The following is an 88512-nucleotide window of genomic DNA, read 5'->3' on the forward strand; positions in this document are numbered from 1 at the left end:
GGCGGTGCGGATGCGAATCGGCTTGCCGGACTGGTCGAGCAGGTCGGGCACGATCGGCGATCCGCCCGGATCGTTCTCGATCAGGAGCACCGGAACCCGCTCCCGGGTTCCGGCCCTTCCACATGACCGCGGCAGTGTCAGGACTCCTCGCCGTCGACCTGCGTCATGTCGTTGACGAGTTGAATCGTCCCGTGCTCGTCGCTGGTGATCCGCTCCTTGCGCACGTCCTCACAGCGCATATGACCCTTGCCGTCGTCGGTGCACTTGCCGGAACTCTCGACAGCGGCTGCCTGAACGGCGCCGAGGCCGATCAGGACGGAGCTCCCCAGAACTCCTGCCATCATCGTGATCTTGATCGACTTGAACATCTACCCTTTTCCTCAACGCTCGGCCCCGCCGCGACCGCGTGGCGGGGCCGTTACGGGATGCCGGGACGGCCAACGAGGCGGGGCAGGCCCGGAGCCCGGATCGCATGCGACCGGACACCAGGGCCTGCCCCATCACCCGAGGGGGGTCACTTGCCGCCGAGGGCGAGGTTGCTGGAGCACTCGATGGCGTTCGTCTCCTCGTTCTCGGCGTTGCCGACGCCCAGGATGCCGACCGCGAGGTTGACGTCGTCGACGGCGACCAGCGACTGAACGGACTGGTCGTGCACACAGGTCGTCGCCTGGTCGTTGTTGATCTCCACCTCCGGCTTGTCACCGGCGTGGCCGACGCCGGCGCCGAGGAAGCTGACGCTGCCGAGCATCGCCATGACAACGGCAGCCTTCTGGTACTTGCGCATTACTGCTCCATTCTGGAATTGACGCGACCCCGGTCGGGCCGGTCGGTAACAGTCGCCAAATATAGGGCGACCTTTGCGACAATTGATAGCGAAACGCCGAACGGTATTCACATGACAGAAAAACAAACGTCACACTGCTGTCGCCATTTCACATAATCTGCCCGGCAATTCGACGATCGAGCGATGCGCGCATGCGCATCGCCGCGCAGTCAGACTTCCTCGCCCTGAGAGAGGGTGCTGCTGCAGGTGACTTCACCCTCGCCGGAACAGGTCTGCGACGTCTTGTTGTCGACGCGGACCTTGCCGTCCTGCTCGGTGACGCGGTACTCGCTGACATGGACGCAGCGAAGCTGGCCCTTGTCGTCCTTGGTGCAGTTGCCGGAGCTCCCGACGCCGGCGGCCTGGGCGGCACCGGCAACGATCAGAGCGAGACTCCCCAGGAGGCCCGCCACCGCGATCTTCTTCGAGTGGAACATCAACCTTTTCCCTTGACGATCGTGAAATGGTCGAGGGGGCCGGGCGGGCCCGGACCCGCGCCACGAAGGCGCGGAATCCGGAGCCCGCCAGGCTCACCTGACAGCGACTGCTCAGCCGACGTTCGAGGAGCAGGCGATGGCGTTGGTCTCGCTGTTGGACGCGTTGCCCAGGCCGAGGAGCGCGCCAACACCGGCGTTGACGTCGTCGATGGCCACCAGCGACTGAACGGACTGGTCCAGCACACAGGTCGTCGTCTGCTCGTTGTTGAGCTCGAAGCTCGGGTGGTCACCGGCGTAGCTGACGCCGGCACCGAGGAAGCTGACGCTGCCGAGCATGGCCGCGACGACGGCGGCCTTCTGGAACTTACGCATTACCTCTCCGTTCTCGAGTGGACACAGCCCGCTATGGGCCGGTCACTGACAGTTGTTAAGGTAAGTGACCTTTGCGGCTTTGGGTAGCTGAAACGCCCATATGCGTAAGTTTCTTGGGAAGATGCAGGTCAGAGCCCTGTGCGACCACCTCAAACGGTCGACAGAGACGGCGGGTCGAGGTCACCACTCGCCCCAAAGTTGGATGAAGTAGTGATCTTGGGGACATTAGCCGTGACCCGGCACACTGCCCCCGCGTTGATCGGGGAGTGCGGCCGCTCGTCATGCTGCCGCGCTTACCAGACCAGTAAGGAGAACGTGATGTCTCGCATCGCGAAGGCGGCCACCGTGGCTCTCGGCACGGGTGCCGTGGTGCTCAGCGGCGCCGGAATGGCCACGGCCGACTCCGGCGCCAAAGGTGCGGCGGTCCGCTCACCGGGCTTCGTGTCCGGCAACGTGATCCAGATTCCGATCCACGCGCCCATCAATGTGTGCGGGAACACCGTGGACGTAATCGGCTTCCTCAACACCTCCGCCGGCAATGTCTGCGTGAACCACTGACGTATCACCCGGACTTACGGCTGCGCACGTCCGTCGTAGCGCCCGCCTTTGGAGCCCCGGCTGCCTCGCGCGCCGGGGCTCTTGCCGTACTCGGGCGACACCGTCCGGAAACAGCCGTAGCGGCAGCAGCACGCAATCAGGCCCCCGGCGGAAACCGGGGGCCTGATGCGCTGGGCGTTGTTTCAGGCGTGCAGCCCCACATCGCCGCGCACCGGCTTGGCCTCATTCACGACGGCGGCCGCTTCCTTCGCGGTGCCGAGCACCGAGTCCTCGTCGGACGCGACGAGCGAGTCCGACTCGTGCAGCGGCATGAGCTCGAAGGGGACCGCGGTGCGCAGGCCGGTGTCGAGGCCGGTGGACGCCAGGTCCGTGGAGTCCGCTGCGTACGCGGGGGAGGCGACACCGGCGGCGAACAGGGACCCGGCAAGGACGGCGGCAGCCTTCAGGGACTTCATCGTGTTCCTTTCTTCGGCAACGCGGGGCGCCGGAGGGGAATTCTGTCGCCGTGCTCAACGATCCCCGGCCCGGCCGGAAACCGGGAAGCCGAAGATTGCCAAGTCCTCATATGAAATCTATGGACGACTGATGGGGTGAATGCCGCTTCGTACGGGGTTTACGAAGTCGGCAGAAGAAGTGAGTTGAGCGCGGGGAGCGTGGCCGGCGTGGTGGACTCCGACGGCGTCGCAGCGGCGGGTGCGGGCAGGGTGGTCACCTCGGGGTCGGCGTCGGTCAGCGCCTCGACGAGGGCGTCGATCCGAGCCGCCAGGTCATCGGCCGGCGTCTTCGCCGCGTCGGTGGATGCGTCGGTGGATGTGTCCGTGGACTCGTCCGAGGTTTCAGCGGTGGACTCGTCGGTGGTTTCGGTCGTGGACTCGTCGGCCGTCTCGGTTGTCGGCTCGGTGGCGGTCGTCGTGTCGTCCTTCGGCAGGAGCGACTCCAGGAGGTCGTCGAGGGCCTCCCGCACGGCGTCGACCGCGTCGCTCGAGGGGTCGGCGGTGGTCTCGGTCGCCTGCGGCAGGAGCACACCCGTCGCCGCGGACGAGGACGAGGACGACAACGATGACGACGACGACGATGACGACGACAAGAGCAAAGACGAGGACGTCGTCGTCGTGACCGTGGTCGACGGGTCGTCGTCCGCCGCCCTGGCCACGGCGGCCCGCGCGGCGTCGCCCAACTTCATGGCCCGGTCCCGGGGCAGTTGACCGCCGGGCGCTTCGAGCACGGCGTTCACCAGGTCGACGACCGGGGCGAGTTCGCTGCCGTGCGCGTCGACGTGCCTGATGTGTGTGAGCAGCACGGCGGACGACACCGCGCGGTCGCTTTGGGGGGCCGGGTCGGCTGCCATGGCGGCAGGGCCGGTGGTTCCGGCCAGAAGGGCGGCGCACAGTGCGCCGAGTGCGATACGCCGTGCCGGCAGAGCGCGCATGGAGGTTCCTTTCACGAGGGTTGCGGATCTTGAACTCACCGTGGGAGCGCCCACCACTCCTCGCAACCGGGAGTACGCCGTCCGGTGCCGCCCCTCACTCTCTTGCGCGTTCTGCCTGATCAGGCGGTGTCCCGGGCCGCGCGCCATGCGCACCCGGCTTCACGATTCCAACACACTTGGCACGCTTAGCGGAATATCGATGCATTTGTCCGTTTGATGACTAGAGTGCGAATCTCCGAAGCACCCTCATGGGCGGACGCATCGCACTCGTCCCCGTTGCCTGCCGCCGCCACCTGTTCCGAAAGGCTCCGACGGTCATGCGTCCAACCCTGGGTCAGCTGCTTCGCCGTACGACAGTGGGCGCCCTCGCGCTCTGCGCGCTGTGGGCACCCTGTGGCCCCGCCGCCGCCGCTCCCGCCGCGCCCGCGCCGGAGGCCGAGGGCCTCGCCTTCGGCGAGCGCTACCGGGCGCTGCAGCACGGCGGCATCGTGCGCGCGGCCAACTCCTCGGCCACCTGCCGCACCTCGGCGTCCTCCTGCCGCACGGTGCGCGCCGGTGACGCCGAGGGTGTGAACGGCGACTTCGACATGAGCTACATCGATGTCGACGACGACCCGAACACGTACAACTCCTCCCGCGCGGAGATCAGCCTGCCCGCCGGCTCCCGCGTCACCTACGCCCGTCTGTACTGGGGCGGCAATCTCCTCGTGGGCGAGCAGAAGTCCCCCGCCGACAACGAGCGGGTGCTGATCGCCGAACCCGGCGGCGCGTACAAGGAACTGCTCGCGGACACCGTCGTGGGGCACCGCGTGGCGGACGGCGCGGACGCCTTCCAGGCCTCCGCGGATGTGACGCGGCTGGTGCGGGACAGCGCGCCGGGCCTGTACACGGTGGCGCAGATCAATGTGGCCTCCGGCAAGTCGGCGGCCGGCGCCTGGGGCGGCTGGACGCTGGTGGTGGCGTACGAGAACCCGGAGGAGCCGCTGCGGCACCTCTCCATCTGGGACGGCTTCACGGCGCTGTCCGGTGGGGGCGCGGAAATGGCGCTGCGCGACATGCCGTTCGCCGCGGGCGCCGAAGGGCAGGTGGGGCTGGTCGCGTACAACGGCGACCCCGGCACCACCGGCGACTCCCTCACTGTGAGCACGGACGGCGTCTTGGCCACCGCGCTGGGCGACCGGGCCAATCCGCACGACGACGTCCTGAACTCCACCGTCTCCGGCCCCGGTGGCGCCCCGGAACGCGTACCGGCGTACGCCAACACCCTCGGCTACGACTCCGATGTGTTCCGCCTCGGCGAGCACCTGACGCAGTCCGGTGACCAGGCCACCGTCCGCCTCACGTCCGAGCGGGACGCCGCGTGGGCGGGTGTGCTGTTCGCCGCCGTCGACCGGTGAGCGCGTTGCCGTCCGTTCCCGACCCCTGCCCGAGCGAGGAAGCCGTGCCCACGGAACTGTCACCGGCCGGACGCCGGCCGCGGGTCCTGCATCTCACCCAGCCCGTGGACGGCGGGGTCGCGCGCGTCGTGACGGACCTGGTGGGGGCCCAGCTGGCGGACGGGCTCCATGTCACCGCGATCTGCCCCGACAGCCCGCTCGCCGGTCAACTTCGCTCGCTCGGCGCGCACGTACGGCACTGGCGGGCGACCCGCTCGCCGGGTGCGTCACTGGTCCGGGAGGTACGGCAGCTGGCCCGGCTGCTCGACGAGGTGCGCCCCGATCTGGTGCACGCGCACAGCGCGAAGGCCGGGCTCGCCGGGCGGCTGGCGGTACGCGGACGGATCCCCACCGTGTTCCAGCCGCACGCCTGGTCGTTCGAGGCGGTGGGCGGCTCCACCGCGGCCCTCGCGCTGCGCTGGGAACGGTGGGCGGCACGCTGGGCCGCCCGGGTGGTGTGCGTGAGCGAGGCCGAGCGCGCCACCGGTGTGCACGCGGGGATCACCGGCCGGTGGGCCGTCGTACCCAACGGCATCGACCCCGAGCGTTTCCGCCCGGCCCCCGCGGACACCGTACGGGCCGGGCTCGCGCCGCTGGCCGGGCTGCCCGCGCAGGCGCCGCTCGCCGTGTGCGTGGGCCGGCTGTGCCGGCAGAAGGGGCAGGACGTCCTGCTGCGGGCCTGGAACGCCGTACTGCGTCAGGTCCCGGACGCCCGCCTCGTCCTGGTCGGCGACGGGCCGGACCGTGACCGGCTGCGCGCGGCCGCCCCCGCCTCGGTCCTGTTCGCGGGGGCCGTCAAGGACGCCTCGCCCTGGTACCAGGCCGCCGATCTCGTCGTCCTGCCGTCCCGCTGGGAGGGCATGGCGCTGGCCCCGCTCGAGGCGATGGCGTGCGGGCGGCCCGTGGTCGTCACGGACGTCGACGGCGCCCGCGAGAGCCTGCCGCGTTCCTTCGCCGCCCCCTGCGTGGTGCCGCCGGAGGACCCGGAGGCGCTGGCGGGCGCCGTCGCGGCGCTGCTGCTCGACCCGCCGCTGCGTACGTCCCTCGGCGACCGGGGCCGCCGCCACGTGCTGTCCCTCCATGACGTGCGGCGCACCGCGAGGGCGGTCACCGGCGTCTACCGCGATCTGCTCGGCACCTGGCCGGCCGCGACAGCGCCACGGGCTCACGCGCCCCGGGCGGCCGAGGACGCCGAGGCCCAGAGGACGTCACAGCCCGTCGAGCCCTCCGAGCACAGGGAGTCCATCCACTCGTGACCGCCGAACACACCGTGCCCTCCCCCGGCGTACCGCCACAGGACCACGGATTCTCGCCCGTTTCCGTCATGCCGCCGCGCGGCCCCGACGACGGCCCCCGGCTGCCCCCCTCGCGGCCCCCGGCCCGGCCGGACTCCCCGGTGCCACTGCTCGTCGCGGACACCGCGGCCGTCCTGCTCGCGGTGCCGGTGCTCGCCGGCGCGCGGCCGCATCCCCTGCTCGTGGCCCTGCTGATCGGCGCGTCGCTGCTGCCGCGTCCGCGCGGTGAACCGGCGTGGACGCCGGGGCTGCTGGACGAACTGCCCGCCGTGTGCGGTCGTGCCGCGGTGGCCTGGCTGGCGACCGCGGCGCTGTGGGCGGCGTACCGGCCGGAGCAGGCGCTGTCCGCCGGCACCCTGCTGGCGGGGCTCGCCGTGCAGGTGACTGCGGGCTGTGTGCTCCGCGCGGTGGTGCACGGGCGGCGGCTTGCCGCGCTGCGGCGGCACCCGCACGCCGCGCTCGTCATCGGGCCGGCGGCGACCGCGCAGCGCGTGGCCGCCGCCGTGCTGCGCCACCCGGGGTGCGGGGTGCGGCCGGTGGGGATCGTCGCCGGGCAGGCGGACGGCGGTGAGGGCGTGCCCGTGCTGCGCACGGACGAGGAGGTCGAACGGGCGGTCATCCAGAACGGGGTGCGGGCGGTACTCGCCGTCCATCCGTCGGTACGTGCCGAACAGGAGCCGCTGCTGCGGTCGCTGGCCGCGTCCGGGTGCGTGGTCTGGGAGGTCGACGCCGACGCCGCGCCCTGCCCGACGCCGGAACGGCTGGCCGGGTTCGCCTGCCGGCGGCTGGACTTCGGCCCGGCGCGCGGCGGCGTCAGCAAGCGGATGCTCGACATCCTGGTGTCGGGGGCGCTGCTGCTGCTGGTCAGCCCGCTGCTGCTGGTGTTCGCGGTGACGCTGCGGATGAGTGACGGGCCGGGTGTGGTGTTCCGGCAGGAACGCATCGGCCGGAACGGCAAGCCGTTCACGCTGCTGAAGTTCCGCACCCACCGCCCGGCCGACGAGCACGAGTCGGCGACCCGCTGGAGCGTGGCCGGCGAGCACGAGATGAGCGGGTTCTGCCGCATGCTGCGGCGCACCTCGCTCGACGAGCTGCTCCAGCTGTGGAACGTGCTCCGCGGCGACATGAGCCTGGTCGGTCCGCGACCCGAACGGCCGTACTTCGTGACGCAGTTCAGCCAGACGCACCCGGGCTACGCGGAGCGGCACCGGATGCGTACCGGCATCACCGGGCTGGCGCAGATCCACGGGCTGCGCGGTGACACCTCGATCGAGGACCGCTGCCGGTTCGACAACGCCTACATCGACGACTGGTCGCTGTGGGGGGACGTCTGCATCCTGCTGCGCACCGCGGTCACCCTGGTCCGTCCGACGGGGAGCTGACGATTCGTGAGTCACGTCCTCGTCCCCCTGCCGCGCCGGGCCGCCGCGCTGGTGCCGGTCCTGCCGCTGGTGGCGGTGGTCGCGCTGCTGGCCCTGCCGCCGACGGGGGACGGCGCGGTGCCCGCCGACGTGGTGTCCGCGCTGGTGGTGGGGTACTGCGTGATCCGGCTGCTGCGGGAACGGCGGCGGCCCCTGTCGCCCCGCGCGGCGGTGGTGCTGGGGCTGCCGGTCGTGGGGCTCGCGCTCGCCGCCATGGGGGCGGACTCGACGGCGGCGGGGGTCGGCGGCATGTGCCGCTATCTGCAGGTCTTCGTGCTGGTCCCGGCGGCGGTGCTGGTGCTGCTCCGGGGCCGGGCCGACTTCCGGGTGCTGGCCTGGTCGTTCGTGGGGCTGGCGCTGTGGCAGGGGGCCGTGGGGGTGCACCAGTACGTCACCGGGACCGGCGCCTCCTACCAGGGGGAGACCCTCCGGGCGGTCGGCACCTTCGGGGCGACGGACGTGATGGGCATGGCGACGGCGGTGTCGCTGGGCGTGGTGTGCGCGGTCGGTCTGGCACTGGGCCGGGCGCCGCTCCGGCAGCGGGCGGCCGCCGCCGGGTGCGCGCTGGTTCTGGTGCTGCCGCTGGCGCTGTCCTTCAGCCGGGGCGCCTGGATCGCGACCGTCCTCACCTGCTCCGTACAGCTGGCGCTGGCGGGGCTGCGGCGCGCGCTGAAGGCGGGGGCGGCCCTGGTCGCCGCGGGGGTGATTCTGATGGGCGGATTCGGGGTGGGTACGGCGATGCTGCAGGAGCGGATCGACAGCATCACGGAGGTCACCGACACCCCGGACAGCTCCGTGATCGACCGGTACACCCTGTGGGCGGCGGCCACCGGCATGTGGCGCGAGCACCCGCTGACCGGCGTGGGGCTGAAGGGCTTTCCCGCGTACCGCGACGGACACGCGACGCTGGCGCTGTCGTCCGGCAGCGAGATCGACGGGGCGGGCGAGACGTACCACAAGCAGGCGCTGCTCTCCCCGCACAACATGTATCTGCTGGTGCTGAGCGAGCAGGGCCTGGTCGGGCTGCTCACGCTCGCCGGGAGCTGGCTGGCGCTGCTGGTGTGCGCGGTGCGCGGGCTGCTGCGGGTGCGCCGGCGCGGGCCCGGCCTGGACTGCGGGCTCATCGCGTGCGGCCTGCTGCTCTGGCAGCTCACCGACTACCTGTACGGCGACATCGGCGGACCCTCGACCGTGCTGACCGGCGTGGCCCTGGGGCTGACGGCGTGGTGGGCCCTCCCGCGCGACGAACGGCCGGCCGCCGGCTGCCGGGACGAGGTTCCCGGGCGGCTCGAGGAGGCCGTGGCGCGATGACGGTGGTGCCTTCGCAGACGCCCGGTTCCGGTTCCGACGCGCCTGAACCCGGCGGCACGGGGTCCGGCGTGCTCAAGGCGGACGGCCCGGCGCCGGATGCGGGCGCGTCCGGGGGCGTCCCGTCCGCGCCGGGCAGCCCGGAACTCCGCGGCCCGGCGCCGAACCGGCGCACGGCCGGCCTCGCCCCGGCCGGACCGCGGACCGGCCGGCCGCACAGTGACGGCGGCGGCCCCGCCGGCCATACGACCGCACCGGACCGGCCGGGCGCGGCCACCCCGACCGCACCGGACCGGCCGGGCGCAGCCACCACGACCGCACCCCCCGCCGACGGCACCAGCCCCGACGCCGGCCCGCCCACCGAACCCACGCACCGCGCCCCGGCCGGACCGCGGAACGGCCGGCCGCACAGTGACGGCGGCGGCCCCGCCGGCCATACGACCGCACCGGACCGGCCGGGCGCAGCCACCCCGACCGCACCGGACCGGCCGGGCGCGGCCACCCCGACCGCACCCCCCGCCGACGGCACCGGCACCGACGCCGACACGCCCACCGAACCCACGCACCGCGCCTCCCGGGGGTTTCTGGCGCGGGCTGCCATGGTCACGGCGGTGTTGTCGATCGCCGGGTCCGTGCTCGGGCTGGTGCGGGACCAGTCGTTGGCGCGGTTGTTCGGGGCCGGGAGCGACACGGACGCGTTCCTGGTCGCGTGGACGGTGCCGGAGATCGCCGCGACGCTGCTGATCGAGGACGGGCTGGCGATCGCGCTGATCCCGGCGTTCAGCGTGGCGCTGGCGCGCCGGGCGCGGGGCGTTCCCGGTGATCCGGTGCGGGAGCTGGTGCGGGCCACGCTGCCGCGGTTGTGCCTGGCCTTCGCCGCGGTGGCCGCGCTGACGGCCGCCGGGGCTCCGTACCTGGTCCGGGTGCTGGCGCCCGGTCTGTCGGATCCGCGCCTGGCCGTCGACTGCACCCGGCTCACCGCGCTCAGCCTGCTGGCCTTCGGGCTCGCCGGGTACTGCAGCGCCGCCCTGCGGGCGCACCGGCGCTTCTTCGCTCCGGCGGCGATCTACGTCGCCTACAACACCGGCATCATCGCGACGATGTTCCTCCTCCGTGCGGAGTGGGGCGTGCGTGCCGCCGCGGCCGGGGTCGCGGTGGGCGGCTGTCTGATGGTCGCGGTGCAGCTGCCGTCGCTGTGGCGGCAGCTGGCCTCCCGCGCGCCGCGGCCCGCGACCGTCACCGGGCCGGCCGACGAGGAGCGGCCGGTGCGGCTCGCGCTGATCGCCGCCGTCCTGCTGTTCGCGCTCTGCCGCCAGTCGCAGGTGCTCGTCGAACGGTTCCTGGCGTCCTCGCTGCCCGCCGGTGCCATCTCGCACCTGAACTACGCGCAGAAGGTCGCCCAGATCCCCATGACGCTGTCGCTGATGGTGTGCACGGTCACCTTCCCGGTGGTGGCGCGTGCCCTCGCCGACGGTGACACCGAACGGGCCCGCGCCCGCGTGCAGCGGGATCTGGTGCTGGCTTCCTGCGTGGTGCTGCTGGGCATGTGCGCGGTGATCGCCTGCGCCCCGCAGATGATCCAACTGCTGTTCGAAAGAGGCGCGTTCACCGCCGCCGACACCGCCGCGACGGCGGACGTCATGCGCGTGTACGCGCTCGGTCTGCTCGGCCAGACCCTCGTGGGCGCCCTTGTCCGCTGCTACTTCTCGGCGGGCCGCCCCAGTTGGTACCCCGTCGGCGTGATGACCGCGGGCATCGCCGCGACGTCGCTGATCGGTGCCGTGACGGTGGGCCACTGGGGGGTGGCGGGGATCGCCGCCGCCAACGCCTTCGGCATCACCGTCACCGCCGTCCTGCTGTTGACGGGCCTGCGCACCGCCCGCCGCGGTGCCGCCACCGGCGTCACGGTCGGCGTCCGCACGGTCCTGGCGGAGCTGGTCCGGCCGGTGCTCGCCTCGGCCCTCGCCGTCGCCGCGGGCGCGTACGCGGCGAGCCGGTTCGCGTCGCCGGCGGCGGCGCTCGCGGCCGGCTGCCTCACCGTGACCGCCGTCTTCATCCCGCTCGCCCTGTCCGTCCTGGGCGCCCGGGGCTCCGCATCCGCCGTGCGCTCCGTACGCACCGTCACACGAAAGCTCACACATGGCCGCTTCCGTTGATTCCCTCGACACCCCCAGAGCCCCGTCGTCCCGGCCGGGGCCCGTCCCCTGGGTGGCGATGTACCACTCGGTGGGCGACTGCTCGGACGACCCCTACCGCATCACCGTCACGCCCGAGCGGCTCGAACGGCAGCTGACGTGGCTGCGCCGGCGCGGGCTGCGGGGCGTGTCGGTCTCGGACCTGCTCGCCGCGCGGGCCCGGGGCGAGGGGCGGGACCTGGTCGGTCTCACCTTCGACGACGGGTACACCGACTTCCTCACCGCCGCCCTGCCGCTGCTGCGCCGCTTCCGCTGCGGCGCCACGCTCTTCGTCCTGCCGGGGCGGCTCGGCGGCGACAACGCCTGGGATCCGCTGGGCCCGCGCAAGCCTCTGCTGACCGCGGACGGCATCCGGCGCGCCGCCGCCGAGGGCGTGGAGATCGGCTCGCACGGGCTGACCCATGTCGACCTCACCCTCGCGGACGACGCCACCCTCAAGACCGAGGTCGCCGAGAGCCGCGCCCTGCTCGCCGAGCTGACCGGGGCACCGGTGGACGGGTTCTGCTATCCGTACGGCACGGTCGACGCGCGCGTCGTCGAGGCCGTACGGACGGCCGGTTACCGCTACGCCTGCGCCATCGACCCCGGACCGCTGACCGGCCCGCACGCCCTGCCGCGCGCGCACGTGGGGCAGAACGACACGGCGCTGCGCCTGTATCTGAAGCTCCGGCTGCACCGGCTGCGCCGGCGCCCGGTGGAGGGCGTGTGATGAGGGCCCTGCACATCATCACCGGGCTAGGGATCGGCGGGGCCGAGCTGCAGTTGCGGCTGCTGCTGCGTCATCTGCCCGTCGAGTGCGACGTGGTGACGCTCACCAACCCGGGTCCGGTCGCCGAGGGGCTCGGTGCCGACGGGGTCCGCGTCGTGCATCTGGGCATGAACGGCAACCGCGATCTGGCCGTCCTGCCCCGGCTGGTACGGCTGATCCGCTCCGGCGGCTACGACCTGGTGCACACCCACCTGTACCGGGCCTGTGTGTACGGCCGGCCGGCCGCCCGGGTCGCCGGGGTCCGCGCGGTCGTCGCCACCGAACACTCGCTGGGCGACTCGCAGATGGAGGGCCGCCGGCTGACTCCGGGGGTGCGCGCGCTGTATCTGGCGAGTGAGAGGCTCGGCTCGGCGACGGTCGCCGTCTCCCCGACGGTGGCCGACCGGCTGAAGCGCTGGGGCGTGCCCGCCCCCCGCATCGAGGTGGTTCCCAACGGCATCGACGTGGACCGTTTCCGCTTCGACCCGGAGCGGCGCGAACGCACCCGGCGGCGTCTGGGGCTGCCGGAGGGCGCGTTCGTCGTGGGCGGCATCGGCCGGCTCACCCCCGGCAAGCGGTTCGACGTGCTGGTGCGGGCGCTGGCCCGGCTCCCGGAGGACCACTGGCTGCTGCTGGTGGGCGGCGGCCCCGAGGAGCACGTGCTGCGCCGCACCGCCCACGAGGCCGGGGTGGCCGGGCGGGTCCTGTTCACCGGGGAGCGCCCCGGTCTCCCCGACGGCTCGCCCGGTCCCGATCTGCCCTCGCTCACCTCGGCGATGGACCTGTTCGCCTCGCCCTCCGCGGAGGAGGCCTTCGGGCTGGCGGCCGTGGAGGCACTGGCGTCCGGCCTGCCCGTGCTCTACGCCTCCTGCCCGGCGATCGAGGACCTGCCGCCGACGGCCTGTGCCGCGGCCCGGCGGGTGCGCGGCGGACCGGACGCGTACGCCCGCGCGATCGCCGAGGCCGGCGCGGCGGGCCCCGGCCCGCGCACGCCCGGGGAGGCCGCGCGCCACTACAGCATCACCCGCAGCACCGCCCGCCTCATGGACGTGTACGCCGCAGCAGTCGCCGGCACGTCACCGTCCCCCGCACCCCGGCCGTCCTTGCCGTCCCCGCATGTCCACAAGGGAGCAAGCCCGTCATGACCGACACTCCGAACCGTCGGCGCCTTCCGTCCCTGGCCCGCGTCAAGCAACTGCCGGCCTGGTCCGCGCTGGTGGCGGGCACGCTCGTCGGCGGGCTGTTCGGCGGCGCGTACGGACTGCTCACGCCCCCGTCGTACACGGCCACCAGCTACGTCGTCGCCGTACCGACCGGGCAGGCGACCCCGGACGCCGCGCGGGGCTTCGCGCAGGCCTACGGACGGGTGGCCACGCAGCTCGCGGTGCTCGGGGACGCGCAGGTGTGGGCGGGGGTGCCGGTGCGCACGCTGCGGGACAGCGTACGCACGGCGACCTCGCCGGACGCCCCGATGGTGTCCGTCTCCGCCACCTCCGCGCGGCCCGAGGAGGCCGTCGACATGGCGAACGCGGTCTCGCGTGCGCTGACCCTGCACGCGGAGAACACCAAGGGCAGCACGCAGGTACGGCTGGTGCAGTTCTCGCGCGCGCTGAAACCGGGCGGGCCGACGTCCACGTCGGCGGGGGTGACCGCCCTGGTGGGGGCGAGCGCGGGCGGGCTGCTGGGCGGTCTGGCCCTGCTGGCGCGGCCGAGGCGGGGCGGCCGGGACGACGATCCGGCGCCCGCCGCCTCGGTGCCCGGCCCGGCCGCCGCCGCTGATGTGCAGCGGTGACGGCGGTGAACCGGGCCGGGACGGCGGCCGTCCTAGCGGCTGCGCCACCACCAGTCGAAGGGCAGGCAGAGCTTTCCGCCGAGCCAGTACTCCACCCAGCGGCCGAGGTCGAGCGGCGAGCATTTCTCCGGGGGCAGCTGCTCGGTCGGCGCGGACGGCGTCGGGGTGACCTCCGGGGTGGCCTCCGGGGTCGTCTCCGGGTCCGCGTCGGGCGTGCGGCCGTAGAGCGCCTCCTTGTAGACGCGGGAGGACTCCGGGTTGTCGTCGCACTGCCACACCCCATGCGGGCAGTAGTCGGTCAGCGTGTTGTAGAGGGGCCGGTGCACCTCCATCCACGCGAGCATACGCCGCATGTATTCGGGATTGTCGCCGTTGTGGAAAAGCCCCCATTCCGGGTACGAGATGGGCTTGCCGTGGGCTTTGGCGAAATCGACGTGTGCCTGAAGTCCGTAGGGCTCCTCGATCTGTTCGTCGAAGGACCGTCCGGCCGGCTGGTCGTAGGAATCCATGCCGACAATGTCGACCGTGTCGTCCCCCGGGTAGCACTCGGTCCAGGCAATGGCGTCCCGGCCCCGGCTCGGCGTGAAATCGAAGCGGAATTCCTGGCCCGGCACCGCCCGCATGGTCTTTACGATGCGGTTCCAGTACTTCTTCCAGGACTCCGGGTCGGGGCCGCACCGGTGGGTGTAGGTGACGCCGTTCATCTCCCAGCCGAGCACCACGACGGTGTCCGGCACCTTCAGTTCGACAAGCCGCTCGGCGAGGGCACGGAAGTGGTGGTCGAACTCCCCGGCCGCGCCCCGTTGCAGCAGTCGCCGGACCTCTTCGTCGGAGACGCCCTCCTCGTTGCGCTCCTGCATGGGGACGTTGAGGACGAGCATCCGGTCCTTTCTGGCGTTGCGCCAGTGCGCCCACGATTCGAGGAACCCGATGTCGCCCTCGATGTCGCTCCAGCGGTTGCCGGGCAGGTAGGTGTGCCCGACGCGCAGGTCCGCACCGCCCAGCCAGCGGCTGAGCTCGTTCATGCGGGCCACGCCCCGGCCGTCGGAGGCGAGGAAGGCGCCGAAGGCCGGCGCGGTGAGCTGGGGCACGCCGACGGACGGGGCGGTGGGTGCCGCGGGCGTGGGGACGGCGGGGGGCGGGGGCTTGGGCGCCGGGACGGCCGGTGCCGCCCCGGGCTCCGTCGGGGCGGGCAGCGCGGGGCGGGAGTCGTCGGCCCGCACCGTCCCCGCCCCGGTCGCGGGACCGGCCGCGAGGGCGGCCGACACGGCGGCCACCGCCGCGCCCACGGCCATTCCCCGGGCCCGGACCCGCCTGTGCTCTGGGGCCATTGACTGCTCCTCTTTTCGCTCTCGTCCGCCTATTGCCTGACGCCTTGCTGGTGACGATCAGTCATATGAAGTCAGTCATAGGAAATACGACGGTGCCACCGTCACTGCGGCTTTCGAGTGCCGGGCTGACCCGTGCGGGTGAGCCGCTTCCAGAAGAAGGTGAGAATGCGTGTCACTGCTTGACATCCGAGTCCCCGCGGTATTGCTGCGGATCGACCGGAATCCCTTTCACCACGGAACGCTGGGGGCCGTTCGGTCGCTCGGCCGGGCCGGTGTGGAGGTGCATGTCGTCGCGGATTCCACGGGAAGTCCCGTGCCCCGCTCGCGCTATGTGCGCCGCATGCATCCGCCGCCGCCCCCGGAGGCGACCGGGGACGAGATCCTCGCCGTGCTGCGCCGCGTGGCCGGGCAGGTCGGGCGTCCGGCCGTGCTGATCCCGCTGGACGACGCGACCGCAATCGCCGCGGGACGCCTGCGCGAGGACCTCGCGCCGGGCTATCTGCTGCCCGAGATGCCGGCCACGCTGCCCGAACGCGTCGCCGACAAGGCCGAACTGGCCGCCGTGTGCGCCGCCGTCGGCATCCCGCACCCGGAGACCCTGGTCCCGGACAGCCCCGCCCGTGCCGTCGCCGACGCGGAGCGGCTCGGGTTTCCGCTGGTCGCCAAGTGGAGCCGTCCCTGGCTGCTCCCGCCCGGCAGCGGACTGCGCAGCACCCAGCTGGTGCACAGCGCCGACCAGGTGCGGGAGCTGTACGCGCGCACGGCGGAGGCGGGCAGTCCGCTGCTGCTCCAGTCGTATCTGCCGCCGGGCGAGGACCGGGACTGGTTCTTCCACGGCTACGCCGACCGCTCGGGCACGGTCCGCGCGGGCGGCGCCGGCCGCAAGCGGCTGTCCTGGCCGCGGGGCGCGGGACTGACCGCGGTGGGCCACTGGACGCCCAACTCCGAGGTCTGCGCGCTCGCCGAACGCCTCACCGGCGAACTCGGCTACCGCGGCGTCTTCGACCTCGACTTCCGCCGCTGCGGCACGACCGGCCGCTACCACCTCCTCGACTTCAACCCGCGCCCCGGCGCCCAGTTCCGGCTGTTCGCGGACAGCGCGGGACTGGACGTCGTACGCGCCCTGCATCTGGATCTGACCGGCCGTCCGCTGCCGGACGGGGATCCGGTGGCCGGGCGGTCGTTCGTGGTGGAGAACTACGCGCCGTTCGCCGCGCTGCGCACGGCCCCCGGCGGACGCGAACTGGCCTGGTACGCCGGGGACGACCCCCGGCCCGGACGGGCGATGTGGGCCCTGTGGGCCCGCCATGTGTCCGGCCGGCTGCGCAGACGGCTGGGCCCGCCGGCACCGGTACCGGCGCCGCGCCCGACTCCCGGGGCGGCTGCGCCCTCCCGGACCGCCGAAACGTCACTGACCTCACGGACCGACAACGAGAAAGCGAGCAGCTGATGATGTACGACCTTCTGGTGGTGGGCGCGGGTCCGTACGGTCTGTCGATCGCGTCCCACGCCGCGGCCGCCGGACTGAACCTCCGTGTCTTCGGACGGCCGATGGCGTCCTGGCGGGACCACATGCCCGGCGGCATGTTCCTGAAGTCGGAGCCATGGGCGTCCAACCTCTCCGACCCGGCGCGCCGCTGGACGCTGGACGCGTACTGCACCGAGAAGGGCATGACGGCACGTCACGCGGAGCCGATTCCGGTGGAGGAGTTCGCCTCGTACGGCCTGTGGTTCGCCCGTAACGCCGTGCCGGCGGTGGACGAGCGCATCATCTCGCGGGTGTCGTCAGGCGCCGACGGCTTCACGGCGGTCACCGAGGACGGCGAGGCGCTGCACGCGCGGACGGTGGCGCTGGCGGTCGGGGTGATGCCGTTCATCGAGGTGCCGGCGGCCCTGCGCGGACTGCATCCCACGCTGGTGACGCACAGCAGCCACCACAGCGACCTCGGCCCGTTCCAGGGCAAGGACGTGACGGTGATCGGCGGTGGCCAGGCCGCCCTGGAGACGGCGGCGCTCCTCGCCGAACAGGGCACGCGGGTACGGGTGCTGGCGCGGGCGGAGCAACTGCGGTGGAACGACGTCCCGCCGCCCCTGGAGCGTTCCTGGTGGCAGTCGGCCCGCTCGCCGCACAGCGGTCTCGGCCCCGGCTGGCGGAACTGGTTCTACTCCGAGCGCCCGGGTCTGTTCCGGCGACTGCCGGAGGCCACCCGCTCGCGGATCGCCGCGACGGCGCTGGGTCCTGCCGGTGCCTGGTGGGTGCGGGAGCGGGTGGAGCGGGCGGTGGACCTGCTGCCGGGCCACGAGGTGACCGCGGCCGCCGCGGTGCCCGGTGGGCTGCGGCTGGACCTCACCGACCGGTCCGGCGCCCGGCGCAGCATGGAGACCGAGCACGTCATCGCGGCCACCGGGTTCAAGCCTCACCGTGACCGGCTAGGTCTGCTCTCGACCGAACTGCGCGGGACGCTGGCGGTGCTGCCCGGCGGCTCCCCCGCGCTCGGGCACAGCTTCGAGTCCTCGTATCCCGGTCTGTTCCTCGCGGGCCTGGTGACCGCGTCCGGTTTCGGCCCGGCGATGCGCTTCGTGCAGGGCGCCACCTTCACGGCGTCGACGCTGGTCCAGGGTGTGCGCCGGCGGCTCAGGGCGACCCCGGTGCGCAGCACGGTGCCGGTGCCGGGGAGCGGCAGCCGCAGCGGGGCGCCGTCGCCGGTGCGCGGCTGACCCATGTGCACGACGAAGCGTCCCCCGGACCGGTCAGGTCCGGGGGACGCTTCGTCGGAAGGGTGCGGGTGCCGGGCGGGGCGGGTCCGGCACCCGTGGACTGCTACCGGCGGGCGAAACGGCCGCGGCGGTAGAGCATCGCTCCGCCCGTGATCAGCACCGCGCCGGCGGCCGAGGCCGCCATCAGGCCGTCGCTGCCGGTCTCCGCCATGTGCGGCGGGTAGCCGTGCTCGTCCTCGGCCGGCCTGGGAGGCGTCTTCACCTTGGTGTGAGGCTTCGGCGTCTCCTTGTCCTTCTCCTTGTCCTTCTTCCTCTCCTTGTCCCTCTCCTTGTCCCTCTCCTTGTCCTTGTCCTTTTCCTTGTCCCTGTGGTCGTTCTCGTGGGCCGTCTTGTTGACGCAGGTGTTGTCGTTGGCGTCGTTGAGCAGTCCGACGAGGCTGACGGTGTTGCCGCACGCGTTCAGCGGCAGGTGGATGGGCGCCTGGATGAGGTTGCCGGACAGCAGACCGGGCGAGTGCTTCGCGGCGCCCGTCGCGTGCGCGCCGTCGCGGGAGCCGGTGTGCGAGGTGCCGGACGTGGACTTCGAGTGCGAGGAGGAGCCCGCCGAGTGGTCCGCGGACTTGTCGGAGTGGTGCCCAGAGCTGTGGTCGGCGCGGTGGTCGGAGAGGTTGGCGCAGGTGTTGTCGTGCGCGCTGTTGGCCACCGCGAGACCGCCGACGGTGTTCCCGCAGGCGTTCACCGGCGCGTGGATCGGTACCTGCACGGTGTTGCCGGAGCCCAGGCCGGGCGAGCCCTTGGTGCCGCCGACCGCGTGGGCGCCGTGACCGTGCTTGTCACCGGAGTCCTTGTTGACACACGTGGCGTCGGACGCCTTGTTGAAGGCGCCGGCCACGCTGACGGTGTTGCCACAGGCGTTCACCGGCACGTGCACGGGCACCTGCACGTTGTTCCCGGCCAGCGCACCGTGAGAATCCTCGGCACCGCCCCCCGCGAACGAGTCCGCGAGGGCGGGGGTTCCGTACAGGGTCAGAATGCCCGTGGCGGTGGCGGCCGCCGCGAACACTCCCCTGCTCAGGGTCTGTCGCAATGTGGTTGTCTTCCTGCTTGAAGAGTCGGGAGCGGCCACGCGATCTGGCCCTCCGCTGCCGCATGGCCTACTCCCTCATCAACCCGGCTCCGCGGAATCGGTTGCGCAGTTTCACCCGGTTGGCCCGCGTGACGCACGCGCGGGCGGGGGGTGTCAGGACACCACGTCCTTGCGCACGAACCCGCGGAACGCCAGCGCGAACAGCACGAGTGCGTACGTCACGGAGACCGCCGCGCCCTGGATCATGCCGGACCACTCCGGGGTCGGCTGGACGGCGTCCGCCCAGGCGAACTGCCAGTGCGCGGGCAGGAAGTGACGCCAGTCGCCGAGCGCGGTGACGGCGTCCAGCACATTGCCGAGGATCGTCAGGCCGACCGCTCCGCCGACCGCGCCCAGCGGGGCGTCGGTGCGGGTGGACAGCCAGAACGCCAGCCCGGCGGTGACCAGTTGCGACACGAAGATGTACGCCACGACCACCACGAGCCGCTGCGCCGCCGTGCCGGGGTCGAGCGCCCCGCCGGTGGGGATCCGCAGGGGCCCCCACCCGTAGGCGATCGTGCCGACGGCTAGCGCCACCACCGGGAGCAGCACCATCGCGGCGAGGCTCAGCCCCAGTCCGACGGCCAGCTTGGACCACAGCAGCCGCATCCGGGGCACGGGCGCGGCGAGCAGATAGCGCAGGGAGGACCAGCCGGCCTCGGCGGCGACCGTGTCCCCGCAGAACAGGGCGACCGGGATGACCAGCAGGAAGCCCGCGGACACGAACAGGTTCACGGCGGCGAAGTTGGCGCCGGACGCGGTGGCCGTGTCCATCAGGTTCACGCGGTCGCCGCCGTCCGGGCCGCCGTCCGGTGTGCCGCCGATCGCGAACGCGATCACCAGCACGAACGGCAGGGCGGCGAGGACGGCGCCCATCACGAAGGTGCGGCGGCGCTTGAGTTGGCGGACCAGTTCCACCCGCAGGGGCAGGGTACGGCCCGCGCGGTAGCCTGCGGCGACCTCGTCGGAGGCGGGCTGCCCGGCGGTCTCGTTCCGCTCGGTGAGCGTGCTCATGCGGACCCTCCGATCAGGGTGAGGAACGCGTCCTCGAGGCGGCGGTGCGGGCCGACCGACGCCACGGGCACCTCGAGCCGGACCAGTTCGGCGACCAGGCCCGCGGCGGTGCCGTCGGCGTCGAGCCGTACCAGCAGCCCCTCGTCGGTGCGGTCGGCCGAGGCGACGCCCGGCAGCGCGGCGATCTTCTCGGCGACCGGCTCCTCCACGGGCGTGACGGTGCCGACGAGCAGGGTGTCGCCGGAGCCGACGATCTCGTGCACCGGGCCGGCCTGGACGAGCCGCCCGCGGTCCATGACGACGAGGTGGGTGCAGGACTGCTCGACCTCGGAGAGCAGATGGCTGGAGACGATCACCGTGCGCCCGCCGGCGGCGTACCGGATCATCACCTCGCGCATCTCGCGGATCTGTGGCGGGTCGAGGCCATTGGTCGGCTCGTCCAGGATGAGCAGGTCCGGGAGGCCAAGCATGGCCTGGGCGATGGCGAGGCGCTGCCGCATGCCCTGCGAGTAGGTGCGCACCGCGCGGGCGAGGGCGTCCCCGAGTCCGGCGATCCGGAGGGCCTCGTCCAGGTGGGCGTCCTCGGGCGGGCGGCCGGTGGCCCGCCAGTACAGCTCCAGGTTCTCGCGGCCGGAGAGGTGCGGCAGGAAGCCCGCGCCCTCGACGAAGGCGCCGACCCGGGACAGCACCGGGGCGCCGGGGCGGATGGCGTGGCCGAAGACGCGGATCTCACCGCCGTCGGGCCTGATGAGGCCCATCAGCATGCGCAGGGTGGTCGTCTTGCCCGCGCCGTTCGGGCCGAGGAGGCCGAGCACCTGGCCCTTCTCCACACGGAACGACAGGTTCTGCACGGCGTACCGGTCCGCGGAACGGGCGTACCGCTTGCTCAGGTCGGTGATCTGGAGCGGGACCTCGGCCAGTTCCGGGTCGGGGGCCGGGGCGGTGGTGCGGCGGCGTCCGGTCAGCAGCAGGGCGAGCGCGATGAGCGCGCCGGCGGCCGGCAGCCACACCACCCAGGCGGGCAGCGGGGCGGCGGCGGTGCTGACGCCCGGCGCGGTGGGCACGGTGAGGCCGCTCTTCAGGGAGACGGTGTACGTCGCCGGGGCGGCCGGTGAGGCGTAGCCGAGGTCGGTGGAGGCGAGGACGAGGCGCAGGCGGTGGCCCTTGGGGACCTCGTGGTCGACGGCGGGGAGGGTGAGGGTCACGTCCTTGCCGGACCCGGCGCCCTCGACGCGGAACGGGGCGACCAGCTGCGAGGGCAGCACCTGCTGCCGGCCGTCCGGTCCGACGTCGTACACCTTGCCGAACAGGACGGCGTCCTCGCCGGTCGACTTCACGTGCACGGTGACGGCCGGCGATCCGGTGATCCGCAGATCGCTGCGGACGGGGGCGGATTCGAAGCGTGCGTACTGGCCGGGGAAGTCCAGGGAGATCCCGACGCCGAGTGAGGACAGCTGGGCGAGTCCGCCGGTGCCGCCGAGGCCGGGCAGGGTGGATAGGGCGGGCGGGTTGGCGCCGGCGGGGTTGTCGAAGCGCTGCTCCTGGCGTCCGGTCAGGGGAATCGACCGGCCGCCGTCGCTCAGCCCCGGGTAGGTGTCGGCGCTCGCGCCGTTCAGCACGGCCCGTCCGTCGGTGGAGTCGACGCCTCCGGTGCGGGTGACGCGGAAGGCGGGGCCGGTGTCGGCGCTCTCGTCGCCCTTGAGATAGCGGTCGAACCAGGTCCGTACCCGCTCCTCCACGCGGTCGGTCTCCATGTCGCCGCCGTCGTGTCCGCCCGCGATCCAGTCGACGTCGACCGGGGCGCCGTTGGCGCGGATCGCCTGCGCGGCGGCGTCGGCCTGGCCGAGCGGGAAGAGGGAGTCCGACTGCCCCTGCACCAGCAGCGTGGGCACGTCGATGCGGTCGGCGACCGCGGACGGCGAACGCGCCTCGAGCAGTGCACGGGCCTCGGCGTCCGGCACGCCCGACTCGGCGACCCGCTCGTACATCGCGCACAGCTCGGTCTGGAACCGGTCGCATCCGCCGCCGGAGTTGACGAAGAGGCCGGCCCACAGCTTCTTGAACACGCCGTCCGGGAAGAGCGCGTCGGCGAAATCGAAGTAGGTGATCGCCGGGGCGATGGCGTCGACCCGGTCGTCGTACCCGGCGCCGAGCAGGGCGATGGCACCGCCGTACGAGCCGCCCGCCATCCCGACCCGGGGGTCGCCGTCCTTGTCGAGCCGCACCTCGGGCCGGTCCGCGAGCCAGTCGATCAGCCGGGAGACGTCGGCGACCTCGCCCTCGGGGTCGTTCAGCCCGATCTTCCCGGTCGACTTCCCGAAGCCTCGCGCGGACCACGTCAGTACGGCGTATCCGTCACGCGCGAGGTCCTCTGCCTGCTCCCGCACGTCCTCCTTGCTACGGCCGAAACCGTGCCCGAGCAGCACGGCGGGCCGGCGTCCGCCGGGCCCGGCAGTGAAGTACGAGGTGTCGATCCGCACCCCGTCGCCCACGCTCACGACCCGGTCGGCACGGCGCACCGCGGGAGCGTCGTCGGAGGCGACGGCACTCCAGGTACCGGCACCGGCAAGCACGACGACGGCGGCCGCGGCGGCGGCGATCCGTCGCGGCCGTCGCCGCAATGGGGGCAGTCGAAGATCCATCAGAACCTAGCCAAGGGACGCCCCGCTTCAGCGGGGTGGGGAATGGCTTCTGTCACTGCTCTGACCTCGGCTTTCTGTACGGATCTGCACTGTTGTCAGTGGGGCCCGCTAGGTTGTCTGTACTGGCTGTGACCGTGCGATTGCGACAGGGGGTGGTCCGGGATGATGCGTGCCTACAAGTTCCTTCTCCGGCCCACGGTGCGCCAGGAGCAGGCGCTTGCCGGGATGCTGCGGGACCACTGCTCGCTGTACAACGGTGCGCTCCAGGAACGCCGGGACGCCTACCGGCACGTCTCGAAGACCAGCGTTCCTTACGGCGGTCAGTCCGCGCAGCTGAAGGAGATCCGGGCGTTCGACCCGGAGCGGCAGGGCCGCTGGTCGTTCTCCTCCCAACAGGCCACCCTGCGCCGTCTGGACAAGGCGTTCCAAGCATTCTTCCAGCGGGTGAAGGCCGGTCTCACGCCGGGCTACCCCAGGTTCAAAGGCGTCGGCCACTTCGACACGGTGACCTTCCCGAAGGACGGGGACGGCTGCCGCTGGGACTCCACCCCGCACGACCCGCAGACCCGGGTGCGGCTGCAGGGTGTCGGGCACGTCCGCGTGCACCGGCACCGGCCCGTGCGCGGCCGGGTCAAGACAATCAGCGTGAAGCGGGAGGGCCACCGCTGGTACGTCGTCCTGGCCTGTGACGACGTACCGGCCGAGCCGCTGCCTGCGACGGGAAGCATCGTCGGTATCGACATGGGCGTGAGGCACTTCCTCACCACGTCCGACGGTGAGCACGTGGAGAACCCGCGGTTCCTCCAGGTGATGGCGGAGGAGCTGGCCGCCGCCCAGCAGCACCTTGCGACGTTCCCCAAGCGGACCCGGCAGCGCACCAAGCGCCACCGCGCGGCGGCCCGGAAGGTCGCCGCGATCCACGCGAAGATCCGCAGGCAGCGGCTCGACCACCACCACAAGGCCGCAAACACGCTCGTCGCCGAGCATGACGTGATCGGCCACGAGAAGCTGAACACGGCCGGGATGACCAGGAGCCCGGCAGCCAGGCCCGACCCCGAGCAGCCCGGCGGTTTCCTGCCGAACGGGGCCGCCGCGAAGGCCGGGCTCAACCGCAGCATCCTCGACGCGGGTTGGGGACTGTTCTTCGGAATCCTGGCGCAGAAGGCTGAGAGTGCCGCTCGCCGCGTGATCCCGGTGGACGCCCGCAACACCTCCCGCACCTGCCCCGACTGCGGGCACGTCGCCAAGGAGAACCGCGTCACCCAAGCAAAGTTCGAGTGCACCGCGTGCGGCTTCCTCGCAAACGCCGACCACGTAGGCGCGCTCAATGTGCTCAGCAGGGCCGGGCTGGTCCTCTGCGACGGTGCTTAGCCACCGACGCAGGAAGCCCGCCGCTTCAGCGGTGGGTGGAGTCACGCGTCAACGGTATGGGCGAACCTGTCGTCCGGATGTCGACCGGAGACCGAACCCGGTGCCCTCCCGGGGGCGTACGCGAGCACCGCCGTGTACCACGGACGTGGTACGCGCGTTACGGTCAAAGTTCGTTGGACCATCTCTGATGGCGGCTGATCTCCCTAAGCTGTGCCACAACGTTCGAACAGCGGAAGGAAGTCCGCCTTGCCCAGAACCACGCAGCTGCGTACCTACACCGTTCGTGACGGTATGCTCGACGAGTGGGCCGAACGCTGGCGGCAGGAGATCGTGCCGCTGCGACTGAAGCTGGGTTTCACCATCGGCGGGGCGTGGGTGGAACGCGAACGCAACCAGTTCGTGTGGTTGATCTCCTACGAAGGTCCCGAGACGTTCCAGGAACGCAACGCGCTGTACTGGTCGTCACCTGAGCGCAAGGCGATGAACCTGGACCCGGATGACTACCTCGTCCACACCGACGACTGCACGGTCGAGCAGGTCTACTGATCACGGTTGATCGAGCGGCAGCATGTGGTGCCGCCGCTCCTCTTCCGTGAGCGTGCGAAAGACCCGCCCTCGCGCGACCGCCTCCAGCCGGTCGTAATCCGGCTCTGCGGGCCACACCCGGGCCGTCCCGTCGGCGGAGCCGGTCAGCAGCCGCTCACTGTCGCGGGACCATGCCACCGAGGTCACCTTGTCCTGGTGGACGCCGACGACACCGACCTCCTCGAAGGTGGCTGCGGACCATAGCCGTACGGTGCGGTCGTCGGACCCGGTGGCGACGTACCTGCCGTCGGGCGACCAGGCAACAGCGCGGACCCTTCCCTCGTGTCCTTTCAGAGTGTCGATGCGACGGCCTGTGGCCGTATCCCACACGGCGGCCGTCCAGTCCCCCGAGGCCGTGGCGACACGCGCCTCGTCCGAGGACCAAGCCGCGTCCTCCACATAGTCCTCATGTCCGCGCAGGACGGTGAGCTGCCGACTGTCGCTGGTGTCCCAGAGTCGGCAGGTCCGGTCGTCGGAACAACTGGCGAGCAGCCGCCCGCTCGGCGACCAGGACACGCGGCTCACCCAGTCCTGGTGTTCCGTGAGCTTCATCAACTCGGTCCCGTCCTGGGCCGACAGGACGCGTATGGCGCCGTCGTGCCCGCCGGTCGCGATCCGCCGGCCGTCCGGGGACCATGCGCATCCTTCGACAACCTCTCCACGCTGCGCGAAAAGTGTGCGGCCCGTCCCGTCCGCGACCCGGAGAAGCCCGTCGTTGGTGCTGAGCGCGAACCGGTCGCCGTGCGGCGAGCAGGCCACACTCCACACTCGGTCCTCCAGCCTCACCACAGGTCCGGCAGGAATGCCCGTCGCCGCGTCCCAGATGCGCAGGCTGCCGTCGTCGGATGCGGTGGCGATACGGCTGTCGGCCCCGGACCATACGGCCTCGTTCACCGGGCCGTCATGCCCGTCGACGAGTGTGGTCTCGGCGCCGCGCGGACGCAGGTCCCACACGATCCCGGTGCCGTCGGTCGAACCGGTGGCGAGCTGGGTGCCTGTGGGCGACCAGGTCACTCCCCACACGGTGTCGGTGTGTCCGCGCAACACCGCCAGGACCTTCGCGTCCTCGGCGTCGACGATGCGCACGGTCCGGTCGGAGGAGGCGGAAGCGAGCATCCGGCCGTCCGGTGACCAGGCCAGGTTCCAGACGTAGTCGGTGTGACCGCGCAGCAGCAGTCGCAGCTCACCCGTCGCCGCGTCCCAGACGCGGGCGGTGTGGTCACCAGAGCCGGTCGCGATGCGGCGCCCGTCCGGGGACCAGGCGATGCCTTCAACAAAGTCCGTGTGCCCGGTCAGGGTCACGGTGGCCGTCCCCGCCGCGTGGTCCCACACGATCACCGTCTGGTCGTGAGAGGCGGAGGCGAGAAGGCTGCTGTCCGGCGACCAGGCAACACCCCAGACGTCGTCGCCATGACCACGCAGTTCATGCACGAGCCGACCTGTCCGGGCCTCCCAGACCCGTACCACTCGGTCCTTGAACGTGGCGGCGATGTGCAGCCCGTCAGGCGACCAGGCCACCTGCCTGCCGATGTCTCCAGCCCCGGTCAGCAACCGTACGGGCTCACCGGAGACGGCGTCCCAGACCCGTACGACATGGTCCCGGCCGGCGGTGGTCACCTGGGCCGAATCGGGTGACCAGGCGACGGACTCGACCATCGCGCCGTCGGACGGCAGGACAAGCACGGGCCGACCGGACCGGGCATCGTAGACGCGGGCCGTACCGTCCCGGGAGGCCGTTGCCAGCATCCGCCCGTCCGGCGACCAGGCGATGTCGCGAACCGTGTCCGTGTGTCCGTCGAGCCGGGTGCGCGGATGGCTGGCGGCCAGGGCCGTCATCAGGCCCCGCCGCGCCGAGGGCGTCGGCGTGCACTCGCCCAGCGCGGCCAGTGACAGCAGCAGGGCCCGCTCGGGCTCGGTCTCCGCGCTGCTGAGAATTTGCCGGCCGATGCTGTCGGAGACACGGCTCAGGAAGGCGAGGTCCCGGCGCTGGGAAGCCTCGACAAGCGCCCGCGCGGGCGCCGACGCCTGCCCGGCATCGTCCAGTGCTTCGAGCCAGCGCTGCGCCACGGTGAGTCGCTCGCCGGTGAGGAGGTAGTCGGCGCTGCGCCCGGACCGCTCCCAGTCCTCGGCCCACCGCTCCAACTCGGCACGCTCCCGCAGCCGCTCGGCCCTCGCCTCGACCTCCTGCCGCAGCGGCGCCCACTGCCGGAACAGGGCCTCGTGCGTCACCTGCGCGTACGGCTCCTGGCCGGTGACCGCGTCCCCGCGTACGTCGGACCGCAGCAGCCGGGCATCGATGAACGCGTCCACCACATGCCGCTCCCGGTCGGTGAGGTCCGACAACGGCACATGGCGGCGGGCGACCTCCTGCCCCTCCACGGTGACGAACTTCAGCAGCACGCGGAGGACGAAGTCGATGGTGTCGCCCGTACCTAGACCGGCCACGGTGTTGTCGGCCTGCCGGGCCAGCGCGCCTGGTACGCCACCGAGCCGCTGGTACAGCTCCTCGGTGACCGTGCCGCCGGGGCCGGACGCGAAGTACAGCTCCTGGAGGAGGTAGGCGAGCAGCGGGAGTGCGTCGTCGGTGCCCGTCTCGCCCACGATCGTGTCGACCACGCCGGGCGGGAAGGAGAGACCCACCAGGGCACCGGGCGCCTCCACCACCTCGGCGAGCTGGGCTTGGCCCAGGGTGCCGATGGCGACGGGATGTTGGAAGAGTTCGGCGTGCCCGGTGCCGAGAAGTCTTCCCAGGAGGTCCACGCGGAGGGTGGCCAGTACGCGGACCGAGGGATCCTGCTCCAGACAGGTGCGCAGGGATTCGAGGAATTGGGCTGGTTCCCGCTCGCCCCCGAGGGTGACGAGCTCCTCGAACTGGTCGATGACGAGGAGTGTCCGCCGGAAGCGTCCTCCGCGTAACTGGGCCAGCTCCGCCCGGAGAGCATCCGGCCCCTGACGCAGCCGCCGCAGTACGGCGCCGGCTGTTTCCCGCTCCCCGGCGGCGGTCGCGAGGGACGCGGCCACGGCGCCGAGCGGATTCGGACCGGGTGAGAAGGGCGGGACGACAGTCCAGCGGCGCTCTCGCAAGCGGGGCAGCACCCCGGCCCGCACGAGTGAGGACTTCCCGCTGCCGGAGGCCCCGGCCAGTAGAAGAAACCGGTCGACGGGGCGCGTCGCGGGAGCGTGCAGCCTTCGCGTCAACTCGGCGGCCTGCGCCTCCCGACCGAAGTAGACGGCCGCTTCGTCCTCGTCATACGCGTCCAGGCCCGGATACGGGACCCGATCACGCGGCCAGTCGGCTTGCGGCGGCGCGGGATTCTCCAGCCGGTACACCACGACCTGCCCGACCACCATGGCCACCACCAGCAGCCCGATCGCCGGGACCGAGAACCGCTGGATGACTTCGAGCGCCCACGGAGCATCGTCCGTGCTGGTGGCGTAGTTGGTGGTGATGCCGAGTAAGCAGGCAATCAGCGCCAGCGTGATCTGGAGCAGCACCTGCATCCGGTGTCTCATCCGGCACCACTCACGACCGCATTACTGCCCGCCGGCACGCCCTGCCCCCGATCCACCGGCCTCGGAGCCGGTCCCACGTTTCCTCGACCCTCACCACGGACAGGAGGGCTCGTGACCATCTTCCGGGGCGGCCGAGACGCGATCAACGGTGCGGGTTGGATCCGGCCACAACAGGCCGTACAGGGCACCGCCGCCGAAACCGCGGTCATCCACGAGGCACCCCAACATCGGCGGGGAGGACGGCGACAGATCGACACTCGCGTCGGTGGCGATCGGAACACCCCCGCGTCGGCGGGGAGGACCCCGTCCGGGGTGAACAAGCTCGTAATGGGTCGATCTTCCCCGCCGACGCGGGGATGTTCCCTGGGGCAGCGGCTACGTATCAGGCAGTCGGGTAATCAGGGCCCTTGAGGGTGTCGAGGAAGGCCGTCCAGGCGGTGACGGGGAAGCGGAGGACGGGGCCGTGCGGGCTCTTGCTGTCGCGGACGGGGACAACGGCGGGGAGGCCTTCGGCGACCTCGACACAGTTGTTCTGACCCCCGTCGCTGTAGCTCGACTTGCGCCACGTCACAGTGCCGAGATCGGAGGTGCGGTTCATGATCGGTGTTCCTCCAGGATGCGCTCGATGAACGTCACCGATTCCAGCGGTGTCAGTGCCGCGTCTCGGATCCGATCGTAGGCCAAGCGGTACTTGAGGAAGTCATCCGATTCTTCGATCAGTTCGCCCGACGCGCTGCCCTCCAGGTAGGCGACGGAGTTGCCATCCGGCTGCCACAACAGGGAGAGCGCGCCGTCGGGAACCGGCTGTACTCCCACGCTGAACGGCAGCACCTGGACAGTGATCGACGGCTGTCCTGCCGAGAAGATGAGGTGGGTCAACTGGTCTTCCCAGATCTTGGGATCGGCCGGTACGCGGCGTAGCGCCGCCTCGTCGATGATCGCGCGGACAGCCGGCCGGGGCTTCTTGTGCAGCAACTCCTGTCGACCGATGCGGGCGACGACCTGCTCCTCCAGTTCCTCCTCGTCGATCTGTGTCGGCCAGAGGGACAACAGGACACGTGCGAACCCCTCGGTCTGGAGCAAGCCGGGGATGACCGGCGTGTACATGTGCATCACGTTGGCCGTGGCCTCCAGCCGCATGAACGTCTTGTACTGGTCCTTGAACACCTCCATCCGCGCCAACTTCCAGAGCCGTACCAACAGGTCCCCGGTCTCGTAGTACGTGTCCAGGTCCTCCATCACCGGACGCTTGGAGATGCGTTCGGCGGCTTCAAGCCGGTACAGGTAGCTCTTGTCGTAATTGGTGTCGTCGGCGAGTTGGCTCAGCGACTTGCCCGCCTTCTCGCGGAGGTAGCGCAGGGTGCTGCCGAGTGCGCCCCGCGCGGAGTCCTCGTTGGTGTCCTGGTGCTCCGATCGTACGTCCACCGGTCTTCCCCCCTCTGCCCCTCGTGCCGCCTCCGCTGCCGTGCGGGACGGCAACGCGTCAACCCTGTTCACGTCACCTGCTCAGCGTGACGCTTTGAGTGCAGCACGTAACGGACGAGCGGAGCAGGCGAATGACGGACAAGGAACTCGAAGCGGTGATGGACGGAATTCAGCGGGCGGAAGCCGTGCGGGAGGAGTTGGGGGCGGCGCTGGCCGGTGTCGGGGTCACGCTGCCCTCGCTGGCGCTGGACGTTCCCATGGTCGCGGCGTGCCACGCGGAGCCGCTCATCGATCTCGGGCGCTGCAACCTCCCGACCGCCCGCAAGCTCGCGGCCGTCCTGCGGGCCGCCGGAACGGCGCGGTGAGCGAGGAGGAGCGGCCGCTCACGGCTGAGGAGTGGTTGCTGATGCTGCGGGTGCTGGCCTGTCTGAGGGACGGCCTGGTGCACGACAGTGAGCAGCGGCGGCCGGATGATGAGGCGTCAGCGCCGTCCGCGCGGGCGTTGAGCACGCGGGTTCGGGAGCCCAACCGCTGGAGCAGTCACCAGGGCGGTCTGCGGTGACCGGGCGGTCGTCGGGCGTGGACTGGCTCGCGCCGCCACGCGGCACGGACGAGATCCCGCGCGGGGCGCTGGTGGAGGATCCGGATTCGGGGCGGGTCGGGGTGCTCCAGGACGTCACCGCGTACGTGCCTCCCTGGCGAGGGGATCAGCGCCCGCGTCCGACCGCGTTCGTGCGTCCCGTCGGCGGGGGCCGGGAGTGGACCGTAGCCCCGGAGCGGTTGCGTCCGGCGGATGTCATGAACCGTCACCCCGGTCGGCCGGGGTGACGGTTCAAGCGGCCTCAGTGGTTGCGCGGGAAGCCCAGGTCGACGCCGGCGGGGGCGTCGGCCGGGTCGGGCCAGCGGGTGGTGACGACCTTGCCGCGGGTGTAGAAGTGCGTGCCGTCGTTGCCGTAGATGTGGTGGTCGCCGAAGAGGGAGTCCTTCCAGCCGCCGAAGGAGTGGTAGCCGACGGGGACCGGGATCGGGACGTTGACGCCGACCATGCCGGCCTCGACCTCCAGCTGGAAGCGGCGGGCCGCGCCGCCGTCCCGGGTGAAGATCGCGGTGCCGTTGCCGAAGGGCGAGGAGTTGATGAGGTCCAGGGCCTCCTCGTAGGTCTCCGTGCGCAGGACGCACAGGACCGGGCCGAAGATCTCGTCCTGGTAGGCCTTCGCGGTCGTCGGCACCTTGTCAAGGAGGGAGATGCCGATCCAGTGGCCGTTCTCGTGGCCGTCCACGGTGTATCCGGTGCCGTCCAGGACGACCTCGGCGCCCTCGTCCGCCGCGCCGGCCACGTAGGAGGCGACCTTGTCGCGGTGGACCTTGGTGATCAGCGGGCCCATCTCGGAGGTGGGGTCGTTGCCGGGGCCGATCTTGATCTTCTCGGCCCGCTCGCGGATCTTCTGCACCAGCTCGTCGCCGATCGCGCCGACGGCGACGACTGCGGAGATCGCCATGCAGCGCTCGCCCGCCGAGCCGTAGGCCGCGGAGACGGCCGCGTCGGCCGCCGCGTCGAGGTCGGCGTCGGGCAGGACCAGCATGTGGTTCTTGGCGCCGCCCAGGGCCTGCACGCGCTTGCCGTTCGCGGAGGCGGTGGTGTGGATGTAGCGGGCGATGGGGGTGGAGCCGACGAAGGAGACGGCCTTGACGTCGGGGTGCTCCAGGAGGCGGTCGACGGCCACCTTGTCGCCGTGGACGACGTTGAACACGCCGTCGGGGAGGCCGGCCTCGGAGAGGAGTTCGGCGAGGCGGATCGAGGCGGACGGGTCCTTCTCGGAGGGCTTCAGCACGAACGTGTTGCCGCAGGCGATGGCGAGCGGGAACATCCACATCGGCACCATCGCCGGGAAGTTGAACGGCGTGATGCCGGCGACCACGCCCAGCGGCTGACGGATTGACGACACGTCGACGCGGGTGGCGACCTGGGTGGACAGCTCACCCTTGAGCTGCACGCTGATTCCGCAGGCCAGGTCGACGATCTCCAGGCCGCGCGCGACCTCGCCGAGGGCGTCGGAGTGCACCTTGCCGTGCTCGGCGGTGATCAGTTCGGCGATCTCGTCGCGGTGGGCGTCGAGGAGGGCGCGGAACTTGAAGAGGATGCTGGTGCGGGCGGCCAGGGAGGACTGGCCCCAGGTCTGGTACGCCTCCTTGGCGGCGGCTACCGCGGCGTCCACCTCCTCGACGGAGGCGAACGCGACCTTGGTGGTGACCTCGCCGGTCGCCGGGTCCGTCACCGGCCCGTGGTTGCCCGAGGCGCCTTCGACGGTCTTGCCGCCGATCCAGTGGTTGACGATCTTCGTCATGACCGAGAACTCCTTCGCAGATGGCGGCGTCGGGTGGAGACGTGCCGTTGGTGCAGCTCGTACAGCTCGTGTGCGCCGGCCGCGGACGCGGGTGCCGCGGTCCGGGCCATGCCCTCATCCCACCAGTCCGGGGCCCCGGGCGGGACCGACACAGTGTCGGCCGTTCGGGTCCGCGAGTGGACACATGGGACTTCGGCGGAACCTCCGGCGCGGGGCCGCGGCGGGCGGGGAGTCGTCGCTCGCACTTCGCTCCTGCCAAAGCGAGGCGGTGTCCCGCGCCGGAGGCGATCGGTGGGGCGCCGTCGCCGGCTCCCCGGGGTGACCGCGACATCGGCCGCCGAGCCGCCGGGGAACGTGCCGTAGGTCGTGATCCGCGGCAGCGGTACACCCGTCCGGAGCGGGTGGAGGTCCACTCCGGTCCGCTCCGTGGTGATCAGGTCGTACGCCATCGCGTTCCCTTCGTACGGCTCGCCGGCCCTGCGGCACATACGGCTCACCCCGGTTTCTAGCCCCGCGCGCGAAGCCCTGTCAATGTTTTGTCCGGACATTCGGACGAAAACCCGAAGGTCTCGTCCGGACCCCGTTGTCAGTCACCGCCGATAACGTGCGGCGGCATGCCGAACGCGTACACCACCCTGTGGACCAACGACCTGTGCAAGGCCCTTGCCCGCGAGGGTTTTACGGGGGAGCGCCTGACCGTGATGTTCGGCGGGCCGCACCAGTCGCTGCCGAGCTTTCTGCGCGCCGGGGTGTGCCCGGGTGACGTCATCCATCCGGTCCGGGTCTTCCGCAGGCAGCTGTGGGTGCTCGGGGCGATGGAGGTGGGGCGCGTCCTGGACTACGACACCGTGGGTGAGGAGCTGGCCATGGAGGACTACCTCCGGCTCATCCACTGGAAAACGCTGAAGGCGGGCTGTGTCAGCGAGGTCGTCGTCGGGCCGCCCGGCAGCCCGCTCACCTTCGAGCGCCCTGTCCCGCCCGACCTGCTGGCCCGGCTGACCTACCGGTCGCGGCGGGGCGAGCGGCAGATCAAGCATGTGGTGGACGGCGAGCTGCGCAACGCGGTGAGCGTGCACGGCATCTACCGGCTGGCGCCGGAGTCGGCCGCCGAGCTGGACGCCCTGGTACGGGAGTCCCGCGCCGCCGCCGCGTGACGCCCGGGAGGCGCGGCGGGGTTGTCGCGTGACCCCGAGAGGCCGTCGCGGAGAGGCCCGAGGTGGGCGCGGCCGGGGGTGGTCGAAGGGACGCAGAGAGGCCGTCGCGGAGACACCAAGGGGACGGCGCCCGGGGACTTCCTGGGTCCTCGCGTGATCCCACTCGCCGGCGCGGAAGTCAATGCGCCCCGCCGGTGAGCCGGAGTGCGCCTGTGCGTCACTCCTGTCACAAATACGCCCGCGCCGTCACGGATGTCACGCCCGCGCGGGCCTTCCGTCACACCCGGCGCACAGCCCCTGCCCTGTCTCCGCCCGGTCTCGTTCACCGGGCACAACGCATGCCTGATCACCAGCGCAGCGCCCGGCTCCCCCTGACGGCCGTCCCCGGCCGCCGCCGCGGTGCGCGCGGGGAGGTGCAACGCCATGACCGACCGACGGCTGTGGTCCTACAAGGACATCGCGGCACATATCAAGGTGCAGCCGGACACCGTGCGTTCCTACCGCAAGCACGGCCTGCTGCCTCCGCCCGACCACGTGGAGGGCGGCAAGCCCTACTGGTACGCCGACACCATCCGCACCTGGGTCGCCGCCCGCCCGGGCAACCGCGGCCGCAGAGCCGACTGACCTCCGGGAAAAGCAGCTGTGCCCCGCCCGGGTGGTGGGGCACAGTTGCGTGCATGAACTTCGCCGTCAAACCCACCCTCACCGGCTCCTCGGCCGTACTGCGCCCCTTCACCGAGGCCGACGCCGACGCGATGTGGGAGATCATGCAGGACCCGGACGTCGTCCGCTTCACCTTCGAGCCCTCCGTGCGGATCACCCGGGAAAGCCTGCGCGCCTGGTACGGCTCGCGCGCGGAGCAGCCCGACCGGCTCGACCTCGCCGTCACCGACCGGACCACCGGGGAACTCGTCGGCGAGGTGGTCCTGAACGAGTGGGATCCGGACGCCCGCAGCTGCAACTTCCGCACGCTGATCGGTCCGCGCGGCCGTGGCCGGGGGCTGGGCACCGAGGCGATCCGGCTGATCGTCGAGTACGGCTTCGAGCGGCTGGGTCTGCGCCGCATCGAACTCGCCGCCTACGGCACCAACACCCGGGCGCTGCACGTCTACGAGAAGGTCGGCTTCGTCGTCGAGGGTGTCCGCCGCGAGGTGCGGCTGCGGGACGGCGAGTGGGCCGACGAGGTGATCATGGCGATGCTCGACCGGGAGTGGGCGGCGCTCAGCTCCACGGCTCGATGACCGTCACGCCCGCGCCCGGAGCCGTCCCCATGGCCGCGAGGGCGGAGGGCACCGCGTCGAGTCCGATCGTGGACGTCACCAGCAGGTCGGGCCGGAACACGCCGGCGTGGACCAGTTCCAGCATCGGGGGGTAGGTGTGCGCGGCCATGCCGTGGCTGCCGAGGATCTCGAGCTCCAGGGCGATGGCGCGGGCCATGGGGACGGGGGTGGTGCCCGTCGGTGAGGGGAGCAGGCCGACCTGGACGTGCCGGCCCCGGCGGCGCAGGCCGTTCACCGAGGAGGCGCAGGTGGCGGGGGCGCCGAGCGCGTCCAGGGAGAGGTGGGCGCCGCCCCCGGTGAGCTCGCGGACCGCCTCGGCCGGGTCGTCCACGGCCGACGCGTCCACGCACTGTGCCGCGCCGAACCGCCGCGCCAGGTCGAGGGCCCCCGGTGACACGTCGACGGCGACGACGCGTGCGCCGGCCGCCGCCGCGATCATCACGGCCGAGAGTCCCACCCCGCCGCAGCCGTGCACGGCGACCCACTCCCCCGCCGCCGCCCGGCCCTGCTGCACCACCGCCCGGTAGGCCGTGGCGAAGCGGCAGCCGAGGGAGGCGGCCGTCGCGAAGGACATCCCGTCGGGAACCGCGACCAGGTTCACGTCCGCGTGGTCCAGCGCCACATAGTGGGCGAAGGAACCCCAGTGGGTGAAGCCCGGCTGGGTCTGCCGCTCGCACACCTGCTGGTCACCGGCCGCGCAGGCGGGGCAGGAACCGCAGGCGCAGACGAACGGGACGGTGACGCGGTCCCCGGCACGCCAGCCGGTGACCCGGGCGCCGACCGCTTCGACGACGCCGGCGAGTTCATGGCCGGGGACATGCGGGAGGGTGATGTCCGGGTCGTGACCCTGCCAGCCGTGCCAGTCGCTTCGGCACAGGCCGGTGGCCTCGACGCGGACCACGACTCCGTGCTCGGCGGGCTCCGGGTCCGCGACCTCCCGTACCTCGGCCGGTTCCCCGTACCGCTCGAACACCACCGCCCGCATGTCCCGTCCCGCCTTCCGGTAATCAACGCTTCCGGCGGAACGCTATCCCCGGGCCTCCACCTTGCCGCGGGCGGCCTCCGTCTCCTCCCGTGACCGTCGGCGGGGCCGGTCGCCGGCTCCCCCTCGCCTACGTCCAGGAGCTGAAGAACGTCCTCGTCCGCCACCTCGACCCGCTCGTCGTGGATTCATACCCCCTAGGGGTATAGTCTGGAGGGGTGCGGCCCCCCGTGGGTCCCATCGACCGTCACATCCCTACGCCCCGACGAGGAGTAACGACATGACCTCCCAGACCGACACCCAGGGTTCCGTCACCACCGTCTACAAAGTGAGCGGAATGAGCTGCGGGCACTGCGAGGGCGCCGTCTCCGGCGAGCTCTCCGCGATCCCCGGCGTCAGCTCGGTGACGGCCGTCGCCTCCTCCGGGGAGGTAACCGTGGTCTCCGCGGCCCCGCTCGACGAGGAGGCCGTGCGCGCCGCCGTCGAGGAGGCCGGCTACGAGCTGACCGGCACCGTCTGAACCGGGCGGTGCACCCCGCGCGGAGTGAACCGGGCCGTACCGGCCACCCGTTCCCTGCGGCCCGGCGCGCCGCGCGCCCCCGGATCCGCGGACGTCCCTGGAGTACGGACATGACCAGCACCACCGCCGCCGAGGCACCGGCCGCCCAGCAGCCGGCGGTCTCGGAGGTCGAGCTGCTCATCGGCGGGATGACCTGCGCCTCCTGCGCGGCCCGCGTCGAGAAGAAGCTCAACCGCATGGACGGCGTCACCGCCACGGTGAACTACGCGACGGAGAAGGCCCGGATCACCTGTCCGCCGGGCGTCGAGGTCGCCGATCTGATCACCACGGTGGTGCGCACCGGCTACACCGCCGAGGAACCCGCGCGGGAGGAGCGCGAGGAGGACTCCGCACGCGAGGCCGACCCCGAGCTGGTCGCCCTGCGCCGACGGCTGGCCGTGTCCGCGCTCCTCGCCCTGCCCGTCGTCCTCCTGGCCATGATCCCGCCCCTGCAGTTCGACAACTGGCAGTGGCTCTCGCTCACCCTCGCCGCGCCCGTCGTGATCTGGGGCGCCGCCCCCTTCCACCGGGCCGCCTGGACCAACCTGCGGCACGGCGCGGCCACCATGGACACGCTGGTGTCCGTCGGCACGCTCGCCGCGTTCGGCTGGTCCCTGTGGGCGCTGTTCCTGGGCGACGCGGGCATGCCCGGCATGCGGCACCCGTTCGAGCTGACCGTCTCGCGCGGCGACGGCGCGTCGATGATCTATCTGGAGGTCGCCGCCGGCGTCACCGCCTTCCTCCTGCTCGGCCGCTATCTGGAGGCCCGCTCCAAGCGCCGCGCGGGAGCGGCGCTGCGGGCGCTGATGGAGCTGGGCGCCAAGGACGTGGCCGTGCTCCGCGCGGGGCGAGAGGTGCGGATTCCGGCGGAGCGGCTGGCCGTGGGCGACCGGTTCGTCGTACGCCCCGGGGAGAAGATCGCCACCGACGGCGCGGTGGTGGAGGGCGTCTCCGCCGTGGACGCGTCCATGCTGACCGGCGAGTCCGTACCGGTGGACGTCATCGTCGGCGACACCGTCACCGGCGCCACGGTCAACGCGGGCGGGCGGCTCGTCGTCGAGGCCACCCGGATCGGCGCCGACACACAGCTCGCGCGCATGGCGCGGATGGTGGAGGAGGCGCAGAACGGCAAGGCACAGGTGCAGCGCCTCGCCAACCGGATCGCCGGGGTCTTCGTCCCCGCGGTGTTGCTGATCGCGGTCGCCACCTTCGGCGGCTGGCTCGGCGCCACCGGCGACACGGTCGCCGCGTTCACCGCGGCCGTCGCCGTCCTGATCATCGCCTGCCCGTGCGCCCTCGGGCTCGCCACGCCGACCGCGCTGATGGTCGGCACCGGGCGGGGCGCCCAGCTCGGCATCCTCATCAAGGGCCCTGAGGTCCTGGAGTCCACCCGCGGTGTCGACACCGTCGTCCTGGACAAGACCGGCACCGTCACCACCGGACGGATGTCCCTGCAGGACGTGTACGTCGCCGAGGGCACCGACGAGCGGCAGCTGCTGCGGCTCGCGGGTGCCCTGGAGCACGCCTCCGAGCACCCCGTCGCCCGGGCGATCGCCGCGGGCGCGCAGGAACGTGCCGGTGCGCTGCCGGAGGCCGAGCACTTCGAGAACGTGCCCGGCAGGGGCGTACGCGGGCGTGTGGACGGCCACGAGGTCGCCGTCGGACGCCTCTTCGAGCACTTCGGCGAGCTGCCGCCGGAGCTGGCCCGGGCCAGGGAGGAGGCCGAGCGCTCGGGGCGTACGGCCGTGGTGGCCGGCTGGGACGGAGCGGCACGCGGTGTCCTCGCCGTCGCCGACGCGGTGAAGGAGACCAGCGCCGAGGCGGTGCGCGATCTGCGCGCACTGGGGCTCACGCCGGTGCTGCTGACCGGCGACAACCGGACCGTGGCCGAGGCGGTGGCCCGGGCCGTCGGCATCGACCGGGTGATCGCCGAGGTGCTGCCCGAGGACAAGGCCGGCGTCGTGCGCGGGCTGCAGGAGGAGGGGCGCAGCGTCGCCATGGTCGGTGACGGCGTCAACGACGCGGCCGCGCTGGCTGTCGCTGATCTGGGTCTCGCCCTGGGCACGGGTACGGACGCGGCGATCGAGGCGGGCGACCTGACCCTGGTGCGAGGCGATCTGCGGGTGGCGGCGGATGCGATACGGCTGTCCCGCCGCACCCTCGCCACCATCAAGGGCAATCTCGTGTGGGCCTTCGGCTACAACGTCGCCGCGCTGCCGCTGGCCGCGGCCGGGCTGCTGAACCCGATGATCGCCGGTGCCGCCATGGCGTTCTCCTCGGTGTTCGTGGTGACGAACAGCCTGCGGCTGCGGGCGTTTCATTGAGGTCTCAAGTTGGGGTGTACCCCTGGAGTCCGGTACGACCCTCACATAAGCTCTTCACAAGGCCCGCGCATCATCCTTACGCTTGGGCCCCGTGAGAGGTTTGCGGACTCTTGCGCACCTAAGGGCGTTATGCAAGAGACGCAGATCACAGTGATCTGAACGTAACCATCGAAGGGGTTCGAAGGTCTAAGTTGGCGATGTCGGGCAGCGTCTTGGGGGGCGCTTCCTGACACCGGGGATTGTCTTGGGGGACTTTCCCGGAGATTGCGTTGCCGGGACACGTACCAGCGGGAAGCTTTGAGCGGCCCTCCCGAACGTGCGCTGTCCCGGCAGACCGCACACCGACGAGTACGGCGGGTTCAGGTCCGTCCGTGCTCACACAGCGATTCAGGCGCTGTTTTCACAGGCGCCCGGCCGGATCCCGTGGGGGGAATCCGCACCGGGACATGGGAAGGCGCCCCGGTTCGTCGGCCCGTGGGGGGACCGGCGACCGGGGCGCCTTCTCTCTTTGCGGTTGTGCGACACCCAAGGGGCGCGGGGAACTGCGCGACCAGCCACAGCCGACCCGCAGTCGCCCACGCCCCTTCAGCAACGAGCTACTAGGCCCACCGCGCACCCCACCGGCAGGTGTCAGCGCTCCTCGACCGGGACGAAGTCGCGCTCGACGACGCCCGTGTAGATCTGGCGCGGGCGGCCGATGCGGGAACCCGGCTCCTTGATCATCTCGTGCCACTGGGCGATCCATCCCGGCAGCCGGCCGAGGGCGAACAGGACCGTGAACATCTCGGTCGGGAAGCCCATGGCCCGGTAGATCAGGCCGGTGTAGAAGTCGACGTTCGGGTACAGGCTGCGCGAGACGAAGTAGTCGTCGGAGAGCGCGTGCTCCTCCAGCTTCAGCGCGATGTCCAGCAGCTCGTCGGACTTGCCGAGGGCGGACAGGACGTCGTGCGCGGCGGCCTTGATGATCTTGGCGCGCGGGTCGAAGTTCTTGTAGACCCGGTGGCCGAAGCCCATCAGGCGGACGCCGTCCTCCTTGTTCTTCACCTTGCGGATGAAGGAGTCGACGTCGCCGCCGGAGTCGCGGATGCCCTCCAGCATCTCCAGCACCGACTGGTTGGCGCCGCCGTGCAGCGGGCCCCACAGGGCGGAGATACCGGCGGAGATCGACGCGAACATGTTCGCCTGCGAGGAGCCCACCAGACGCACCGTGGAGGTCGAGCAGTTCTGCTCGTGGTCCGCGTGCAGGATCAGCAGCTTGTCCAGGGCGGAGACGACGACCGGGTCGAGTTCGTAGTCCTGCGCGGGCACGGAGAAGGTCATGCGCAGGAAGTTCTCGACGTACCCGAGGTCGTTGCGCGGGTAGACGAACGGGTGACCGATCGACTTCTTGTACGCATAGGCCGCGATCGTCGGAAGCTTGGCGAGCAGGCGGATCGTGGAGAGGTTGCGCTGACGCTCGTCGAACGGGTTGTGGCTGTCCTGGTAGAACGTCGACAGGGCGGAGACCACCGACGACAGCATGGCCATCGGGTGGGCGTCGCGCGGGAAGCCCTTGTAGAAGTTCTTGACGTCCTCGTGCAGCAGGGTGTGCTGCGTGATCTCGTTCTTGAACGAGGTCAGCTCGTCGACGGTCGGCAGCTCGCCGTTGATCAGCAGGTAGGCGACCTCCAGGAAGGTGGAGCGCTCGGCCAGCTGCTCGATCGGGTAGCCGCGGTACCGGAGGATGCCGGCCTCGCCGTCGAGATAGGTGATCTTGGATTTATAGGCCGCGGTGTTGCCGTAGCCGCTGTCCAGCGTCACCAAACCGGTCTGGGCGCGGAGCTTCCCGATGTCGAAGCCCTTGTCACCGACGGTGCTGTCGATCACCGGGTAGGTGTACTCGCTGCCGTTGTACCGCAGTACTACAGAGTTGTCGCTCACGTCTTCCCTCACCGACGTTGTGCCTCATCTTCGAGGTGCCCTGACTGTCTCTACCATCCCCCACTCGGCTCAGTAGAGTGCACTCGGGGTCGACCATCGGGCCTATCGGCGGCACTCAGTGCCGCCAACTTGCCCATCCTGCCCGCTGTGTTCCTCCTGCGGAAGGGCTCTGTGACCTTCATGACTCAGTTGATCGATCATTTTTTGATGACGGACCGTTCACCGGGGCGCTCCCCACCTCCGAGAGGCGGGAACCGGCGAGACGGAAGTCCAGGGCCGTGCACCGGCGGCCCGCCGAAACCGTGCGCACCGCCTGCCCGATCGCCTTGCGGGATCCCACGAGCACCACGAGCTGCTTGGCCCGGGTGACCGCCGTATAGAGCAGATTGCGCTGAAGCATCATCCACGCGCCCGTCGTCACCGGAATGACGACCGCCGGGTACTCACTTCCCTGGGAACGGTGGATGGTCACCGCGTAGGCGTGCGCCAGTTCGTCCAGCTCGTCGAAGTCGTACGGCACTTCCTCGTCCTCGTCGGTCAGCACCGTCAGACGCTGGTCGACCGGGTCGAGCGAGGTGACCACGCCCACGGTGCCGTTGAAGACACCGTTCTTTCCCTTCTCGTAATTGTTGCGGATCTGGGTCACCTTGTCGCCGACGCGGAAGACCCGGCCGCCGAACCGCTTCTCGGCGAGGTCGGGGCGGCCGGGGGTGACGGCCTGCTGGAGCAGCCCGTTGAGCGTGCCCGCGCCGGCCGGGCCCCGGTGCATGGGGGCGAGGACCTGCACGTCCCGGCGGGGGTCGAGGCCGAACTTCGCCGGGATGCGCCGAGCCGCGACGTCCACGGTGAGCCGGCCGGCCTCCTCGGTGTCGTCCTCGACGAAGAGGAAGAAGTCCTTCATACCGTCGGTGACGGGGTGCTGCCCGGCGTTGATCCGGTGGGCGTTGGTCACCACACCGGACTGCTGCGCCTGACGGAAGACCCGGGTGAGCCGGACGGCGGGCACGGGGCTTCCGGGGGCCAGCAGGTCCCGGAGCACCTCCCCCGCGCCGACGCTGGGCAGCTGATCCACGTCACCGACGAAGAGGAGATGCGCGCCCGGGGGCACCGCCTTCACCAGCTTGTTCGCGAGCAGCAGGTCCAGCATGGACGCCTCGTCGACCACCACCAGGTCGGCGTCGAGCGGCCGGTCCCGGTCGTACGCGGCGTCACCCCCGGGCTTGAGCTCCAGCAGCCGGTGCACGGTGGAGGCCTCGGCTCCGGTCAGCTCGGCGAGCCGTTTGGCGGCGCGGCCGGTCGGCGCGGCGAGGACCACCTTGGCCTTCTTGGCGCGGGCCAGCTCGACGATCGAACGGACCGTGAACGACTTGCCGCAGCCGGGCCCGCCCGTGAGAACGGCGACCTTCTGGGTGAGGGCGAGCCGGACGGCCGCCTCCTGCTCGGGGGCGAGGTCGGTGCCGGTACGGGTCGCGAGCCAGCCGAGCGCCTTGTCCCAGGCCACGTCCCGGAAGGCGGGCATCCGGTCCTCGTCCGTGCGCAGCAGCCGCAGCAGCTGGCCGGAGAGGGCGACCTCGGCGCGGTGGAAGGGGACGAGGTACACCGCGGTGACGGGATCGCCGCCCTGCGGATCCGGCACCTTCTCCCGTACGACGCCGGGGTCCTCCCCGGGCTCCTCCGGCTCGGCGGCCAGCTCGGCGAGGCACTCGATGACCAGTCCGGTGTCGACCTGGAGCAGCTTCACCGCGTCGGCGATCAGCTTGTCCTCGGGGAGATAGCAGTGCCCCTGGTCGGTGGCCTGGGACAGCGCGTACTGCAGTCCGGCCTTCACCCGGTCCGGGCTGTCGTGCGGTATCCCGACCGACTGGGCGATCTTGTCGGCGGTGAGGAAGCCGATGCCCCAGACGTCGGCGGCGAGCCGGTACGGCTGGTTCTTCACCACGGAGATCGAGGCGTCGCCGTACTTCTTGTAGATGCGCACGGCGATGGAGGTGGACACCTCGACGGTCTGGAGGAAGAGCATGACCTCCTTGATCGCCTTCTGCTCCTCCCAGGCGTCGGCGATCTTCTTGGTCCGCTTGGGGCCGAGACCGGGGACCTCGATGAGCCGCTTGGGCTCCTCCTCGATGACGGTCAGCGTGTCGATGCCGAAGTGCTGCGTGATGCGGTCGGCGAAGACCGGGCCGATACCCTTGACCAGCCCGGACCCCAGGTAGCGGCGGATGCCCTGGACCGTGGCCGGCAGCACCGTCGTGTAGTTCTCCACGTGGAACTGCTTGCCGTACTGCGGATGCGACCCCCAGCGCCCCTCCATCCGCAGGGACTCCCCGACCTGCGCACCGAGCAACGCACCGACGACGGTCAGCAGATCACCGGCACCGCGTCCGGTATCGACCCGGGCGACCGTGTAGCCGTTCTCCTCGTTGGCGTACGTGATCCGCTCCAACACGCCCTCGAGCGTGGCGAGCCGTCGTTCACCGGGAGCCGCGGATGGCTGCTTGGACATGATCCGACGGTACCGGTGGGGTGTGACACGGCGGGCCGGAGCTTCGTCCCCTCAGTACTCTGGGCTTATGGACTACGCCAAGATGCGCGCCATCGCCGCAGAGCTCGGGGCCTACTCGGAGCAGCTCGAGGGGTCGTGGAGTGTCGAGATCGGTCCGTCCGGTCCGATACTGGCGATGATGTGCCCGTCCAAGCGCCACGAGGGTACTGTCCGCCGCATCTGCAAGCAGTTGGACGCGCAACTGCCCCTGACCCACCCCGGTCACATCTGCGCAAACGGACCCGAGATCGAGCACCCGGCGATCGGCCGCATGCGCCGACCGGATGCCGTCGTGATCCCCGAGGCCACCCTCGACGAGGAGGGCCTGGCCGTCGACGCGACGCAGGTGCTGGCTGCCGTCGAGATCGTCTCGCCCTCCAACCCGAGCAACGACTACGACGAGAAGTTGGCCGACTATCCGGCCATGGGCATCCCGCACTACATGATCGTCGACCCGCGCACCGGCACGATCGAGGTGCACTCCGAGCCGTGCAAGGGCCGCTACAGCAACAAGGAGCCGTACATCTTCGGCGACTCGGTGCCGTTCGGGCCATGGACGGTGGAGACGTCGGAGTTCCGCAGGTACGGCAGGGACGGTTGACGGCGCGGCTGGGACGTGAGGTCAGGGAGGAAGGGAGCGAAGGCCTCCGACAGGAAGCTGAGGGTGACTCAGGCGGGAACTGTCGGCGGCCGAACGAGGAGCTGGACCACGTACAAGCCCGTCACGTACAGCCTTCGCCGCCCCGCACATACGCTCCCGCGCGCGCTGCGGCCGCCGCAGCCTCGGCGGCCTGGTCAGCGGCTGCTTCGTCGAGGGAAGCGCCGGTGGTCAGCAGGCGGTAGTAGAGGGGGGCGGAGACGGCGCGGATGACCTCGTGGACGTCGGTGCCCTCGGTTCACCGGGGGCCGCGGATGGCTGCTTGGACATGATCCGACGGTACCGGTGGGGTGTGACAGGGGTCGCCCGGTCCGCTCGCAGCCACGCCCCCGAGCAACTGCCGACTACATGGCGTGCTCGCCCGACACCACAGCGATCCTCCAGCTCGGGTTGCCGTCGGAAACGGTGACCCTGAGGGCCTGCCGTTTCTCGTCGGTGTGGACACGACCGACAGTCCGGGCCCCGTCACAGGAAATCAAGCTGGGTTCGTCGCCGTTCGCGAGGTCTACGACCTGGACGGTTCCCTTGCCCGAGCACCGTGCGTAGATGGTGTACACGTCTTCCTGAAGTGTGAATCTCCGGAGATCTCGGTCGGAGCGTCCGGAAGTTTCAGGGACGAGAATCTCCGCTCGGTCCGGGAGGCCGAGGGATTGTTCCGGAGCCGCAGACGGCTTGCCGCCGGACGCCGTGCTCGCTACCGGCTTCCGTGATGCGTTCTCCTCGTTACTGCTTGAGTCAGTCGAAGTGGAGCACCCCCCGACCACCACGGCGGTCGTCAACGCGGTAACGGCAACAAGGGCTCGGCGATGCATGGTTCCTCCAGGGTGATGATGCGGCGGCCCGGGAGCTACCCGGAGCCGCCGCCGGGAAGCGTGCCTCTAGTTGACTTCCCAACCTTCGCGGTAGGGAGCCCATGCTGTCATGTACGCCTTGTCGGACTTCTGGCATGCGCTACCGCGGTAGTACTTGTAGCCGTACACGTTTTCTTTCATGATCCCGTAGTCACCGTAAACGGTGTCATGGGCCTTTACCTTCCCGGCCGTCTCGATCCCGATCTCCGAGGTCCAACTCTTCAGCTTTCATCAAAAAGCGTTTGGAACGTGCAGTTTTGGTTGATGAAGACGCGCTCGCCGAGGTCGAGATTCAGGCCATGAATAGATCGTGACTCTCGGCGGCCGCGGCTCGCCGAGGATGTGCTCGAACAGTTCCGCCTTGCCCGCCTCGTCTTCGAAGGGCAGGACGTTCAGACGGGAGGTGAGCTCGGTGACCCGCAGGACCTGTTTGCCATGGCCTGGAACTCGGCGCTGCGGATGCGCATGAGACGGTCGCTGGACATGCCGCGATCCTTTCTGTGGACCCGTGAGTCGAGACTCATCAGAAATGGTGCCGACGGGCCCCGGCCGCTCCCAAGGAGACCGTCAAGCCTTCCGACTTCGCTGGACGGGCTGCCCCGGCCGGGCGTTCGCGTTGCGGGACGCACTCAGCTCGTGTCGGCCAGACTCCACAGGTGCACGGCCGTGCGGTCCTCGGCGAGGGTGGCCCACAGGCCGGGGCCGGCCCGCAATGGGCCGCCCGAGATCGGCAGGGAGTAGACGATCCGCCCGCGCAGAGCGAGTGTGCCCGGGTCCGAGCCAGTGACGGGGCTCGGCCGTGTGCCCATCGGTGCTGACGACGGCACCGTCCTCGTAGGGGTAGGCGCCCTCGCAATCCCAGCGCGCCATGTTCTCACCCGGCGCGGGTGGCACGACATCCCTGGCGTTGAGGCGTCCGTCCTCCTGCGCGTCGGGGGACTCGTGCAGATACAGCGCCCACTGGCCGGGATCCGTGCACAAGAAGTGCCCACCGGACGGACTGACGTCCTGCAGCAGTACCCCTCCGATGCGTTCGAGGCCCAGGTCGGTACCGTCCCAATGCCCCCACAGGGAGGGGGAGTCCTCATGCCCCTCACCGACGGTCAGTCCCATGTACGAGCCGTCGGGATGCGGGAAGTGGGCGGACGCCGAACCCACGGTCGAGGTCCTGGTCCGGCCGAGCACCGACCCGTCGGCCGCGTCGAGAACCAGCCACTCCTCGTGCGGCCACTCCTGTGCGTGCCGCACATGAGCCCACACCAGCTTGCCGTCCGGGCTGAACGCGGCGGAACCGCGGCCTGCGCGCCGATGCCGCGGGTCGTCCGCGTACTCCTCGAACGAGGCATGGGCCGCCGTGCACTTGGCGGCGGACCAGCACCCGTGCGGGAGCTCCCAGTGGACCTTGTCTGTCCGGTCCACGGCCCGTACGGCGTGCACGCCGCTGAACACGGCGAGGTCGCCCCTGGGAGAGACGGTGACATCGCCGAAGGGCCGAGGCCAGGGGGCGGGGAAGCGGAACTCGGCGCCGTGCTCCTGCCCTGTCGGGCCGAGCCCGACCACGGCGAGCTCGTCGTCCCCGCGCTGGACGAGCAGCCTGTGGCGGGGCCCGTACTGGATGCGCGGAGCGTCGGCGTCCGCGGCGCCGAGGGGGGTGGGGACCGTGGCAACGAGGCGGGCCGTGTGTGCCACAGCCGCCGCGTCTACGGGATCGGTGGACATGGACGGCATGCTTCCACAGCCGAGTGGCAGGTAGCGTGCCGTCATGCACCAGACAACAATGAAACCCGGTGCAGGGCGCGGCGCCGGTTTCAGCTGTCGTTTCCGGCGGATGGGAACTTGCATCTTCTGGAGATTGGGCTTCAAACAATCCTGTCTTCGCCACATCGCGCGGGCCGCACAGCGCACCGTCTTTGACAACTCGTCCCGGTTGAACCGGGGATACAAACAGAGCGCCTCGTGGCGCGGTAGGAAAACTCAGCCGGATAGGCTCTCCACGCCCGGAAACCATGCGCTTTGTGGCGATCTGATTCGAGGATCACTGCTCAGAAACAGGGGCATTGCGTGTTCGGGATCGGTCCGGTTCACCGGTCTCGAGCGTGACGTGGCGTCATGTCCTGGTATGGAGCGGGATAGGAGTACCCGGGCATCGAGGTCGTCGCCATGCAGCCCGCGGACTTCGACCGCATCAAGGGCCTGGACGTGATGACGAACCTGCTCCAGGCGCACCCGGACATCCACGGTGTCTTCGCCGAGAACGACGAAATGGCGCTCGGCGCGATCAAGGCGCTCGGATCCAAGGCCGGGAAGTCGGTGCAGGTCGTCGGCTTCGACGGCACTCCGGACGGGCTGAAGGCGGGCACGCTGTACGCCTCCGTCGCCCAGCAGCCGAAGGAAGCGGGCAGGGTCGCCGTGCGGGACGCGTTGCGTGCTGCCGGGGGCGAGAAGGTGGGGAAGATGGTGGAGGGTCCGGGTGAAGGTGGTCACCGGGGAGAACGTCGCCGGGTTCGCGGGCTGACGCGGGCACGGAGATCGGGGAGCGAATCCATGTACGACTACGACCTCCTGGTCGTCGGATCGGCCAACGCCGATCTGGTGATCGGTGTCGAGCGCCGGCCGGGCGCCGGCGAGACGGTGCTCGGCTCCGACGTGGCCGTCCACCCGGGCGGCAAGGGTGCGAACCAGGCGGTCGCGGCCGCCCGGCTCGGTGCCCGTACGGCCCTGCTGGCGCGGGTCGGCGACGACGGGCACGGGCGGCTGCTGCTGGACTCGCAGCGGGCGGCCGGGGTGGACACGGTCGGTGTGCTGGTGGGCGGGGCGCCCACCGGGGTCGCGCTGATCACGGTGGATCCGTCGGGGGACAACAGCATCGTCGTCTCCCCCGGCGCCAACGGCCGGCTGACTCCGCAGGACGTGCGGACGGCGGCGAGCCTGTTCCACGCCTGCCGGGTGGTCTCCACGCAGTTGGAGATCCCGCTGGAGACGGTGGTGGAGACGGTGCGCAGCCTGGCGCCGGGCAGCCGGTTCGTACTGAACCCGTCCCCGCCGCGTCCGCTCCCGGCCGAGGTGCTGGCGGCCTGCGATCCGCTGATCGTCAACGAGCACGAGGCGAAGGTCATTCTGGGTGACGCCGCCGGGGTGAGTGACGAGCCGGAGGACTGGGCGCGGCTGCTGCTGGCGAAGGGCCCGCGTTCGGTGGTGGTGACGCTGGGCGCCGAGGGCGCGCTCGTGGCCTCCGGGAACGGCGTCTCCAGGGTTCCGTCCGTCAAGGTGCGTGCCGTGGACACCACCGGTGCGGGTGACGCGTTCACCGCCGCGCTGGCCTGGCGGCTGGGCGCGGGCGAGTCCCTCGCCGAGGCGGCGGCGTACGCGGCCCGGGTGGGGGCGGCGACGGTAACGGCGGAGGGGGCACAGGTGTCCTTCCCTACGGCGGCGGAGGTCGACGCGCTGTGAAGGCGCGCGGGGCGGGACGGAACGGATTCGAGGGGGCCCGGTCCGTCGACCGGGCCCCCTCGGTTCCCTCCCCTGTCAGAACCCCCCAGATTCCCCCCCCCCGGGTCCCCTCCCAGAAGTCCTGACACCGAGTACGACCCGCGAGGTGCCGGGAGGGTTGTACGGTCCGGAGGATTTCTTGTGCGGGACGTGTACGGCCTGAGGTTCTTCCGGCGGGTTACCGGGACCCTTGCAGAAGGCCCCGGCGTTCACGCCGGGGATGAATGCATCTCCAGGCTGCTCTGACGTGCGCCTTAGAGCGGACGTTGTTGCTGCTCGATGTACTGGCGGACGATCGCCAGCGGTGCTCCGCCGCACGATGCGGAGAAATACGAGGGCGACCACGCCCGTGCATGAGGGCGCGGTTGGTCCGGCCGGTGAACTCCTGCTGTATCCGGCGAGCGGAGACGCCCTTGAGGCTGTTGACCAGCTTCGAGACGGCGACCTTGGGCGGGTGCACCAGCAGGTGGACGTGATCGCGTTCGCCGTTGAACTCCTTCAACTCCGCCTCGAAGTCCTCACAGACCTTGCGCTTGATCTCTTCGCAGCGCGTCAGCATCTCGTCGTCGAACACCCCGCGCCGGTACTTCGTCACAAAGACCAAGTGCACATGCATCGCCGAAACTACATGTCTGCCACGCCTGTAGTCGTTCCGCCCATCCATGAGACCAATCGTAGTAGGGTCGGGGATGTGCAGCTCCGCTACAACTACCGGGCCTACCCGGACGCCTCCCAACGCCGTGCGCTGGCACGTGCGTTCGGGTGCGCCCGCGTGGTATGGAACGACTGCCTGCGCGACCGCAAGAAAGCGCACGCGGCGGGACTGCCGTATGTGAAGTCGGCCGAGCTGTCCCGGCTTCGCATCACCCAGGCCAAGCACACCACCGAACGCGCCTGGCTCGCCGACGTCTCAGCGGTCGTCCTGCAACAGTCCCTGCGGGACCTGGACACCGCCTACAAGAACTTCTTCGACTCGGTCAAGGGCAAGCGGCAGGGCCGCAAGATTGGCCCGCCCCGCTTCAAATCGAAGAAGGACACCCGGCAGTCGATCCGCCTCAACACCAACGCCTTCTCCCTCCAGGACGACGACACGGTGTACGTGGCCAAGGTCGGCGACCTCAAGGTCAAGTGGTCCCGCCGGCTCCCGGCCGCGCCTACGTCCCTGACCGTCACCAAAGACAGCTGTGGCCGGTACTTCCTCAGCTTCGTCGTGGACACCGCACCGGACATCCTTCCCGAGGTGGAAGCGGAGTCCGGTATCGACCTCGGCCTGTCCGCCTTCGCCGTCCTGTCCGACGGCCAGAAGATCGACAGCCCGCGCTTCCTGCGCCGGGCGGAGAAGAAACTGCGGCGTCTTCAGCGGGAGTTGTCCCGCAAGCAGAAAGGGTCGAAGAACCGGGCCAAGGCCCGGATCAAGGTCGCACGCCAGCACGCCAAGGTGGCGGACCGGCGCCGGGACTGGCACCACAAGGCTTCCACACAGATCATCCGCGACAACCAAGCGGTGTTTGTGGAAGACCTCGCGGTGTCCGGCCTCGGCCGCACCCGGCTCGCCAAGTCCGTGCACGACGCGGGATGGTCCGCGTTCCTACGGATGCTGGAGTACAAGGCGGCTCTGCACGGCCGCACCTTCGCCAAGGTGGACCGCGCTTTCCCGTCCTCCCAGATCTGCTCGGCCTGCGGATTCCGGGACGGCCCCAAGCCCCTGCACGTCCGGCAGTGGACGTGCGGCGCATGTGGCACGGTGCACGACCGCGACCACAACGCAGCCCGCAACGTCCTCTTCGAAGGACGCCGCATCGTCGCCGCCGGACGGGCGGAGACGCCAAACGCCTGTGGAGCGCCGGTAAGACGGGCACCCGTGCCCGCACAGCGCGGTGAAGCAGGAAGCCCCCGGAAGGGTCAGACGACCCAGGCCGGAATCCCTGGACTTTAGGCCAGGGAGCACGTCAAGGACCGATGTGGTCGCGCCCACCGAGCGGTGGGACCTCTGGCAGGACTTCGCCGCCCGGACTCATGTGCCCACCCTGCAGCGCAGCGAGCACAGCGACGACTTCCGGGCCGTGATGCGGGTCATGCCGCTCGGGGAGCTGCAGGTCGCCGAGCTGAGCGTGCCGCATCTGAATACCGTGCGCACGCCGCGGATCATCCGGCGCTTCGACCCGAAATGCTCCAGATCAACTGTCAGCTCTCCGGTGACGGCGGGATGGCGCAGGACGGCAGGGAGGCGGTGTTCCGGCCGGGGCACCTTGTCATGGCCGACACCAGCCTCCCCTACGACGTCCACATCAACCGGACGTCGCAGTGGTCCAGGGCGGTGGTCGTCAGCCTCCCCCGGGCCCGGCTGCCGCTGCCTCCGCGCACCGTGCGCCGCCTGCTGACGGTGCCGGTCCCGGTGGACCGGGGCATGGGCGGCGCGCTGTACCGCTGGCTGGCCGACGTCGCCCAGCGGATGGACGAGTTCACCGAGGCGGACGCGCCGACGCCGGCCTCGGTGACCACGGACCTGCTCGCCTCCGTGCTCGGCGGATGCGCGGGTGCGGAGGACGCGCTTCCGCCGGAGTCCCGTCGGCGCGTGCTGCACACCCGGATCCGGGACTACATCGAGCAGAACCTGGGTGATCCGTCGCTGTCCCCGGCGACCGTCGCGGCGGCCCATGGGATCTCGGTGCGGCATCTGCACCAGCTGTTCGCTGCGGAGGGCGACGCGCCGGCGGCGTGGATCCGTCACCGGCGGCTGGAGCGCTGTCGGCGCGATCTGGCGGACCCGCGGCTTCGGGGGCGCTCGGTGCATTCCATCGCCGCGCGGTGGGGGTTTACGGACGCGGCGACGTTCAGTCGCGTCTTCCGGCGTGTGTATGGCATGACGCCTACGGATCATCGGCATCACCAGGGGGACCAGTAGGGCTGGTGTGCGCCTGTTTTTCGTTTGCGCTTCTGCGCTTCTGCGCTTCTGCCGGAATTGACAAGATCCCTGCACGGACCGTCAAGGATTCAAGCGTTCTGCGCACGCATGCTGGTGCCTGTGCACGGTGGGGGCTGTGCACTGCGGGGAGCAGGGGGGGGGAAGCAACGTGCGGTGCCGGCGAACGTCGGCGTCCGATCCGGCACCGCACGGCTTGCGACCCGCGCAAGCTGCTTGACGGGGTGCGCCTTGTCGGTGTCGGCCGGGTGGGGGGTGCGCAGCCCGGCGCTTGCGGGGTGCCGTCTGCGCCCACCCGTGCCGCCCCAGCGGCACGATTGCCCGCAGGGGGGCTGGCGATACCCGCCGTCTTGCGTGTCAGGTCGTAGCGTCTGACGTTTCGGACAAGGGCGTCGCGTGGCCGACTTGTTCGAGGGGGCGAACGGACGGGTTTGGAGCCGTAGGGTCTGCTCCGAACCCCGACGAGACGCCGACGGAGGACGAGACATGACGGTGACCCTGGCGGACGTGGCGGCGCGTGCACAGGTCTCACCCGCGACGGTGTCGCGCGTGCTCAACGGGAACTATCCCGTGGCCGCGTCCACCCGCGAACGGGTGCTGAAGGCCGTGGACGAACTCGACTACGTGCTCAACGGCCACGCGAGCGCCCTCGCCGCCGCCACGTCCGACCTGGTCGGCATCCTGGTGAACGACATCGCCGACCCGTTCTTCGGGATCATGGCGGGCGCCATCCAGTCGGAGATCGGGGGGCCGGGCGGGCGTGCCGGCGGGGAGAGACTCGCGGTCGTGTGCAACACGGGCGGCTCCCCCGAGCGTGAACTCACCTATCTCACCCTGCTCCAGCGGCAGCGGGCGGCGGCGGTCGTGCTGACCGGCGGTGCGATCGAGGACGCGGAGCACCAGGCGGCGATGGACGCCAAGCTGCGGAAACTGGCGGACGCCGGGACGCGCGTGGTGCTGTGCGGGCGGCCGCAGGCGCCGGAGACCGGGGCGGTCGCGCTGACCTTCGACAACCGTGGCGGCGGGCAGGAACTCACCGAGCATCTGATCGGGCTGGGGCACCGGCGGGTGGGGTACGTCGCGGGTCCCGAGGAACGGACGACCACGCGTCACCGGCTGGAGGGGCATCGGGCCGCGCTGGCCGGGCACGGGATCGAGGAGGATGCGCGCTGGACCGTGTACGGGCGGTACGACCGGCGGTCGGGGTACGAGGCCACGCTCGAACTCCTGCGCCGGGACCCGTCGTTGACGGCTGTTGTCGCGGCGAACGACTCCGTCGCGCTGGGGGCGTGCGCGGCGCTGCGGGACTCGGGGCTGCGGATTCCGGACGATGTGTCGGTGGCGGGGTTCGATGATCTGCCGTTCAGCATCGACGCGGTGCCGGCGCTGACGACGGTGCGGTTGCCGTTGGCGGAGGCGGGGGCCCGGGCCGGGCGGATTGCGATGGGGCGGGAGGAGGCGCCGCTGGGTGGGGTCGCTTCCGTGCGGGGGGAGTTGATGGTGCGGGGGTCCACGGGGGTGCCGCGGGGGTGAGGCGGGGGGGTTGGGGGGTGGTTTGCGCAGTTCCCCGCGCCCCTGGGTGGCTGGTGCCGGTGCGGGGTCGGGTGCCGGTCGTGGGGGGGTTTTCGCGCAGTTCCCCGCGCCCCTGGGGTTGGGGGGTGGCCGGTGCGGGGTCGGGTGCCGGTTGTGGGGGTTTTCGCGCAGTTCCCCGCGCCCCTGGGGTTGGGGGGTGGCCGGTGCGGGGTCGGGTGCCGGTTGTGGGGGGGTTTGCGCAGTTCCCCGCGCCCCTGGGGGGAGATCTCCCGCGTATCTAGAGGGTGCCGGGGTTGCGGGTGTGGTTGGGGTGGGCGGGGTAGTGTCCGGATTATGAAGCTGGCGTTCTCCACTCTTGGTGTTCCCGGTCTGGCGGTCAGTGAGGTGGTGGGGCTTGCCGCGGCGCACGGCTATCACGGCGTCGAGTTGCGCACCCACCCCGAGGAACCCGTCCACCCGGGTCTCACCCCCGAACAACGTGCGGACGTGGCCGCCGAGTTCAAGGCGGCCGGTGTCGAGATCCTGGGCCTCGCCGGCTATGCCCGGGTGGCCGCTCCCGGTGCGGACGAGCCCGTGCTCGCCGAGGTCCGGGCCCTGCTGGACCTCGCCCATGACGTCGGCGCGCCCTTCGTGCGGGTCTTCCCCGGCGGCGGCACCGAGCAGACCCCCGAAGAGGCCGACGCCACGGCCGCGCGACGGCTGGGCACGGCCGCCCAGCACGCCAACGATCTGGGCGTACGCATCCTGCTCGAGACCCACGACTCGCACCCCACGGGCGCCGACGCGATGCGGATCCTCGGTCTGGTCGGCCACCGCCGGGTGGGCGCGCTGTGGGACGTGATGCACACCTGGCTCGGCGGCGAACAGCCCGTGGAGAGCTTCGCGACGCTGTCCCCGCACCTCGGCTATGTCCAGGTCAAGGACATCGCCTCCGCCGAGGACACGACACCGCTCCCGCTCGGCGCGGGGGTGCTTCCGCTCACCGATGTCGTGGAGGTCCTCTCCCGGCACGGCTGGGAGGGCTGGCTGTGCTGGGAGTACGAGAAGCGCTGGTACGAGGCGGCGGCGCCGTTGCCGGGTCTGCTCAGCCCGGGCCGTGAGCACCTGACGCGGTTGCTGACCGAGTCGGCGTGAGCCTGCGCGCAACCCTTCCCCTCATCCGCCGACCGGGGCGTCTTCCCTGCGCGGCTCCGTGCGTCCAGCGGATTGCGCGACCCTCACCGATGCCAGGGCCACCCCGCCCACCAGCAGGCCCGCCGCGCACCACCGCAGTGCGGTGACCGACTCGCCCAGGAACAGGGCGGCCGACGACATGCCGAAGACCGGGACCAGCAGGGAGAAGGGCGCGACCGTGGAGGCGGGGTAACGGCGCAGCAGCCAGCCCCAGGCGCCGAAGCCGAAGACCGTGGCGACCCAGGCGACGTAGAGCACGGTGCCCGCGCCCTGCCAGTCCAGGCCGCGCAGCGCGTCGAGGCCGGCCGACGGGCCCTCCAGCAGCAGGGAGAGCGCCAGCAGCGGCAGGACGGGGACCGTGCTCACCCAGATCATGAAGTTCAGGGCGTCCGGGGGTGCCGCCTTGCGGGTGAGGATGTTGGAGACGCCCCAGCAGGCCGCCGCCGCGACCACCAGGGCGAAGCCGAGCAGCGGACCCGAGGCGCCCTCGTCAACCGCCGCCACCCCGATGCCGGCCAGCGCCACTGCCATCCCCACCAGACGGACCCGGGAGGGGCGTTCGCCGAGGAGCGCGAAGGCGAACAGGGCCGTGAACACCGCCTGGATCTGGAGCACCAGGGAGGACAGGCCGCCCGGCATCCCGGCGTTCATGCCGACGAACAGCAGCCCGAACTTGGCCACTCCCAGCGCCAGGCCCACGCCCACGATCCACTTCCACGCCACCTTGGGCCGCCCCACGAGGAACACCGCGGGCAGCGCCGCCACGAGGAAGCGCAGGGCGGAGAAGAGCAGCGGCGGGAAGTGGTCGAGTCCGACCTCGATGACGGTGAAGTTCACGCCCCACACGGCGGCGACGAGGACTGCGAGGAGCACGTGGGAAGGTCGCATACGTCGATGATCACCGCCCGTCACATTTCAGCACCAGCGATGATTCCTGCATGGTGGAATGAAGCATCGCTAACCGATCGGGGAGCCGCCGCCATGCTCGACCTCCAGCGTCTGCGCGCCCTGCACGCGGTCTCGGTGCACGGCACCGTCGGCGCCGCCGCCGCAGCGCTCGGGTACACCTCGTCCGCCGTGTCCCAGCAGATCGCCAAGCTGGAGCGGGAGACCCGGACCGTGCTGCTGGAGCGGGAGGGGCGGGGCGTACGGCTGACCGACGAGGCGCATCAGCTGGTGCGCGCCGCCCAGGAGCTGATCGCCATCGTGGAGCGGGCGGAGACGGAACTGGAGGAACGGCGCGGGGTGCCGGCCGGACGGCTGACCGTCGCCGCGTTCGCCTCGGCGGCGCGGGGACTGATGCCGCCCGTCCTGGCCGACCTGGCCCGCCGTCACCCCGCGCTGGACACCCGGCTCACCGAGATCGATCCCCATCTCTCGGTCGACCTGGTCGCCAAGGGTGCCGTCGACCTGGTGATCGCGCACGACTGGGACATCGCGCCGCTGCCCGCCCCGGCGGGCGTGGAGCAGGCGGTCATTGGGGACGACCTGTGCGATCTGCTGGTGCCCGAGGGGCATCCGTTCGCGGGCCGTACGGCGGTGCGGCGGGAGGAGCTGGGCGGTGAGCGGTGGATCTGCCAGCCGCCGGGGCGGGTCTGCCACGAGTGGCTGGTGCGCACCCTGCGCGCGGCCGGGCACGAGCCGGAGATCGTCCACCAGGCCGACGAGAACCCGACCCTGGTCGCCCTGGTCGCGGCCGGGCTCGGCATCGCGCTGATTCCCCGGCTGGGGCGCGGTCCGCTGCCGGAGGGCGTGGTGGAGGTGCCCCTCGACCCCATGCCCGTACGGCGACTGTACGCGCTGTGGCGCAGCGGCGCGGCCCGCCGCCCGGCGATCGCGGAGACCGTGCGCACCCTGGGCGAGCACTGGCCCGAGGTGTCGGCGCACAGGCCCCGCTGATCCCAGCACCCGGCGCCCGCCCACACGCCCCGCCGACCCCCTCCGTACCCCCGGTACCGACTTGGCGGAATCCCGGTCGGCGGGGGAACCCGTAACGGTCCCGGTCCGTCCCATGGGCAGGTTGCCGGAAGAGTCTCCGTGGTGCGGTGTCGGCCATCGCTGCCGGTAGCGATTGCTGACCCACCCTCTCCGCCGTGCCGCGGCCGGCAGCACGCCGTCATCGGCGCGCCCCCCTCCCTAGCGCCGATGACGGCCCCTCCCTGTTACTGCGCTTTCCCTTGACTGGCAGAAACTTCCCGGATATTGGTGACCTCCTGGCAGTTTCCTTCAGCGGATCCCCGGTCCCCGCGGATCACCTTCCAAAGGAGCGCACGTGCCCGACAGCAGCACCGGAAGCCCGGGTAACACCGCACGTCCGTCCAGACGCGCCGTCATCGCCGCGACGGCGGGCGTCACCACCGCCCTGGCGGCCGGCGGGACCGTCCACGCGGCCGCCGGTTCCGCCGCCCACGACGCCGCGCATGACAGTAAGCTGCGCGCCCTCATCTCCCGGATGACCCTGGAGGAGAAGGTCGGCCAGCTGTTCGTGATGCGGGTCTACGGCCACTCCGCCACCGACCCTGACCAGGCCGACATCGACGCCAACCTCAAGGAGATCGGCGTCCGCACGGCCGCCGAACTGCTCGCCAAGTACCGGGTCGGCGGCATCATCTACTTCGCCTGGGCACACAACACCCGTTCCCCGCACCAGATCGCCGATCTGTCCAACGGCATCCAGAAGGCCTCCCTCGGCCTGCCGCGCGGGCTTCCCGTGCTCATCTCCACCGACCAGGAGCACGGCATCGTGGCCCGCGTGGGCCAGCCCGCGACCCTGTTCCCGGGGGCGATGGCCATCGGCGCGGGCGGCTCCCGCTCCGACGCGCGCAGCCTCGGCCGGATCGCGGGACGCGAACTGCGCGCCCTGGGCATCCGCCAGAACTACTCCCCGGTGGCCGACGTCAACGTCAACCCGGCCAACCCCGTCATCGGCGTCCGCTCCTTCGGCGCCGGCCCGAAGGCCGTGGCTGGTCTCGTCGCGGCGGAGGTCCAGGGCTACGAGTCGTCGCACATCGCCTCCACGGCCAAGCACTTCCCAGGCCACGGCGACACGGTCGACGACAGCCACGCCAAACTGCCGTACATCCACCACACCCGCGAGCAGTGGGAGCGGCTGGACGCGCCGCCGTTCCGGGCGGCGGTCGCCGCGGGCATCGACTCGATCATGACCGCGCACATCGTCGTCCCGGCCCTCGACCCCTCCGAGGACCCGGCCACCCTCTCCCGCCCGATCCTCACCGGCATCCTGCGCGAGGAGCTGGGCTACGACGGGGTGGTGGTCACCGACTCCCTCGGCATGGAGGGCGTCCGCACGAAGTACGGCGACGACCGGGTGCCGGTGCTGGCGCTGAAGGCGGGCGTGGACCAGTTGCTCAACCCGCCGTCCCTGGACGTGGCCTGGAACGCGGTCCTGAACGCCGTGCGGGACGGCGAGCTGACCGAGTCCCGGCTCGACGAGTCGATCCTGCGGATCCTGCGGATGAAGGCGAAACTGGGCCTGTTCGACGACCCGTACGTCTCCCACGCCGGTGTCGACCGCACCGTCGGCACGCGTGCGCACCTGGCCGCCGCCGACCGGATCGCCGAGCGCACCACGACCCTGCTGGTCAACGAGGGCGGCCTGCTGCCGCTGTCCCGGCGCAGCCGGCCGAAGCTGCTGGTGGTCGGCGCCGACCCGGTGTCCCCGTCCGGTACGACGGGGCCGCCGACCGGGGTGCTCGCCGGCGCGCTGAACGAGCTGGGCTTCACGGCCACCGCCCTGTCCACGGGCACGGCGCCATCGGCGGCGACCGTCGCCAAGGCGGTGGCGGCGGCCCAGGACGTGGACGCGGTGGTCGTCGGGACGTACAACGTCAGCGCGTCCAGCAGCCAGAAGACGCTCGTCGAGCAGCTGCTGGCGACGGGGAAGCCGGTGGTCGCGTGCGCCATCCGCAACCCCTACGACGTGGCCCATCTGCCCGGCGTGCCGGCGTATCTGGCCGCGTACTCCTGGACCGACGTGGAACTGCGGGCGGCGGCCCGGGTCATCGCGGGCAAGGCGGACCCGCGCGGGACGCTGCCGGTCCCGGTGCAGCGGGCCGACGACCCGGCGGCGGTGCTCTACCCGGTCGGGCACGGGCTGCGCTACTAGGAACCCGCTCCACAGGGCGGCCTTCCTACCTCGTCGGACGTAGCGCCCGTACGTCACACACCCGACGCACCGCACCCAACGTGCGCAAACCGGCCCACATGTCTGGCGTGACCCGGCCCGCCGGGTCACGCTGGACGGGGGTGTCCGGGGGGATGACGATGCGCGTGGGAATCAGGTGGCGGGCGCCGGCCGCGTTTGCGGCGGTGTGCGCGGTGCTGCTCACCGGCTGCCAGGGCGACCAGGGGCAGGACCGGCTGGGCGAGCAGGCGGCCACGGTGTCACCGACGCCGGTCCGGCCGTCCGGGTACGGGGCGGTGTTCCTCGCGGTCGACGAGTGCAGCTCCTTCGGCCGCACCAGCTTCACCGAGGTGTCGTGCCAAAGCGAGCGGGCGGCGGCCCGGGTCGTCGCCCGTCACGACGGCACCGTGCGGGACGGTCCGCGCTGCCCGGCGACCACGGACTTCGTGCTGCACATCAGCGAGCAGCGGCCCTCCTTCGACGAGGACGGCGACGGGGCGGTGCCGCGCGGCTACGCCTGTATGCGCAACCTCCAGCCGCCGCACCCCGGGGACCCGGGCGGCGGGGGCGGGCCTCGCACCATCGTCGGCGACTGCGTCTACGACCTGGGCGACGGCAAGGTCCGGGAGACGGCCTGCGACGGGGGCGGCGAGCGGAAGCCGGAGTTCAAGGTGACGAAGGCCGTGGACACCCGGTCCGACTGCCCGGCGTCCACGGCCCTCTACGTCCGGCTCGGCGGAACCACACCGGTGGGCTGCGCCCGCCCGGTGTAGTGCCGCCGAATACCTACGGTCGCAGCGTGTGCCGCTGCTCGGCGTCCCGCTTGTCCAGCTTGGCGTCGAACTTCGCCAGCGGCTTCGCCGCCGCGGGGTTCTCCTGGACGGTGGTCGGGGCGACGTCCGCCCAGTCCAGGATGCGGGCCGTGGCGAACGCCTTCTCCTTCGCGACCAGTCCGGCCACGTTCGCGCCGTGGTTCATGCCGGGCGCGGTGAAGACGTACGAGTCACGCGCGCCGTGCCCCAGCCGGAACGGCTCGGCACCCCACGGGTCGTTCTCGCCGTACACGAACAGCATGTGCCGGGCGTTGTGGCGGACCCAGGTGTCGACGCTGCGCATCACCCACGGCTCGAACTTCATGTCGATCGAACGGGGCACGAAGTTGCGCGGCGGCTGGTAGCCGTAGCGGATGTACTTCTTCTCGATGTGCGGGAAGTGGATGGTCGGCGCGCCCAGCTGCGTACCGGCCTGGTAGTAGTACGGCGTGTACGGGCTCAGACCCTGGTCCGTGTAGAAGGAGAACCCGGAGATCGTGTCGATCGAGGTCCAGATCTCGTCGTCGGTGGCGTTCGCGGCGTCCGCCGGGATGTCCGCGCAGTCGGCGAGGGTGCTGTACTGCCAGAAGCCCCACACGTAGTCGAGGACGACGGCCTCGTACGCCCGGTCCAGGCCCCCGATGGTGTCGAAGGTGTAGCCGTTCTCGGCGGCGGCCGCCTCGTACTTCTCCTTCAGCGGCGCCCGGCGCACCAGCGCCTCGCGCTGTACGGCGTTCAGCCGGTCACGGCACTCCTTGGTGCCCACGGTGCGGAAGAAGCGGTCGTAGGCCGAGTCCTCCTTGTTGACCACGTCGTTGGGGGCGACGTAGGCGACCACGCCGTCCATGTCGCGCGGGTAGAAGCGCTCGTAGTAGGTGGCGGTCATGCCGCCCTTGGAACCGCCGGTGGAGATCCAGTTCTTGGAGTAGATCGTCTTCAGCGCCTTGAAGATGCGGTGCTGGTCGCCGGCGGCCTGCCAGATGTCGAGCTTCGACCAGTCCGCGGGCTCGGGACGGGACGGAGTGAAGAAGCGGTACTCCATGGAGACCTGGTTGCCGTCCACGATCTGGGTCGGCTCGGCGCGCCGCGGCGTCGTGGAGACGCTGTAGCCGCCCGTGTAGAAGACCGTCGGCCGCGCGGTGTCCTTGTGCAGCACGGTGATCCGCTGCTGGAACGTGCCCTTGGCGGGGCTGCGGTGGTCGACCGGCTGGGTGTAGTTGAGGACGAAGAAGCGGTACCCGGGGTACGGCTTCTCCTCGATCAGGCTCATGCCCGGAACGGAGAGCAGTCTCTCCTTGATGTCAGTGGTGCCGGTGGCCTCCGGCTCGGCGGCGGTGGCCGCCCCGGCCGTACTCAGTGTGCCTATGAGCACCGTGAGCGCCAGCAGCCATCTGAGCGCCTTGCGCATGCGCACTCCCCTGTGAGACAGATGTGCGCCGGAAGCTACTCGACCAACTCCCCCCAGCACCAGGGGACATAGGGTTAACCCTCGGTCGGATGCCGGGTCAGCAGAGGATCCAGCCGGAGCTGACGGATGGTCCGCCGACCTTGCCCTTCACCCACACGCAGCGGCGGCCGGCATGTACGGTCACCGGCCCCGCGTGGTATGTGTAGCGGCCCTCGTCGACCACTGGCCGGCCGCCGCGCGCCCGCACGCTCACCGACATCTTCCGCTTGGCGCCCGGCTTCTTGGCGACGGTGACGGCGCAGATGTAGCCGCCCCGTTTGTAGACGACCACCGAGCCCGTCGAGAACGGCAGGGTCCGCACCTTGCGCCCCGGGCAGTGCGCGGCGGCCTGTGCCTCGGTCGGCACGGCCACGGTGAGCAGTCCCGAGGCGGTCAGCACCGCAAGGCCCAGCGCGATGCGCCGGCGTATCGCTCCGTTGCCCACAGTCGTCGTCCTCCCGTACCGCGCCTGCCGCGTCAGGCGGCGTACGCGTGTACGGACGCATGGCGTAGGCCGGATGGTTGCGTGCGGCGGGCCGCCCTCCTCACGCCGGCGCGGGCACGTCCTCCCCGACGAACGTCCGCCACAGCGCGGCGTATTGGCCGCCCAGCCGCAGCAGTTCCTCGTGCGTGCCGTCCTCCGCGACCCGGCCGTGGTCCATGACGACCACCCGGTCGGCCCGGGCGGCGGTGGTGAGACGGTGCGCCACCACGAGGGTCGTCCGGCGTCCCGCCAGACGGTCCGTCGCCTGGTTCACCTGTGCCTCGGTGGCCAGGTCGAGGGCGGCCGTGGCCTCGTCGAGCAACAGCACGTCCGGGTCCACGAGTTCGGCGCGGGCCAGGGCGATCAGCTGGCGCTGTCCGGCGGAGAGGTTGCGGCCCCGCTCGGCGACCTCGTGGAGGTAGCCGCCGTCCAGTGTGGCGATCATCTCGTGCGCGCCGACCGCGCGGGCCGCGGCCTCGACCTCGGCGTCGGTGGCGTCCGGGCGGCCGTAGGCGATGGCGTCGCGGACAGTGCCCGGGAACAGGTACGCCTCCTGCGGTACGACGCCGAGCCGGTGCCGGTAGGCGGTGAGGTCCAGGTCCTTAAGGTCCGTGCCGTCGGCGGTGACCCGGCCGTTCGTCGGGTCGTAGAACCGGGCGACCAGCTTGACCAGGGTGGACTTTCCGGCGCCGGTCTCGCCCACGAAGGCGACGGTCTGTCCGGCGGGGATGGTGAGGTCGATGCCGTTGAGGGCCTCCTCGCCGTCGCCGTAGGCGAAGTGCACGTTCTCGAAGGCGATCTCGCCGCGCAGGGAGGGCACGTCGAGCGGCTTGTCCGGCTGCCGCGTGGAGGTCGGCTCCCGCAGCAGTTCCTGGATGCGGCCGAGCGACACGGACGCCTGCTGGTAGCCGTCGAAGACCTGGGAGAGCTGCTGGACCGGCGCGAAGAACAGGTCGATGTAGAGCAGGTACGCCACCAGCGAGCCGATCGCCAGCGTCCCGTTGTGGACCCGGGCGCCGCCCACGACCAGCACGGCCACGGCCGCGACGGACGACAGGAACTGCACGAACGGGAAGTAGACCGAGATCAGCCACTGCCCGCGGATGCGTGCGCTGCGGTAGGCGGCGCTGCGCTCCGCGAACCGGCGTGCGCCGTCCCGCTCGCGGCGGAAGGCCTGCACGATCCGCAGCCCCGACACCGACTCCTGCAGATCGGCGTTGACCGCCGACACCCGCTCCCGGGCCAGTTCGTACGCCTTCACGCTGGCCCGGCGGAAGAAGTAGGTGCCGATGATCAGCGGGGGCAGGGTGGCGAAGACGACCAGGGCCAACTCGACGTCGAGGACCAGCAGGGCGACCATGATGCCGAAGAAGGTGACCAGCGAGACGAACGCCGTGACCAGCCCCGTCTGCAGGAATGTCGACAGCGCGTCGATGTCCGTGGTCATCCGGGTCATGATCCGGCCGGTGAGCTCGCGCTCGTAGTAGTCGAGGCCGAGCCGCTGGAGCTGGGCGAAGATCTTCAGCCGCAGCGCGTACAGGATGCGTTCGCCGGTGCGTCCGGTCATCCGGGTCTCGCCGATCTGCGCCGACCACTGGAGGGCCACGGTCAGTAGGGCGAGCAGGGAGGCGGCCCAGACCGCGCCGAGGGCGGCCTGCGTCACGCCCTGGTCGATGCCGTGCCGGATCAGCACGGGCAGCAGCAGGCCCATCCCGGCGTCCACGGCGACCAGGGCGAGGCTGATGAGGAGTGGCGTCCGGAAGCCGCGCAGCAGCCGGCGCAGTCCGTAGGAGTCCTCCGGGCGGACCGCGCGCGCCTCGTCGATGTCGGGGACGTCGTTGGCCGGGGGCAGCGCGTCGACCTGGGCGAGGAGCTCCGGGGTGGCCGGGGCATCGGCGAGGGCGGTGTCCTTGGGCTCCCGGTCGCCCGTCCACAGCCGCGGGGTGACACCGCGCTCGGCGTCGAACTCCGCGTCGAGCTCCGCGCGGACGGAGGTGTCGTCGTCCTCCTGCGGTCCGGCGGGCGGGGTGTGGCCCGGGGAGACGGCGCCGAGCTCGTCGGGGTCGGTGAGCAGCCGGCGGTAGAGGGGGGAGCGCCGCTGGAGCTCGTCGTGGGTGCCGATGTCGGCGAGCCGGCCGCCGTCGAGGACGGCGATGCGGTGGGCGAGGTTGAGGGTGGAGCGGCGGTGGGCGATCAGCAGGGTGGTGCGGCCCCGCATGACGTTTCTGAGCGCCTCGTGGATCTCGTGCTCCACGCGGGCGTCCACGGCGGAGGTGGCGTCGTCCAGGACCAGCAGGCGCGGGTCGCTGAGGATCGCGCGGGCCAGGGCTACGCGCTGGCGCTGGCCGCCGGAGAGGGTCAGGCCGTGCTCGCCGACGGTGGTGTCGTAGCCGTCGGGCAGCTCGCGGATGAAGCGGTCGGCCTGGGCGGCGCGGGCGGCGGCGGTGATCTCCTCGTCGGTGGCGTCGGGGCGGCCGTAGGCGATGTTGTTGCGGACGGTGTCGGAGAAGAGGAAGGAGTCCTCCGGGACCAGTCCGATCGCGGCGCGCAGCGACTCGGCGGTCAGCTCCCGCACATCATGCCCGCCGACGAGGACGGCGCCGCGTGTGACGTCGTAGAAGCGTGGCAGGAGGAGGGAGACGGTCGACTTGCCGGAGCCGGAGGTGCCGACGACGGCGAGGGTCTCGCCGGGGCGTATCTCGAAGGAGAGCCCGTCGAGCACCGGCCGGTCGGGGTCGTAGCCGAAGGAGACGTCGTCGAACTCGACGGTGGCGGGGGCGTCGGCGGGCAGTTCCCTGGTGCCGTCGGTCAGGGAGGGCTTGGTGTCGATCAGCTCCAGGACGCGTTCGGTGCCGGCGCGGGCCTGCTGGCCGACGGTGAGGACCACGGCGAGCATCCGGACCGGGCCGACGAGCTGGGCCAGGTAGGTGGAGAAGGCGACGAAGGTGCCCAGGGTGATGTGCCCGCGCACCGCGAGCCAGCCGCCGAGCGCCAGCATGGCCACCTGCCCGAGGGCGGGTACGGCCTGGAGCGCCGGGGTGTACCGGGAGTTCAGCCGGATGGTGCGCAGCCGCCCGGCGTACAGCCGCCGTCCGACCTCGCGCAGCTTGCCGGTCTCCTGCTCCTCCTGCCCGAAACCCTTCACCACCCGGACGCCGCTGACCGCGCCGTCGACGACCCCGGCGACCGCTCCGGCCTGCGCCTGCGCGTACCAGGTGGAGGGGTGCAGCCGGGTGCGGCTGCGCTTGGCGATCCACCACAGGGCGGGGGCGACGGCGAGGGCGACTGCGGTGAGCGGCAGGGACAGCGACGTCATGATCACGAGGGAGATCAGGAACAGCAGCAGGTTGCCGATGGTCATCGGCAGCATGAAGAGCAGGCCCTGGATCAGCTGGAGGTCGCTGGTGGCGCGTCCGACGACCTGCCCGGTGGACAGCTCGTCCTGGCGTCTGCCGTCGAGCCGGGTGATCGCGTCGTACATCTCGGTCCGCAGGTCGTGCTGGACGTCGAGGGCGAGCCGGCCGCCGTAGTAGCGGCGGATGTAGGTGAGGACGTAGACGGCGAGCGCGGCGCCGACGAGCAGCCCGGCCCAGGTGGCCATGTCCTTGGTCTCGTCGCCGATGACCTCGTCGATGATCACCTTGGTGATCAGCGGGACGAGCGCCATCACGGCCATGCCGGCCAGGGAGGAGCCCAGGGCGAGTACGACGTCCTTCGGGTGCCGCCACGCGTATGCGGCCAGTCGCCGTGCCCATCCCCGTTGCGGTGTCACGCGGGTGCCCTCCGATCGACCTGATCTACCGCAAGGCACCAACGCCACCGGGAGCGGATTTCATCCCCCGCACCCTGCGGGCGGGCGGTTCAGATGCGGTATGCGCCCGTCTCCGGTTCGCCCTGCTCGGCCGCGAGCGGGGTGAGCGCCACGACGCCCCGGCCGCGGACGACAGTCCTCGGACCCAGAGCGAAGGGGCTCGTCGCGCCCAGCCGCAGCGCGAGGTCGGGGGCCATGTAGGGGCTGGTGTCCTCCCACTCAGCCGCCTCCTCCTCGGCCCCCGTCCACTCGGCGTGCAGCGCGAGCTCCTCAGGGAGCCGATCGCCCATCTCGGAGATCTGCCCCTTGCCCCTGCTGGAGGCGTCGTGCCGACGGACCACGACCCCTTCCTCGGCCAGTGCCCAACCGGATCCGCCGCCGTGCTCGCCGAAGAAGTACGCCTGGGCCCGGCCGTAACGGCGGCTCAACGCGGTGACGGCGCCGAGCACCTCCTCGGCGCGTTCCGGATCGACGGGGTTGCACCACGGCCCGAGGACCAGCGTCCAGCCGTCCACCTCGGGCGTGACGTACACGCGGCGGTGGTCGGGCCAGTCGTCGCTGTCGTGAAGGACGACGCTGTACCCCAGCGCGAACGTGGCGAGCCGTTCGCCGTACAGCCCCAGCACCTCGGCGATTCCCGCCCGGTCCCCGCCGGGGACCGCGATCCAGGAGAGGGAGCACGCCTCCAGGGGCTCGGCCCGGTCGTCGATCGCCTTGATCCGGATCAGTCGAGCGACGGCCGCCCTGTCCCGCTCGGACAGGGCCTCCTCGCCGCCCGCCGCGGCCAGTGCCGTGAGGGCGGGCGCTCGCAGGGCCCCGGGTCCTTCGCACCGTACTCGCCGCAGCGGTGCGAGGACGACGTCCCCCAGCATCGGCAGCACCAACAGGGCGCGCTCGGCCACGTCCGCGTCCGGGTCGGCGAGCAGGGGGACGAGCGCCTCGGCCACCGGAGCGACGTCGCCCCGGTACGCGGGGGTGCGGCCGAACAGCACCGAGCAGGCGGACTGGATGCCGACGACGGCGCACTCGCGGACGGCCGCCGAGGGGTGGGACAACGCCTCGACGTAGCCCTCCACGGCGCCCAATCCGCGGAACACCGCGCTCACCCGCCGCCTCGCCTTCTCGTCGGGTGCGGTCTCCAGGGCGGCCAGCACGTCGTCGTAGGCCGCGGGTCCGACGGCGTGCAGGAGCAGCTTTATCCGGAACCAGTCCACCGGCGAGGCCTCGTCCAGCATCTCGCGCAGCAGTGACGGCACCGCCGCCGCCCCGAGCGACCTCAGGGCCTCCCAGGCGGCTTCCCGCCGCGCCGGGTCCGCCAGATCCCTGACCAGCTCCATGTCGCTTCCTCCTGCCGTTCGGGTTCGCGGGCGGCGATCACTCTGCCAGCGGCGCACCCGGCGTCCCGTCCACGGAAGCCGACGAGGAGGGCGGAGCCTCGTCACGCAACCAACGGTCCGGCGTATGGGTTGTGGGACCGGGTGCCGGTGTCCGGGACCCGTGCGCCCCGCGCGGGGGCGTTCGGCGCTCGGTGGGGAGTACGCCGGTGAGCCTCCGGTTCGCTCCATTCGGTGGTGTGGGCGGTGACTCGGGGCGGTCGGGGCCGTTCCGTCGGGAACATGGGATCGCCCCGGCTCGTCCGCCGGGGCGATTCCCTTCCGCGACGCCTTGATGGAGAGTGCCGTGAAGACTCGTTCCTGGTCCCTCGCCGCCGTTCTCGCGCTGACCGCGCTTCTGCTGCCCGCCCACACGGCGTCCGCCACGCCGGCCGCGCCTCCGTCCTGCCCCGACGGGTCGGTGTGCTTCTGGAGCAAGGACGGCTTCGGCGGCGACTACTGGGAGTGGACCGCGCGCAGCGGCTACCGGGACATGCCGCCCCGCTTCCACGACCACGTCGGCTCGTTCGTCGCGAGCACCCGGGCCTGCTTCGTGAACTGGCAGCCGGTCGAGAAGCGGGACGTCTTCAACGGCGACTGGCGCTCCCGCTACCTCGGCGACTTCGGCGGGCGGATCGACGGGGTGGGCCCGGGCGGCTGCTGACCCGCCCGGCTCAGTCCAGGTGCGTCGGGGCGAACATCCGGAGAAGCGCCGGGAGGACGACGACCGACGGGCCCGGGGTGGCGAGGGCCTTCGCGAGGTCCTGCTCCAGGGTCTCGGGGGTGGTGCGCAGTCCCGGGACGCCGAAGGACTCGGCGAGGGCCACGTAGTCGGGGCGGGTCAGTTCCGTCGCCGTGGGCTCGCCGAAGGTGTCGGTCATGTACTCGCGCAGGATGCCGTAGCCACCGTCGTCGACGATCAGCCAGGTGACGTCCAGGTCGTACTGGCGGGCCGTGGCCAGTTCGGCGATGGAGTAGAGCGCGCCGCCGTCCCCGGAGACCGCCAGCACCGGGCGGGTGGGGTCGGCGACCGCCGCGCCGAGGGCGGCCGGGAAGCCGTAGCCGAGGCCGCCCGCGCCCTGCGCGGAGTGCAGGTGGTTGGGGCCCATGGCGTCGAAGGCGGACCAGGCCCAGTAGGCCAGGATGGTCATGTCCCAGAACGACGGCGAGCTGGTGGGAAGGGCTCGGCGGACCGCTGCGAGGACCTGCTGCTCCAGGGTGAGTTCCTGGGCGGCGAGGCGTGCGCGCACCCGGTCCAGCAGGTCCCGTACCCGCTCCGGGGCGGTCGCGTCCTCGCGCGGTTCCACCGTTTCGAGCAGCGCCTGGAGCGCGAGGCGGGCGTCCGCGTGGATGCCGAGGCCCGGGTGGTTGGACTCCAGCTTGCCGAGGTCGGCCTCGATCTGGATCACCCGGCCGCGCGGCCTGAAGGTGTGGTAGTTGGAGGAGAGTTCGCCCAGGCCCGAGCCGACGACGAGCAGGACGTCCGCGTCCTCCAGGAAGTCCGTCGTGTGGCGGTCCTCCAGCCAGGACTGCAGCGACAGCGGGTGGGTCCAGGGGAACGCGCCCTTGCCGCCGGGGGTGGTGACGACCGGGGCCTGGATCCGCTCGGCGAGCTGCCTCAGCTTGCCGGAGGCGTCCGCGCGGACCACTCCCCCGCCCGCGATGATCGCGGGGCGCTCCGCTTGCGCGAGCAGATGGGCGGCCAGCGCGGTCAGTTCGGGGCGCGGGGGCAGCTCGGCCGGGGTGGCGTCCATCGCCGTCACCGCCGGCAGGATCGTCTCCGCGAGCAGGACGTCCTGCGGGATCTCCACCCACACCGGGCCGTGCGGGACGGTCAGCGCCGACTTCCAGGCCTCCGCGATCGCCGAAGCGATCTGGGATTGCGTACGCACCGTGTGGACGGACTTGACCACGCCCCGGAACGAGGCCGACTGGTCGGGGAGTTCGTGCAGATAGCCGTGGCGGCCGCCGCCGAGCCCCGCGGTCGGGACCTGGCTGCTGATCGCCAGCACCGGAGCGGAGGCGGCCGCCGCCTCCTGGAGCGCGGCCAGCGAGGTCAGCGCCCCCGGGCCGGTGGACAGCAGTAGCGGGGCCGCCTCGCCGGTGATCCGGCCGTACGCGTCCGCCGCGAACCCGGCGTTGTTCTCCACCCGCAGGCCGATGTACCGCAGGTCGGAGCGGCGCAGGGCGTCGAACATGCCGAGTGCGTGCTGGCCGGGCAGGCCGAAGACGGTGGTCGCGCCGAGCCCGGCCAGGGTCTCCACGACCAGGTCTCCGCCGTTGCGGCCGGGGGGCGGGTTCAGCGCGGCCTCCGTCTGGGCCGGCGTCGGGCGGAGCACCAGGTCGTGGTCGTGAGTCACTTCGCGCGGGCCTCTGCAATCTGGCGGGACATGATCGTGGTCAGCTCGTACGCCGTGTGGGACGCGGCCACCGAGGTGATCTCGGCGTGGTCGTACGCGGGCGCCACCTCGACGACGTCCGCGGAGACCAGGTTGCAGGAGGCCAGTCCGCGCAGGATCTCCAGCAGTTCGCGGGAGGTCATGCCGCCCGCCTCGGGGGTGCCGGTGCCGGGCGCGTGGGCGGGGTCGAGGCAGTCGATGTCGATGGAGATGTACAGCGGGCGGTCGCCGATGCGCTGGCGGAGCTGGTCGGCGACCTCGTCGGCGCCCCGGCGGTAGACGTCGGCGGAGGTGACGATGCCGAAGCCCATCTTCTGGTCGTCGGTGAGGTCCTGCTTGCCGTAGAGGGGGCCGCGGGTGCCCACGTGGGAGAGGGCGGAGGTGTCGAGGATGCCCTCCTCCACCGCGCGGCGGAACGGGGTGCCGTGGGTGTACTCGGCGCCGAAGTAGGTGTCCCAGGTGTCGAGGTGGGCGTCGAAGTGGAGCAGGGCGACGGGGCCGTGCTTCTTGGCGACGGAGCGCAGCAGCGGCAGGGCGATGGTGTGGTCGCCGCCGAGGGTCATGAGGCGGGCGCCGGTACCGAGCAGGTCGTCGGCCGCGGCCTCGATCGTCTCCACGGCCTCGTTGATGTGGAACGGGTTCACGGCGATGTCGCCGCCGTCGGCCACCTGCGCCAGGGCGAACGGGGAGGCGTCCTGAGCGGGGTTGTAGGGGCGCAGCAGCCGGGACGCCTCGCGGATGGCGTTGCCGCCGAAGCGGGCGCCCGGCCGGTAGGAGACGCCCGAGTCGAACGGCACGCCCACCACGGCGACATCGGCGCGGCCGACCTCGTCGAGGCGGGGCAGCCGGGCGAAGGTCGCGGGACCGGCGTAGCGCGGGACGCGGGAGGAGTCGACGGGGCCGCGGGGCGTCTCGTTGCTCATGGGGAACTGCTCTCTTTTCTGCGCTTCGTCGCGTATGCGCTGATGATGCTACTGGGCGGCGGGGACCTGTTCGGACACGGATTCGGGTGCGGGGGTGCGGCCGGCGAGGCGTTCGCGCCAGGCGGCGAGTACGGCCGGGTCGGTGGGCCGGGTCGCCAGGGAGACGGCGACGTAGGCGGCGAGGGAGGACAGCAGGCCGTAGTAGATGGGCTCGTTGGCGAGGATGCCGTAGGACGCCATGAGGCCGATGACGGCGAGACCGCCCACGGCGACGGCGGCAAGGGCGCCCTGCGCGGTGCCGCGCTTCCACAGCAGTCCGCCGAGGATGGGGACGAGGAGCCCGCCGACGAGCAGGTTGTACGCGACGGTCAGCGCCTGGACGACGTCGTTCAGCGCGATCGCGGTGCCGATCACGGCGAGGCCCATGAGGAGGATGAAGGCGCGGTTGCCCTTGACCTCGTCGTGCTGCTCGCCCTCGGGGCGCACGACGCCGCGCAGCCGGGCCCAGATGTCGTTGTTGGCGACGGTGGCACAGGCGATCAGCGCACCGGAGGAGGTCGACATCACGGCGGCGAGGGCGGCGGCCAGGACGAGGCCGCGCACGCCGATGGGCAGCTCGTCCTTGACGATGGTGGCGAAGGCGTCGTCGGCGCTGGCGAGCTTGGGGTAGAGCACCTTGGCGGCCGTTCCGATGACGGCGCCGGCGAGGGCGTAGGCGAGGCAGTAGGTGCCGGCGACGGTGCCGCCCCACCGGGCGGTGCGGTCGCTGCGGGCGGTGAACACGCGCTGCCAGATGTCCTGGCCGATCAGCATGCCGAAGGTGTAGATGAGCACGTACGTGAAGATGGTCTCGCCGCCGATGCCCAGCGGGTCGAAGTACTCGGTGGGCAGCTGCGCCTTCATCTCGCCGAAGCCGCCCGCCTTGACCACGGCGATGGGCAGCAGCAGGAGCAGCACGCCGATCGTCTTCACGACGAACTGCACCATGTCGGTGAGCGTGATGGACCACATGCCGCCGAGCGTGGAGTACGCGACGACGATGGAGCCGCCGAGGATGATCGCGAGGGTGCGGTTGATGTCGAAGAGGACGTCGAAGATCGTGGCGTAGGCGATGGTCGAGGTGACCGCGAGCATCAGGGTGTACGCCCACATGACGAGGCCGGAGATGACGCCCGCCCGGCCGCCGTAGCGCAGGTCGAGCATCTCGGAGACGGTGTAGACCTTCAGCCGGGCGATACGGGCGGAGAAGAAGACGCTCAGGGCGAGCAGTCCGAGGCCGATGGTGAAGACCATCCAGGCGCCGGAGAGGCCGTACTGGTAGCCGAGGCCGACGCCGCCGATGGTGGATGCGCCGCCGAGGACGATGGCGGCCATGGTGCCGGAGTACATCGCGGGGCCGAGGCGGCGGCCGGCCACCAGGAACTCGCTCTTGGACTTGGCGCGGCGCATGCCCCACCAGCCCATGGCCAGCATGCCGGCCAGATAGACGACGATGACCAGATAGTCGACGGCCATGCGGGGGGCCTCCTTCGCGCACTGTCAGTGGCGTGTCCTGATTGACCTGACCCTAGGTGGCCGAAAAGCGACTGCGAAGTGTACGTTTCATCCATACCGGCCGCGCAGGATGGAGGAAACGTCCACCATGCCGGACCCCACGGTTCCGCCCACGCCCCCCGTGCTCCTGGACGCGCTGCTGGCCCGCGCGGACCTCGGGCTGCGCCGCATCGGGGGGCCCGAGGACCCCGGTGCCGTCGTCCACTGGGTCCACACCTCGGAGATGGCGGACCCGTACCCGTATCTGCTGGGCGGGGAGCTGCTGCTGTCGGCGGGCGTGCACATCCCGGAGGGCGCGGGCGCGGGCTACTTCGACGCCTATGTCTCGCGGATCGTGGCGGCGGGCGGGGCGGCGCTCGGCTTCGGCGTGGCACCGGTGCACGACACGGTGCCGGGGGCGCTGGTGGAGGCGTGCGAGATGCACGGGCTGCCGCTGCTGGAGGTGCCGCCGCGGACCACGTTCTCGGGGGTGGCGCGGGCGGTCTGGCAGCTGATGGCACAGGCCCGTCTGGCGGAGCTGCGCCGGGTCACGGAGGCCCAGCAGAGCCTCGCCACGGCGGCGGCCCGCCCGGACCCGGTCCGGCCGGTGCTCCACCAACTGGCCCAGCGCATCGGCGGCTGGGCCGTCCTCTACGCCCCGGACACCACGGAAACCACCACAGCCGGCACACCCCCACCCGAGGACGCGAGAGAAGCCCTGACCAACCTGTCAGCACTGGTCCGGCCGGCCGGAGCTGCGGGCAGTCGTGCCGCTGGGGCAGCACGGGCAGGCGCGGGGGCACCTCACAGCGGTGAGCTGCGCAGTACCCCCCGTCCCGCCCCCACCTCCGCCAGCGACACCGTCAACGGCACCCACCTCGCCGCCTACGCCCTCGCCCCCGGCAACGGCTTCGTGCTCGGCGTCGCCGCCCGCCACCGCGAGCCCGGCGACCACGCCATCGCCTCCCTCGCCGCCGTCCTCCTCTCCCTCCTCACCGGGGAGCAGCACAGCCGCACCGCCACCGCCCGCTCCTCCGCGCTGGTACGGCTCCTGCTGGGCGCAGACCCCGAGGACGTCGCACCGCTCCTCGGCGGAACCCGCTATCGCGTGGTGCACGCACAACCGGACACCCCCACCGCCCCCGACGCCCTCGCCGCCTCCGCCCTCGGCACGGCCCTCGGGTCGGCCCTGGTGGACCTGGCGCACGACAGGACCGTCCGCGTCCTCGTCCCCGCCGACCGCCCCGTCGACCCGGCCCCCGGCTGGACCCTCGGCATCAGCACCGCCGCCGCCCCGCCCGACTGGCCCGCCGCCGACGCCCAGGCAGCCCGCGCGCTGGCCCGCGCCCGCGCCACCCGCACCCCGCTGGTCCGGCACCACGACCGCCCCGCCCTCACCGACCTGGTCCCGCCAGGGGACGCGGACGCCCACGCGCGGGGGCTGCTCGCGCCGATAGCGGCCACCCCGGCCCTCACGGACACCCTGCGTACCTGGCTCTCCCTGCACGGCAGCTGGGACCGCACCGCGGTGGCACTCTCCGTGCACCGCAACACCGTGCGGCAGCGGATCGCGCGGTGCGCCGCGCTGCTGGAGGCGGACCTGGACGACCCGGACGTCCGCATGGAACTGTGGTTCGCCCTGCGCCGTACCTAGGCACGTACGGCTGTGAGTAGCGGTACGGAGTCGTCTGAGTACGTGACGCACGTCCCAGCGTGCGATACGTCAGCGACGCCCCCTTGTTCGCTGCCTCACAATGGGTGCATGCCGATACCCGGGACGCCCAGCCGCGCCGAACTCATCGAACACCTGGTCACCGCCCGCATCGCGGGCGAGGTCGCCACGCCGCGCGAGAACAACCTCTCCCACTACCGGAAGCTGGCCAACGGCGACCGGCACTACTGGCTCGGCCTGGAGCTCGGCGAGCGCTGGACCGACGAGCAGGACGTGCTCGCGGTGATGGCCGAGCGGGTCGGCGTGAACGACGACCCGGAGCACCGGTACGGGCAGGACACCATCGACCCCGAGCTGACGGTCAACGCACTGGAGCGGATGGCCGGGCGGCTGCGCAAGGCGGCGGAGGGCAGACAGCGGGTGCTGCTGGCGACCGGTCACCCGGGCGGTCTGCTGGACGTGCACCGGGCGACGGCCGCCGCGCTGCGGGAGGCGGGCTGCGACATCCTGGTCATCCCGGACGGGCTGACCACCGAAGAGGGTTACGTGATGCAGTTCGCGGACGTGGCGGTGCTGGAGCACGGCGCGACGCTGTGGCACACCCACTCGGGCGCGCCGATGAAGGCGATCCTGACGGCGCTGGAGCGCGAGGGCCGGCCGCTGCCCGACCTGGTCGTCGCCGACCACGGCTGGGCGGGCGCCGCAGGCCAGTACGGCGTCGACTCCGTCGGATACGCCGACTGCAACGACCCGGCGCTGTTCATCGGCGAGGCCGAGGGCACGGTCCAGGTGACCGTCCCGCTGGACGACCACGTGACGAGCCCGCGCCACTACGACCCGATGACGGCCTATCTGCTGGCGGAGGCGGGGCTGGGCTGAAGTCCGTCCACGACCTGGTCGAAGCAGGGCCAGCCGTCCACGTCGACGTTCCGGTCGGCCGGCCGCAGGTCCAGGGCCGGCGCCGCCGCCTCCAGCAGGCGCCGGGCCGACCCCGGTTCGTGGAGATTGAGATCGCTGCGGTCCGGGAGGCGCATCACGGTGCCCGCCTCGAAGTACGTGTGCGACACGATGCGGTGCGGGCCCGGGGCGAAGACCAGGGACAGCCGGCGCCCGGTGCCGCTCCGGTACCCGTCCGTGAAGAAGGTGAGCGTCAGGCGGCAGTCGGCGTAGTCGGGTCTCACCCGCTGCCGCACGGTCCAGTGCCAGACGTTTCCGTCCACGACGAGGCGTCGGAGGCGCCGGTGCTTTCTCACCGGAGAACCGTAGATCACCGCGGGACGCGGACGACGCCCTCCTGGATGACCGAGACGGCGAGCCGGCCGTCCTGGGTGTAGATGCGGCCCTGGCCCAGACCCCGGCCGCCGTGGGCGGACGGGGACTGCTGGTCGTACAGCAGCCACTCGTCGGCGCGGAACGGGCGGTGGAACCACATCGCGTGGTCCAGGGACGCGCCGACGACGTCGCCGACGGCCCAGCCGCCGCGCCCGTGGGCGAGCAGGATGGAGTCCAGCAGCGTCATGTCGGAGACATACGTGGCGAGCACGACGTGCAGCAGCGGGTCGTCGCCCTCGACCTTGCCGTTGGTGCGGAACCACACCTGGCTGTGCGGGTCGCGCGGCTCGCCGAAGCGGCCGTACGGCGGGTCGTCGACGTAGCGCAGGTCGACCGCCGCGCGGGCGCCGAGGAAGCGGTGCACGACCTCCGACGCCAGGTGCGGGTAGCCGCGCAGCCGCTCCTCGGAGGTCGGCAGGGAGTCCGGGTCCGGTGCGGGCGGCATCGGCGCCTGGTGGTCCAGGCCCTCCTCGTGCGCCTGGAAGGACGCCGAGAGGTGGAAGATCGGCTTTCCGTGCTGGACCGCCACCACACGCCGCGTGGTGAAGGAACGGCCGTCCCGGATCCGGTCGACGGTGTAGACGATCGGCGCGCCCGGGTCGCCGATGCGCAGGAAGTACGCGTGCAGCGAGTGGGCGGGCCGGTCCGCGGGGACGGTCCGCCCCGCGGCGACCAGTGCCTGCGCCGCCACCTGCCCGCCGAAGACCCGGGGGACGGCGGAGGCACGGGACCGGCCGCGGAAGATGTTCTCCTCGATCTGCTCGAGGTCGAGCAGATCGAGGAGCTCCTGAAGTGCCTGACTCATGGAATCAGTTGTATACGGCAGGGATTTCCGGGACCTTACAGCCCCATGTCCTTGGCGATGATCGTCTTCATGATCTCGCTGGTGCCGCCGTAGATGCGGTTGACCCGGTTGTCCGCGTACAGGCGGGCGATCGGGTACTCGTTCATGTAGCCGTAGCCGCCGTGCAGCTGGAGGCAGCGGTCGATGACGCGGTGGGCGACCTCGGTGCAGAACAGCTTGGCGCTGGCGGCCTCGGCGGGGGTGAGCTCGCCGGCGTCCAGGGCCTCGGTGGCGCGGTCGGCGACGGCCTCGGCGGCGTCCACCTCGGCCTGGCAGGCGGCCAGCTCGAACTTGGTGTTCTGGAAGTGGGCGACCGGCTTGCCGAAGACGGTGCGCTCCTGCACGTACTGCTTGGCGAACCGGACGGCGGCCTTGGCCTGGGCGTAGGCGCCGAAGGCGATGCCCCAGCGCTCGGAGGCCAGGTTGTGGCCGAGGTAGGAGAAGCCCTTGTTCTCCTCGCCCAGCAGGTCCTCGACGGGGACCTTGACGTCGACGAACGCCAGCTCGGCGGTGTCGGAGGTCTTCAGGCCGAGCTTGTCGAGCTTGCGGCCGACGGAGTAGCCCTCGGACTTGGTGTCGACGGCGAACAGGGAGATGCCGTGGCGGCGGTCCTCGGCCGTCGGCGCGGCGGTGCGGGCGCAGACGATCACCTTGTCGGCGTGGACGCCGCCGGTGATGAAGGTCTTGGCGCCGTTGAGGACGTAGTGGGAGCCGTCCTCGCTCAGCTTGGCGGTGGTCTTCATGCCCGCGAGGTCGGAGCCGGTGCCCGGCTCGGTCATCGCGATGGCCCACATCTCCTCGCCGGTGACGAACTTCGGCAGGAAACGCTTCTTCTGCTCGTCGGTGGCGAGCATCTTGAGGTAGGGCAGGGCGAGCAGCACATGCACGCCGGAGCCGCCGAACTGGACGCCCGCGCGGGCGGTCTCCTCGTAGAGGACGGCCTCGAACTTGTGGGTGTCCATGCCGGCGCCGCCGAACTCCTCGGGCACGCTGATGCCGAAGATGCCCAGCTCACCGAGCTTGTAGTAGAAGTCGCGGGGCGCCTGGCCCGCCGCGAACCACTCGTCGTAGACGGGCACGACCTCGGCCTCGATGAAGGCGCGGATCGTCTCCCGGAACGCCTCGTGATCCTCGTTGAAAACCGTACGGCGCACTGTCCGCCACCCCTTCTTGCGCCTAAGCCGGCGCCGCTCTCGCGTACGTGGTTGCTCGCCGTGGGGGTTCCTCAATCGATGGTTGCGGTCCCACGTGTCTAAGCGCTTGCTCAGATCAAAGATACCGGCGAGTATCCACAGCCGTCCAGAGAAGAAGGTCCGTAACGCTCGTCACTCCCCCGGGGTCATCGCGCCCGCCGCCTCGAACGCGCCCCGGGCCATCCTGTGCAGCAGTCCTGCCGTCGTCGCGCGGCCCGGGAGTGAGCCCGGGCGGGCCAGGTGGGGGGTCGAGTTGAGCAGGCCGAACACCGAGTGGACGGCCGAGCGGGCGGCCGGTTCGGCCAGCTCCGGGTAGAGGCCGACGGACTACCTCCACCCACAGCTCCACGGTCACTCCGCCGGGCGCTCCCCCGGGGTCATCGCGCCCGCCGCCTCGAACGCGCCCCGCGCCATCCTGTGCAGCAGTCCTGCCGTCGTCGCCCGGCCCGGGAGCGAGCCCGGGCGGGCCAGGTGGGGGGTCGAGTTGAGCAGGCCGAACACCGAGTGGACGGCCGAGCGGGCGGCCGGTTCGGCCAGCTCCGGGTACAGCCGGCGCACCACCTCCACCCACAGCTCCACGTACTGCCGCTGGAGCTGGCGGACCAGCTTGCGGTCGCTGTCCCGGAGGCGGTCCAGCTCCCGGTCGTGCAGGGTGATCAGGGGGCGGTCGTCGAGCGCGAAGTCGATGTGTCCCTCGATCAGCGAGTCGAGGACCGCCTCCGGGGCCACCCCGTCGGCCTCCTTCAGGCGCCGCTTCGCGCCGGTCAGCAGCGAGCCGCTGATCCCGACCAGCAGCTCCGCGAGCATCGCGTCCTTGCCCGCGAAGTGCCGGTAGAGCCCGGGTCCGCTGATGCCGACCGCGGCGCCTATCTCGTCGACCCCGACACCGTGGAAGCCGCGCTCGGCGAAGAGCCGGGCGGCCTCCTTGAGGATCTGCTCGCGGCGGGTGGGGGCGTCGGTTCTGGTGGCCATGAAGACGATTCTAGACAGCGGGGTTAGCGGTCGTTAACCTGAAGGAAATGCGTTAACGCTCATTAACAAGGTTGAGGGGACCCGCAGGATGCATGAGGCACCGGAGCTTCACAGCGCGGCCGATCCCGCGTCGGAGGCCTTTCGGGCCAACGAGGAGGCGCACCGCGCGCTCGTCGGGGAGCTGCGCGGCAAGCTGGCCGCGGCGGCGCTCGGCGGCGGCGAGCGGGCGCGGGCACGGCACACCGCGCGCGGGAAGCTGCTCCCGCGCGAGCGCGTGGACACGCTGCTCGACCCCGGCTCGCCCTTCCTGGAGCTGGCCCCGCTGGCGGCCGACGGGATGTACGAGGGGCAGGCCCCGGCGGCCGGTGTGATCGCCGGGATCGGGCGGGTGAGCGGCCGGGAGTGCGTGGTCGTGGCCAACGACGCCACCGTCAAGGGCGGTACGTACTACCCGATGACGGTGAAGAAGCACCTGCGCGCGCAGGAGGTGGCCCTCGACAACCGGCTCCCCTGCGTCTACCTGGTGGACTCCGGCGGCGCCTTCCTGCCGATGCAGGACGAGGTGTTCCCGGACCGGGACCACTTCGGGCGGATCTTCTACAACCAGGCGCGGATGTCCGGCGCCGGCATCCCGCAGATCGCGGCGGTGCTCGGCTCCTGCACGGCGGGCGGGGCGTACGTCCCGGCGATGAGCGACGAGGCGGTGATCGTCCGCGGCCAGGGCACGATCTTCCTCGGCGGCCCGCCGCTGGTGAAGGCGGCCACCGGTGAGGTGGTCACGGCGGAGGAGCTGGGCGGCGGCGAGGTCCACTCGCGGGTGTCCGGTGTGACCGACCACCTCGCGGAGGACGACGCGCACGCGCTGCGGATCGTACGGAACATCGTCTCCACGCTCCCCGCGCGGGGCGCCCTGCCCTGGGGGGTGGAGCAGGCGGTCGAGCCCAAGGTGGACCCCGCCGGGCTGTACGGGGCGGTGCCGGTCGACTCCCGCACCCCCTACGACGTCCGGGAGATCATCGCCCGGATCACCGACGGCTCCCGTTTCCAGGAGTTCAAGTCGGAGTTCGGGCAGACCCTGGTCACCGGCTTCGCCCGGATCCACGGCCACCCGGTGGGCATCGTCGCCAACAACGGCATCCTGTTCTCCGAGTCCGCCCAGAAGGGCGCCCACTTCATCGAGCTGTGCGACCAGCGCGGCATCCCGCTGGTGTTCCTGCAGAACATCTCGGGCTTCATGGTGGGCCGGGACTACGAGGCGGGCGGCATCGCCAAGCACGGCGCCAAGATGGTCACCGCGGTCGCCTGCACGCGCGTGCCGAAGCTGACGGTGGTGGTGGGCGGGTCGTACGGGGCGGGCAACTACTCGATGTGCGGCAGGGCCTACTCCCCCCGCTTCCTGTGGATGTGGCCCAACGCCAAGATTTCGGTGATGGGCGGCGAGCAGGCGGCCTCCGTCCTCGCGACCGTCAAGCGGGACCAGCTGGAGGCGCGCGGCGAAGAGTGGCCGGCGGAGGACGAGGACGCCTTCAAGGCCCCGATCCGTGCGCAGTACGAGCATCAGGGGAACGCTTACTACGCGACGGCCCGCCTCTGGGACGACGGCGTGATCGACCCGATGGAGACCCGGCAGGTCCTGGGCCTCGCCCTGACCGCGTGCGCCAACGCGCCACTGAGTGACCCTCAGTTCGGCGTCTTCCGGATGTGAGGGGACCCCTGACGATGACTGAGCAGATGTTCGAGACGGTGCTGGTGGCCAACCGGGGGGAGATCGCGGTCCGCGTCATCCGCACCCTGCGCTCCATGGGCGTGCGTTCGGTGGCGGTGTACTCCGACGCGGACGCCGACGCCCGGCACGTCCGGGAGGCCGACACGGCGGTGCGGATCGGGCCGGCGCCGGCCGCGGAGAGCTATCTGTCGGTGGAGCGGCTGCTGGAGGCGGCCGCCCGCACCGGCGCCCGGGCGGTCCACCCGGGGTACGGCTTCCTCGCCGAGAACGCCGGCTTCGCGCGGGCGTGCGAGAAGGCGGGGCTGGTGTTCATCGGGCCCCCGGCGGACGCGATCTCCCTCATGGGCGACAAGATCCGCGCGAAGGAGACGGTGCGGGCGGCCGGGGTGCCGGTCGTGCCCGGCTCCAGCGGCAGCGGACTGACCGACGAGCAGCTCGCGGACGCGGCCCGGGAGATCGGTGTGCCGGTGCTGCTGAAGCCGTCGGCGGGCGGCGGCGGCAAGGGCATGCGGCTGGTGCGGGACGCCTCGGTGCTGGCCGACGAGATCGCCGCCGCCCGCCGCGAGGCCCGCGCGTCGTTCGGTGACGACACGCTGCTGGTCGAGCGGTGGATCGACCACCCCCGGCACATCGAAATCCAGGTCCTGGCCGACGGCCACGGCGGCGTCGTCCATCTGGGCGAGCGCGAGTGCTCCCTCCAGCGCCGCCACCAGAAGATCATCGAGGAGGCGCCCAGTGTGCTCCTCGACGAGAAGACCCGGGCCGCGATGGGTGAGGCGGCCGTCCAGGCGGCCCGCTCGTGCGGCTACCGGGGCGCGGGCACGGTGGAGTTCATCGTCCCGGGCAACGACCCGTCGTCGTACTACTTCATGGAGATGAACACCCGCCTCCAGGTGGAGCACCCGGTCACCGAGCTGATCACGGGCCTGGACCTGGTGGAGTGGCAGCTGCGGGTGGCGGCGGGCGAGCCGCTGCCGTTCGCGCAGGACGGCATCCGGCTCACCGGCCATGCGATCGAGGCCCGGGTCTGCGCGGAGGACCCGGCGCGCGGGTTCCTCCCCTCCGGCGGCACGGTGCTCAGGCTCCGCGAGCCGCAGGGCGACGGGGTGCGCACCGACTCCGGGCTGAGCGAGGGCACGGAGGTCGGCAGCCTCTACGACCCGATGCTGTCCAAGGTGATCGCGTACGGCGCCGACCGCGCGACCGCGCTCCGCAAGCTCCGCGCGGCGCTGGCCGAGACGGTGACGCTCGGCGTGCAGACCAACGCGGGGTTCCTGCGGCGGCTGCTGGCCCATCCGGCGGTGGTGTCGGGGGAGCTGGACACGGGGTTGGTCGAGCGCGAGGTGGCCGGGCTCGTGGCGGACGAGGTGCCGGCGGAGGCGTACGCGGCGGCGGCGCTGCTGCGCCAGGCCGCCCTCCGGCGGCCCGCCGGCGGATCCGGCTGGGCCGACCCGTTCGCCGCCGCCGACGGCTGGCGGATGGGCGGCGAGCGGGCGTGGACGGCGCACCACCTGCGGGTGGCGGGCCACGACCCGGTGACCGTGCGCGTGCGCGGCACGGCGGACGGCGGGACGGAACTGCTGCTGCCGGGCGCCGGCACCCCGGTGCGGGTGTCCGCGGGCCCGGTGGGCGGGGACCGGTTCACCTGCACGGTCGACGGCGTCGCCCACACCTTCGCCGCCCTGCCGGACGGCACCTGGCTGGGCCGGGACGGCGACGCCTGGCACGTGCGCGACCACGACCCGGTCGCCGCGTCCCTCACCCGGGCCGGTCAGGCGGGCGCCGACTCGCTGACCGCGCCGATGCCGGGCACGGTGACGGTGGTGAAGGTCGCCGTCGGCGACGAGGTGAGCGCCGGCCAGAGCCTGCTGGTGGTGGAGGCGATGAAGATGGAGCACGTCATCTCCGCCCCGCACGCCGGCACGGTCACCGAACTGGACGTGTCCCTGGGCACGACGGTCGCCATGGACCAGGTGCTGGCCGTGATCGCGCCCGTGGAGGAGGAGACGCCGTGAACCCTTCGGAACTGGGCCTGCCCATGGTCGTACCGGCCGAAGGGCTGCCCGCGCGGGTGCGGATTCACGAGGTGGGCCCGCGCGACGGCCTGCAGAACGAGAAGGTGACCGTCCCGACGGTCGTCAAGGCGGAGTTCATCCGCCGCCTGGCGGGCACCGGTCTGACCACGATCGAGGCGACGAGCTTCGTGCACCCCTCCTGGGTGCCCCAACTGGCGGACGCCGAGGACCTGTACCGGGCGGTGTCCGATCTGCCGGTGTCGCTGCCGGTCCTGGTACCGAACGAACGCGGGCTGGACCGCGCGCTGGCGCTGGGCGCCCGGCGGGTGGCGGTGTTCGCCAGTGCCACGGAGTCTTTCGCCAAGGCCAACCTCAACCGCACGGTGGACGAGTCGCTGGCGATGTTCGAGCCGGTGGTGCGCCGGGCGAAGGCGGAGGACGTGCACGTCCGCGGCTATCTCTCGATGTGCTTCGGGGATCCGTGGGAGGGCGCGGTCCCCCTCGCCCAGGTGGTGCGGGTCTGCCGGGCCCTGCTGGACATGGGCTGCGACGAGCTGAGCCTGGGCGACACCATCGGCGTGGCGACCCCCGGCCATGTAACGGCCCTGCTCACCGCGCTCGGCGAGGCGGACGTCCCGGTGTCCGCGCTGGCCGTGCACTTCCACGACACCTACGGCCAGGCGCTGTCCAACACGCTGGCCGCACTCCAGCAGGGCGTCGCCACGGTCGACGCGTCCGCCGGCGGACTGGGCGGCTGCCCTTACGCGAAGTCCGCCACCGGCAATCTCGCCACCGAAGACCTGGTGTGGATGCTGCAGGGTCTCGGCATCGACACCGGGGTCGACCTAAGCCGTCTCGTCGCCACAAGCGTCTGGATGGCCGCCCACCTGGGCCGAACCAGCCCGTCCCGCACCGTACGAGCCCTCTCCCACCAGGAGCAGTGAACGACCATGGACCACAAGCTCTCCCCCGAACTGGAAGAACTCCGCCGTACGGTCGAGGAGTTCGCGCACGATGTGGTGGCACCGAAGATCGGTGACTTCTACGAGCGACACGAGTTCCCCTACGAGATCGTGCGGGAGATGGGCCGCATGGGCCTGTTCGGCCTGCCGTTCCCGGAGGAGTACGGCGGCATGGGCGGCGACTACTTCGCGCTCGGCGTCGCCCTGGAGGAACTGGCCCGGGTGGACTCCTCGGTGGCCATCACCCTGGAGGCGGGCGTCTCGCTCGGCGCGATGCCGCTGCACCTCTTCGGCACCGAGGAGCAGAAGCGCCAGTGGCTGCCCCGCCTGTGCTCCGGGGAGATCCTGGGCGCGTTCGGTCTGACGGAGCCGGACGGCGGCAGCGACGCCGGCGCGACCCGTACGACGGCCCGGCTGGACGAGTCGACGAACGAGTGGGTCGTCAACGGCACCAAGTGCTTCATCACCAACTCGGGCACGGACATCACGGGCCTGGTCACGGTCACCGCGGTCACCGGCCGCAAGCCGGACGGCAAGCCGGTGATCTCGTCGATCATCGTCCCGTCCGGCACGCCGGGCTTCACGGTGGCGCCGCCGTACTCGAAGGTCGGCTGGAACGCTTCGGACACGCGTGAGCTGTCCTTCCAGGACGTGCGGGTCCCGGCCGCCAACCTCCTGGGCGAGGAGGGCCGCGGCTACGCGCAGTTCCTGCGGATTCTGGACGAGGGCCGCATCGCCATCGCGGCGCTGGGCACGGGGCTGGCGCAGGGCTGTGTGGACGAGTCGGTGAAGTACGCCAAGGAGCGGCACGCCTTCGGCCGCCCGATCGGCGCCAACCAGGCCATCCAGTTCAAGATCGCCGACATGGAGATGAAGGCCCACACGGCCCGCCTCGCGTGGCGGGACGCGGCGAGCCGTCTGGTGGCGGGCGAGCCGTTCAAGAAGGAGGCGGCGCTGGCGAAGCTGTACTCCTCCACGGTCGCGGTGGACAACGCCCGTGAGGCCACCCAGATCCACGGCGGCTACGGCTTCATGAACGAGTACCCGGTGGCCCGTATGTGGCGCGACTCGAAGATATTGGAGATCGGCGAGGGCACGAGCGAGGTGCAGCGCATGCTGATCGCCCGCGAGTTGGGTCTGGCGGGCTAGGTGTATTGATCACCGCGCCGGTCCGCGCCGTCGGGGCGCTGACCGGCGCGCCGCCGCGTTCACGCCGGCCCGTTCGAGGGTCAGCCGGAGCGGTACGACGGCCACGATGCCGAGAATCAGGTGCGGGCACCCCCTGGACAGATCATGAGGTTAGGCTAACCTAATCATGATCCCAGCCAAGGTCGGCTCCGCACGCACGAAAGCAGATCCACCCATGTCGAACGCCAGAACCGCCCGCTTCTCCCGTCGGGGACTGCTCGCCGCCGGCGGCGCCCTCGGACTCGGCGCCGTGCTCGCCGCCTGCGGGGACGAGGACGCGAAGAGCGGGGGCTCGGAGGGTGCCGGCGACGCCAAGTCCGGTCCCTGGTCCTTCAAGGACGACCGCGGCACCACGGTGAAGCTCGACAAGAAGCCCGCGAACATCGTGGCGTTCACCGGTGTGGCCGCCGCGCTGTACGACTACGGCGTCCAGGTCAAGGGCGTCTTCGGTCCGACGAAGACCAAGGACGGCAAGGCCGACGTCCAGGCCGGCGACATGGACATCAGCAAGGTGACCATTCTGGGCAACGTCTGGGACCAGTTCAACGTCGAGAAGTACGCGACGCTCGCGCCCGACGTCCTGATCTCCACGATGTTCGACGACGCCGGCACCCTCTGGTACGTCCCCGAGACATCCAAGGACAAGATCGCCAAGCTCGCCCCCAGCGTCGGCATCTCCGTCTACGACCGTCAGCTCACCGCCCCGCTCCAGCGCATGTGGGAGCTGGCCGAGTCCCTCGGCGGCGACATGAAGGCGGCCAAGGCCACCGAGGCCAAGAAGCGGTTCGAAAAGGCCTCGGAGCGGCTGCGCAAGGCCGCCAAGGCCAACCCCGGCATCAAGGTGATGGCCGCTTCCGCGAGCCCGGAGCTGTTCTACGTCTCCGGCACCAACCTCTCGGTGGACCTGGAGTACTTCAAGGCCCTCGGCGTGAACTTCATCGAGCCGCCGGAGAAGGCCAAGGCCCAGGGCGGCGGCTGGTTCGAGAGCCTCAGCTGGGAGAACGTCGACAAGTACAAGGCCGACCTCATCATGATGGACGACCGCACCTCGGCCATCCAGCCCGCGGACATCACCGAGGCGACCTGGAAGAAGCTCCCCGCGGTCAAGGCCGGTCAGGTCATCCCGCGTTCCGCCGAGCCGATCCTGTCGTACGACAAGTGCGCCCCGCTGGTGGAGAACCTGGCCGCGGCCATCGAGAAGGCCAAGAAGGTCGGCTGACCGTCCCCGACCGCACCCTCCCCTCCCGGAGCCGTACGTGACCACCGCCGTAGCCGCCCCGTTCCGTTTCTTCGCCCTTCAGGTCGTGACGACGAGGCGGCTCGGCCATTGTCTGGTCCGGGTCACGTTCGCCGGCCCCGAGCTGCGCCACTTCCGCTCCGGCGGACGCGACCAGTCCCTGTCGCTGTTCCTGCCGCACCCGGGGCAGGACGCGCCCGTCGTGCCGCTCGAGCTGGGATGGGGGTCCCCCCGCTCGAGCGAAGCCGAGAGTGGGGGAGGCTGGTGGCAGGGCTGGCGCGAACTGCCCGCCGACGTACGGGCGGTGATGCGCTCGTACACGCTGCGGGGACTGCGCGCGGACGCCGAGGGGCGCACCACCGAGATCGACATCGACTTCGTGCTGCACGGTGTCTCCGAGGAGGCCGGCGCCTCCGCCGAGGCGGGCCCGGCCTCCCGTTGGGCCGCCCGCGCCGCCACCGGTGACCGGGTGCTGCTGCTCGGCCCCGCGATCGCCGACAACCGCGCGATCCGCTTCCGTCCGCCCGAGGACACCGACCTGGTGCTGCTCTGGGCCGACGAGACGGCCCTGCCCGCCACCGCCGCCGTCCTGGAGACCCTCCCGGCCGGCACCCGGGCGCGGGTGTGGGTGGAGGTGCCGCACTCCGGGGACGTCCAGGACCTGGTGACCGACGCCGACGCGGACATCACCTGGTTCGTCCGGGAGCGGTCGCCCGCACCGGGCCAGGACTCACCCATGGCCCTGGACGAGCTGCGCGCCGCCCAACTCCCCGCCGACTCACGGCCGTACGTCTGGATCGCCGGAGAGGCGGGCTGTGTGAAGCAGCTGCGGCGGCACTTCGTCGGCGAGCGCGGCATCGACCGCCGGCGGGTGACGTTCGTGGGCTACTGGCGCCGTGGGCTGACGGAGGAACAGCTGCGCGACGAGGCGTAAGCCCTGCTTTTCGCACCACGGTTGACGGTCCATCGTCTCTCATGAGTGATCACAGTCACGGCCGAGGCGGGACTGAACCCCTGTTACTTAGGTTAGGCTCACCTAAGAAACGCAGACTTGCTCTCCGCACCGGACCGCCCCCACCGGAGGACCCCCACATGCGCTCGCACCTGCTCAACGACACCACCGCGGAGCACTACCGACGCTCCGTGACCCAAGGAGTCGAGCGGGTGGCCGCCAAACTCGCCACCACCGACCGGCCGTTCACCGGAATCACGGTCGACGCCCTCGCCCCGCGCATCGACGCGATCGACCTGGACCGGCCGCTGCACGACACCACCGCGGTGCTCGACGAACTGGAGGACGTCTACCTCCGGGACGCGGTCTACTTCCACCACCCCCGCTACCTCGCCCACCTCAACTGTCCGGTCGTCATCCCGGCCGTGCTCGGCGAGGCGGTGCTCTCCGCCGTCAACTCCTCCCTGGACACCTGGGACCAGTCGGCCGGCGGCACCCTCATCGAGCGGAAACTCATCGACTGGACGACCGGCCGCATCGGCCTGGGCCCGGCCGCCGACGGCGTGTTCACCTCCGGCGGCACCCAGTCCAACCTCCAGGCGCTGCTGCTGGCCCGCGAGGAAGCCAAGACCAACGATCTGGCGCGGCTGCGCGTCTTCGCCTCCGAGGTCAGCCACTTCAGCGTGCAGAAGTCCGCGAAACTGCTCGGCCTCGGCCCGGACGCCGTGGTGCCCGTACCCGTCGACCACGACAAGCGGCTGAAGACCGTCGCCCTCGCCCACGAGCTGGCGCGCGCCACCGAGGCGGGCCTGGTCCCCATGGCCGTCGTCGCCACCGCCGGCACCACCGACTTCGGCTCCATCGACCCGCTGCCCGAGATCGCCCGAGTCTGCGAGGAGTACGGCACCTGGCTGCACGTCGACGCCGCCTACGGCTGCGGGCTGCTCGCCTCGCTGAAGCACCGGGACCGTATCGACGGCATCGAGCGCGCCGACTCCGTCACCGTCGACTACCACAAGTCCTTCTTCCAGCCCGTTAGTTCGTCGGCCCTGCTGGTCCGCGACGCGGCCACGCTGCGGCACGCCACCTACCACGCCGAGTACCTCAACCCGCGGCGCATGGTGACCGAGCGCATCCCCAACCAGGTGGACAAGTCCCTGCAGACCACGCGCCGCTTCGACGCGCTCAAACTGTGGATGACACTGCGCGTGATGGGCGCCGACGGCATCGGCCGGCTCTTCGACGAGGTGTGCGACCTGGCCGCGGAGGGCTGGAAGCTGCTGGCCACCGACCCCCGCTTCGACGTCGTGGTCGAGCCGAGCCTGTCCACCCTCGTCTTCCGCTGGATCCCGGCCGCCGTCACCGACCCCGCCGAGATCGACCGCGCCAACCTCTACGCCCGCAAGGCCCTGTTCGCCTCCGGTGACGCGGTGGTCGCGGGCACCAAGGTGGCGGGACGTCACTACCTGAAGTTCACCCTGCTGAACCCCGAGACCACGACGGCCGACATCACCGCCGTCCTCGATCTGATCGCCGGCCACGCCGAGCAGTACCTGGGAGAGTCCCTTGACCGCGCTTGCTGAAGCAGCCCCGGAGACCACCTACGACTTCGTGGGAATCGGACTGGGCCCCTTCAACCTCGGCCTGGCCTGCCTCACCGAGCCCATCCACGAGCTGACCGGCGTCTTCCTGGAGTCCAAGCCTGACTTCGCCTGGCACGCCGGGATGTTCCTCGACGGCGCCCATCTGCAGACGCCGTTCATGTCGGACCTGGTCACCCTCGCCGACCCGACGTCCCCGTACTCCTTCCTCAACTACCTGAAGGAGAAGGGGCGGCTGTACTCCTTCTACATTCGCGAGAACTTCTACCCGCTGCGGATCGAGTACGACGACTACTGCCGCTGGGCCGCCGGCCGGCTGAGCAGTATCCGCTTCGGCACCACGGTCACCGAGGTGACGTACGACGAGCGCGACGCGGTGTACACCGTGGCGACCGAGGGCGGCGGGACGTACCGCGCCCGGCACCTGGTGCTCGGCACCGGCACCGTGCCGTTCATGCCGGAGCCGTGCCGCGGGCTGGACGGAGACCTCTTCCACAACGCGCAGTACACGCACCGCAAGGCGGAGCTGCTGAAGAAGGAGTCGATCACGGTCGTCGGCAGCGGGCAGAGCGCCGCCGAGATCTACTACGAGCTGCTCTCCGAGATCGACGTCCACGGCTACCGGCTGAACTGGGTCACCCGCTCCCCGCGGTTCTTCCCGCTGGAGTACACCAAGCTGACGCTGGAGATGACCTCCCCGGACTACATCGACTACTTCCGCGCGCTGCCCGAGGACACCCGCTACCGGCTGGAGAAGCAGCAGAAGGGCCTGTTCAAGGGCATCAACGCGGAGCTGATCGACGCGATCTTCGACCTGCTGTACCAGAAGAACGTGGAGAGCGGCGGCCGGAGCGTGCCCACCCGGCTGCTCACCAACTCCACGCTCACCGCGGCCCGGTACGAGGACGGCGGCTACACGCTCGGTTTCCACCAGGACGAGCAGGACAAGGACTTCGAGATCCGCACCGAGGGCCTGGTGCTGGCCACCGGCTACCACTACGAGCCCCCGGCCTTCCTCGACCCGGTCCGCGACCGGATCCGCTTCGACGGCCACGGCCGTTTCGACGTCGCCCGCAACTACGCCATCGACGTCACCGGCCGGGGCATCTTCCTGCAGAACGCGGGCGTCCACACCCACAGCATCACCAGCCCCGACCTGGGCATGGGCCCGTACCGGAACGCGACCATCATCCGTGAGCTGCTCGGCACCGAGTACTACCCGGTCGAGAAGACCGTAGCGTTCCAGGAGTTCGCGGTATGAGCAGCATGAACAGCACGAACAGCACCGGCATCGGCACGTTCACCGTCCGCCCCCTGGACCCCCTCCACGACGCCCCGCTCCTGCACCGCTGGGTCACCCACCCCAAGGCGGCGTTCTGGATGATGCAGGACGCCAAGCTCCAGGACGTCGAACGCGAGTACCTGCGCATCGCCGCGCACCCGCACCACCACGCCTTTCTCGGCCTGCACGACGGCGAACCGGCCTTCCTGATGGAGAAGTACGACCCCCGGTACGTCGAGCTGACTGGCCTGTACGACCCCGAGCCCGGGGACGTCGGCATGCACTTCCTGGTCGCGCCCACCGACCGGCCGGTGCACGGCTTCACCCGGGCCGTGATCACCGCCGTGATGGAGGAGCTGTTCGCCGACCCGGACACCCAGCGGGTGGTGGTCGAGCCGGATGTGAGCAACAAGGCCGTGCACGCGCTCAACGAGGCCGTGGGATTTGTACCCGAGCGGGAGATCGACAAGCCGGAGAAACGCGCGCTGCTGAGCTTCTGCACCCGCGCGCAGTTCGACACCGCCCGAGGAGTGACCGTTTGACTTCCTCCCCCGCCTAAAGGCGGGGGATTCCAGCGGTCGCCCGCTGGGGTTCCTGCTTCACCGACGACCGCCCCGTCCGGGAGGACTCCCGTTGAGGTCTTACACCGTCTCCACAGGCAGACGCCGCCAGCCCGGCGGCCAGAATGTTGCGTGCCGCGTTCACGTCGCGGTCATGCAGGGTGCCGCAGTCGCACGTCCACTCGCGGACGTTCAGCGGCATCTTCGCCGCGATCGTTCCGCAGGCCCCGCACAGCTTCGAGCTGGGGAAGAAGCGGTCGATCACGACGAGTTCGCGCCCGTACCAGGCGCACTTGTACTCCAGCATGGAGCGCAGTTCCGTCCACGACGCGTCGGAGATGGCGCGCGCGAGCTTGCCGTTCTTCAGCAGGTTGCGGACGGTGAGGTCCTCGATCACGACCGTTTGGTTCTCACGGACGAGTCGAGTCGACAGTTTGTGCAGGAAGTCGCGGCGCCGGTCGGCGATCCGCGCGTGCACGCGGGCGACCTTCAGCCGGGCCTTCGCCCGGTTCGCCGAGCCCTTCGCCTTCCGCGACAGCTCGCGCTGAGCGCGGGCCAGCCGGGCACGGTCACGCCGCTCCTGCCTGGGGTTGGCGATCTTCTCGCCGGTGGACAGCGTCACCAGGGAAGTGATCCCGGCGTCGACCCCGACCGCGTTCGTGGTGGCCGGCGCGGGCGTAACCGTCTCCTCGACGAGCAGGGACACGAACCAGCGGCCGGCCGCGTCGCGGGACACGGTCACCGTGGTCGGCTCCGCGCCCTGCGGGAGGGGACGCGA

General features: G+C 71.4%; 73 protein-coding genes and 6 pseudogenes. 42 read left to right on the forward strand and 37 right to left on the reverse strand.

The window, feature by feature from the left end; translation table 11 throughout:
* Positions 1 to 137 precede the first annotated feature (137 nt).
* The 4 genes from AB0L56_RS26755 to AB0L56_RS26770 form a co-directional block, all read right to left on the reverse strand.
* Positions 138 to 368: a hypothetical protein gene (locus AB0L56_RS26755; protein ID WP_361035638.1), complete on the reverse strand. Its 231-nt coding sequence runs from the start codon at positions 366 to 368 to the stop codon at positions 138 to 140.
* Positions 369 to 514: 146 nt separating this feature from the next.
* The gene (locus AB0L56_RS26760; RefSeq protein WP_365427379.1) at positions 515 to 784 is read right to left on the reverse strand and encodes a hypothetical protein; all 270 of its coding nucleotides are present in this window, start codon (positions 782 to 784) and stop codon (positions 515 to 517) included.
* Positions 785 to 993: 209 nt separating this feature from the next.
* Positions 994 to 1260, reverse strand: coding sequence for a hypothetical protein (locus AB0L56_RS26765; RefSeq protein WP_365427382.1), 267 nt, complete (start codon positions 1258 to 1260; stop codon positions 994 to 996).
* A 111-nt stretch (positions 1261 to 1371) separates the two neighbouring features.
* Entirely contained in the window at positions 1372 to 1632 is a 261-nt protein-coding gene (locus AB0L56_RS26770; protein ID WP_361035646.1) for a hypothetical protein, read from the reverse strand.
* 318 nt (positions 1633 to 1950) lie between these two features.
* On the opposite strand from AB0L56_RS26770, the gene AB0L56_RS26775 reads away from it, so the two are divergent.
* The gene (locus tag AB0L56_RS26775; RefSeq protein ID WP_361035649.1) at positions 1951 to 2190 is read left to right on the forward strand and encodes a chaplin; all 240 of its coding nucleotides are present in this window, start codon (positions 1951 to 1953) and stop codon (positions 2188 to 2190) included.
* A 182-nt stretch (positions 2191 to 2372) separates the two neighbouring features.
* Here AB0L56_RS26775 and AB0L56_RS26780 read toward each other — a convergent pair whose 3' ends face one another.
* Together AB0L56_RS26780 and AB0L56_RS26785 are read right to left on the reverse strand one after the other, a co-directional pair.
* Positions 2373 to 2645 (reverse strand): hypothetical protein, encoded by a 273-nt coding sequence (locus AB0L56_RS26780; RefSeq protein ID WP_365427386.1) that lies wholly within the window; start codon positions 2643 to 2645, stop codon positions 2373 to 2375.
* Between the two features lie 158 nt (positions 2646 to 2803).
* Positions 2804 to 3619 (reverse strand): hypothetical protein, encoded by an 816-nt coding sequence (locus tag AB0L56_RS26785; RefSeq protein WP_365427389.1) that lies wholly within the window; start codon positions 3617 to 3619, stop codon positions 2804 to 2806.
* 317 nt (positions 3620 to 3936) lie between these two features.
* Here AB0L56_RS26785 and AB0L56_RS26790 point away from each other — a divergent pair, with 317 nt between their 5' ends.
* From AB0L56_RS26790 to AB0L56_RS26825, 8 genes are read left to right on the forward strand one after another with little or no spacing between them, the layout of a single operon-like run.
* A complete protein-coding gene (locus tag AB0L56_RS26790; protein WP_365427392.1) occupies positions 3937 to 5016 on the forward strand; it encodes a DUF3344 domain-containing protein in 1080 nt (359 codons plus the stop codon).
* 44 nt (positions 5017 to 5060) lie between these two features.
* Positions 5061 to 6311, forward strand: a complete 1251-nt coding sequence (locus AB0L56_RS26795; protein WP_365427394.1) for a glycosyltransferase — start codon at positions 5061 to 5063, stop codon at positions 6309 to 6311.
* Positions 6308 to 7732: an exopolysaccharide biosynthesis polyprenyl glycosylphosphotransferase gene (locus AB0L56_RS26800; RefSeq protein WP_365427397.1), complete on the forward strand. Its 1425-nt coding sequence runs from the start codon at positions 6308 to 6310 to the stop codon at positions 7730 to 7732. The genes AB0L56_RS26795 and AB0L56_RS26800 overlap by 4 nt, the downstream gene beginning before the upstream one ends.
* A gap of 6 nt (positions 7733 to 7738) precedes the next feature.
* A complete protein-coding gene (locus tag AB0L56_RS26805) occupies positions 7739 to 9082 on the forward strand; it encodes an O-antigen ligase family protein (protein WP_365427400.1) in 1344 nt (447 codons plus the stop codon).
* Positions 9079 to 11235 (forward strand): lipid II flippase MurJ, encoded by a 2157-nt coding sequence (locus AB0L56_RS26810; protein WP_365427403.1) that lies wholly within the window; start codon positions 9079 to 9081, stop codon positions 11233 to 11235. Before AB0L56_RS26805 ends, AB0L56_RS26810 begins: the two co-directional genes overlap by 4 nt.
* Positions 11219 to 11983 (forward strand): polysaccharide deacetylase family protein, encoded by a 765-nt coding sequence (locus tag AB0L56_RS26815; RefSeq protein ID WP_361035670.1) that lies wholly within the window; start codon positions 11219 to 11221, stop codon positions 11981 to 11983. The genes AB0L56_RS26810 and AB0L56_RS26815 overlap by 17 nt, the downstream gene beginning before the upstream one ends.
* Positions 11983 to 13167 carry a glycosyltransferase gene (locus tag AB0L56_RS26820; protein WP_365427407.1) on the forward strand — a complete coding sequence of 395 codons (1185 nt, stop codon included), beginning with the start codon at positions 11983 to 11985 and terminating at the stop codon, positions 13165 to 13167. The genes AB0L56_RS26815 and AB0L56_RS26820 overlap by 1 nt, the downstream gene beginning before the upstream one ends.
* Positions 13164 to 13814, forward strand: a complete 651-nt coding sequence (locus AB0L56_RS26825; RefSeq protein WP_365427410.1) for a lipopolysaccharide biosynthesis protein — start codon at positions 13164 to 13166, stop codon at positions 13812 to 13814. Before AB0L56_RS26820 ends, AB0L56_RS26825 begins: the two co-directional genes overlap by 4 nt.
* A gap of 32 nt (positions 13815 to 13846) precedes the next feature.
* Here the strand turns inward: AB0L56_RS26825 and AB0L56_RS26830 are convergent, their stop codons facing one another.
* Positions 13847 to 15145 carry a glycosyl hydrolase gene (locus tag AB0L56_RS26830; RefSeq protein WP_365427413.1) on the reverse strand — a complete coding sequence of 433 codons (1299 nt, stop codon included), beginning with the start codon at positions 15143 to 15145 and terminating at the stop codon, positions 13847 to 13849.
* Positions 15146 to 15314: 169 nt separating this feature from the next.
* Here AB0L56_RS26830 and AB0L56_RS26835 point away from each other — a divergent pair, with 169 nt between their 5' ends.
* Together AB0L56_RS26835 and AB0L56_RS26840 are read left to right on the forward strand one after the other, a co-directional pair.
* Complete coding sequence (locus AB0L56_RS26835) at positions 15315 to 16595, forward strand: ATP-grasp domain-containing protein (RefSeq protein ID WP_365427416.1); 1281 nt, start codon at positions 15315 to 15317, stop codon at positions 16593 to 16595.
* A 2-nt stretch (positions 16596 to 16597) separates the two neighbouring features.
* A complete protein-coding gene (locus AB0L56_RS26840) occupies positions 16598 to 17863 on the forward strand; it encodes an NAD(P)-binding domain-containing protein (protein WP_361035869.1) in 1266 nt (421 codons plus the stop codon).
* 103 nt (positions 17864 to 17966) lie between these two features.
* On the opposite strand, the gene AB0L56_RS26845 is transcribed toward AB0L56_RS26840, so the two are convergent.
* The 3 genes from AB0L56_RS26845 to AB0L56_RS26855 all read right to left on the reverse strand — a co-directional run bounded on the left by AB0L56_RS26845 (position 17967) and on the right by AB0L56_RS26855 (position 22645).
* On the reverse strand, positions 17967 to 18950 hold the full coding sequence (locus tag AB0L56_RS26845; RefSeq protein WP_365427419.1) for a chaplin: 984 nt from the start codon (positions 18948 to 18950) through the stop codon (positions 17967 to 17969).
* Positions 18951 to 19103: 153 nt separating this feature from the next.
* The gene (locus tag AB0L56_RS26850; RefSeq protein ID WP_365427422.1) at positions 19104 to 20003 is read right to left on the reverse strand and encodes an ABC transporter permease; all 900 of its coding nucleotides are present in this window, start codon (positions 20001 to 20003) and stop codon (positions 19104 to 19106) included.
* Positions 20000 to 22645 carry an alpha/beta fold hydrolase gene (locus AB0L56_RS26855; protein ID WP_365427425.1) on the reverse strand — a complete coding sequence of 882 codons (2646 nt, stop codon included), beginning with the start codon at positions 22643 to 22645 and terminating at the stop codon, positions 20000 to 20002. The genes AB0L56_RS26850 and AB0L56_RS26855 overlap by 4 nt, the downstream gene beginning before the upstream one ends.
* Positions 22646 to 22807: 162 nt before the next feature.
* Between AB0L56_RS26855 and AB0L56_RS26860 the strand changes: the two genes are divergently transcribed.
* Complete coding sequence (locus tag AB0L56_RS26860) at positions 22808 to 24016, forward strand: transposase (RefSeq protein ID WP_365427428.1); 1209 nt, start codon at positions 22808 to 22810, stop codon at positions 24014 to 24016.
* Between the two features lie 246 nt (positions 24017 to 24262).
* Positions 24263 to 24562 (forward strand): NIPSNAP family protein, encoded by a 300-nt coding sequence (locus tag AB0L56_RS26865; RefSeq protein WP_365427431.1) that lies wholly within the window; start codon positions 24263 to 24265, stop codon positions 24560 to 24562.
* On the opposite strand, the gene AB0L56_RS26870 is transcribed toward AB0L56_RS26865, so the two are convergent.
* From AB0L56_RS26870 to AB0L56_RS26880, 3 genes are all read right to left on the reverse strand, one after another.
* Positions 24563 to 28114: an AAA family ATPase gene (locus AB0L56_RS26870; protein WP_365427434.1), complete on the reverse strand. Its 3552-nt coding sequence runs from the start codon at positions 28112 to 28114 to the stop codon at positions 24563 to 24565.
* Between the two features lie 382 nt (positions 28115 to 28496).
* Positions 28497 to 28712, reverse strand: a complete 216-nt coding sequence (locus tag AB0L56_RS26875) for a DUF397 domain-containing protein (RefSeq protein ID WP_365427437.1) — start codon at positions 28710 to 28712, stop codon at positions 28497 to 28499.
* On the reverse strand, positions 28709 to 29539 hold the full coding sequence (locus tag AB0L56_RS26880; protein WP_365427440.1) for a helix-turn-helix transcriptional regulator: 831 nt from the start codon (positions 29537 to 29539) through the stop codon (positions 28709 to 28711). The genes AB0L56_RS26875 and AB0L56_RS26880 overlap by 4 nt, the downstream gene beginning before the upstream one ends.
* A 131-nt stretch (positions 29540 to 29670) precedes the next feature.
* On the opposite strand from AB0L56_RS26880, the gene AB0L56_RS26885 reads away from it, so the two are divergent.
* Together AB0L56_RS26885 and AB0L56_RS26890 are read left to right on the forward strand one after the other, a co-directional pair.
* Entirely contained in the window at positions 29671 to 29904 is a 234-nt protein-coding gene (locus AB0L56_RS26885; protein WP_365427443.1) for a hypothetical protein, read from the forward strand.
* Positions 29901 to 30101, forward strand: a complete 201-nt coding sequence (locus AB0L56_RS26890) for a hypothetical protein (protein ID WP_365427445.1) — start codon at positions 29901 to 29903, stop codon at positions 30099 to 30101. The genes AB0L56_RS26885 and AB0L56_RS26890 overlap by 4 nt, the downstream gene beginning before the upstream one ends.
* A gap of 280 nt (positions 30102 to 30381) precedes the next feature.
* Here AB0L56_RS26890 and mmsA read toward each other — a convergent pair whose 3' ends face one another.
* Both mmsA and AB0L56_RS26900 read right to left on the reverse strand, forming a co-directional pair.
* Entirely contained in the window at positions 30382 to 31884 is a 1503-nt protein-coding gene (mmsA, locus tag AB0L56_RS26895; RefSeq protein WP_361035696.1) for a CoA-acylating methylmalonate-semialdehyde dehydrogenase, read from the reverse strand.
* A gap of 320 nt (positions 31885 to 32204) precedes the next feature.
* Positions 32205 to 32333: pseudogene (locus AB0L56_RS26900) on the reverse strand (5-dehydro-2-deoxygluconokinase); the annotation flags it as partial.
* A gap of 165 nt (positions 32334 to 32498) precedes the next feature.
* Between AB0L56_RS26900 and AB0L56_RS26905 the strand changes: the two are divergent.
* From AB0L56_RS26905 to AB0L56_RS26915, 3 genes are all read left to right on the forward strand, one after another.
* Positions 32499 to 33038 (forward strand): hypothetical protein, encoded by a 540-nt coding sequence (locus AB0L56_RS26905; protein ID WP_365427449.1) that lies wholly within the window; start codon positions 32499 to 32501, stop codon positions 33036 to 33038.
* A 423-nt stretch (positions 33039 to 33461) separates the two neighbouring features.
* Positions 33462 to 33662: a MerR family transcriptional regulator gene (locus AB0L56_RS26910; RefSeq protein WP_190164332.1), complete on the forward strand. Its 201-nt coding sequence runs from the start codon at positions 33462 to 33464 to the stop codon at positions 33660 to 33662.
* Positions 33663 to 33715: 53 nt separating this feature from the next.
* Positions 33716 to 34279, forward strand: a complete 564-nt coding sequence (locus tag AB0L56_RS26915; protein ID WP_365427452.1) for a GNAT family protein — start codon at positions 33716 to 33718, stop codon at positions 34277 to 34279.
* On the opposite strand, the gene AB0L56_RS26920 is transcribed toward AB0L56_RS26915, so the two are convergent.
* Complete coding sequence (locus AB0L56_RS26920) at positions 34260 to 35303, reverse strand: zinc-dependent alcohol dehydrogenase family protein (RefSeq protein WP_365427455.1); 1044 nt, start codon at positions 35301 to 35303, stop codon at positions 34260 to 34262. The genes AB0L56_RS26915 and AB0L56_RS26920 overlap by 20 nt on opposite strands.
* Before the next feature lie 277 nt (positions 35304 to 35580).
* On the opposite strand from AB0L56_RS26920, the gene AB0L56_RS26925 reads away from it, so the two are divergent.
* Both AB0L56_RS26925 and AB0L56_RS26930 read left to right on the forward strand, forming a co-directional pair.
* Positions 35581 to 35820, forward strand: a complete 240-nt coding sequence (locus AB0L56_RS26925) for a heavy-metal-associated domain-containing protein (RefSeq protein WP_361035709.1) — start codon at positions 35581 to 35583, stop codon at positions 35818 to 35820.
* A 110-nt stretch (positions 35821 to 35930) separates the two neighbouring features.
* On the forward strand, positions 35931 to 38183 hold the full coding sequence (locus tag AB0L56_RS26930; RefSeq protein WP_365427459.1) for a heavy metal translocating P-type ATPase: 2253 nt from the start codon (positions 35931 to 35933) through the stop codon (positions 38181 to 38183).
* Between the two features lie 630 nt (positions 38184 to 38813).
* Here the strand turns inward: AB0L56_RS26930 and AB0L56_RS26935 are convergent.
* Together AB0L56_RS26935 and AB0L56_RS26940 are read right to left on the reverse strand one after the other, a co-directional pair.
* Positions 38814 to 40103: a citrate synthase gene (locus AB0L56_RS26935; RefSeq protein ID WP_361035712.1), complete on the reverse strand. Its 1290-nt coding sequence runs from the start codon at positions 40101 to 40103 to the stop codon at positions 38814 to 38816.
* 178 nt (positions 40104 to 40281) lie between these two features.
* Positions 40282 to 42606 carry an ATP-dependent RecD-like DNA helicase gene (locus AB0L56_RS26940; RefSeq protein WP_365427463.1) on the reverse strand — a complete coding sequence of 775 codons (2325 nt, stop codon included), beginning with the start codon at positions 42604 to 42606 and terminating at the stop codon, positions 40282 to 40284.
* Positions 42607 to 42673: 67 nt separating this feature from the next.
* On the opposite strand from AB0L56_RS26940, the gene AB0L56_RS26945 reads away from it, so the two are divergent.
* Positions 42674 to 43246 (forward strand): Uma2 family endonuclease, encoded by a 573-nt coding sequence (locus AB0L56_RS26945; protein WP_365427466.1) that lies wholly within the window; start codon positions 42674 to 42676, stop codon positions 43244 to 43246.
* A gap of 121 nt (positions 43247 to 43367) precedes the next feature.
* Here AB0L56_RS26945 and AB0L56_RS26950 read toward each other — a convergent pair.
* From AB0L56_RS26950 to AB0L56_RS26965, 4 genes and pseudogenes are all read right to left on the reverse strand, one after another.
* A pseudogene (locus AB0L56_RS26950) lies at positions 43368 to 43535 on the reverse strand (TetR family transcriptional regulator); the annotation flags it as partial.
* Between the two features lie 112 nt (positions 43536 to 43647).
* A complete protein-coding gene (locus AB0L56_RS26955) occupies positions 43648 to 43860 on the reverse strand; it encodes a hypothetical protein (protein ID WP_365427469.1) in 213 nt (70 codons plus the stop codon).
* Positions 43861 to 44399: 539 nt separating this feature from the next.
* Positions 44400 to 44639 (reverse strand): annotated as a pseudogene (locus AB0L56_RS26960) (sugar O-acetyltransferase); the annotation flags it as partial.
* Positions 44640 to 44721: 82 nt separating this feature from the next.
* A complete protein-coding gene (locus AB0L56_RS26965) occupies positions 44722 to 45873 on the reverse strand; it encodes a hypothetical protein (protein ID WP_365427472.1) in 1152 nt (383 codons plus the stop codon).
* A 426-nt stretch (positions 45874 to 46299) separates the two neighbouring features.
* On the opposite strand from AB0L56_RS26965, the pseudogene AB0L56_RS26970 reads away from it, so the two are divergent.
* Both AB0L56_RS26970 and AB0L56_RS26975 read left to right on the forward strand, forming a co-directional pair.
* A pseudogene (locus tag AB0L56_RS26970) lies at positions 46300 to 46587 on the forward strand (substrate-binding domain-containing protein); the annotation flags it as partial.
* 111 nt (positions 46588 to 46698) lie between these two features.
* On the forward strand, positions 46699 to 47604 hold the full coding sequence (locus AB0L56_RS26975; protein ID WP_365427559.1) for a ribokinase: 906 nt from the start codon (positions 46699 to 46701) through the stop codon (positions 47602 to 47604).
* A gap of 293 nt (positions 47605 to 47897) precedes the next feature.
* Here the strand turns inward: AB0L56_RS26975 and tnpA are convergent.
* Positions 47898 to 48307, reverse strand: a pseudogene (gene tnpA, locus AB0L56_RS26980) (IS200/IS605 family transposase).
* A gap of 27 nt (positions 48308 to 48334) precedes the next feature.
* Here tnpA and AB0L56_RS26985 point away from each other — a divergent pair.
* The 4 genes from AB0L56_RS26985 (at position 48335) to AB0L56_RS27000 (ending at position 53233) form a co-directional block, all read left to right on the forward strand.
* Positions 48335 to 49579 carry an RNA-guided endonuclease TnpB family protein gene (locus AB0L56_RS26985; RefSeq protein ID WP_365427475.1) on the forward strand — a complete coding sequence of 415 codons (1245 nt, stop codon included), beginning with the start codon at positions 48335 to 48337 and terminating at the stop codon, positions 49577 to 49579.
* 231 nt (positions 49580 to 49810) lie between these two features.
* Positions 49811 to 50548 carry a helix-turn-helix domain-containing protein gene (locus AB0L56_RS26990; protein ID WP_365427478.1) on the forward strand — a complete coding sequence of 246 codons (738 nt, stop codon included), beginning with the start codon at positions 49811 to 49813 and terminating at the stop codon, positions 50546 to 50548.
* Positions 50549 to 51052: 504 nt separating this feature from the next.
* Positions 51053 to 52099 carry a LacI family DNA-binding transcriptional regulator gene (locus AB0L56_RS26995; protein ID WP_365427481.1) on the forward strand — a complete coding sequence of 349 codons (1047 nt, stop codon included), beginning with the start codon at positions 51053 to 51055 and terminating at the stop codon, positions 52097 to 52099.
* Between the two features lie 333 nt (positions 52100 to 52432).
* Positions 52433 to 53233 (forward strand): sugar phosphate isomerase/epimerase family protein, encoded by an 801-nt coding sequence (locus tag AB0L56_RS27000; RefSeq protein WP_365427484.1) that lies wholly within the window; start codon positions 52433 to 52435, stop codon positions 53231 to 53233.
* A 21-nt stretch (positions 53234 to 53254) separates the two neighbouring features.
* Here the strand turns inward: AB0L56_RS27000 and AB0L56_RS27005 are convergent, their stop codons facing one another.
* A complete protein-coding gene (locus AB0L56_RS27005; RefSeq protein WP_361035757.1) occupies positions 53255 to 54160 on the reverse strand; it encodes an EamA family transporter in 906 nt (301 codons plus the stop codon).
* 93 nt (positions 54161 to 54253) lie between these two features.
* On the opposite strand from AB0L56_RS27005, the gene AB0L56_RS27010 reads away from it, so the two are divergent.
* The 3 genes from AB0L56_RS27010 to AB0L56_RS27020 all read left to right on the forward strand — a co-directional run bounded on the left by AB0L56_RS27010 (position 54254) and on the right by AB0L56_RS27020 (position 58189).
* A complete protein-coding gene (locus tag AB0L56_RS27010; protein ID WP_365427487.1) occupies positions 54254 to 55171 on the forward strand; it encodes a LysR family transcriptional regulator in 918 nt (305 codons plus the stop codon).
* Between the two features lie 373 nt (positions 55172 to 55544).
* Positions 55545 to 57398, forward strand: a complete 1854-nt coding sequence (locus AB0L56_RS27015; protein WP_365427490.1) for a glycoside hydrolase family 3 N-terminal domain-containing protein — start codon at positions 55545 to 55547, stop codon at positions 57396 to 57398.
* Positions 57399 to 57550: 152 nt separating this feature from the next.
* Complete coding sequence (locus AB0L56_RS27020) at positions 57551 to 58189, forward strand: hypothetical protein (RefSeq protein WP_365427493.1); 639 nt, start codon at positions 57551 to 57553, stop codon at positions 58187 to 58189.
* A 13-nt stretch (positions 58190 to 58202) separates the two neighbouring features.
* Here the strand turns inward: AB0L56_RS27020 and AB0L56_RS27025 are convergent, their stop codons facing one another.
* The 4 genes from AB0L56_RS27025 to AB0L56_RS27040 form a co-directional block, all read right to left on the reverse strand.
* Positions 58203 to 59636, reverse strand: a complete 1434-nt coding sequence (locus AB0L56_RS27025) for a S28 family serine protease (protein WP_365427496.1) — start codon at positions 59634 to 59636, stop codon at positions 58203 to 58205.
* Between the two features lie 97 nt (positions 59637 to 59733).
* A complete protein-coding gene (locus AB0L56_RS27030) occupies positions 59734 to 60120 on the reverse strand; it encodes a hypothetical protein (RefSeq protein WP_365427499.1) in 387 nt (128 codons plus the stop codon).
* A gap of 100 nt (positions 60121 to 60220) precedes the next feature.
* Entirely contained in the window at positions 60221 to 63931 is a 3711-nt protein-coding gene (locus AB0L56_RS27035; RefSeq protein ID WP_365427502.1) for an ABC transporter ATP-binding protein, read from the reverse strand.
* An 89-nt stretch (positions 63932 to 64020) separates the two neighbouring features.
* Complete coding sequence (locus AB0L56_RS27040) at positions 64021 to 65307, reverse strand: hypothetical protein (RefSeq protein ID WP_365427505.1); 1287 nt, start codon at positions 65305 to 65307, stop codon at positions 64021 to 64023.
* Positions 65308 to 65650: 343 nt separating this feature from the next.
* On the opposite strand from AB0L56_RS27040, the gene AB0L56_RS27045 reads away from it, so the two are divergent.
* Positions 65651 to 66007, forward strand: coding sequence for a peptidase inhibitor family I36 protein (locus tag AB0L56_RS27045; protein WP_365427508.1), 357 nt, complete (start codon positions 65651 to 65653; stop codon positions 66005 to 66007).
* Positions 66008 to 66017: 10 nt separating this feature from the next.
* Here AB0L56_RS27045 and AB0L56_RS27050 read toward each other — a convergent pair whose 3' ends face one another.
* From AB0L56_RS27050 to AB0L56_RS27060, 3 genes are read right to left on the reverse strand one after another with little or no spacing between them, the layout of a single operon-like run.
* Positions 66018 to 67703 (reverse strand): thiamine pyrophosphate-binding protein, encoded by a 1686-nt coding sequence (locus AB0L56_RS27050; protein WP_365427511.1) that lies wholly within the window; start codon positions 67701 to 67703, stop codon positions 66018 to 66020.
* On the reverse strand, positions 67700 to 68665 hold the full coding sequence (speB, locus tag AB0L56_RS27055) for an agmatinase (protein ID WP_361035787.1): 966 nt from the start codon (positions 68663 to 68665) through the stop codon (positions 67700 to 67702). Before speB ends, AB0L56_RS27050 begins: the two co-directional genes overlap by 4 nt.
* Before the next feature lie 48 nt (positions 68666 to 68713).
* Positions 68714 to 70180 (reverse strand): sodium:solute symporter, encoded by a 1467-nt coding sequence (locus AB0L56_RS27060; RefSeq protein WP_365427514.1) that lies wholly within the window; start codon positions 70178 to 70180, stop codon positions 68714 to 68716.
* Between the two features lie 127 nt (positions 70181 to 70307).
* Here AB0L56_RS27060 and AB0L56_RS27065 point away from each other — a divergent pair, with 127 nt between their 5' ends.
* Together AB0L56_RS27065 and AB0L56_RS27070 are read left to right on the forward strand one after the other, a co-directional pair.
* Positions 70308 to 71852 (forward strand): helix-turn-helix domain-containing protein, encoded by a 1545-nt coding sequence (locus AB0L56_RS27065; protein WP_365427517.1) that lies wholly within the window; start codon positions 70308 to 70310, stop codon positions 71850 to 71852.
* A gap of 108 nt (positions 71853 to 71960) precedes the next feature.
* Entirely contained in the window at positions 71961 to 72749 is a 789-nt protein-coding gene (locus tag AB0L56_RS27070) for a phosphatase (protein ID WP_365427520.1), read from the forward strand.
* Here AB0L56_RS27070 and AB0L56_RS27075 read toward each other — a convergent pair.
* The 5 genes and pseudogenes from AB0L56_RS27075 to AB0L56_RS27095 form a co-directional block, all read right to left on the reverse strand.
* The gene (locus AB0L56_RS27075) at positions 72719 to 73123 is read right to left on the reverse strand and encodes a hypothetical protein (protein ID WP_365427522.1); all 405 of its coding nucleotides are present in this window, start codon (positions 73121 to 73123) and stop codon (positions 72719 to 72721) included. The two genes, AB0L56_RS27070 and AB0L56_RS27075, sit on opposite strands and share 31 nt — an antisense overlap.
* 14 nt (positions 73124 to 73137) lie before the next feature.
* On the reverse strand, positions 73138 to 74007 hold the full coding sequence (tesB, locus tag AB0L56_RS27080) for an acyl-CoA thioesterase II (protein WP_365427525.1): 870 nt from the start codon (positions 74005 to 74007) through the stop codon (positions 73138 to 73140).
* A 35-nt stretch (positions 74008 to 74042) separates the two neighbouring features.
* The gene (locus AB0L56_RS27085) at positions 74043 to 75200 is read right to left on the reverse strand and encodes an acyl-CoA dehydrogenase family protein (RefSeq protein ID WP_365427528.1); all 1158 of its coding nucleotides are present in this window, start codon (positions 75198 to 75200) and stop codon (positions 74043 to 74045) included.
* 171 nt (positions 75201 to 75371) lie between these two features.
* Positions 75372 to 75588, reverse strand: a pseudogene (locus AB0L56_RS27090) (TetR/AcrR family transcriptional regulator); the annotation flags it as partial.
* Between the two features lie 2 nt (positions 75589 to 75590).
* Positions 75591 to 76211, reverse strand: a complete 621-nt coding sequence (locus tag AB0L56_RS27095; RefSeq protein WP_365427531.1) for a TetR/AcrR family transcriptional regulator — start codon at positions 76209 to 76211, stop codon at positions 75591 to 75593.
* An 88-nt stretch (positions 76212 to 76299) separates the two neighbouring features.
* Between AB0L56_RS27095 and AB0L56_RS27100 the strand changes: the two genes are divergently transcribed.
* The 9 genes from AB0L56_RS27100 to AB0L56_RS27140 all read left to right on the forward strand — a co-directional run bounded on the left by AB0L56_RS27100 (position 76300) and on the right by AB0L56_RS27140 (position 87716).
* Positions 76300 to 77916: a carboxyl transferase domain-containing protein gene (locus tag AB0L56_RS27100; RefSeq protein ID WP_365427534.1), complete on the forward strand. Its 1617-nt coding sequence runs from the start codon at positions 76300 to 76302 to the stop codon at positions 77914 to 77916.
* Between the two features lie 26 nt (positions 77917 to 77942).
* Positions 77943 to 79952, forward strand: a complete 2010-nt coding sequence (locus AB0L56_RS27105) for an acetyl/propionyl/methylcrotonyl-CoA carboxylase subunit alpha (protein ID WP_365427562.1) — start codon at positions 77943 to 77945, stop codon at positions 79950 to 79952.
* Positions 79949 to 80896, forward strand: coding sequence for a hydroxymethylglutaryl-CoA lyase (locus AB0L56_RS27110; protein WP_361035813.1), 948 nt, complete (start codon positions 79949 to 79951; stop codon positions 80894 to 80896). The genes AB0L56_RS27105 and AB0L56_RS27110 overlap by 4 nt, the downstream gene beginning before the upstream one ends.
* A gap of 6 nt (positions 80897 to 80902) precedes the next feature.
* Positions 80903 to 82063, forward strand: a complete 1161-nt coding sequence (locus AB0L56_RS27115) for an acyl-CoA dehydrogenase family protein (RefSeq protein WP_365427538.1) — start codon at positions 80903 to 80905, stop codon at positions 82061 to 82063.
* A gap of 214 nt (positions 82064 to 82277) precedes the next feature.
* Entirely contained in the window at positions 82278 to 83321 is a 1044-nt protein-coding gene (locus tag AB0L56_RS27120; RefSeq protein ID WP_365427541.1) for an ABC transporter substrate-binding protein, read from the forward strand.
* A gap of 37 nt (positions 83322 to 83358) precedes the next feature.
* Positions 83359 to 84273, forward strand: coding sequence for a siderophore-interacting protein (locus tag AB0L56_RS27125; protein ID WP_365427544.1), 915 nt, complete (start codon positions 83359 to 83361; stop codon positions 84271 to 84273).
* A gap of 158 nt (positions 84274 to 84431) precedes the next feature.
* On the forward strand, positions 84432 to 85874 hold the full coding sequence (gene desA, locus AB0L56_RS27130) for a lysine decarboxylase DesA (protein WP_365427547.1): 1443 nt from the start codon (positions 84432 to 84434) through the stop codon (positions 85872 to 85874).
* Positions 85858 to 87153 (forward strand): SidA/IucD/PvdA family monooxygenase, encoded by a 1296-nt coding sequence (locus AB0L56_RS27135; RefSeq protein WP_365427550.1) that lies wholly within the window; start codon positions 85858 to 85860, stop codon positions 87151 to 87153. The genes desA and AB0L56_RS27135 overlap by 17 nt, the downstream gene beginning before the upstream one ends.
* On the forward strand, positions 87150 to 87716 hold the full coding sequence (locus tag AB0L56_RS27140; protein ID WP_365427553.1) for a GNAT family N-acetyltransferase: 567 nt from the start codon (positions 87150 to 87152) through the stop codon (positions 87714 to 87716). The genes AB0L56_RS27135 and AB0L56_RS27140 overlap by 4 nt, the downstream gene beginning before the upstream one ends.
* A 13-nt stretch (positions 87717 to 87729) precedes the next feature.
* Here the strand turns inward: AB0L56_RS27140 and AB0L56_RS27145 are convergent.
* Positions 87730 to 88512 (reverse strand): RNA-guided endonuclease TnpB family protein (locus AB0L56_RS27145; protein ID WP_365427556.1); only part of this gene is annotated, 783 nt, incomplete at its 5' end.

It is taken from the genome of Streptomyces sp. NPDC052079 (assembly GCF_040680275.1).
Lineage (GTDB): Bacteria > Actinomycetota > Actinomycetes > Streptomycetales > Streptomycetaceae > Streptomyces.

What these genes read in the sequence shown, in the direction of transcription:
- AB0L56_RS26830 (WP_365427413.1), bottom strand. Translation starts at nt 15,145, where the DNA reads ATGGCCCCAGAGCACAGGCGGGTCCGGGCCCGGGGAATGGCCGTGGGC.
- AB0L56_RS26995 (WP_365427481.1), top strand. Translation starts at nt 51,053, where the DNA reads ATGACGGTGACCCTGGCGGACGTGGCGGCGCGTGCACAGGTCTCACCC.
- AB0L56_RS27120 (WP_365427541.1), top strand. Translation starts at nt 82,278, where the DNA reads ATGTCGAACGCCAGAACCGCCCGCTTCTCCCGTCGGGGACTGCTCGCC.
- AB0L56_RS27105 (WP_365427562.1), top strand. Translation starts at nt 77,943, where the DNA reads ATGTTCGAGACGGTGCTGGTGGCCAACCGGGGGGAGATCGCGGTCCGC.
- AB0L56_RS26780 (WP_365427386.1), bottom strand. Translation starts at nt 2,645, where the DNA reads ATGAAGTCCCTGAAGGCTGCCGCCGTCCTTGCCGGGTCCCTGTTCGCC.
- AB0L56_RS26965 (WP_365427472.1), bottom strand. Translation starts at nt 45,873, where the DNA reads ATGTCCACCGATCCCGTAGACGCGGCGGCTGTGGCACACACGGCCCGC.
- AB0L56_RS26920 (WP_365427455.1), bottom strand. Translation starts at nt 35,303, where the DNA reads ATGCGGGCGGTGGTGTTCGAGCGGTACGGGGAACCGGCCGAGGTACGG.
- AB0L56_RS27005 (WP_361035757.1), bottom strand. Translation starts at nt 54,160, where the DNA reads ATGCGACCTTCCCACGTGCTCCTCGCAGTCCTCGTCGCCGCCGTGTGG.
- mmsA (WP_361035696.1), bottom strand. Translation starts at nt 31,884, where the DNA reads ATGACGAAGATCGTCAACCACTGGATCGGCGGCAAGACCGTCGAAGGC.
- AB0L56_RS26825 (WP_365427410.1), top strand. Translation starts at nt 13,164, where the DNA reads ATGACCGACACTCCGAACCGTCGGCGCCTTCCGTCCCTGGCCCGCGTC.
- AB0L56_RS26905 (WP_365427449.1), top strand. Translation starts at nt 32,499, where the DNA reads ATGCCGAACGCGTACACCACCCTGTGGACCAACGACCTGTGCAAGGCC.
- AB0L56_RS27070 (WP_365427520.1), top strand. Translation starts at nt 71,961, where the DNA reads ATGCCGATACCCGGGACGCCCAGCCGCGCCGAACTCATCGAACACCTG.
- desA (WP_365427547.1), top strand. Translation starts at nt 84,432, where the DNA reads ATGCGCTCGCACCTGCTCAACGACACCACCGCGGAGCACTACCGACGC.
- AB0L56_RS26850 (WP_365427422.1), bottom strand. Translation starts at nt 20,003, where the DNA reads ATGAGCACGCTCACCGAGCGGAACGAGACCGCCGGGCAGCCCGCCTCC.
- AB0L56_RS26975 (WP_365427559.1), top strand. Translation starts at nt 46,699, where the DNA reads ATGTACGACTACGACCTCCTGGTCGTCGGATCGGCCAACGCCGATCTG.
- AB0L56_RS27095 (WP_365427531.1), bottom strand. Translation starts at nt 76,211, where the DNA reads ATGGCCACCAGAACCGACGCCCCCACCCGCCGCGAGCAGATCCTCAAG.
- AB0L56_RS26910 (WP_190164332.1), top strand. Translation starts at nt 33,462, where the DNA reads ATGACCGACCGACGGCTGTGGTCCTACAAGGACATCGCGGCACATATC.
- AB0L56_RS26915 (WP_365427452.1), top strand. Translation starts at nt 33,716, where the DNA reads ATGAACTTCGCCGTCAAACCCACCCTCACCGGCTCCTCGGCCGTACTG.
- AB0L56_RS26990 (WP_365427478.1), top strand. Translation starts at nt 49,811, where the DNA reads ATGCTCCAGATCAACTGTCAGCTCTCCGGTGACGGCGGGATGGCGCAG.
- AB0L56_RS27010 (WP_365427487.1), top strand. Translation starts at nt 54,254, where the DNA reads ATGCTCGACCTCCAGCGTCTGCGCGCCCTGCACGCGGTCTCGGTGCAC.
- AB0L56_RS27000 (WP_365427484.1), top strand. Translation starts at nt 52,433, where the DNA reads ATGAAGCTGGCGTTCTCCACTCTTGGTGTTCCCGGTCTGGCGGTCAGT.
- AB0L56_RS26925 (WP_361035709.1), top strand. Translation starts at nt 35,581, where the DNA reads ATGACCTCCCAGACCGACACCCAGGGTTCCGTCACCACCGTCTACAAA.
- AB0L56_RS26815 (WP_361035670.1), top strand. Translation starts at nt 11,219, where the DNA reads ATGGCCGCTTCCGTTGATTCCCTCGACACCCCCAGAGCCCCGTCGTCC.
- AB0L56_RS26930 (WP_365427459.1), top strand. Translation starts at nt 35,931, where the DNA reads ATGACCAGCACCACCGCCGCCGAGGCACCGGCCGCCCAGCAGCCGGCG.
- AB0L56_RS26855 (WP_365427425.1), bottom strand. Translation starts at nt 22,645, where the DNA reads ATGGATCTTCGACTGCCCCCATTGCGGCGACGGCCGCGACGGATCGCC.
- AB0L56_RS26775 (WP_361035649.1), top strand. Translation starts at nt 1,951, where the DNA reads ATGTCTCGCATCGCGAAGGCGGCCACCGTGGCTCTCGGCACGGGTGCC.
- AB0L56_RS26760 (WP_365427379.1), bottom strand. Translation starts at nt 784, where the DNA reads ATGCGCAAGTACCAGAAGGCTGCCGTTGTCATGGCGATGCTCGGCAGC.
- AB0L56_RS27025 (WP_365427496.1), bottom strand. Translation starts at nt 59,636, where the DNA reads ATGCGCAAGGCGCTCAGATGGCTGCTGGCGCTCACGGTGCTCATAGGC.
- AB0L56_RS26785 (WP_365427389.1), bottom strand. Translation starts at nt 3,619, where the DNA reads ATGCGCGCTCTGCCGGCACGGCGTATCGCACTCGGCGCACTGTGCGCC.
- speB (WP_361035787.1), bottom strand. Translation starts at nt 68,665, where the DNA reads ATGAGCAACGAGACGCCCCGCGGCCCCGTCGACTCCTCCCGCGTCCCG.
- AB0L56_RS27065 (WP_365427517.1), top strand. Translation starts at nt 70,308, where the DNA reads ATGCCGGACCCCACGGTTCCGCCCACGCCCCCCGTGCTCCTGGACGCG.
- AB0L56_RS26755 (WP_361035638.1), bottom strand. Translation starts at nt 368, where the DNA reads ATGTTCAAGTCGATCAAGATCACGATGATGGCAGGAGTTCTGGGGAGC.
- AB0L56_RS26945 (WP_365427466.1), top strand. Translation starts at nt 42,674, where the DNA reads ATGGACTACGCCAAGATGCGCGCCATCGCCGCAGAGCTCGGGGCCTAC.
- AB0L56_RS27115 (WP_365427538.1), top strand. Translation starts at nt 80,903, where the DNA reads ATGGACCACAAGCTCTCCCCCGAACTGGAAGAACTCCGCCGTACGGTC.
- AB0L56_RS26885 (WP_365427443.1), top strand. Translation starts at nt 29,671, where the DNA reads ATGACGGACAAGGAACTCGAAGCGGTGATGGACGGAATTCAGCGGGCG.
- AB0L56_RS27140 (WP_365427553.1), top strand. Translation starts at nt 87,150, where the DNA reads ATGAGCAGCATGAACAGCACGAACAGCACCGGCATCGGCACGTTCACC.
- AB0L56_RS26940 (WP_365427463.1), bottom strand. Translation starts at nt 42,606, where the DNA reads ATGTCCAAGCAGCCATCCGCGGCTCCCGGTGAACGACGGCTCGCCACG.
- AB0L56_RS27060 (WP_365427514.1), bottom strand. Translation starts at nt 70,180, where the DNA reads ATGGCCGTCGACTATCTGGTCATCGTCGTCTATCTGGCCGGCATGCTG.
- AB0L56_RS26820 (WP_365427407.1), top strand. Translation starts at nt 11,983, where the DNA reads ATGAGGGCCCTGCACATCATCACCGGGCTAGGGATCGGCGGGGCCGAG.
- AB0L56_RS27020 (WP_365427493.1), top strand. Translation starts at nt 57,551, where the DNA reads ATGACGATGCGCGTGGGAATCAGGTGGCGGGCGCCGGCCGCGTTTGCG.
- AB0L56_RS27100 (WP_365427534.1), top strand. Translation starts at nt 76,300, where the DNA reads ATGCATGAGGCACCGGAGCTTCACAGCGCGGCCGATCCCGCGTCGGAG.
- AB0L56_RS26840 (WP_361035869.1), top strand. Translation starts at nt 16,598, where the DNA reads ATGTACGACCTTCTGGTGGTGGGCGCGGGTCCGTACGGTCTGTCGATC.
- tesB (WP_365427525.1), bottom strand. Translation starts at nt 74,007, where the DNA reads ATGAGTCAGGCACTTCAGGAGCTCCTCGATCTGCTCGACCTCGAGCAG.
- AB0L56_RS26860 (WP_365427428.1), top strand. Translation starts at nt 22,808, where the DNA reads ATGATGCGTGCCTACAAGTTCCTTCTCCGGCCCACGGTGCGCCAGGAG.
- AB0L56_RS26765 (WP_365427382.1), bottom strand. Translation starts at nt 1,260, where the DNA reads ATGTTCCACTCGAAGAAGATCGCGGTGGCGGGCCTCCTGGGGAGTCTC.
- AB0L56_RS26875 (WP_365427437.1), bottom strand. Translation starts at nt 28,712, where the DNA reads ATGAACCGCACCTCCGATCTCGGCACTGTGACGTGGCGCAAGTCGAGC.
- AB0L56_RS26770 (WP_361035646.1), bottom strand. Translation starts at nt 1,632, where the DNA reads ATGCGTAAGTTCCAGAAGGCCGCCGTCGTCGCGGCCATGCTCGGCAGC.
- AB0L56_RS27040 (WP_365427505.1), bottom strand. Translation starts at nt 65,307, where the DNA reads ATGGAGCTGGTCAGGGATCTGGCGGACCCGGCGCGGCGGGAAGCCGCC.
- AB0L56_RS26790 (WP_365427392.1), top strand. Translation starts at nt 3,937, where the DNA reads ATGCGTCCAACCCTGGGTCAGCTGCTTCGCCGTACGACAGTGGGCGCC.
- AB0L56_RS26810 (WP_365427403.1), top strand. Translation starts at nt 9,079, where the DNA reads ATGACGGTGGTGCCTTCGCAGACGCCCGGTTCCGGTTCCGACGCGCCT.
- AB0L56_RS26870 (WP_365427434.1), bottom strand. Translation starts at nt 28,114, where the DNA reads ATGAGACACCGGATGCAGGTGCTGCTCCAGATCACGCTGGCGCTGATT.